Annotated in this window: 98 protein-coding genes and 3 pseudogenes (2 of these 101 running past the window's edge); 39 read left to right on the forward strand and 62 right to left on the reverse strand. The window is 48.8% G+C overall.

The genetic code is table 11. The features are described from left to right. Positions 1–299, reverse strand: partial view of a Gfo/Idh/MocA family protein gene (locus FH974_RS08735; RefSeq protein ID WP_047885534.1) — the 5' portion only. It extends 682 nt beyond the left edge of the window; 299 of the gene's 981 nt are visible here — the first part of the coding sequence; its start codon is at positions 297–299; its stop codon lies beyond the left edge, outside the window. 157 nt (positions 300–456) lie between these two features. On the opposite strand from FH974_RS08735, the gene FH974_RS08740 reads away from it, so the two are divergent. Beyond that, positions 457–1,527 carry a ketoacyl-ACP synthase III gene (locus FH974_RS08740; RefSeq protein WP_047885535.1) on the forward strand — a complete coding sequence of 357 codons (1,071 nt, stop codon included), beginning with the start codon at positions 457–459 and terminating at the stop codon, positions 1,525–1,527. Positions 1,528–1,781: 254 nt separating this feature from the next. On the opposite strand, the gene FH974_RS08745 is transcribed toward FH974_RS08740, so the two are convergent. From FH974_RS08745 to FH974_RS26180, 9 genes are all read right to left on the reverse strand, one after another. Further along, positions 1,782–3,044: a DEAD/DEAH box helicase gene (locus FH974_RS08745; protein WP_207103192.1), complete on the reverse strand. Its 1,263-nt coding sequence runs from the start codon at positions 3,042–3,044 to the stop codon at positions 1,782–1,784. A gap of 255 nt (positions 3,045–3,299) precedes the next feature. Continuing rightward, on the reverse strand, positions 3,300–4,208 hold the full coding sequence (nagK, locus tag FH974_RS08750; RefSeq protein WP_047885536.1) for an N-acetylglucosamine kinase: 909 nt from the start codon (positions 4,206–4,208) through the stop codon (positions 3,300–3,302). A 165-nt stretch (positions 4,209–4,373) separates the two neighbouring features. Then, positions 4,374–5,105, reverse strand: coding sequence for a tRNA-uridine aminocarboxypropyltransferase (locus FH974_RS08755; protein ID WP_047885537.1), 732 nt, complete (start codon positions 5,103–5,105; stop codon positions 4,374–4,376). Positions 5,106–5,337: 232 nt separating this feature from the next. Beyond that, complete coding sequence (locus tag FH974_RS08760) at positions 5,338–7,371, reverse strand: methyl-accepting chemotaxis protein (protein ID WP_047885538.1); 2,034 nt, start codon at positions 7,369–7,371, stop codon at positions 5,338–5,340. A gap of 360 nt (positions 7,372–7,731) precedes the next feature. Next, positions 7,732–8,508, reverse strand: a complete 777-nt coding sequence (locus FH974_RS08765; protein ID WP_047885539.1) for an alpha/beta fold hydrolase — start codon at positions 8,506–8,508, stop codon at positions 7,732–7,734. A 19-nt stretch (positions 8,509–8,527) separates the two neighbouring features. Then, complete coding sequence (locus FH974_RS08770) at positions 8,528–8,959, reverse strand: NUDIX domain-containing protein (protein ID WP_047885540.1); 432 nt, start codon at positions 8,957–8,959, stop codon at positions 8,528–8,530. A gap of 276 nt (positions 8,960–9,235) precedes the next feature. Next, complete coding sequence (locus tag FH974_RS08775; protein ID WP_047885541.1) at positions 9,236–9,583, reverse strand: DUF3802 family protein; 348 nt, start codon at positions 9,581–9,583, stop codon at positions 9,236–9,238. A gap of 173 nt (positions 9,584–9,756) precedes the next feature. Further along, positions 9,757–10,749, reverse strand: coding sequence for a sensor domain-containing diguanylate cyclase (locus FH974_RS08780; RefSeq protein WP_084712570.1), 993 nt, complete (start codon positions 10,747–10,749; stop codon positions 9,757–9,759). Further along, positions 10,746–11,822 (reverse strand): response regulator, encoded by a 1,077-nt coding sequence (locus FH974_RS26180; protein WP_053061854.1) that lies wholly within the window; start codon positions 11,820–11,822, stop codon positions 10,746–10,748. The genes FH974_RS08780 and FH974_RS26180 overlap by 4 nt, the downstream gene beginning before the upstream one ends. Before the next feature lie 516 nt (positions 11,823–12,338). On the opposite strand from FH974_RS26180, the gene FH974_RS08790 reads away from it, so the two are divergent. The 4 genes from FH974_RS08790 to FH974_RS08805 all read left to right on the forward strand — a co-directional run bounded on the left by FH974_RS08790 (position 12,339) and on the right by FH974_RS08805 (position 17,151). Continuing rightward, a complete protein-coding gene (locus tag FH974_RS08790; RefSeq protein WP_207103193.1) occupies positions 12,339–12,698 on the forward strand; it encodes a glutathione S-transferase N-terminal domain-containing protein in 360 nt (119 codons plus the stop codon). 302 nt (positions 12,699–13,000) lie between these two features. Further along, the gene (locus tag FH974_RS08795) at positions 13,001–13,687 is read left to right on the forward strand and encodes a DUF3334 family protein (protein WP_047885710.1); all 687 of its coding nucleotides are present in this window, start codon (positions 13,001–13,003) and stop codon (positions 13,685–13,687) included. Positions 13,688–13,862: 175 nt separating this feature from the next. Beyond that, a complete protein-coding gene (locus FH974_RS08800; protein WP_207103194.1) occupies positions 13,863–15,035 on the forward strand; it encodes a ParB/Srx family N-terminal domain-containing protein in 1,173 nt (390 codons plus the stop codon). A gap of 253 nt (positions 15,036–15,288) precedes the next feature. Next, entirely contained in the window at positions 15,289–17,151 is a 1,863-nt protein-coding gene (locus FH974_RS08805) for a TIGR00341 family protein (protein WP_047885544.1), read from the forward strand. A gap of 86 nt (positions 17,152–17,237) precedes the next feature. On the opposite strand, the gene FH974_RS08810 is transcribed toward FH974_RS08805, so the two are convergent. Together FH974_RS08810 and FH974_RS08815 are read right to left on the reverse strand one after the other, a co-directional pair. Next, a complete protein-coding gene (locus FH974_RS08810) occupies positions 17,238–17,690 on the reverse strand; it encodes a YaiI/YqxD family protein (protein ID WP_047885545.1) in 453 nt (150 codons plus the stop codon). A 137-nt stretch (positions 17,691–17,827) separates the two neighbouring features. Then, positions 17,828–19,423, reverse strand: a complete 1,596-nt coding sequence (locus tag FH974_RS08815; protein WP_047885712.1) for an ABC-F family ATPase — start codon at positions 19,421–19,423, stop codon at positions 17,828–17,830. 1,073 nt (positions 19,424–20,496) lie between these two features. Between FH974_RS08815 and FH974_RS08820 the strand changes: the two genes are divergently transcribed. Both FH974_RS08820 and FH974_RS08825 read left to right on the forward strand, forming a co-directional pair. Then, the gene (locus tag FH974_RS08820; protein ID WP_047885546.1) at positions 20,497–20,829 is read left to right on the forward strand and encodes a PBPRA1643 family SWIM/SEC-C metal-binding motif protein; all 333 of its coding nucleotides are present in this window, start codon (positions 20,497–20,499) and stop codon (positions 20,827–20,829) included. Positions 20,830–21,006: 177 nt separating this feature from the next. Then, positions 21,007–21,237: pseudogene (locus FH974_RS08825) on the forward strand (IS110 family transposase); the annotation flags it as partial. Positions 21,238–21,608: 371 nt separating this feature from the next. On the opposite strand, the gene FH974_RS08830 reads toward FH974_RS08825, so the two are convergent. The 5 genes and pseudogenes from FH974_RS08830 to hflK all read right to left on the reverse strand — a co-directional run bounded on the left by FH974_RS08830 (position 21,609) and on the right by hflK (position 26,232). Further along, positions 21,609–22,172 (reverse strand): NADPH-dependent FMN reductase, encoded by a 564-nt coding sequence (locus FH974_RS08830; RefSeq protein WP_207103196.1) that lies wholly within the window; start codon positions 22,170–22,172, stop codon positions 21,609–21,611. Positions 22,173–22,573: 401 nt separating this feature from the next. Then, positions 22,574–22,732: pseudogene (tdh, locus tag FH974_RS08835) on the reverse strand (L-threonine 3-dehydrogenase); the annotation flags it as partial. Positions 22,733–22,826: 94 nt separating this feature from the next. After that, positions 22,827–24,167 carry a Na+/H+ antiporter NhaA gene (gene nhaA / locus FH974_RS08840; RefSeq protein ID WP_207103197.1) on the reverse strand — a complete coding sequence of 447 codons (1,341 nt, stop codon included), beginning with the start codon at positions 24,165–24,167 and terminating at the stop codon, positions 22,827–22,829. Next, complete coding sequence (gene hflC, locus FH974_RS08845) at positions 24,164–25,159, reverse strand: protease modulator HflC (protein ID WP_207103198.1); 996 nt, start codon at positions 25,157–25,159, stop codon at positions 24,164–24,166. The genes nhaA and hflC overlap by 4 nt, the downstream gene beginning before the upstream one ends. Then, positions 25,156–26,232 carry an FtsH protease activity modulator HflK gene (hflK, locus tag FH974_RS08850; RefSeq protein WP_242551810.1) on the reverse strand — a complete coding sequence of 359 codons (1,077 nt, stop codon included), beginning with the start codon at positions 26,230–26,232 and terminating at the stop codon, positions 25,156–25,158. Before hflK ends, hflC begins: the two co-directional genes overlap by 4 nt. A 243-nt stretch (positions 26,233–26,475) precedes the next feature. On the opposite strand from hflK, the gene FH974_RS08855 reads away from it, so the two are divergent. Next, positions 26,476–26,625 (forward strand): hypothetical protein, encoded by a 150-nt coding sequence (locus FH974_RS08855; RefSeq protein WP_207103199.1) that lies wholly within the window; start codon positions 26,476–26,478, stop codon positions 26,623–26,625. Positions 26,626–26,712: 87 nt separating this feature from the next. Beyond that, positions 26,713–27,375 (forward strand): PAQR family membrane homeostasis protein TrhA, encoded by a 663-nt coding sequence (gene trhA, locus FH974_RS08860; protein WP_207103200.1) that lies wholly within the window; start codon positions 26,713–26,715, stop codon positions 27,373–27,375. Positions 27,376–27,408: 33 nt separating this feature from the next. Here the strand turns inward: trhA and FH974_RS08865 are convergent, their stop codons facing one another. From FH974_RS08865 to FH974_RS08885, 5 genes are all read right to left on the reverse strand, one after another. After that, the gene (locus tag FH974_RS08865; protein ID WP_207103201.1) at positions 27,409–27,672 is read right to left on the reverse strand and encodes a hypothetical protein; all 264 of its coding nucleotides are present in this window, start codon (positions 27,670–27,672) and stop codon (positions 27,409–27,411) included. Positions 27,673–27,796: 124 nt separating this feature from the next. After that, positions 27,797–28,201 carry a DUF968 domain-containing protein gene (locus FH974_RS08870; RefSeq protein WP_242551811.1) on the reverse strand — a complete coding sequence of 135 codons (405 nt, stop codon included), beginning with the start codon at positions 28,199–28,201 and terminating at the stop codon, positions 27,797–27,799. 45 nt (positions 28,202–28,246) lie between these two features. Beyond that, the gene (locus FH974_RS08875) at positions 28,247–28,432 is read right to left on the reverse strand and encodes a hypothetical protein (RefSeq protein ID WP_207103202.1); all 186 of its coding nucleotides are present in this window, start codon (positions 28,430–28,432) and stop codon (positions 28,247–28,249) included. Positions 28,433–28,832: 400 nt separating this feature from the next. Beyond that, positions 28,833–29,036: a hypothetical protein gene (locus FH974_RS08880; protein WP_047885598.1), complete on the reverse strand. Its 204-nt coding sequence runs from the start codon at positions 29,034–29,036 to the stop codon at positions 28,833–28,835. 225 nt (positions 29,037–29,261) lie between these two features. Further along, on the reverse strand, positions 29,262–29,474 hold the full coding sequence (locus tag FH974_RS08885) for a cold-shock protein (protein WP_207103203.1): 213 nt from the start codon (positions 29,472–29,474) through the stop codon (positions 29,262–29,264). A gap of 737 nt (positions 29,475–30,211) precedes the next feature. On the opposite strand from FH974_RS08885, the gene cspE reads away from it, so the two are divergent. Together cspE and FH974_RS08895 are read left to right on the forward strand one after the other, a co-directional pair. Next, positions 30,212–30,424, forward strand: a complete 213-nt coding sequence (cspE, locus tag FH974_RS08890; protein WP_047885600.1) for a transcription antiterminator/RNA stability regulator CspE — start codon at positions 30,212–30,214, stop codon at positions 30,422–30,424. 403 nt (positions 30,425–30,827) lie between these two features. Continuing rightward, the gene (locus FH974_RS08895; protein WP_107193796.1) at positions 30,828–30,974 is read left to right on the forward strand and encodes an adenosine deaminase; all 147 of its coding nucleotides are present in this window, start codon (positions 30,828–30,830) and stop codon (positions 30,972–30,974) included. Between the two features lie 278 nt (positions 30,975–31,252). Here the strand turns inward: FH974_RS08895 and FH974_RS08900 are convergent, their stop codons facing one another. The 3 genes from FH974_RS08900 to FH974_RS08910 all read right to left on the reverse strand — a co-directional run bounded on the left by FH974_RS08900 (position 31,253) and on the right by FH974_RS08910 (position 34,346). Continuing rightward, a complete protein-coding gene (locus tag FH974_RS08900; protein WP_047885601.1) occupies positions 31,253–31,711 on the reverse strand; it encodes a MamS/MamX family magnetosome protein in 459 nt (152 codons plus the stop codon). Positions 31,712–32,028: 317 nt separating this feature from the next. Continuing rightward, entirely contained in the window at positions 32,029–33,060 is a 1,032-nt protein-coding gene (gene tdh / locus FH974_RS08905) for an L-threonine 3-dehydrogenase (protein WP_047885602.1), read from the reverse strand. An 89-nt stretch (positions 33,061–33,149) separates the two neighbouring features. Then, the gene (locus tag FH974_RS08910) at positions 33,150–34,346 is read right to left on the reverse strand and encodes a glycine C-acetyltransferase (RefSeq protein ID WP_047885603.1); all 1,197 of its coding nucleotides are present in this window, start codon (positions 34,344–34,346) and stop codon (positions 33,150–33,152) included. 213 nt (positions 34,347–34,559) lie between these two features. Here FH974_RS08910 and FH974_RS08915 point away from each other — a divergent pair, with 213 nt between their 5' ends. From FH974_RS08915 to malZ, 3 genes are all read left to right on the forward strand, one after another. Next, positions 34,560–35,483, forward strand: coding sequence for a LysR family transcriptional regulator (locus FH974_RS08915; RefSeq protein WP_047885604.1), 924 nt, complete (start codon positions 34,560–34,562; stop codon positions 35,481–35,483). A gap of 371 nt (positions 35,484–35,854) precedes the next feature. Beyond that, positions 35,855–36,307: a DUF4174 domain-containing protein gene (locus FH974_RS08920; RefSeq protein WP_242551812.1), complete on the forward strand. Its 453-nt coding sequence runs from the start codon at positions 35,855–35,857 to the stop codon at positions 36,305–36,307. Positions 36,308–36,539: 232 nt separating this feature from the next. After that, the gene (malZ, locus tag FH974_RS08925; protein WP_047885717.1) at positions 36,540–38,420 is read left to right on the forward strand and encodes a maltodextrin glucosidase; all 1,881 of its coding nucleotides are present in this window, start codon (positions 36,540–36,542) and stop codon (positions 38,418–38,420) included. Between the two features lie 61 nt (positions 38,421–38,481). Here the strand turns inward: malZ and FH974_RS08930 are convergent, their stop codons facing one another. Further along, positions 38,482–40,716 (reverse strand): response regulator, encoded by a 2,235-nt coding sequence (locus FH974_RS08930; protein ID WP_242551885.1) that lies wholly within the window; start codon positions 40,714–40,716, stop codon positions 38,482–38,484. Positions 40,717–41,440: 724 nt separating this feature from the next. On the opposite strand from FH974_RS08930, the gene FH974_RS08935 reads away from it, so the two are divergent. Together FH974_RS08935 and def are read left to right on the forward strand one after the other, a co-directional pair. Beyond that, complete coding sequence (locus tag FH974_RS08935) at positions 41,441–42,886, forward strand: glyceraldehyde-3-phosphate dehydrogenase (RefSeq protein ID WP_047885607.1); 1,446 nt, start codon at positions 41,441–41,443, stop codon at positions 42,884–42,886. Between the two features lie 241 nt (positions 42,887–43,127). Then, positions 43,128–43,643 (forward strand): peptide deformylase, encoded by a 516-nt coding sequence (gene def, locus FH974_RS08940; RefSeq protein ID WP_047885718.1) that lies wholly within the window; start codon positions 43,128–43,130, stop codon positions 43,641–43,643. A gap of 431 nt (positions 43,644–44,074) precedes the next feature. Here def and ppsA read toward each other — a convergent pair whose 3' ends face one another. Continuing rightward, complete coding sequence (gene ppsA / locus FH974_RS08945; RefSeq protein WP_207103204.1) at positions 44,075–46,441, reverse strand: phosphoenolpyruvate synthase; 2,367 nt, start codon at positions 46,439–46,441, stop codon at positions 44,075–44,077. 219 nt (positions 46,442–46,660) lie between these two features. Here ppsA and ppsR point away from each other — a divergent pair, with 219 nt between their 5' ends. Together ppsR and FH974_RS08955 are read left to right on the forward strand one after the other, a co-directional pair. After that, entirely contained in the window at positions 46,661–47,494 is an 834-nt protein-coding gene (gene ppsR / locus FH974_RS08950) for a posphoenolpyruvate synthetase regulatory kinase/phosphorylase PpsR (RefSeq protein WP_047885608.1), read from the forward strand. 252 nt (positions 47,495–47,746) lie between these two features. After that, positions 47,747–48,424: a hypothetical protein gene (locus FH974_RS08955; protein WP_146149652.1), complete on the forward strand. Its 678-nt coding sequence runs from the start codon at positions 47,747–47,749 to the stop codon at positions 48,422–48,424. A gap of 286 nt (positions 48,425–48,710) precedes the next feature. Here the strand turns inward: FH974_RS08955 and fruA are convergent, their stop codons facing one another. Genes fruA through fruB form a run of 3 tightly spaced genes read right to left on the reverse strand, consistent with a single transcriptional unit; the run spans position 48,711 to position 52,600 of the window. Next, positions 48,711–50,501, reverse strand: a complete 1,791-nt coding sequence (gene fruA / locus FH974_RS08960; RefSeq protein ID WP_207103205.1) for a PTS fructose transporter subunit IIBC — start codon at positions 50,499–50,501, stop codon at positions 48,711–48,713. Between the two features lie 21 nt (positions 50,502–50,522). Then, on the reverse strand, positions 50,523–51,482 hold the full coding sequence (gene pfkB, locus FH974_RS08965; RefSeq protein ID WP_207103704.1) for a 1-phosphofructokinase: 960 nt from the start codon (positions 51,480–51,482) through the stop codon (positions 50,523–50,525). Further along, positions 51,482–52,600, reverse strand: a complete 1,119-nt coding sequence (gene fruB, locus FH974_RS08970; RefSeq protein ID WP_207103206.1) for a fused PTS fructose transporter subunit IIA/HPr protein — start codon at positions 52,598–52,600, stop codon at positions 51,482–51,484. Before fruB ends, pfkB begins: the two co-directional genes overlap by 1 nt. Before the next feature lie 394 nt (positions 52,601–52,994). On the opposite strand from fruB, the gene cra reads away from it, so the two are divergent. Continuing rightward, complete coding sequence (cra, locus tag FH974_RS08975; RefSeq protein WP_047885613.1) at positions 52,995–53,993, forward strand: catabolite repressor/activator; 999 nt, start codon at positions 52,995–52,997, stop codon at positions 53,991–53,993. Positions 53,994–54,142: 149 nt separating this feature from the next. Here the strand turns inward: cra and FH974_RS08980 are convergent, their stop codons facing one another. The 12 genes and pseudogenes from FH974_RS08980 to FH974_RS09035 all read right to left on the reverse strand — a co-directional run bounded on the left by FH974_RS08980 (position 54,143) and on the right by FH974_RS09035 (position 70,162). Continuing rightward, entirely contained in the window at positions 54,143–55,690 is a 1,548-nt protein-coding gene (locus FH974_RS08980; protein WP_207103207.1) for a GTPase family protein, read from the reverse strand. Next, complete coding sequence (locus FH974_RS08985) at positions 55,671–56,837, reverse strand: YcjF family protein (RefSeq protein ID WP_207103208.1); 1,167 nt, start codon at positions 56,835–56,837, stop codon at positions 55,671–55,673. The genes FH974_RS08980 and FH974_RS08985 overlap by 20 nt, the downstream gene beginning before the upstream one ends. A gap of 202 nt (positions 56,838–57,039) precedes the next feature. Beyond that, positions 57,040–58,161 carry an AI-2E family transporter gene (locus FH974_RS08990; RefSeq protein ID WP_207103705.1) on the reverse strand — a complete coding sequence of 374 codons (1,122 nt, stop codon included), beginning with the start codon at positions 58,159–58,161 and terminating at the stop codon, positions 57,040–57,042. After that, positions 58,154–58,825, reverse strand: a complete 672-nt coding sequence (locus FH974_RS08995) for a potassium channel family protein (protein ID WP_047885617.1) — start codon at positions 58,823–58,825, stop codon at positions 58,154–58,156. Before FH974_RS08995 ends, FH974_RS08990 begins: the two co-directional genes overlap by 8 nt. Positions 58,826–58,837: 12 nt before the next feature. After that, positions 58,838–59,727, reverse strand: a pseudogene (locus tag FH974_RS09000) (HlyD family secretion protein). A 17-nt stretch (positions 59,728–59,744) separates the two neighbouring features. Then, positions 59,745–59,948 carry a DUF1656 domain-containing protein gene (locus tag FH974_RS09005; protein WP_207103209.1) on the reverse strand — a complete coding sequence of 68 codons (204 nt, stop codon included), beginning with the start codon at positions 59,946–59,948 and terminating at the stop codon, positions 59,745–59,747. Continuing rightward, positions 59,948–61,549 (reverse strand): TolC family protein, encoded by a 1,602-nt coding sequence (locus FH974_RS09010; protein WP_207103706.1) that lies wholly within the window; start codon positions 61,547–61,549, stop codon positions 59,948–59,950. The genes FH974_RS09005 and FH974_RS09010 overlap by 1 nt, the downstream gene beginning before the upstream one ends. Before the next feature lie 58 nt (positions 61,550–61,607). After that, the gene (locus tag FH974_RS09015) at positions 61,608–63,905 is read right to left on the reverse strand and encodes an FUSC family protein (RefSeq protein ID WP_242551886.1); all 2,298 of its coding nucleotides are present in this window, start codon (positions 63,903–63,905) and stop codon (positions 61,608–61,610) included. Between the two features lie 679 nt (positions 63,906–64,584). Continuing rightward, entirely contained in the window at positions 64,585–65,901 is a 1,317-nt protein-coding gene (locus tag FH974_RS09020) for an amidohydrolase (RefSeq protein ID WP_207103211.1), read from the reverse strand. A gap of 37 nt (positions 65,902–65,938) precedes the next feature. Beyond that, complete coding sequence (locus FH974_RS09025; protein ID WP_207103212.1) at positions 65,939–67,054, reverse strand: lipocalin-like domain-containing protein; 1,116 nt, start codon at positions 67,052–67,054, stop codon at positions 65,939–65,941. Then, positions 67,054–69,510, reverse strand: a complete 2,457-nt coding sequence (locus FH974_RS09030; protein WP_047885622.1) for an ABC transporter permease — start codon at positions 69,508–69,510, stop codon at positions 67,054–67,056. The genes FH974_RS09025 and FH974_RS09030 overlap by 1 nt, the downstream gene beginning before the upstream one ends. Next, positions 69,491–70,162: an ABC transporter ATP-binding protein gene (locus FH974_RS09035; RefSeq protein ID WP_207103213.1), complete on the reverse strand. Its 672-nt coding sequence runs from the start codon at positions 70,160–70,162 to the stop codon at positions 69,491–69,493. Before FH974_RS09035 ends, FH974_RS09030 begins: the two co-directional genes overlap by 20 nt. 293 nt (positions 70,163–70,455) lie before the next feature. On the opposite strand from FH974_RS09035, the gene FH974_RS09040 reads away from it, so the two are divergent. Continuing rightward, positions 70,456–71,916, forward strand: a complete 1,461-nt coding sequence (locus FH974_RS09040) for a DUF2867 domain-containing protein (RefSeq protein WP_207103214.1) — start codon at positions 70,456–70,458, stop codon at positions 71,914–71,916. A 163-nt stretch (positions 71,917–72,079) separates the two neighbouring features. Here the strand turns inward: FH974_RS09040 and FH974_RS09045 are convergent, their stop codons facing one another. From FH974_RS09045 to rsuA, 5 genes are all read right to left on the reverse strand, one after another. After that, positions 72,080–72,769: a DUF2913 family protein gene (locus FH974_RS09045; protein ID WP_207103215.1), complete on the reverse strand. Its 690-nt coding sequence runs from the start codon at positions 72,767–72,769 to the stop codon at positions 72,080–72,082. Between the two features lie 8 nt (positions 72,770–72,777). After that, a complete protein-coding gene (locus tag FH974_RS09050) occupies positions 72,778–73,968 on the reverse strand; it encodes a Bcr/CflA family multidrug efflux MFS transporter (protein ID WP_207103216.1) in 1,191 nt (396 codons plus the stop codon). A gap of 188 nt (positions 73,969–74,156) precedes the next feature. Further along, on the reverse strand, positions 74,157–75,662 hold the full coding sequence (locus FH974_RS09055) for a PepSY-associated TM helix domain-containing protein (protein WP_207103217.1): 1,506 nt from the start codon (positions 75,660–75,662) through the stop codon (positions 74,157–74,159). A 138-nt stretch (positions 75,663–75,800) separates the two neighbouring features. Beyond that, positions 75,801–76,187: a hypothetical protein gene (locus tag FH974_RS09060; RefSeq protein ID WP_157038323.1), complete on the reverse strand. Its 387-nt coding sequence runs from the start codon at positions 76,185–76,187 to the stop codon at positions 75,801–75,803. Positions 76,188–76,530: 343 nt separating this feature from the next. After that, on the reverse strand, positions 76,531–77,223 hold the full coding sequence (gene rsuA / locus FH974_RS09065) for a 16S rRNA pseudouridine(516) synthase RsuA (protein ID WP_047885628.1): 693 nt from the start codon (positions 77,221–77,223) through the stop codon (positions 76,531–76,533). Positions 77,224–77,547: 324 nt separating this feature from the next. Between rsuA and FH974_RS09070 the strand changes: the two genes are divergently transcribed. Together FH974_RS09070 and radD are read left to right on the forward strand one after the other, a co-directional pair. Then, positions 77,548–78,042, forward strand: coding sequence for a GNAT family N-acetyltransferase (locus tag FH974_RS09070; RefSeq protein WP_207103218.1), 495 nt, complete (start codon positions 77,548–77,550; stop codon positions 78,040–78,042). Positions 78,043–78,281: 239 nt separating this feature from the next. Beyond that, a complete protein-coding gene (gene radD / locus FH974_RS09075; RefSeq protein WP_207103219.1) occupies positions 78,282–80,027 on the forward strand; it encodes a DNA repair helicase RadD in 1,746 nt (581 codons plus the stop codon). 122 nt (positions 80,028–80,149) lie between these two features. Here the strand turns inward: radD and FH974_RS09080 are convergent, their stop codons facing one another. Then, positions 80,150–82,318: a TonB-dependent hemoglobin/transferrin/lactoferrin family receptor gene (locus FH974_RS09080; RefSeq protein ID WP_207103220.1), complete on the reverse strand. Its 2,169-nt coding sequence runs from the start codon at positions 82,316–82,318 to the stop codon at positions 80,150–80,152. A 391-nt stretch (positions 82,319–82,709) separates the two neighbouring features. On the opposite strand from FH974_RS09080, the gene rplY reads away from it, so the two are divergent. After that, a complete protein-coding gene (rplY, locus tag FH974_RS09085; protein WP_047885630.1) occupies positions 82,710–82,988 on the forward strand; it encodes a 50S ribosomal protein L25 in 279 nt (92 codons plus the stop codon). Between the two features lie 148 nt (positions 82,989–83,136). Here rplY and FH974_RS09090 read toward each other — a convergent pair whose 3' ends face one another. Continuing rightward, complete coding sequence (locus tag FH974_RS09090; protein ID WP_047885631.1) at positions 83,137–83,391, reverse strand: DUF1289 domain-containing protein; 255 nt, start codon at positions 83,389–83,391, stop codon at positions 83,137–83,139. Positions 83,392–83,688: 297 nt separating this feature from the next. On the opposite strand from FH974_RS09090, the gene FH974_RS09095 reads away from it, so the two are divergent. Continuing rightward, complete coding sequence (locus FH974_RS09095; RefSeq protein WP_047885632.1) at positions 83,689–84,003, forward strand: hypothetical protein; 315 nt, start codon at positions 83,689–83,691, stop codon at positions 84,001–84,003. Between the two features lie 48 nt (positions 84,004–84,051). Here FH974_RS09095 and FH974_RS09100 read toward each other — a convergent pair whose 3' ends face one another. Next, positions 84,052–86,448, reverse strand: coding sequence for a DNA polymerase II (locus FH974_RS09100; RefSeq protein WP_047885633.1), 2,397 nt, complete (start codon positions 86,446–86,448; stop codon positions 84,052–84,054). 6 nt (positions 86,449–86,454) lie between these two features. Next, positions 86,455–87,231 (reverse strand): nucleotidyltransferase domain-containing protein, encoded by a 777-nt coding sequence (locus FH974_RS09105; RefSeq protein WP_207103221.1) that lies wholly within the window; start codon positions 87,229–87,231, stop codon positions 86,455–86,457. Between the two features lie 196 nt (positions 87,232–87,427). Here FH974_RS09105 and efpL point away from each other — a divergent pair, with 196 nt between their 5' ends. Both efpL and FH974_RS09115 read left to right on the forward strand, forming a co-directional pair. After that, on the forward strand, positions 87,428–87,997 hold the full coding sequence (efpL, locus tag FH974_RS09110) for an elongation factor P-like protein EfpL (protein ID WP_047885725.1): 570 nt from the start codon (positions 87,428–87,430) through the stop codon (positions 87,995–87,997). A gap of 250 nt (positions 87,998–88,247) precedes the next feature. Then, positions 88,248–88,574, forward strand: a complete 327-nt coding sequence (locus FH974_RS09115; protein ID WP_047885635.1) for an HI1450 family dsDNA-mimic protein — start codon at positions 88,248–88,250, stop codon at positions 88,572–88,574. A gap of 220 nt (positions 88,575–88,794) precedes the next feature. On the opposite strand, the gene emrD is transcribed toward FH974_RS09115, so the two are convergent. The 3 genes from emrD to FH974_RS09130 all read right to left on the reverse strand — a co-directional run bounded on the left by emrD (position 88,795) and on the right by FH974_RS09130 (position 91,874). After that, entirely contained in the window at positions 88,795–90,000 is a 1,206-nt protein-coding gene (gene emrD, locus FH974_RS09120) for a multidrug efflux MFS transporter EmrD (RefSeq protein WP_242551816.1), read from the reverse strand. A gap of 576 nt (positions 90,001–90,576) precedes the next feature. Continuing rightward, a complete protein-coding gene (locus FH974_RS09125) occupies positions 90,577–91,176 on the reverse strand; it encodes a GTP cyclohydrolase II (protein ID WP_047885636.1) in 600 nt (199 codons plus the stop codon). 353 nt (positions 91,177–91,529) lie between these two features. Continuing rightward, entirely contained in the window at positions 91,530–91,874 is a 345-nt protein-coding gene (locus tag FH974_RS09130; protein ID WP_047885637.1) for a hypothetical protein, read from the reverse strand. Between the two features lie 306 nt (positions 91,875–92,180). On the opposite strand from FH974_RS09130, the gene FH974_RS09135 reads away from it, so the two are divergent. After that, positions 92,181–93,752 (forward strand): EAL domain-containing protein, encoded by a 1,572-nt coding sequence (locus tag FH974_RS09135; protein ID WP_169776032.1) that lies wholly within the window; start codon positions 92,181–92,183, stop codon positions 93,750–93,752. A gap of 162 nt (positions 93,753–93,914) precedes the next feature. Then, a complete protein-coding gene (locus FH974_RS09140) occupies positions 93,915–94,823 on the forward strand; it encodes a manganese-dependent inorganic pyrophosphatase (RefSeq protein WP_047885638.1) in 909 nt (302 codons plus the stop codon). A 188-nt stretch (positions 94,824–95,011) separates the two neighbouring features. Here the strand turns inward: FH974_RS09140 and FH974_RS09145 are convergent, their stop codons facing one another. After that, entirely contained in the window at positions 95,012–96,235 is a 1,224-nt protein-coding gene (locus FH974_RS09145; RefSeq protein WP_047885639.1) for a patatin-like phospholipase family protein, read from the reverse strand. Between the two features lie 99 nt (positions 96,236–96,334). After that, a complete protein-coding gene (gene cydH / locus FH974_RS09150) occupies positions 96,335–96,427 on the reverse strand; it encodes a cytochrome bd-I oxidase subunit CydH (RefSeq protein WP_207103222.1) in 93 nt (30 codons plus the stop codon). A gap of 137 nt (positions 96,428–96,564) precedes the next feature. Between cydH and FH974_RS09155 the strand changes: the two genes are divergently transcribed. From FH974_RS09155 to panP, 6 genes are all read left to right on the forward strand, one after another. After that, a complete protein-coding gene (locus FH974_RS09155; RefSeq protein WP_047885728.1) occupies positions 96,565–97,158 on the forward strand; it encodes an outer membrane beta-barrel protein in 594 nt (197 codons plus the stop codon). Between the two features lie 395 nt (positions 97,159–97,553). Beyond that, positions 97,554–99,035, forward strand: a complete 1,482-nt coding sequence (locus FH974_RS09160) for a sodium-dependent transporter (RefSeq protein WP_047885640.1) — start codon at positions 97,554–97,556, stop codon at positions 99,033–99,035. 2 nt (positions 99,036–99,037) lie between these two features. Then, positions 99,038–99,139 (forward strand): MetS family NSS transporter small subunit, encoded by a 102-nt coding sequence (locus FH974_RS09165; RefSeq protein WP_107193797.1) that lies wholly within the window; start codon positions 99,038–99,040, stop codon positions 99,137–99,139. Positions 99,140–99,446: 307 nt separating this feature from the next. Beyond that, a complete protein-coding gene (locus FH974_RS09170; RefSeq protein WP_047885641.1) occupies positions 99,447–99,959 on the forward strand; it encodes a hypothetical protein in 513 nt (170 codons plus the stop codon). Positions 99,960–100,361: 402 nt separating this feature from the next. After that, complete coding sequence (locus FH974_RS09175; RefSeq protein WP_047885642.1) at positions 100,362–101,357, forward strand: DUF2860 family protein; 996 nt, start codon at positions 100,362–100,364, stop codon at positions 101,355–101,357. A 76-nt stretch (positions 101,358–101,433) separates the two neighbouring features. Next, positions 101,434–103,086 (forward strand): pyridoxal-dependent aspartate 1-decarboxylase PanP, encoded by a 1,653-nt coding sequence (gene panP / locus FH974_RS09180; protein WP_047885643.1) that lies wholly within the window; start codon positions 101,434–101,436, stop codon positions 103,084–103,086. A 795-nt stretch (positions 103,087–103,881) separates the two neighbouring features. Here the strand turns inward: panP and torR are convergent. Beyond that, entirely contained in the window at positions 103,882–104,595 is a 714-nt protein-coding gene (gene torR / locus FH974_RS09185; RefSeq protein WP_047885644.1) for a two-component system response regulator TorR, read from the reverse strand. A 200-nt stretch (positions 104,596–104,795) separates the two neighbouring features. On the opposite strand from torR, the gene torC reads away from it, so the two are divergent. The 4 genes from torC to FH974_RS09205 all read left to right on the forward strand — a co-directional run bounded on the left by torC (position 104,796) and on the right by FH974_RS09205 (position 110,228). Continuing rightward, positions 104,796–105,962 (forward strand): pentaheme c-type cytochrome TorC, encoded by a 1,167-nt coding sequence (torC, locus tag FH974_RS09190; RefSeq protein ID WP_047885645.1) that lies wholly within the window; start codon positions 104,796–104,798, stop codon positions 105,960–105,962. Positions 105,963–106,032: 70 nt separating this feature from the next. Next, the gene (gene torA, locus FH974_RS09195) at positions 106,033–108,561 is read left to right on the forward strand and encodes a trimethylamine-N-oxide reductase TorA (RefSeq protein WP_207103223.1); all 2,529 of its coding nucleotides are present in this window, start codon (positions 106,033–106,035) and stop codon (positions 108,559–108,561) included. Positions 108,562–108,772: 211 nt separating this feature from the next. After that, entirely contained in the window at positions 108,773–109,423 is a 651-nt protein-coding gene (gene torD / locus FH974_RS09200) for a molecular chaperone TorD (RefSeq protein WP_047885647.1), read from the forward strand. 229 nt (positions 109,424–109,652) lie between these two features. After that, the gene (locus FH974_RS09205) at positions 109,653–110,228 is read left to right on the forward strand and encodes a hypothetical protein (RefSeq protein ID WP_047885648.1); all 576 of its coding nucleotides are present in this window, start codon (positions 109,653–109,655) and stop codon (positions 110,226–110,228) included. 163 nt (positions 110,229–110,391) lie between these two features. Here the strand turns inward: FH974_RS09205 and FH974_RS09210 are convergent, their stop codons facing one another. The 5 genes from FH974_RS09210 to hutW all read right to left on the reverse strand — a co-directional run bounded on the left by FH974_RS09210 (position 110,392) and on the right by hutW (position 114,296). Next, positions 110,392–110,601, reverse strand: coding sequence for a hypothetical protein (locus FH974_RS09210; protein ID WP_047885649.1), 210 nt, complete (start codon positions 110,599–110,601; stop codon positions 110,392–110,394). A 354-nt stretch (positions 110,602–110,955) separates the two neighbouring features. Beyond that, on the reverse strand, positions 110,956–111,357 hold the full coding sequence (locus FH974_RS09215; RefSeq protein ID WP_047885650.1) for a hypothetical protein: 402 nt from the start codon (positions 111,355–111,357) through the stop codon (positions 110,956–110,958). Positions 111,358–111,550: 193 nt separating this feature from the next. Continuing rightward, positions 111,551–112,108 (reverse strand): heme utilization protein HutZ, encoded by a 558-nt coding sequence (hutZ, locus tag FH974_RS09220; RefSeq protein WP_047885651.1) that lies wholly within the window; start codon positions 112,106–112,108, stop codon positions 111,551–111,553. Beyond that, a complete protein-coding gene (gene hutX, locus FH974_RS09225; RefSeq protein ID WP_047885652.1) occupies positions 112,105–112,638 on the reverse strand; it encodes a heme utilization cystosolic carrier protein HutX in 534 nt (177 codons plus the stop codon). Before hutX ends, hutZ begins: the two co-directional genes overlap by 4 nt. A 107-nt stretch (positions 112,639–112,745) precedes the next feature. After that, positions 112,746–114,296: a heme anaerobic degradation radical SAM methyltransferase ChuW/HutW gene (gene hutW / locus FH974_RS09230; RefSeq protein WP_242551817.1), complete on the reverse strand. Its 1,551-nt coding sequence runs from the start codon at positions 114,294–114,296 to the stop codon at positions 112,746–112,748. Between the two features lie 467 nt (positions 114,297–114,763). Between hutW and FH974_RS09235 the strand changes: the two genes are divergently transcribed. Continuing rightward, positions 114,764–115,343 carry the 5' portion of an energy transducer TonB gene (locus tag FH974_RS09235; protein WP_047885730.1) on the forward strand. The gene runs 188 nt beyond the window's last position, so only the first 580 of its 768 coding nucleotides appear in the window; the start codon lies at positions 114,764–114,766; its stop codon lies beyond the right edge, outside the window.

Consider the following 115,343-nt stretch of genomic DNA (forward strand, 5'->3'; position numbering starts at 1 on the left):
AAGTTCGATGCAAGCGGCTTTTCACCAATCACGTGTTTACCTGCCTGAAGAAACTGTTTCGCCTGCGGGGCATGAAACGAGTTCGGGCTGGCAATGTACACTGCATCGATAGCCTCAGAGGCCGCCATCGTTTCCAGCGAGTCAAAGCACTCAGCGGTATCATATTTTGCGGCAAAGGCTTTCGCCTGCTCCATTGTCCGGGAGTATACCGCTGCCAACTGATACTTGCCTGACGCGAGCGCTGCCTCGATAAAACGGTCGGTAATCCAGTTTGTGCCTATTACACCCAAGCGAATCATGGTTTATTCCTTTTTTTAATGTGTACCTGCTGATTGTAACAAATCCTTTTCCTGATGAATCGCTCCATATTTCAAGCTGACGCACTGATTTTCTGTTGTAATTACGTTAAGGTGTCATGGCGAAATTGTGTTGGACAACAATAATAAGAGTCATCCTATGTACTATGCCGAAATTACTGGTTGGGGAAAGTGTCTGCCGCCAACCGAACTGACAAACGAAGAACTGAGTCAGTTTGTTGATACTTCTGATGAATGGATCCGCACCCGCACCGGTATTCATTCTCGTCGCATCAGCCATGTGAAAACTTCTGAACTGGCCAAAGTGGCTGGCGAACGCGCACTGGCTGCGGCAGGAATTGATGGTTCCGAGCTGGACCTCATCATTGTCGCGACGTGCTCACCGGATACCCTGGTTCCAAATATCGCGTCGAAAGTCCAGCTGGATTTAGGGGCTAAGAAAGCCGCAGCATTTGATATGAATGCGGCATGCACAGGATTTCTCTACGGGCTGGAAACAGCCAGTAAAATGATTCAGGCCGGCAACTATGAGCATGCACTGGTTATTGGTGCTGAGCGTCTGTCCTGGTATCTGGACTGGAGTAAACGTGACACGGCAGTTCTGTTCGGTGACGGTGCGGGTGCTGTGGTATTAAGCCGCTCCACACAGCATTCTGGACTACTGACAGCTCAGCTGGGTTGTGATTCAGAAGGTCGCGACGTACTGGCGATTCCGGATTTTGGAGTCGGGATGGATCGCTACAGCCCGGATGCAGGACACTTTGCGTTCAACTTTGTCGGACGTGAAATCTTCCGCCGTGCGGTGCGTGGAATGGGAACCGCAGCCAAAATGGTCATGGAGCGCGCTAACCTGACGCAGGATGACATTGACGTCGTCATCCCCCATCAGGCAAACCAGCGCATTATTGAAGCGCTGTGCGAGCATTCCGGCATCCCGCTGGAAAAAGCCTTCATCAATATCCATAAATACGGCAATACCTCGGCTGCCACTGTGCCTATCGCGCTGTGTGAAGCCGTTGAAGAAGGCAAAATCAAGCCTGGAGACACCATTCTGTCAGCTGCCTTTGGTGCAGGGTTGACCTGGGGGGCTGGCGTCATTCAATGGGGACCGAGGGTTGAGCCACGCCATCCGTGCGATGCGGATTTGCCTGAATGCCACTTCACAGCCACAGAATTACTGGCCGACGCCATCAAAAACTGCAAACGTTAACAGCAGTTATCGGATATGTCCGTCATGAGTCTCTGAAACAACAAAACCCGTGCAGCCTAATGCACGGGTTTCTTTTCGTCGAGAGCACACCTTTTGGGGGCTGAAATATTCTGGTACTTAAGGTGAAGGCTGTGGAAAGTTACGCGATATAGCCAAATACCTATTAACCAAACAGCTATTAGCTAAACACATATTAGCCAAACATCTATTAGCCAAACATCTATTAGCCAAACACCTATTAAATACAGATACCGTTAGCGGCTGACACGACGCCCACGATTCTTATGAATCTGATGCTTAGCTTTGGCGCGGCGCTTATCGCTTGAACGACCTCGACGGAGATTTTCCAGTGGTTCTGCCGTTGGATCCGGCTCATAACCTTCCAGCCATTGCTGCGGCAAGCGGGTATCCAACAGTTCTTCAATGGCTCGCAGCGCCCATTCTTCATCAAGACTCATCAACGAAATTGCCTTGCCGGTCTGGCCTGCACGCCCGGTACGACCGATACGGTGCACATAGTCTTCTGCTTTAAACGGCATATCGAAGTTCACAACATGCTCTAGCTGTTCGATGTCCAGCCCTCGAGCGGCCACATCCGTCGCCACTAATGCACGCACTTTACCTTCTTTGAACTGCTCCAGCGCACGTTGACGAGCGCCCTGACTTTTATCCCCGTTAATAGAAACCGCTTTGATCCCATCTTTACCCAGCTCTTTGGCCAGTTCATCGGAGCCCTGTTTGGTTTTCGTGAAAATCAGTACCTGCTGCCAGTTGCCGGAACCGATCAGATAAGAGAGCAACTCGCGCTTACGATGCTTATCTACCGGGTAGACCATTTGTTCTACCGTGACGGCAGTACTGTTTGCCGGAGATACTTCAATTTCTTTCGGATCCTTGAGGATACGGTACGCCAGCTCTTTCACTTTCGGGCCAAACGTCGCAGAAAAAAACAGTGTCTGACGCTCAGCTTTGATGCGCTTCATGATCCGTTTGATATCGTCAATGAAACCCATATCCAGCATGCGATCCGCTTCGTCCAGCACCAGCATGCTGATCTGGCTGAGATCAACGGTCCCGACATAGGCATGATCCAGCAGGCGTCCCGGCGTTGCGACCAGAATATCCACGCCCTGTTCCAATGCTTTTACCTGCATCTTAATACTGGTTCCACCGTAAGCCGTGACAATGCGTAAATCGGTTTCTTTGGCATAACCGCTCAGGCTTTCAAAAACCTGCTGCGCCAGTTCACGGGTCGGCGTCAAAATCAGCGCCTTCACGGTTTTAGCGCCATAAGAACGTGCCGGTTCCGCCATCAGCTGCTGGATCAACGGCAAGCCAAACGCTGCCGTTTTGCCGGTTCCGGTCTGCGCGCCCGCCAACACATCATGCCCGGCAAGCACTTCAGGAATAGCCTGTTGCTGAACCGGTGTCGGCTGTTGAAAACCCAGAGCATGGATATTGGAGATAAGTTGGCTGTTAAGCCCTAAAGCTTGGAAAGGCATGTTGGAATCCGGCATTGATAAAACGAGCGGGGATTCTAGCAGAGTTCATTCACAACCGTTAGCATCTGGCGAGATTCATTACACTTTCTCACTGTCTACCTTTTCATGATTCTGGCTGTACCCCGTCAGTATCAGCCAACACGCGGATTCCCCGAAAAGCAAAAAAGCACCGCCAGCGGTGCTTTTTTCATTGAGGTTATTTCTTTATAACCTTGTGTCCTTATAAAGAACAAAAATAGTTTTGCTATGCGATTTTGCTACAGCCGCCGATTAGCGGATGTTCAGGAATGCCGCACCACGAACACCACCAGCATCACCGTGTTTCGCTTTGATGATTTTAGGTACGCGGGCAACCGACAACAGGTGCTTAGGCAGTCGTTTAGGCAACTCTGAATACAGCAGGTCAAAATTCGACAGTCCACCACCCAGCACCACCACATGCGGGTCAAACGCCGTGAACAAGTTTGCCAGACAGATTGCCAGCATTTCCATAAAGCGATCGACATGCTCAACGGCTTGCACTTCACCTTCGCCGTACTGCTTGATGATGTCTACCGCTTTCAGATTTTCGCCATAGTAATGGGCATACAGCTGCTCGAAACCACGACCAGACAGGTAGTTGTCAATACAGCCTTTATTGTTACAGCCGCACTCAAACAACGGTGCTTTCTCGCCCAGATGGAACCAGGCATCGATAGGCATACGCGTATGACCCAGTTCACCCGCGACGTGATTTTTGCCGGAGAAGACCTGGCCATCAATGACAATGCCGCCACCAAATCCGGTGCCCAGGATCAGACCCAGTACGGATTTTTCACCCTGCAGCTCACTGTCCCACGCTTCTGAAAGCGCAAAGCAGTTAGCGTCATTATCAATCTGAACGCTACGACCAATACGGCTTTCCAGATCTTTACGCAGGAAACGGCCTTTGGCTGCAGGCACATTTGAAGTCAGTAGTGCACCATCTTCCGCATCTTCCATACCCGGAATACCAATACCGATCTGGCCCTGAGTTCCAAATTCACGGTCGGCTTTTTCAATAATGTCGACAAGGATATCCACCAGCTTGTCGTAATCATCCCCCGGTGTCGGTACTCGCTCAGTAGCCACCCGCTCCAGTTTTTCGTTAAAGGCGCCAAATTCAATCTTGGTTCCGCCAATATCAAAGCCGTAGTACATCCCGCACTCTCCGAAAGTCATTTAAAAACAAAACTGTAAAAAATTATCCACACTTCTACACCTACAGACTGTGATGAGGTACAGATTTAGCGGGGTCTGTTCCATGCGCTCTGTCGCGATTGCCGAAAGAAACATCGATATGTTGCATATTGTAACGCAGGAATGTCATTTTATTACTGAATAGCCGGCCATACATTCGGACAAATCTTTCAGCGCGTTTGCTTCCGGCAAGGTGCGATTGAGCTTGCCGGTCATGTAGCGTTCGCGAAATACATCAAACCACAAGTCGAGCACCTCGGCATTTTTTGTCTCGCCGTACAGATCCACGATACGTGCAGCCACTTCAGCAGTTCCCAGCTGATTGGCTTTGGTGGCTTCGCGCACCTGATAACGGGAAGGCTTATCCGGATCTATCGACAGCACAGGCAAGTGATTCAGATATGGGCTCTTCCGGAACATTTTCTTGGCTTCCGCCCAGCTGCCGTCCAGCAAAATAAACAACGGCCGCTTATCCGGTTGCGCACTGACTTCCGCGGCCACTCGCTCAGGTACCGCGTATTCGGCTGGGAAAATCACATATGGCTGCCACTGTGGATCATTAAGCAGGGCCAGCATGTCGGGATTGGGTTCCGTCCGTGACCAGATAAACGCAAACGTATCTTTGAACAAATCGGCCACTAATCGCCCGGTATTGCTTGGCTTCAGCACTTCATCGTCATACATCAGCAGCATAAAGGCAGCCTGAGAATCAATGTCTGGCTTACTTGAACAAATACACAGGTGAGTACGTAACATGCAGTAGAGACAGCGCTCAACTTTACCGCCTCGAGCCAGAAATGGCCGGGTTGAGCGAGCAAGACGCTCATCATACAACTTATGAACAGCATGAATACGCATAACAGATACCAAACAATAAAAAACGCCAGCATTGTACTGGCGTCTGAATCAGTTGCAATGATTACGCGTTAATTCCTACCGTTAGACGTGTTCTCATGGTGTTTTTTACGCTTTTTCTGCTCTTTTTTCACAGGGCTTTTTCGCAGGGCATTTTCACAGTTTTTTTTCTGCTCATTGCCTCTGTTGCCTGTTTACCAACAACCTTGCCCGACGGGAAAACAGGCTTATCCGTTCACAGTTTGTAAGTTGCCAGTAAGTCCTGCTGTTGATGAGCAATGTCCGCCACCGCTGCGGCCTGTTTTACCAGGGTCAGTAACTGAGCGTTATTACGTTCTGCCTGCCCGGAAACCTGTCCGACGCTTCGCCCTACTTCGACCGAGGCGTTCTCCTGCTGCTGGGTAGCGGCTGCAATCGTGATGATTTTATCGTTAATGCCCGTGATGACTTGCTGCATCTGGTGAATGGCCTGCTGCACCTCGTGACTGAGGGTGATTGTCGAGGTCATCTCCTGTCGACTTACCAGCATCGCTTCGTTCGCATCCCTCGCGGCGCGGTGCAGTTCGTTAATGGTCTGTCGAATGGATTCTGTTTGCATATTGGTTTCTTTGGCCAGCTTGCGGACTTCATCCGCCACCACCGCAAAGCCCCGCCCCTGCTCTCCTGCTCGGGCCGCTTCAATGGCCGCATTCAGTGCCAACAGGTTTGTGCTGTCCGCAATCGAGCTAATTAGCTCCACCACTTCCGTGATCTTGTTAACATGGGTATCCAGCTCGGTCATGCGCTTTTCATTCACCGCAAACTGATTATCCAGCTCCCGCAGCCTCACAGTACTGCGTTCTATAATTGCTACGCCGTTTTGCGCCAGCTGGCTGGCCTGCTCTGCCTCAAGCTCAGATTCAGCCGTACTGCTGACAATTTCTTTTATTGAAATTTCAAGCTGTGAAATCGCCGCTGAAATCGTATTCAGCTCATCGCTTTGTTCATTCAGCGCCTGACGTGACTGAGAAGCCGCCTGCTGACTGCTCTCTGCGGCAAGATTCAGTTCGTGGCTGTTAGTAACCAATCGCGCCAGGATTTGTCTGTTATTGGCATTTGACTGTTCCAGCAACGAACCCAGCACCGCAAATTCCTTTGGCATGCGTTGCTCAACCTGAACCGTCAAGTCACCTTCACTGGTCGCTTTGACAACCCGGTCAATTGTCTTTATCGATCGTTGTACCGACACACTGATCCAGACACTGGAAAACAGAGCCAGTATCAGCCCCGCGATACTCAATGTTAAAAACAGCGCCGTCGCCTGTTCGCTGGCATCAATGACTCCCCGCTCACCTTGCGCCACCAGCTGATTGGCCCCCGCAGTCAGGGTTTCGAGCTGTCCCATCATCTCATCAATATGCAGTCTTACCCGTTCAGCTTTTCCCGCCTGGGTTTGCATCAGTGAAAGGGTTTGCAGTTTCAGCGCGATAATGCCGTCATCGGCAAACAGCGCTTTCACCATATCAAACGGCACGGTGACGCTGGTAAACTCTGTCATCGCCGGGTTGATCCGGTTCATTTCCTGCCAGGCGTATTCCATACCGGATAAATTGGTCCGGCGTAAATCTTTGGCCAGCTCCTGCGCTTTATAGACATCAGTTTCCAGCATCAGCGCCATCAGATGGCTCGCCATCTCAAGCGAATGATTCACGAAGTTGGTCACTTGGTTCATACCGGTCGGATTATCATAAAACACATCCTGTCCGACACGGCTCATTTCTGCTCTCACTGATGAAACGGCATAATTCATCATGGCTTTATCGGCAAACAGGCGGGTTTGATTCTTCAGGATCTGTTGTTGTGACTGATTGAGCTGCTCGCCCATCGTGACAATTTCCGCATGCTGTTGCTGCAACTTCACCACACCATCCGTTAACCATCCAATACGGTGTTCAGCCGACAGGCTTTCGAGCGTCGTCAGCGAAGTGGCCATGGCGGTATACCCGGTTTCAAACTGTCGGTAAGCCGTTTCTAACTCCTCGACCGAGGCGCTATTGATAACTGACGACAAAGCTTGCGCAGATTCCAGAGCGGCCTTGACCATGACAGCATTATTCATGGTGACCGGAATCGCCTGCTGACTCAGTGTTTCAAATTGCCGCGAAACATTTTTAAGGCCATCGTTACCAAAGAAAGACAGTAAACCGCCAGTGGTAACCAAAATGAGGAACACAATCTGAATTGAACGAACAATTGAGACTTTTGCGCCGCTCGGAGAGAGGATTTTCATTATTGTCATATTCCTTTATTTCTGTTTTTGGCGAACAGCATCAGTGCGTGATGGCCTTATACGGAACCGGGATCACACTGATTATCGCTAGCGGGCAAAGTACAAGAGAAATATGACAGGGAGATTTCAGATTTACGGGATTATCAATAAAAACAAAGTGATTGCCTTTACCGGTAACTGTACAAGCAATCCCTTTGAGTGGGAACCTCGGGATAGATAACCTCGAGAATGGTAATTCCGTGAATGGTAATCCCGTAAATGGTAACCCCGTGTGGGGCAACCCTGTGTGGGGCAACCCTGTGTAACCATAGGGTTGCTTATTGGCTTTAAGAAAATTCGGGTAATTCGCTGAACGACGAATCAACTACAGTCAGTGTTCAGCAGGAATCGGTTAACGATGTTTCCTACCGTCTGCGGGTCTTCATGGTGACAAGCATGAGAAGTAAACGGCAGGTTGGCAAACTCGGCATCGGGAATACTCGCTTTCAGCAACACTGCTTCCTGTAGCGCAAACAGAAAATCATTATCACCGCGCATGATCAGTACCGGACACTGAATAGCTTCGACCGTCTGATTCGGGTAGCCCGTGTGTGAAACATCCAGCCAAACGTCTTTCACCGCATCGACCAACCGCGAGAAATCCGGAGTCGGATTGATGGCCTGATACCTCGCGACATCCTCAGGGAAACGTTGAGCCCAGAAATCCGCTGACAAGCTTTGCAGTACACGAATCGCGGGATCATCAGGCTCAAGACGCCATTGTGAACCGAGTGTCACCAGCCGTCCGACCTTATCCGGATGGGCTGCTGCCAGTCGATACCCGACAATTCCGCCATCACTAAAGCCAAAAATGGCGTACTGATTTACCTGCAGATGATCCAACACAGCCTCAATATCTTGTTGGTATTGCGCGTAACTGAGCGGAGCATCTCCCAGTGCTGATCTACCATGCCCACGAAAATCAACAGCGATAACAAAAGCGTCGGCGGGAATATACGCCCACAGAGGCTCCAAATCATCGATGAACCCAAGACCGCCATGCAGTACCAGCAGCGGTTTGCCATCCCTGTTCCCCGATAATTCATAATAAATATCGGCGCCATTGACCGTTAAATAATGTCCTGTTTTATTCATCATCGTTCCTGATTTATTACACCTAGCCATGTATTTGAACTGAGTCTGTCTCGACGTCCACCAGCAATGTAACGGCGATATCTCGTGCGTCCATCGGGTAAAGCTCAAGCGTACTCAATTGCTCAAAAGGCAGCCAAACTAACTCATAACGGTTTCTGATATTCTGTTTTTCAAGCTCAGGTCCGTTTCCCAGCCTGGCTGGTATGTTATCAACATTGGCAACAAAGAAATGCTCTCTTCGCCCCATATTCAACAATGAAAATACAGGAGAAAACTGCTGAAGGACAAAGGAGGTTTCTTCAAGTGCTTCGCGCTGCGCCGCGGTTAACAGGCTTTCCCCTTGCTCTACACCGCCACCGGGAAACACCCAATAGTCTCTTTCTTCCTTGATACGATGAATAAGCAGGATTTCTCTCTTCGGATTAATCAGAAGTAAACTCACGCGCGGTTTCATGGCTAATCTCTTTGCTAACTTTTATCTGATCTTTTCCTTGGCTTCTCTTTTTGGCCTTGCATCCCTTTTAGCTTGCCTTTTTTAACTTGCCTGTGTGTGGCTTGTTCGCTTCGCCCTTCGCTTTTAAGCTGGCCTGACGGGTTAAAGCCATGCTTGGTCAATGCGATCAAAAAAGGCAGCTGAGCTGCCTTTTTACCATTCGGTCTTTAGATGTTTTTGAGACCTCTGTTCGCACCACATGGCCTGCCGTGACCAAGTATCAGGAACATGGTTTACTTACTGAACGTGCTGACTGATCGCACTGTCAAACAGGTTTTTGACAAGACCAATATAGTCTTCCAGAAACATCACCTGCTCATTAGTCGGACTTCGCATCAAGGCCCCGGCGAGGACTTCATTCAGGTCTTCCATCACAGCATCGGCTTCCTGCATCAACCTGAAGCGAAAATCAGGTTCCAAATCTGGGTTTTGCGAAAACACAGCCATTAAATTGGTTGCAATCATGTCCGTGACAACATCTTCAACCGTCTCATTACACGCTTCTGTTTCCGACTTCTCAAACAGTGATAAGTGCTCGGTAAAATACTCAATCAGCGCGTGATAACCTTCTGATTCAACAACCATAATTATTGTAACTCGTTCTAATACTCATTCTAACAGCACAGGTATCGGAAGCGCCGGTGAGCAATCCATTCTGCTACAGCGTTTTCATCACTGGCCTCAATAACGACATTATTGTAGGAGCAAATGAAACAATTACAATGATATAACTAATAAAACCAATAATTTGCCCTTGATTACGTCAAAGACATCTTGTGAGGAGCAGATTCGCGCTGGGTAATGAACACAGTACTTCGGTTACGCCCCCCCTGCTTGGAACGATACAAAGCTTCATCAGCACAAGCCAGCCACTGATTATAGTGCTTCATCCACGGCGCCCACTCACAAATCCCCAGGCTGATAGTGACGCCAATTTCCCGCAGGTCGATTTTTACAGACGACTCATCAACTCTGGCCCGTAATCGCTCGGCAAAATAACTGGTCAGTTCCGACGTTGTCTCCGGTAAAATGACCGCGAATTCCTCGCCGCCATAGCGACCGGCGAGATCATTCTTACGTTTGGCCTTACGCAACATAACCGAAATGTTTTTAATTACAGCGTCACCGGCCACGTGACCGAAGGTGTCATTCACCTTTTTAAAATGGTCGATATCAAACATCACCAAGGTCGACGGAGTCTGTCGCTGCCGGCAGCGTTCAAATTCTTCTTCCAGGCAACGTTCCCAATGACCACGGTTGTACAACTGTGTCAGCCCGTCAGTAATGCTCAAATGAGTCAGTTGAGCGTTTGTCTCACTGAGCTGCTTCTTACTTTTTGCAGTATCAGACACATCATAGATGGTCATGCAGACATAGCTGTATTCTCCCGTCAGGGATTTAAGTGGAGTCAGCGTCATGTTCTGATACATTTCGACCGAGCCCCCAGTCACCGGACTAAAATTCTTGAAATCAAAAATATACGGCCGATCTTCCCAACAACTGAAAGTACGGGTGCGGAGCTTAAACGTGGAGGCTATTTTCTTTTTCAGCCAGTCATAGGGTAATCCGGGCACGACATCGAACAGGTTTTTCCCCATGATTTGCTCGGCGCTGATCCCACTGTAGGCCTGCATAAACGTATTCCACGCCTGTACGGTGTAACTACGGTCAAGCAAAACGACACCGGCGTCGATATTATCTATCAGCTGGATCGTCAAATGAAAATCAGACAGATTCATCAGGTCTTTCAATGTAACGTCTCCATCACTCGCTTAATTACTTCCGTCGAATTGTGATCCATCATGAATAAGACATTACACTCGACATCCAAATTTTCTGACTGATAACAGTATTCCACGGTAAATAATTCGCGTTGATCCCGTTTACCCTCTCCCCATACCATATAGTCTTCCATCACAACCGGCTGACGAACAGAAAAAGGGATATTCATTTGTTCAGATAACGAGACCAGAAATGAAGATACCATCAGGTTGGCAATATCCATTACCACCTCACTTTTGAATTCGTCTTTTTGCCCGAAGCCCAGACGATAACCAAATGCTTTAATATCCTGACCATGCAGGCACACCAGGGCCTCTCCATGTATGCCACCACCGACAAAGCGCTGCGCAATGGCTTTAGACTGAGCCTGCTGCTTGATATCAAGAATGGCCATAGCCAGTTCCCCCGTGCTCAGCATCGCCACATTGGGCATGGGCATTTTAATAAATTCACCGAAATGATCAGAGATAATTGCAGCCCCCCGCCCCAATGCCACATTCGCTACTTCTTTAAACACGGTCAGAAAATCGTCCTGGCCAACATGGTTCCGATCAGGCTGGGTGGAAGCAATGGCAGACGTTGAGGAAGATGCAGCCGCTGACAATGCGTTTGGATGCGAATTCTGATGTACGTATGAGTTTGTTTCAGGGCTATCTGTTTGATGAACCTCGGTTTGAAGGCTTACGTTTTGCGTGCTTGCTGTATCACTGTACGAGGCTTGATGAAAAGCAAGCGTTATGCCGACCCGCTCCAGGGCTTTAACAAGAATGGCTTGATTGAATGGTTTCGGCAGGAAAAAAGTGGCTCCATTCTGGATACAGCGTTCCATCGCCTGTTTTTGCACATCCGCAGACAGAATAATGATTTTCGTCGGGTACGGATTCACCGGTAAGGTTTGCAGTACTTCAAACCCATCCATTACAGGCATGGTTAAATCAAGAAAAAGAACATCCACCTTGTGCTGTTTCATGCATTCGATGGCTTGCTCACCATTTTCTGCATTGAGCAGGGTCAGCGCTTCGGCGTCCCCCAAATATTTCATTACAGCTTTATGGACAACCGGCGAGTCATCACAAATTAAAATTGTCTTTTTACTTTGCACGAACTCATGCCTTCTCATAAATTATTCATCGATTATGATAATGAATTAAATAAATAATGAAATTAGGTCGCAACACAAAATGATGATGCAGTGAGATAGATCGTTTTTTTCATCATCGCCTCCTATTATTTCTATGAATAAATAGCGATGAAATATAAGCGTGCTACTGCAACAGCAGGATGCCGAGGGAATTATTCACATCAATACAAAAGTTTCATTCCTCAATAATGCCACGATCCATCTTCCATTTTCGCCAAATAAGTACCGTATTAAGTACCAATATGGCGGCAAACATAAATACCTTTGTTCATTTTCGGGCGCTTAGTTGATCCTTCGTCAGCCTGCATCACCAACCGCCATACCCCTCCTTTAATCATGGTTTTATCAGAACATGAAAGTCGCTATCATGTCGGCCACAACATGGTGTTAAGAATTGTTTCAAAAGGATAGTCCCTCATGAAAGTCATCCGATTGGTTTTGGGCCAGCTTATTCTGTTGCTCAACGCTATTTTTTCTCCACGTGCAATGAAACGCAGTGAAGATGCTCAGCAACAAGTCAATGATCAAGCAAAACAGCTTCAGCTTTATCAGTTTGAAAGCTGCCCTTTCTGCGTCAAAGTTCGTCGTTCGGCTAAACGCCTGAACCTGCCTCTGGCGACTGTTGATGCCAAACAACCGGACAATGAGCAAGTGCTGATTGAGCAAGGTGGTAAACGCAAGGTACCTTGCCTGCGTATCGAAGACGAATCTGGCCAGGTAAAGTGGATGTACGAGTCAAACGACATTGTCGCTTACCTTGAACAACGCTTTGCCTGATTTGTACTGACTCGTTGTTCTGACTCAGCCAGCAGGGATAAATCCCCTTCGCCACCTAGTCTCGGTCTCCGGTGCTGGCTGATATTCCTCTCCCCGTTTTTTCTTCCATTTGTGTGATCGCTTTTTTCAAGCCGCTTCACAACAACAAGCTTTATCGCTTTGTCATGTGCAGATTCTTTCCACTTTTCCTGCCTGCTCCCTGAGAAATTAGTGAGCAACATCAACTCCCCGCTTTCGGAGTTGTGCAATTTAACGTGTTTAGTGCCACACTGCGCTTTCGCACGTTTAACTCATTTTGTGACATGAAAAAAACAAAAATTATTACAACTGACGATATTCTGCTGAAACTCTGTCAGTCAATTGCTTCGGTTTTATCCACCGCTACAGACAGTCCTGTTCATTACTCTGCCATGGTGCAGAAAATTCAAAAAACCAGCCTAAAGCCAGACATCGGTTGCTTTGTCTTATTTGACGGCGGCTTTACCGGCCTGGTCGTCACTAATTTCTCTCAACAAGCTGCACTTGAGCTTTATCAGGAATACATGCTGAAAATGGGCATGGCTCAGGATGAGCTGGCTATTCACCACACGTCTGATGAAGTTGCCGATGTACTGGGTGAATTAATGAATCAGGTGGTGGGTGATTTCACCCGTAAAGTTCGTCGTGAATTGCAGGTTTCTATCACTCAGAACCAGCCTAAAATGCTGGCACTCAACAAACAGGTTATGCTGTCAGTCGATACTAACCTGGAGCGTCCGCAGGCTCGCCGAGTCAGTTTTACTACGGCTAAAAACAATATTTTCTATCTGGAACTGGCGATGGATAAAACGGAGTTTATCCAGATTGAAGAATTTGAACATCCGGATGAACTTGATCCAGACAGCATTATTGAGCAAACCCGCCATTCACAGGCCCAAGCAGCATCAACCCACGCGAAAACGCAGCACGCCGAAGTTGATTTAGATCTGCTGGATGAACTGGGTATTTAACTGCTAACCTAGGCGACACCTCAGTTAGCGCATACCATCGGAAATATGGGCTAACTGAATCTTGGCATCAGTGACAAGAGCTTGACGGCGTTTCTCTTCCCCTCAATGATGAAACACGTCTTGCAACTTGAATTTGCTAGACTTCTATCATATTTCGACTCGGGGTTTCTTTATTATGCGCGGTAGGCATCGTCATCTTCGTTTACTCACTGGCATTCTTTGTGGTGCCTTGCTGATTCCTGTTTGTCAGGCTGACGAAGAGAGCGCAAAAAGCCAATACAGCAATCTGGAGAACGGCGATATCATTTCCGTTAGCCTTGATCAGCTCCTGCCTACTCAGGCTGTACTCGATTACGATGCCATTTTCGCGAATTTGCAGCGATATGCTAATGATCCGGCGAATATGTTCAACGATTTGTGTCGCCTTAACGGGGCACAAAAAGTGAAGTCCTGGACAGAGGACTCCATGCCTACTAACCCGGACAGCTATACCTGTACTGCCAAAAACGGCAGCGATGCTGACGCACTGGCCACGGTTGTCGTTGGGCCTGAAAATGGCGTGCTCTATCTGACCAGTCGCCTGACAGCGCTGTCGACGTTCTGGGATATGCCTAACGGTGGCACCAGCGTGCCAATCACGGTAAAGGTCAGTCATAACCTCATTGAATCCGGTGATGATTTCTGGGCCGAAATGAACCATGACAACGCCGTCTGGCTTTACGATTTCAAGGGAAAGAAAGTCAGCCCGGATGATTTGCCGGAATACATTGGCATGAAGCAACTTAAGCACGACAAATACCTGACCCTGGTTAACCTGTTAAACGGCATCAGCTACACCGCACCGAAGCCGGATGGCAAAGATAACACCAGTGCTACGGTGCCGTTTCTGCATCTGCAATGGGCGCTGGAACTTCGCAAACAGATGAAAATCTCTGAATACGACCTTAATGATCCTGAAGAGTTTGCCACCGCGTTAACGGAAGCTGCCACCATTATGGTTGATCTTCTCGATGATCAGGAAATTGGCAAATCCAAACGTACAGCACTGATGATGGGTCAATTCGATCAGGTGGACAGCAAGGCGCTAGAAGCCCTGCTAACCAACGAAAAATCGCCGTTTGGACTCAGCGTGGCCTATCGACTCGCCCAGAAAGTCAAATCGACCCCGAAAGTCGTTCTGGAAGAAGAGAAAGCCAAAAAAGAGAAGGCCAATAAAGCAAACAGTGAAGAAAAGTCGGACGCTGGCTCTGGCAAAGAGCCAAACAGCACTGACAAACAAAGCAGTGCAGATAAGCAAAGCGCTACTGATAAACAAAGCACTACCGAGAAAGAAACACCGGAAAAATAAACGTCCGCCAACATGTATGAGGATGGATTTAGCCCGTTATCAGCCGGGTTAAATGCCCCTTGCCACCTCGAAGTGGATTTCATTCTATTTTCCAAAGCTAACTTTCCCAATGATCTGATTTCAGCAAAACAGGCCACTGACAGCCTGTTTTGCTGACTATACTTTCCGCTGTACAAGCCCTTTTGTTTCAAGAGCATTCTGAACATGCCACCCCGAATGCAGGCTGAGGCACTTTCTTCTCCCGGAGGAGAGCATGGCGGATACCTTTCTTCTTTTTTCAGCATCCGACAAAGACAATGTCAGCAAAGAAGTCATCCCATTATTCAGCGACACCCTTTTGCCTGTCATCTGGCCATCAGTGGAACCCATTACGCTGACACCAGACTGCCGGGTATTTGTCTATATCAGTGATGCTCATATCCCAGCGATTATTGATGCGGCTGTCGCTCATCAATGGCAACTGGCGATTCTTCCGCACCCGGAAGCCGGTCATGCATGCCGTGGTTTTGGTATCCCCAAACAACTTGATAACGCCATTCAGTTGGCCTGTGACGCAAAGCCCCTTCATGTTGATGTGTTACGCTGCAACGGCAGTGTCGTGCTCGATACCGTTATTCTGGGACGAGGCAGCATCTTTGGCCTGAATCGCCAAAACCTGAACTGGCAGGAAAAGCTGAAAAAAGTCTTCGTCAACCTCAGTAAAGTCAAAACCTTCATTCCGGCGAAATTTACGATTACGACGGAAAGCGAGAATACAGTGGAAACTGCCGCAATAGGCACGTTGATCATTTCCCATGCTCATGGCACGGCGTTATCACGCAATATTCTCAGTACCTCCAGTGTCAATGACGGCATGTGCCATGCGATTGTGCTGGCACCACACAGCATTATGGAACTGGTACGGTTATTTATTACGGCCCCATTTCGCCGGGATCCCCGTCTACCGGGTTTACTCGGTTTTATCAAATCACGCACGCTGATGCTGTGCGTGCAAAATCCGATGACCTTCCTTCAGGACGGGATTGAAAGTACAGCCCAAGAGCTGATTATTGAAACAACCCCCCGCAGCTTGTGTATTCTGGGCGGTGAGCCTCTTCCGGTAAGTGACAACCCCGGTAGCAGCAAAGAAAGCCGGAAAATTGTTAACTTACCGGCCGGAGGGGCAATTGCCGCCATGATTGATAAGCCACTGCCTTTCATTACGCACGCGGCCACTGATGAATTTAGAGAACTGTATCAATTGCTGCGGGAAAATGCGTCGGCGACACCCTCTTTCCTGACCCTCATGGTGCTGTCTACCCTGCTGGCCAGCATTGGGCTATTTGCCAGTTCAGCCCCCGTGATCATCGGCGCAATGATTCTGGCACCGTTAATGGCTCCAATCATTTCCCTCGCGATGGCCTTAGTCAGGCAGGACACCTCACTGCTGAGTGCCAGCTCACAAACCCTGCTGACCGGCCTGCTGATGGCCACCAGTTTCGCTGCGCTGGCCAGCTTTATCCTGCCGATGGAAATTGTGACACCGGAGATTCAGGCCCGTCTCAGTCCTAACTTACTGGATCTGGGAGTTGCCGTCATTTCCGGTATTGCGGGCGCTTATGCACATGCCAGGATCGACGCGTCAAAAAGCCTGGCGGGCGTGGCTATTGCGGTGGCTCTGGTGCCCCCACTGGCCGTGACCGGCATTGGGATTGGCTGGGCAGATCTTCATGTCGCTTGGGGGGCTTTACTGCTGTTTTTAACCAACCTGGCAGGCATTGTTCTTTCTGCATCAGTCACCTTTCTGATGTTGGGGTTCGCCCCCTTCACCCGGGCAAAAAAAGGGCTTGCCGTTGCCCTGCTGGCAGTTTTTATTGTGAGTGTGCCACTGCTGATTAGCTTTGTGCATTTATCGCACGAAGCTAAAATCATCAAAGCTCTGGAGGGACTGACTATCAATCAGGTTGTGCTGCGGCAGGTCAGTGCACGGGATGTGAAACCGCTGGAACTGAGTTTAGAAATCATGACACCGCATGCTCTGAGCGAGCAGGATCTCGACAACATCAAACAGGCGATTGAGCAAGAACTACAAACGCCTGTGATTCTTGAGGCCACACTGGTCATTCGCCGCGAATAAAACGGAAAGAGCTCTACAGCTCTACAGCTCTACAGCTCTACAGCAATGATGGCTATGACTGGCTCGCCATTCAGGCCGAAGTAAGATTACGCCTTTTTATAGCGGCTCAGGTACCGATCCAGCTGGTTACCGAAGTTCTGACGGTCGGCCTGACTCAGAGGAGCCGGTCCACCGGTCTGGATACCGGAACTGCGCATGGTTTCCATAAAGTCACGCATTTGCAGGCGCTGCTTTATGGTGTCTTTGGTATACATTTCGCCACGGGGATTAAGAGCTAACGCTCCTTTCGTAATCACTTCGTCTGCCAGCGGAATATCGGCAGTGATAACCAAATCACCCTGCTCTGCCTGCTGAACAATATAATTGTCTGCCACATCAAAGCCGGATTCGACCTGAATGGACTTAATGTGCGGGGAAGGCGGCACACGAATGAACTGATTGGCTACCAGTGTCACTGGGATACCTACCCGATTTGCCGCTCGAAACAGAATTTCTTTGATGACATTTGGACAGGCATCAGCATCGACCCAGATTTTCATTTTGGCTCCACTTAATTAAGCGCAATGGTTTGCGCTCTGTAACGTTTGATTTTATCAGTCTGACTCGTCGAAACCCGCCTGTGTTAAAAAGCCGCCCATAAGGCGGCTTTAGCTCGTCGATGACGACATACAGAAAATTAGCCTTCCAGGCCTTTCTTCGCCAGGTACTCATCGTAAGTACCGTGGAAGTCTTCAATACCGTCTTTCGTGATTTCGATGATACGCGTCGCGATAGACGATACAAACTGACGGTCATGGGAAACAAACAGCAGTGTGCCTTTGTAGTTTTCCAGCGCCAGGTTCAGCGATTCGATAGATTCCATATCCATGTGGTTGGTTGGCTCATCCATCAGCAGGATGTTTGGTCGTTGCATAATCAGCTTACCAAACAGCATACGGCCTTGCTCACCACCAGAAATCACACGTACAGATTTCTTGATGTCATTTTGTGAGAACAGCATACGACCCAGAATACCACGAACGGTCTGCTCATCTTCGCCTTCATTTTTCCACTGACCCATCCAGTCCAGCAGGTTCATATCGGTATCGAAGTCTGCAGAGTGATCCTGCGCGTAGAAGCCAATATTGGCATTTTCAGACCACTTCACCATACCTGACATCGGTTCCATTGCACCGGCCAGCGTATTCAGGAACGTGGATTTACCAATACCGTTCTCACCAATGATCGCAATGCGCTCACCCACTTCAACCATCAGGTTAACGCCGTTAATCAGGATGTTGTCACCGTAGCCCTGTTTCAGACCTTCCACTTCCAGCGCGTTACGGAACAGTTCTTTTTCCTGCTCGAAACGGATGAACGGGTTCTGACGGCTTGACGCTTTCACTTCTTCCAGCTGGATCTTGTCGATCTGCTTCAGACGTGAAGTCGCCTGTTTAGCTTTAGAGGCGTTAGCAGAGAAGCGGCTCACGAAGGTATTCAGCTCTGCAATTTGTGCTTTTTTCTTCGCGTTATCAGCCAGCAGACGCTCACGCGCCTGAGTCGCCGCAACCATGTACTCATCATAGTTACCAGGGAACAAGCGCAGTGCACCGTAATCCAGGTCAGCCATGTGTGTACAAACGCTGTTCAGGAAGTGACGGTCGTGCGAAATAATAATCATGGTGCAGTTACGCTCAAGCAGAACGCGCTCCAACCAGGCAATCGTGTGGATATCCAGGTTGTTCGTCGGTTCGTCAAGCAGCATGATTTCCGGGTCAGCAAACAGAACCTGCGCCAACAGAACACGAACTTTCAGGCCCGGAGCAACTGCACTCATCAGACCGAAATGCAGATCTTCAGGAATACCCAGACCCAGCAGCAGCTCACCGGCACGCGCTTCAGCAGAGTAACCGTCCATTTCGGCGAATTCTACTTCCAGGTCCGCAACACGCATACCGTCGTCTTCAGACATTTCCGGCATTGCGTAAATACGGTCACGCTCTTCTTTGATTTTCCACAGTTCTTTGTGACCCATGATCACGGTATCAACAACGGTGTACGCTTCAAATGCAAACTGGTCCTGGCCCAGTTTCGCCATGCGTTCATTAGGATCCTTGGAAACAGTACCGGCAGAAGGCTCCAGTTCGCCGCCAAGAATTTTCATGAACGTCGACTTACCGCAACCGTTCGCACCGATCAGGCCGTAACGGTTACCTTCACCAAATTTAACGGAAATGTTCTCAAACAGAGGCTTATCGCCAAACTGCATTGTGATGTTAGCTGTTGAAATCAATGTACTGTTCCAATAATTAGGTCTTTCAAGCATTAAAAAAGCCGTTTCAGGGTCAAAGCCACGCTTCCTGCCTGAACGACTTTTCGTGATGAGCGTGGAGTATATCAGTTTCTGCCAGTGGCATCACCCCATAATAAAACGGGTCTGAAAGCCCGTTGTTAGCGATAGCACAGGACGGTTTATGGGCAGAGGTAATGGGAAGGTTATGGATAGGCACTCACGCCTCTCTACAGGTGAAACTTACAAGGCTTTGCCTGAATACCACCATCTGTCTATGGCATTGATTTGGCCAAACATTCGTTCAGTATCCACGGTGAAGATGAGCAAGGCAAGGTACTGTTCTATAAAACAATAACTCGCTCAAAAGTCCTCTCAACGTTTGCCACTATCCCCCATCCATTGTTGGAATGGAAGCATGCGGAGCTTCCCATTAGTGGGCTCGTGAACGGGTTAAGTTGTGCCACACTGCAGAGATAATGGCATCTGAAGCCGAGCGGCGGGGTTTTAAACGGGCCATTGTTGCTCTGGTCGCCCAAAATACTCGGATACTATGGTCGCTGCTCAGTAACAACACCGAATACCAACCTATATAAAACCAAGCTGTTTTCTAACGGAATAGCTGACTTCTCCAGGTCATTGCAATAGCCAATGATGATGTAAGGTTAAGACCTTTTGCGGGAGAGCTGATAATGCGGCGGGTACTGTAGAGCCTTCTAACGAATGAGGAACCGCAACCGCGTAGGGTCACAGGGTCATGGCATCAAAAGCTAATAAACAGACCGAATATAGAGCGGCAGTCCCAAACCGTCCATCACCTGACACTGTTGTTGACAACCTAGAGGAGTCCATGTAGCCCGGTTAAAGGGCTGACAACGCAAAACCCTGAACTCAAAATCAAAACCGTAATCACAACTACTGATTTGAACAACTGAGAGCGCCACGCGCTGGCAGCCCCTATTGAACCGTTTGCGATATCGTGAACCGATGCACAACGTAGGAACTTCTTTATCAATTGCCATAGTCCCGTATAATCGCGGCCAAATTACACCACACCAATCATCAGTGAGTTTCAAATGTCCAAACTATTTTTCAAAGGTCGAATCGATGCTAGACAAAACCACGTCATTTCAGGCTACAACGTAAATCGTGATGTAAAAGCAGGCACTGAAGAAGCTCCAATCAATGTTGTCGTCCCAACCGAGGCTCGTAAAGCAGAGATCGAAACATTGCTTTCTGAGCACTCAATAGTGGCCCATATTGTCATAGACTCAAACCAACCAGAGAGCACAGTTGAGCTTGATACGCTATTAAACAAGCCTAAAACTATTACCTATGACAAAACACCAAACCGTAATGAGCCATGCATTTGCGGAAGTGGGAAAAAATACAAAAAGTGCTGTGCTTAAGCTACTGATAATTAATTTAAAAGCCGTCATCTGACGGTTTTTTTGTAAACTAGATCTAACACTCACTTGATACGGTGCTCTGTGCCTAAGTTAAAGCGGTATAACGAATGACATGGACTCCCCCTCATCAGGCTCTGCCACACTGGGTAAGTCTGACTACCGTCCTTGGAGGACACCATGTCACTATCAATTTATGGCATTGATTTAGCCAAACATTCGTTCAGTATCCACGGCGAAGATGAGCAAGGAAAGGTACTGATCCATAAAACAATAACTCGCTCTAAAGTCCTTTCGACCTTTGCCAATATCCCGCCAGCCATTGTCGGGATGGAAGCCTGTGGAGCTTCCCATTATTGGGCTCGTGAACTGGTGAGGTTGGGTCACACTGCAAAGATAATGGCATCTAAAATTGATACAGCGGATAAATTCCCGCATGCTTTTTCTCACCAAGAACCGTAACGACTTTTAAAGGGTCAGACACTGCCTCAGCAACAATCTCTTTAATTGCTTCCTGTCCGTCTTGGACAGCATTAAGGCAATCCAGGATAAACTGGTTTCGACTTAACATCACGACATCTCCCACACTCTTCTTCAAGTGTGCCTTAGCTAGTTTGCCGACAATTACTAGTAGTATAGCCATAGTGGGTTTCTGAACATTCAGTTCATGTTGAGGGCTTTATTGGCTATCTGCTTGCCAATTTTAGTTTACGAGCCAGAATACCCATGAAAATAAAATGTGTTTTTTCACCAATCGTCATTACTGGCTTTATGAAAAGCTCCTATCGAATGGTTTTAAGGGCTCGGGTCCATTTTGCCAATTCATTCAGCATGGCTGTTGCCGATGATTCATGGTGTTTGGCTGGACTAAAATTACCATTTTCATCAATCAGGGAGCTGGCCATTTGTACCATCACGCCCTCCATCATTGGCATCATTTTTACTGTGGTCGCCAATTGTTTTGCCAATTGTGCTGAACGCAGGCCTCCCGATACACCTCCGTAACTCACAAAACCGCAGGGCTTATAATTCCACTCCTTGTACACATAATCGAGTGCATTAAAATAGCTTGGCGGTGGGCAGTAGTTGTACTCGGGTAAAACAAAAACGAATGCATCAGCCGCTTCAACGGATCGCGACCATGCCTTAGTGTGGCTGTTTTGGTATTGTTTTAAAGATGGATGATTGGGTTCATCGTACATTGGTAGTCCAACGTCTGCTAAATCAACCAAGTTGCTATTGAACTCATCATGTTGATTGGCAAATTCATCAAACCATCGGGCAATTGATGGACCAATTCGACCAGGGCGAGTACTACAAATAATAGTGTTCAATTTGTATGGCATCGTGTCTATCTCCCTCGTCTAATAGGTAGCCATAGAAACCACTGTCTCGCCGGTATTTCTGATGACTTATAAAATCTTGAAATTAGGGTCATAAAGAGGTTTACCTCTTCTAAGTATGACAAGTACACAGTCGGAAGTCTTATGAGTCAGTGTAGATCCTTATGACTAAAGGAAGGTAGATTATCGTTTCTCGCTTAAAGCGGCACCGTATAAGTGATGATCTTACAAAACGGGTACCCATATATCAGTCACACACCCCAACGTACGGCATGCTGGGACAATCCGTGGGACCAAAATGGAACCCTTCGTGGGGCTAAATAACGTTCCGCCTCTTCCATTTTACTGTTTATGCATACAAAACAGTGGAAATGAAAAAGCGAGCTTTCGGAGTGTTCTAAATCTTATTCCCAATCAAGGATAACCTTGCCAGAACGCCCGCTACGCAAGGCGTCGAAGCCTTTTTGGAAGTCATCAACCTTTAAGTGGTGGGTGATAATTGGGTTAAAATCCAAGACAAGTTGGAACAAGCTTGCCATCTTGTACCAAGTTTCGAACATCTCCGGCAAGATAACCAATAAGTACTTTAAAGTTATAAATTTATTTTCTCTATCCTGTGGGGTTAAATGTGGCTATTTGAATAATGTGAATTTCGTCTTAGCTAGAACCGTGGTCACAGAGCCAACTAAGTAACCCTATTCCCACCAACGCTGAAAATAAGGATGCAGATAATATACCGAGCTTCGCTACATCAACGAGTTCAGGGCTCAAAGCTAAGTGGGCAATAAACAACGACATGGTGAATCCTATACCTGCAAGCATGCCACCAGCAATAATGTAGAGCCAAGGTAGATCTGGCGGTCGCACAGCCAGCTTAGTTAATGTTGCTAATCCGCTAAACAAGATGATTCCGGTGGGCTTCCCTATGACAAGGCCAGCAACAATAGCTGTATACAAGCTTCCGGATAGTTCCGAAAAAGAGATCTGTACGCCAGCGTTCGCGAAGGCAAAAAGAGGCATAATGACAAAACCAACCCAAGGATGCAGTAACATCTCTAAACGCTCTAATGGAGAAAGCGCTTCCCGAGCTGCTGCTTCGGCAGTTTTTAAGACTTTGCGATCAATCCTAAAAACACTACGCTTGCTTGTCGTTGGCGTAGGAATAACACAATCTATTATTGTCAACAGACGTTCTTTACTGACCCACCTGATTGTGGGTGTCATTAACCCCAAAATGACACCTGTTACCGTTGGGTGTATTCCGGACGCGTCCACCGAGAGCCAAATCAGACCACCAATTATTGAATAAATAGCAATACTGCGGATACCGAGCTCAGCCATAGCCTTAATGCCAATGAACCCAAGACCCGCTATTCCAAGATAATAATAATTAATTTCTTCACCATAACCGACCGCTACTACGATAATCGCACCAATGTCATCGATTATCGCTAAAGAGAGCATAAATATACGTAAACTTTTCGGAACACGGGGACCAAGTAAGATAAGGCAAGCAATGACAAATGCTGTATCCGTCGCCATGACGATCCCCCAGCCATGTTGTCCCGGCTGATCTAATTGAAATACTAAATAAATTAATGCCGGAACCAGCATGCCGCCCATTGCCCCTGAAACAGATAACAATGCTAAACGCGGCTTTTTCAATTCTCCCAAGACAATTTCACGCTTCAACTCCAATGCAACCAGAAAGAAAAACAGCGTCATAACAGCATCATTTATCCATTCCTGAAGTGAACGCGTGTATTCAAATGAACCGGCTTTTATACCGAGCGGGATCTCCCAGAACGACAGGAAAGTGTCTGACCAGGGGGAGTTAGAAAGAACTAAAGCAACAATAGTAAAAAAAAGCAGTACAGCCCCTGCAGCAGCCTCAATTTTCAGAAACCGAGTAACAGGTTGAGTTATCCAGTCAACATATTCCTTAGGCAATTGAGTAGGATGTCCCCTCTCATTCGGCCTAAAAGCTGTTTTCTTCATGGGTTTTCTGATTTTGCTTGATCACTTTCTGGTAGTTGTATCCTCTTTAGAAACTTAAATAAGTCACTATCAGTGGATAACACTAATGTAGTATTTTCTGACATGATCGTTTTATAGACTTGCAGTGTCCTAGTGAACTCATACAGGCTTACCGCCTGTGGGCTCTGGTTGTAAGCCTGCGCATAGATTGCTGCAGCTTTAGCGTCTGCAATACCCCTAATTTCCTCCACTTTACGATAAGCTTCAGATTGAATCTTATTTAAATCTCGTACTCGATTACCACGGATTCTAGCCGCTTCACCGTACCCTTCTGACAAAAAACGCTCCGCAATCTGGCGACGTTCACTGATCATCCGGTCATAAATTTTGGGTCTCACACTTGCGTTATAGTTAATCCTTTTGAATCGGATATCCAATAACTCGATCCCGAAGACACGCACTTTATCAGCCGCGGCCATAAAAATTTCATCCTCCACCACCTGACGACCTTTATGGATGGGTACCAAGTTACCCATTGTCAAATCACTATCACCCTCAGCCAATAGCGGATCTCTCAAAGGCAACCGATCTTTCGAGGTCCGGATAATTTCTATCAATTCATGCTTTGCCACTGCGTTACGCGTTTCACTTCCAAGAATATCATCCAACCTGGACTGAGCACTCCGCTCGTCTCGGAGGCGTAGAAAATACTGTAAGGGCTCCGTTATCCTCCATCGGGCAAATAAATCGACTGAGATATATAGCTTATCTTTCGTTGGCATGTCTGAAGGATTGCCATCCCACTCCAATATTCGCTTATCTATTGTATTAACCTCTTGGATAAAAGGTATTTTCACTTTGAGCCCAGCGTTAGTAATTGGCTGTCCGACAGGTTTACCAAATTGGGTTATGATGACCTGCTCAACTTCACTCACTGTATAAAGGGTTCCTTTAGCTGCGAGCAAAGCGAATACAAAAAGCAAAATGGCTATCAGTAGAAAGAAATTTTTCATGGCTTATCGCCTTTTTCTAAGACGTCAGCTTGTAGATCAAGAAAAGGCAAGATACTGCGGGTTTGCTCATCAATGATAATTTTTGAGTGCATCGTAGGCATGATTGCCTGCATGGTTTCTAGGTAAATACGCCTACGGGTTACTTCAGGTGCCTTGATATATTGCATCAGTAGTGCGTTAAACCTTGCAACATCCCCTTCGGCCTCATTGATTCTTTTAAGCCGATAGCCATCAGCTTCTCGAATACGCTGATCTTTTTCACCCTCCGCTAGCGGGATCACTTTATTGTAATCTCGTCGCGCTTCGTTAATAAGCTTCTCTTTTTCTTGCTGAGCCTGGTTCACTTCATTGAATGACTCCTGTACCGGCTTTGGCGGGTTAATATTTTTCAATTGAACCTGATCGATATTGATACCCATAGCATACTTAATCGCAAGCTCCTGCATTTTCATCAATGCTTCAGATTCAATCTCCTGTCGGCCAATGGTAATGACTTCATCGACAGTGCGGTCACCAACCACTTCCCGCATAACAGACTCAGAGACATCACGAAGAGTAGCTGTGGGGTCTCGCACTTCGAACAGAAACTTGACGGGCTCAGCAATGCGGTACTGAACCACCCATTCAACTAATGCTGCATTTAAATCGCCTGTAACCATCTGAGTTTCCATCTCACGATCGTTCTCAGACGGGTTTTGGTAAGGATCAGTTGCTCCGAGCGTTATAAATCCAAACTCTTGCTTTAACTGGCGCTTAACAGGAACAATGGTCGCAATATCTATGCCTAACGGTAACTTGAAATGTAAGCCGGGTTGTATTTCGGAATAGAACTTGCCAAAGCGCTGAACGACAGCAATTGAGTCACTTGGAACTGTATAAACAGCCTGCCATAAACTGATTAAAAAAATTACCAACAAAAATGACAACGAAACACTTTTCATATCACCTTTAGGAATATATCGTCTTATTTTTATTGCTCTTTTTTTCACGATATTTCCAACGTTTGTTGGCGTAGAACCATCCAAGATTTGAGTAACATTATCAGAAGATGGGGGATCATTGGATGTCGGCATGAACGTAGCCTCAATCACATGGAAAAAACAGTACCATTTAAGACTGGTTTGCGTTGAATGATTTTTCAAGACGTCGGGAGTATTAAAATTAAATAATTATATGCAATTTGATTACCATTTCTTGCACATAGAGTATTGGTTTTATCCAAACAACTATAACTAACATCTATTCTCCTAACTATACTCTTAAAGGAAGATGAAATATCGACAAAAATTAAAGTTATATTACTAATAGGTGAAACCATGTTTGAATGGCTTAAAAATATTTTTTCTCATGAAAAACATGAGGCTGACAATGATGCCAGCAGAGACAGAATGGATGAAGAGCATTTAAGAGAGAACAAAAAAGAAAGTTCTCCCATCGAATCACCACCGAAAAATCAAAACGAGTAGTTTCATCAACTTGCCATCTTGATTTTGTGAAGCCGAGTTGTAATAGATTAATAATGCTCGGCTTTTATTTCGAAAATATGCCACTCTATGACTATACATTTACCGAGCCTCGAGATCACTCGTAAACGACGGCAAAAAGAGGAACTAGCTAACAGCATCAGCCATGGTATAGCCCTCCTTGCCATACTGACTGGAACACCTTTTCTAATTATGAATGCTGTTCGTATTGGTGATTTGGCATTTATTATCGGAACAATTATTTTTTCTACGACGGCAATATTGCTATACCTGTCTTCCACTATTTACCATGCGCTATCATTTGGCAGAACAAAGCGACTGTTTCGTATAATTGACCACTCAGTAATCTTTTTACTAATTGCAGGTACATACACCCCATTTACACTTGGTGTATTGAGAGGGACATTAGGTTGGATACTCTTAGGCTGCATCTGGTTGTTAGCATTTATAGGTGTAATACTGAAGGCTTTTCAAAGACTCCACCACCCCGTATTATCGACAGGGCTTTATCTATTTATGGGATGGCTGATTGTCATAGCCCTTTATCCAATGCTTAATAATGTACCGATAAAAGGAATGTTATTGCTGCTTGCCGGAGGATTATCCTACACCTTTGGCGTTATATTTTTTGCGACTGACTCATATTTAAAATATGGGCACTTGCTTTGGCACCTATTCGTAATAGGAGGGACAACATTCCATTATTTTGCCATTCTTTGGTACGCATATTAATTTACATATTCAAATCATATGAAATGATTATTATTAACTTTTATCATCCTTAACATCCAGAGACTTCTGGATAATATCTGTAAAATGTGGCAACTTATCAAGTAAGTACTCTAAGTTTGATATTTCACAACCTGTTATTTCACTTTTTATTAACTCCAACGCACATGAAACTGCGATTGCCCTTTTTACATTCTCATCTTTAGATTCATGATAAATAGATCGAGCACTGGCCGTGGAATTATCAAATTTAATTCTTAATAAATCCAAGAAAATTGAAACATTACTTTCATTTAACATAGTAACCGACCTCTTACCAATTAAAATGCTTTATACTTACATTAATAAGTATAAAGCATAGATATTTAGATTCTTAAAAACATATGAATGGCTTTAAGGATACTTAGGCTTGAAGCTTTAGAAACTACCCCAGCGCCCCCAGCTCGAGGGCTCTCTTCAGCGTTGCTTTCACATACTCGAGCTGTGAGCCATGCCGTGCTTCCCATGCTTTGGGATCGTCATGAAAGCGGCGGTGTTCATTGGCTTCTAAAGGAATGGTGAAGAGATCATGGGTTTTGCCGCCCATTTTCCCTTCGCCGTGGCCGATTAAGTGATGAGCGACGACGTTTTCAGTTTGACCGGTGATCACACAAGGCAACGAGCGCACAAACTTCAGATACTTTTCACTACGCCATATCAACTCTTTTGGCCGGGCCATGTACATCGCTGGTGGCTCGTCATCCACCTTGAACTGGATGGGTTTCACCCTGTCGGTCAGCAATGCCTTCGTATCGACGTCAAATCGTTCATCACTTTCGCGGCGAGGCATGATGGCTTGCTGAACAATCAGTTCATGCTGTGTACTTTATCGGCTTTAGTATCGGCCCATCCCGTGGAACATCCCGCCAAAAACAGCCATCAATAGAGCAAAAATAATGCTCAAAATTATAACGGCCGGAATTGATGCAATAGTGAGTTTAACTAAGAAAATAACCATAGACGTAAATGGCATTTTTACATCTACAACAGTAACTTCTTGTTTATCATTTTCTGCGGACATACGTATTTCCTTGTTATCCAACGTAAGCAGCATGCTTACTTTAATGAGTAGTGTCGTTCCGTAAAATAGCCATTACTTTCATTTCATGGGTTAAAAAGTAGCTTCAGATACTCAAAATAAGTAAACCGCCATACAGGCGGTTTATACAGTATGCATTGGGTTTCGAGCCAGGTTTGAGCTCACATTTTTGGAATGGAACTGAACCTTATTCGTACAACCATGCTACCAAACGCACTTTGCGGCGCAGATGGTTCAGCACAGGTGTACTCAGGAATGGAAAGATAGCCTGTTGTGAGGAGCATATCCAAATTTTGAGGAATGCAGTACAAAGGTTAATCATGCCTTACATCATGGTAAATCCATGATGGTAAATCCATGATTGTTAATTAATGATCTTGAATTATTGATGCTGCTTAAAAAAACGTTCAGCTTTTGCGAAGAGAGAGTCACAGTGTTTTTGATGCTGGCTGTATTCAGCTGTTCCTACCTTCATGGAGTCAAGCATTGCTTTAGCGTTTTGGTATTCTCCAACCATCTGCTCAAATTTTGCTTCATGACCGTTCTTCCACGCCTTCTTCTGATGTTTTTCTCGATTTTTTTTCATTTCGTGTTCCTATGTTGAAATTCATAACTACAACGGAATTTCAGTGTAAAGTATTCATTCTCTTCAAATATATGAACATCAATCAATTAATATATTGATATAAGAATGAAAAAATTGCCAACCGAATAAATATTAGAGTTAGCAAATAAAATTCGACATTAATAAACGCTCATTCATTTACTGAAAGTAGGGTTTCTATTTATATTGTAATATTCTAGAATCAGGCTAATTGACTAAAACACTTGTAGCCTGCGGACCTTTACCGCCTTGTTCTATATTGAATGTTACTTTTTGACCTACAGAAAGAGTTCTGACACCTTCTGAAGCTATAGAATTAATGTGGACGAATAAATCTGCTCCACCATTGTTTGGAGAGATGAAACCAAAGCCTTTAGTTTCGTTGAACCACTTTACTGAACCTGTTGCTTTATTAGACATAATAACCTCATTAATAGTTAAAAACTGAAACTATTTTATGGAAGATAAAGATTAAGTTGCCTCAGGAGTAGTATAACGAAGTGATTCGAAAGAAAACTAAGAAGATACTTGAACTAAATGTTTCATAAATAGCTCACGTTTAAGAGCTATTTTCACTATACACTGATTACCCTAAATAGATAGAATTTTCTCACTTTATTTTCATAATCAAAATCATTTCGCTATATTATATTACCTTCGCGCATATCATTTCCATTATCGAAGATGAAAGTCACTAAAGGTTTTGACGAAATTTTCCAGATAGAAATACTTCCAAATTATGGGATCTTTGCTTTTTCCTCATGCTCTATCATATTTAAAAACATAGTTAACAACGCCGCTCAACTTACATGAATATCGGAATTATCTTTCAACACTTCAAAAATCAAATGCCACATGTTTTATATTAATGCTTTCCGCTAACCACAAAAAACCAATAAAATCACAAACTTAACTCGCAACACCTTCAGGAAATAAAAAAGTGTTCAAAAAATCCAAAATAGTACTGTCTATTTTCAATACAACCTGTATAGTGTTCGTAGCTCTTGCAAACGGGCTATTAATAAAAATTTAGTACAAGCTTTTTCCCAGTTTCCTTTCGATACCTTCGTCTAGCTCCTGCGATAGCTTCTCTTCATGGTTTTAAAAAATAGCATTTGCTCGCAGTTTTCAATTTTATTTATATCTCAGAGGTATCTATGTCTACTAAAACAACTGGTTCAGTAAAGTGGTTCAACGAAACTAAAGGCTTCGGCTTCATTACACAAGATAATGGCGGACCTGACGTGTTTGTTCATTTCAGAGCTATTGCATCTGAAGGTTTCAGAACGCTTATTGAAGGCCAAAAAGTCAGCTTCAATGTTGAACAAGGCCAGAAAGGCCCACAAGCAACAAATGTATCATCGATTTAAAAATTTCAGGTGTAATGTGAAAGCATTACACCTATCACCTTTCACAGTTTTCCATCCCCCTAAAATAATCAGGATTTTTATTGTCTCGTAGAACAAGTCGCCAGCGATACTGGTATAAAAAATTATGTGATAAAAACTCACAGTCGACAAATGAAAAGCGTAGCTTATGCTTAGCATAGAATTTTATTTAGAAAATGAAAGAATACGCTGGTCAACAAAAATACATCAGTTAAATAGTGACATCTTACGACGTCACATTCTTCCAAGAATTTACTCCAGCCATTATAACCTCCTATTTTCATTTTCTGAAAAAGACAGTCAGGGATGTATTTTATCAGGTACAGGAACGCAACTAGGCACTTTCAAGATTTCCTAAATATAATTTTATGAGTAGCAGGTGCGCATGAAAAAAACCAAAAAAACATTAAAAAATAAAGAAAAAGACAAGACAAAATCAGAAGTGGCTGAGAACAAGAACATCCATAAAACCAGAAGAAAAATCGAAGATATTCTTGATAAACGCGACTTTGACAAGCTATATGAATTTTAGCTGATTGTTTAAGTTGTAGCGTTGAAAATGGTTTTGCCCCTCCACTAGTCGCTCGCTAAAAAACGAATAAAAATCCAAAGCTAATGTCCACCTGACTAAAACTGTGTGCAATGAAGCGCTTTTTCAAACAGCATAAATGGCGTTGTTTCGAAACCATAGAATGCTGTCATCATAAGCTAGAAAAAGCGGTATGAGCAGCTGGCGGCACCGACGTGTCACCAGCGGGTGAGAAGATACATATTCGATTGCAGATACTTCATGGTTTAGCCACAGTTTCGCTACTGCCGCCTCCAGCCACTCCAAACCGGGTAACCTTCCGAATCTCGTAGCACTAAAACATCATTTCCTTTGTGAACTTCGGACGCAATCAGTGCCGGCTCGTCATAAAAGATGATTCGAGACCCTTTGATGACGACTTTGTCCCCAGGCATAATTTTCATATCTTGTTTTTCAAGGTGCCATACTGGACCAAGGTGCACTGATATGTTGCCTTCGCTGGTCTTAACCGTAAGAACTACGCCTTCGTTCATTTGATGCATCATCGTAATCCTATCCACCGATACCACTTCACCAGTGATTTCCGTCATAGTCTTGGTGTCATACATCATTCCATAAGCAGAATGGTGTCCCCACCCTCCACTTCCATGCCATGTCATGCCTTGCTGGGCGAATACAGCACTGGCGTAAGCTATTTGTAGCAACGCCACCAGCAAGATGACTACGGTATTAGATTTCATCCTCAGACTCCTTTGCATCATCACATAGATGAATGACTGGTTGAGATTTTATCAGACACCCCATGGCAGTAGTTTGCTCAATTCGGAACTGTCTAGGGCAGCTTCCCTACAATGTTAGCTGTTTATCTAATTTAATTATGAAGCATGTGCGGCAGAACGAAAAAAGCCCCAAGAATCCTTGGGGCTTTTTTGTAATTAGCTTTGGGGCTAAATTGGGGCTTTTTTGGGGGCTAAATACCGCCCCATCTTCCATTTCACTGTTTATGCATACAGTACAGTAGAAATGAAAAAGCGCCCCTTCCGGAGCGCTCTCAATCTTATTCCCAATCAAGGATGACCTTGCCGGAACGCCCGCTACGCATGGCGTCGAAGCCTTTTTGGAAGTCATCAACCTTGAAGTGGTGAGTGATAATTGGGTTCAGATCCAGACCTGATTGGATCAGGCTCGCCATCTTGTACCAAGTTTCGAACATTTCACGACCGTAGATGCCTTTGATGATCAGACCTTTGAAGATCACCTGGTTCCAGTCGATGCCCATGTCTGACGGTGGAATACCCAGCAGTGCAATCTTACCGCCGTGGTTCATGCTGGTCAGCATGCTGTTGAACGCTGACGGTACGCCTGACATTTCCAGACCCACATCAAAACCTTCTGTCATGCCCAGCTCGGCCATCACATCTTCCAGTTTCTCTTCGGCAACGTTTACAGCTCGGGTTACGCCCATTTTACGCGCCAGATCCAGACGGTATTCGTTCACATCAGTGATCACCACGTGACGGGCACCAACGTGTTTCGCAACCGCAGCCGCCATGATACCAATTGGGCCAGCGCCGGTGATCAGCACATCTTCACCAACCAGGTCAAACGACAGTGCCGTGTGAACCGCGTTACCAAACGGGTCAAAAATCGCAGCCATATCATCAGAGATGTTCGCCGGGATCTTGAAAGCGTTAAACGCAGGAATCACCAGATATTCGGCAAATGCACCTTCACGGTTTACACCTACACCGATAGTGTTACGGCACAGGTGCGTACGGCCACCGCGACAGTTACGGCAGTGACCACAAGTGATGTGCCCTTCACCGGAAACACGGTCACCAATTTCAAAACCACGCACTTCCTGACCGATACCTACAACTTCACCCACGTACTCATGGCCAACAACCATAGGAACCGGGATCGTTTTCTGTGACCATTCGTCCCAGTTGTAGATGTGTACGTCAGTACCGCAGATGGCTGTCTTCTTGATACGAATCAGCAGATCATTGTGACCAAGCTCAGGCTTGTCCACTTCGGTCATCCAAATACCTTCTTCAGGCTTTAGTTTAGAAAGAGCTTTGATTTTCATGTGTTGTTCCTACTGCAGGGTAGAGATCCGGAGGCAGGTTTCACGGCTGCCTCCGACCCTAGAAATCCATGTTCTGTTATCGCACTGAATCAGCCGATAATCCCCATGTCTTTACCGACTTCGATAAAGGCATCGATAGCTTTATCCAGTTGCTCACGCGAATGCGCGGCAGACATCTGAGTACGAATACGTGCCTGACCTTTTGGTACAACCGGGAATGAGAAGCCGATAACGTAAATACCTTTCGCCAGCGCGCGCTCTGCAAACTCTGCAGCGACTTTAGCGTCGCCCAGCATGATTGGAATAATGGCGTGATCTGCGCCTGCCAGAGTAAAGCCGGCTTCAGTCATACGCGTACGGAAGTGAGCCGCGTTGTCCCATAGCTGATCACGCAGTGAACCGCTTTCTTCCAGCAGATCCAGTACTCGCAGTGAAGCTGAAACAATCGCAGGGGCCACTGAGTTAGAGAACAGGTACGGACGTGAACGCTGACGCAGCCAGTCAATCACTTCTTTTTTACCAGAGGTGTAACCGCCTGATGCACCACCCATCGCTTTGCCCAGGGTACCGGTAATGATGTCGATGCGACCCATAACATCGTGGTACTCATGAGTACCGCGACCGTTTGCGCCCATGAAACCAACAGCGTGAGAATCGTCAACCATGACCAGAGCATCATATTTGTCAGCCAAGTCACAGATAGCAGGCAGGTTAGCAACCACACCGTCCATAGAGAAAACACCGTCAGTCACGATCAGCTTATGGCGTGCACCCGCTTCATTAGCCGCGATCAGTTGCTGCTCCAACTCTGCCATATTGTTGTTCGAGTAGCGGAAACGCATTGCTTTACACAGACGCACACCGTCAATGATAGACGCGTGGTTCAGTGCATCAGAAATAATGGCATCTTCTGCGCCAAGAATGGTCTCGAACAGACCGGCGTTAGCATCAAAACAAGAGGTGTACAGGATTGTATCTTCCATACCCAGGAAGTCAGACAGCTTGCGCTCAAGCTCTTTGTGAGAATCCTGCGTACCGCAGATAAAACGAACGGAAGCCATACCGAAACCGTGCGTGTCCATCCCCTCTTTCGCCGCTTCAATCAGCGCCGGGTGGTTAGCCAGACCCAGGTAGTTGTTCGCACAGAAGTTCAGTACTTCTTCACCGGTGTTGATAGAAACAGCAGCTTTCTGCGCTGAAGTGATGATACGTTCGGATTTGTACAGACCTTCAGCTTTAACGTCTTCGATTTGCTGATTGATTTGGTCATAAAATGCGGCAGACATGATGTTCCTCTCATTATTGGCAAGACACCGCGCAGGCTGCTCCCGCTTGGTGGAAGTAAATAGTATGATTATTTACTTTTGCAATATTTCCATTTTTAGATTAGGTGACATACCTGCAAAAATGCTAATTTCACAGGTTACCTCATGTAACGCCATTCTAATCAAACCCCTTTCAGACTATTATCCCCTCTTCCGGAAAAGGACTCTTGAATTATGGACACAAATACATTAATTGCCCTGATGTCGGAGCTGGCCGTTTTTAAGATAGTGGTTGATGAGGGAAGTTTTACCGCAGCCGCCCGCAAACTCGGCGTCACTCCGTCAGCCCTGAGCAAACAGCTTTCTCGTCTGGAGCATACCCTGTCGACCAAGCTGCTCGAACGCACCACCCGTAAACTGGTTATCACAGAGTCCGGTAAAGGTATTTACAATCAATGCTGTACGCTAATTGAAGCAACTAAGCAGGTGGTTGAGTTCACCAGTTCGGAGCACACAACCCCATCGGGTTCGTTAACCGTCGCAGCGCCGAAAGCGTTTTTGAGCATTGTACTTCAGCCGATGGTGCTGCCGTTTTTAACGAAGTACCCGGACATCGAGCTCAAGCTGAAAGCTCGCGATGGAGAGATTGATCTGATCTCGGAAGGGATTGATGTGGTTTTCCGTCTGACGGAAAAACCGACCGAAGGGCTGGTTTTAAAGCAAATGGGTAAGGTCAGCCTGAGCTTATGTGGCAGCCCTGACTATCTGGCACAACGCGGTACACCCATGCACCCGACAGAGTTACGTCAGCACGACTGCCTGTACCTTGGCGAAACCCCCACCGATCATATTTGGGAGTTTGTTAAAGAAAATGAATCCCACACGGTCGCCGTGACAGGACGCTACGCCGTTAACCACTCCCAGATGCGCCTGCGTGGTGTTATGGACGGACTGGGAATCGGCATCTTTCCGGATTTTGTCATCAAAAAAGCACTGGAAGAAGGCAGCGTGAAACAGGTGCTGGCAGACTGGACAATTAAAGGCAACTATCAAGGTGACATTGCCCTGCAATTTGCGCAAACCAAATTCATGCCGGCTCGCCTGCGGGTGTTTATTGACTATGTGTCAGAACACCTGTCCAAATACACGGTGTCCTAAATTTATACCTCCGCCTCTTCTTGCTTTTGCCATTGGGCACGTTTTCGAACAGCTCACAAAGTGATTCAGAGGGAAGATTAGCGGCGCAGTGTTAACACTGCGCCCTTGCCTATTCAAGCCGGAGTGACTCCGGCTTTTTTACCACCTTGGTGTTCTATACTGAGACACAACACTCAGATTTCTTCGCTGCAGGCGATTTAAGACGATCAACCAACAATTATTTGCGTAAGACACTCAGACCGTTTCTTATCGTTGATCCAATCCGACAGGCGCGTCGTTAGATATTGGCAATGGCACAACGGCCATAACCCGCTTCAGACCGTGATTGACTAAGCCACTCTCCATACTCAGTCAACGGCGGAGGGAGAACGATGATGAAGATTTGTGTTCAATGGCTGATGATCCTCCTTCTCATGGCCGGATCACCGCTACTGCTCGCCTACCCTTACGGATCCATTCACTGGAATCACCGAACCATTCTGTACTTTGCACCTGAAAAAGATCAGCACGTCGACAGCTTCCTCAAAGAATCTCTGATGAATGATTGCCTGCTCAAAGAGCGGGACATCATGGTATTTGTTATGACGAAAGACGGCTTTAACCAACCTGGCGATCTTCTCAGCCCAGAAGAAGTACGCCGCCTGACCCTCAAATACAACATTGATGAAAGCAGCCATACCGCCATTCTGATTGGTAAAGACGGTAAAGAAAAATACCGTTGGCGCGATACCACCAATTGGCAGTATCTGACCCAGCTGATAGACAGCATGCCGCTGCGAAAAGAAGAAATCGCCGCCCAGACCAGCAGCCCCTGCTCCATTTAACTTAAAGATGGGGAGTGGCTTCATCAAAGTATGTCGTTCAAATCGAACCTTATTTTTCTCATCGACACACAGGTCAAATCCGCAAGCGTACATTTTTAATGTGCTGCAACAGACTGTTATTACAGCTACGCCCCGCACTACGCCTCCAAAAATTGAGGCAGGAGGATTTTATTTACCTGCAAAACCAGTAAGGTAGATCAACACTTCCATACAGGGGGCTATTAGTACAATGATGAATACGCCTTTTCTTTTCCACGGACAGGATCCATCGTGGATTGAAGTCACCGAACAGACTCTGAACCTTACACTGGTCAGCGATGCTGACACGCCAATTACCGCCATTTTTATTCGCTGCGAACCCGACAATGAAGAACGTCTTGTCGATATGGAGCGTGGCCAGCAGATGGGAAAACGGCAATTCTGGCACGGTCAAATTCCGCTGAATCAAGATAAAACCATGACGCATTACTGCTTTAAAGTCATGCAGAACAGCCGTCAGTGGTGGTTACATGCGCAGGGCATCAGCCCGCGAATGCCGAGCCGCCATCAGCATTTTAAATACAACCGACAAGATCACCCTCCGGGCTGGGTGAAACAGCAAGTGTTTTACCAGATCTTCCCGGATCGATTCTGCAACGGCGATCCGACAATCAGTGTTCAGGATCAGGAATATTGCCTGAGAGGGGATCAACTGCCTGTTATCGCCAAACAGTGGGGAGACGCGGTATCCGGCCATGACAATAATGAAGAGTGCGACAACCGCAACGGTGCCAGTGAGTTTTATGGTGGCGATCTGCAAGGCATTCACTCCAAGCTGGATTACCTGGCTCAACTCGGCGTCACCACGCTCTATCTGAACCCGATTTTTAGTGCCCCCAGCAACCATAAGTACGACACCACCGACTATCTGCGAATTGATCCGCACTTAGGTACGAATACACAGTTTGCCGAACTAGTGGCAGATATTCATCGCCGTGATATGAAAATCATCCTTGATGCGGTATTTAACCACACCTCGGTTGATCATCCGTGGTTTGATAAATACGGCAGACAAACGTCTACGCCAGGTGCTTACAATCATCCGGGTTCTCCGTATCGGGACTATTACCAGTTTGACGGCGCCACCAACCAGTACATCGGCTGGAACGGCATCGATACCCTGCCCAAGCTGAATTTCTCCAATCCGGAAGTTCAGAACTACCTTTACGCAGGTGACAACGCCGTTATCAAAACCTGGCTGCGGCCACCTTACAATATTGATGGCTGGCGATTTGATGTCATTCATATGTTGGGTGAAGGAGCCGGAGCAAAAAACAATGCCCATTACGTGAAAGCCTTTCGCGAGGCGGCGAAATCAGTAAATCCGGACTGCCTGATTCTCGGCGAACACTTCTTTGAAGCGACCCAATGGTTGCAGGGCGATCAGGAAGATGCGGCAATGAACTATTTCGGATTCGCCCACCCGGTGCGGGCCTTCTTTGCCCATAAAGATATTGCCTATCACAACTGCCAGATTGACGCCGAAGAACTGATCGCCTGGCTGGATGAAGCTCGGGCACAAATTCCGTGGCAGAACCAGTTGGCGCAGCTGAACCAGCTCGACAGCCATGACACCATGCGTTTTTTCACCCTGCTTGATGGCGATGAAGCCACCATGCAACTGGCACTGCTGATGCTGTTTGCGTACGTCGGTACACCGTGCCTGTATTACGGTACTGAAGTCGGGATGGAAGGCGGGATGGATCCGGATAACCGCCGTTGCTTCCCATGGGATAGCATTACCCAGCCAACCGAAAAAATCAGCAATACCTTTCAATATGTCCGTCAGCTTATTGAGCTGAGGAAGACGCGTCCGTCTTTACAGGCAGGTAGCTTGCAGTGGCTACATGGACAGAATAATGCGCTGGCTTTTTCTCGCTCAACAGAGCAAGAAACCACACTTTGTTTAATCAACAACAGCGACCATGCGGCGACCTTTACCCTGCCTCTGTGGCAGGTAGGCATAGAGGAAGGGACACTGACCGATCTGCTGACCGGGGATGAATGGAGTTGCAAACATGGCGAGCTGTCTCTGACGCTGGCGGGGAAAGAAGGTGTGCTGCTGAGTCACTGAATCTGACCGAAACGTCATTCAAAACAGATGAATAAAGAACAGGAGCCTGATGGTTCCTGTTTTATTTTGGCTGCTTTGCCTCTAGTACCGTCCACAGCGCCTGAAACAGTTCAGTTTTAAAGACGGGCTTGGTGACAAAATCGTTCATCCCGGCATTCAGGCAACGTTGTCGCTCAGTCTCCGAAACATTAGCTGTCAGCGCCACAACGGGAAGTTGATTGCTACCGTAGTATCGCCTGATGGCAGCCGTGGCCTCGATACCGTTCATCTGCGGCATCTGGCAGTCCATCAACACCACATCCGGTTGGTCGGCCTTCACGGCAGCCACCGCTTGCCGCCCGTCATCAGCAAATCTAATGCGGCTCATCCCCATCGACACCAGCAGGGCTTTTACTAACAGCTGGTTCACCTTGCTGTCGTCTGCCACCAGAACAGAGCACGCCTTAAACCGGGATAAATCACATGTCCGGAATGCCTCTTCAACAGGGAGGGTTCCCTGCGTGGCCTGATTCGCCGTCAGCGTCAGACAACATTCCACGCCTTTGCCTTTACTGCTGTTCAAGCGCAACCTGGCACCCATCAGCTTCGCAAGTCGACTGGCAATGGTCAGCCCGAGGCCAAGACCACCATAATGTTCTGCCACTGCAGCATCGGCCTGTATAAAAGGACGAAACACCGCCTGTAGACGATTGACAGGAATCCCTCCCCCGGAATCCTGAATGCGAATATCGATATCAACATAGGACAGCGGCACGCGTTCACTGACGGAACGGTCACCTTCCGGCTCGCCATTTTGTAACAATACTGCCGCTTGAGGTGTTAACGTCACACTCACCCTGATCTCACCGTCATCGGTAAACTTCACCGCATTATCCAGCAAGCAGCCAATGATTTTTTGCAGATGCTGGGTATCAAGCATGACGGGCAGATTAGCATCAGACGGAAGCCTGACATCCAGCCGAAGCCGCTTCTCTGTCGCGCGAGCAGTAATGTTATCGACACACTGCCTAACCAGTTGCGACACCCGCACGCACTGCATCTCGGTCACCACATCACCTTGCTCCAACCGAAGATAATCCAGCAAACCCTCGATCGAATGATTCAGTGTCAACGCGGCCTGTTTAATAAACGCGGTCTGCTCCAGCATCGGTGACACAGTTTCTACTGTTGACGCTGGTGTTGGCGCTGCTATTTCCGCCTCTTTTGCCGCTGGTAGAATTTCATCTTTATGGCTTTTCGCTTTTGCTACGTCACTTGCCTCTTTATCTATTCCTTTATTTCTTCCTTTATCTCCTCCTTTATATAGCGGCTTATCAGACAAAGCATGCTCATGTTCAAGGCATTGCACAAAGCCCAGAATGCCATTTAACGGCGTACAGAGCTCATGACTAACATTCGCCCATATATCAGGATATTGTTTCAATTGGGATGATACCGAGGAATCGAACGTTGATGGTGCTGGTTGCCGACAATCGCGAAGTTCTTCTGTTAACTGTTCGGTCATTGCCAAACCCGTTTCAAGCAGGCGTCGGGACTCCTGAGATTGCCTGTGAAGCCAGCGGTAGAGAATCACAAAAGCGGCACTAAGGCTCATCAGATAGATCACCAGCAGAGGCAGTGCTTTGCTGAAGGCGCTAAACCACATTACCGCAATACAGTAGTCAACCTGATACACCATCGACTTTTGAGGCGGGTCCCCCAGGCTCCCCGTAATATTGAGGGTCCACAATGGATACCCTTTCACCGAAGGGCAACACACAGAAGAGCAAAGCTGTGATTCACCAAGCTCTGATGCTTCAAGTTCTGTTGCTTCAAGTGCTGATACAGCAATCTCTGATGTACAAAGCCCTGAAGAACAAATTGCCTCCTCGCTTTGCCGGTGCGCCAGACGCGTACCGATAACCTCTACGCTGTTAACCTTATTATCCCCGGATAGAGTGACAACCAACCGGGTAATGTTGTCGTCATGCTTAAACAATTGCTCAACCAAGGCCTCAGCGTGCTTCAGGGTGAACGCCTCTTCCTTCAATCGGTCATCCGTCATGTACGGCATACCGGTTTTTGAGGGTGTTTCTGTTTTAGCAAACACGTCGGTGTCGACAGGCATAACCGGATGATCAACCCCACCCGCTTTGCCCGGCGCCTTCGCTCTGACATAGGCAGACCGCTCAGCACCGAGCGGCTGAGCCATACTCATCGCCAGTTGAACTGACTGTTCCGCTCTCAGCACCGTCAGCTTCGTGACGTAGAGCACCACCATCAGCAGGCTCATTACCATCACAAAGCTATAAATCATCACGATCACTCGTCCCAGCCTATGCTGTAGCCCAAATTGAGTTCGCCATGGGCGGCAAGTCGGCCTAAACCGGGAATGATCTGAACCAGAATGCACCATTGAGCTTCCTCATCACACATTCGGTGTTCCGCAGGCTGAGTTCTAAGTCGCAGGCACTGAGCCATCACAACCCAGTCACCAATACCCAACCATCAGGATTCCGAATGATACAGTTGCCACCTAACGCCTATCGCCTGTTGCTTGTGCTTGTGCTTGTGCTTGCTAGGCACATGCAACAACCACCAGACTTGCGAAGGGACGACTGTTTGAACGTTAAAAATGAAGGAGCAAAAAATCTGCCAACTTTGGGTAGGAAATAACCAATTGATTTTTAATGAGGTCTTTAAGGAAAAATCAGAGGGACAGCCTTAAAGCGGCGTATTACCGGATTCTGGATGCAAATTGAAAAGAATTTACTCAAAAAGCGGTGATATTTCATTCGCTAATTATCTGCTAAAAAAAAGTGCTCGGTAAGTTAAATGTGTTACATAGACGTTCACTCAAAGTTTGCGCACCATCACCTTTTATCACCGTTTTAGATCACATTTATAAATCATTAATTTTACTAGGATAAAAACGACGCAAACGTTACACTTCCCGCCATCAAAAATCATAACAATAACATCACAAGCCGAAAATAACGGTTTTACCTCTATCTTCCCTAAGTGAAAGGTCCAAACGAAAGATGAGTCCAGAAAAATACCTGCTAGACTGGCAAACCAGCCAAACCGACGCCGAAACCATCGCTCCACTGCTAGGTCAGCTATATCGCCAAAAAGGTGTAGAAGTGCTGCTATTTGGTCGTCAGGTAGTTAACACTTCAGTGATTGATCTAATCAAATCACACCGTCTGGCCCGCCGTTACACCGGCTGCGAAGTTTCACCGACTCAAACCCTGCCTTTAATCCAAGCGCTGACTGAACTGGATCTCTCTCCTTGTCGTATCGATGTCGGCCAACTTGCCGCGACATACTGGAAAACTAACAACGACGAAAGCAATATTCAGGACTTCCTGCAAACTGCACTGATTGAATCCATCAACAGCACGCAGTCTGTCGAAGCTCGTGACGTTGTTCTGTACGGCTTTGGTCGTATCGGCCGTCTGCTTGCTCGCCTGCTTATCGAGAAAAGCGGCCAGGGTTACCCTCTGCGCCTGAAAGCTATCGTTGTTCGTGGCGGTAAAGGTGGTGACCTGGAAAAACGTGCCAGCCTGCTGCGTCGTGACTCAGTACACGGCCAATTCAATGGCAGCATCACTGTTGACGAAGAGCGCAAAGCCATCATCGTTAACGGTAACTACATCCAGGTTATTTACGCGAACAGCCCTGCTGATGTTGATTACACCACTTACGGCATCAACAACGCACTGGTTGTTGATAACACCGGTATCTGGCGTGACAGCGAAGGTCTGAGCCAGCACCTGGCTTCCCCTGGCGCAGCGAAAGTTCTGCTGACCGCTCCAGGTAAAGGCGATATTAAGAACGTTGTATTTGGTGTGAACGAATCTGTGATTCTGGAAAATGACACCATCATCTCAGCCGCTAGCTGTACAACTAACGCCATTACGCCAGTACTGAAAGCGATTAACGACAAGTACGGCATTGACTCTGGTCACATCGAGACTGTTCACTCATACACTAACGACCAGAACCTGATCGATAACTTCCACAGCGGCGAGCGTCGTGGTCGTTCTGCATCACTGAACATGGTTCTGACTTCAACAGGTGCTGCGAAAGCTGTAGCTAAAGCGCTACCTGAACTGAGTGGTAAGCTGACTGGTAACGCAATCCGCGTACCGACACCAAACGTGTCTATGGCCGTTGCTAACCTGAACCTAAACTCAGAAGCTGAGAAAGACGAGCTGAACACATACCTGCGTGAGATGGCGCTGAACTCACCGCTTTCTGGTCAGATTGATTACACGCAATCAACTGAAATCGTATCCAGCGACATCGTAGGCTCACGCCACGCGGGTGTTGTTGACGGTGCAGCAACTATCGCTCAAGGAAAACGTTGCGTACTGTACATCTGGTACGATAACGAATTCGGCTACAGCTGCCAGGTTGTTCACTGTATGGAACAAATGATGGGTGTTCGTTACAAAACTTACCCAGAATTTGCTAAGAAATAAGCCCTACACATAATAATAACACTGTTGTACTTTTGAATTTGCCGCCATGTTTCCTGGCGGCTTTTCTTTATCTGCAACTTTTCTGCTTACAAACATTCACCTCCCCCTCTCTCACAGAGTCTTTCCGCAAACCACCACAACATCCCCTGCAACTGCCCTCTTTAAACAAATCTCAAAAACACAGCTTAAAACAGGTATTATCCGGTCTCAGGATCGAAAGATGTTTAACAAGAAGGATATTATGGCCATTTTAGACATACTCACCGCACCAGACCCAAGACTCAAGGTACAAGCCGAAAAAGTTGATGATGTTAAAGCGGTGCAACAACTTATTGATGACATGCTGGAAACACTTTACGCCACCAGCAATGGTATAGGTTTAGCCGCTACTCAGGTCGGCAGGAAAGAAGCCGTTGTTGTTATCGATCTTTCCGAGCAACGTAATGAACCTTTGATACTGATTAACCCTGACGTGGTCAGTGGGGCACATAAAACAATGGGACAGGAAGGGTGCTTATCGGTTCCTGACTATTACGCCGATGTCGAGCGCTACAGTTCGGTCGTTGTCTCGGCGCTTGACCGCAATGGAACTCCAATCACCATTGAAAGTGACGATTTTCTTGCCATTGTGATGCAACATGAAATTGACCACCTAGCCGGCCATTTATTCATTGATTACCTTTCGCCGTTAAAGCGCCAATTGGCATTAAAAAAGGTGAAAAAACACCTGAAAGCCAAATCCTTACCAGCAAAGTAAGCGTGTCGTCAGACATTCCTCAGCGTTTGATACCGCCGGATTTGCTTGATACTTAGAATTTCGCTTCATATAGCCTGATAGAGCCTCTGAGGCTTAATATCCGGGTGCTATTAACATTCGACTTCATCGAGGCTCTTATGGTCTGCTACAGCGCTTTAGGGCGGTTTTGAAACTCAGGTCATTAACTAAGGTCAATAGTTGCTGTGATTTGGATGACGTTGCTTATGGATGAGCTATAAATGCCTTGGCTGTGAATACCGCGATTCTGAAAGCTGTACTTCTGAGAGCTATGCTTCTAAATATGTGCTTCTAAAGGCTGGGAGTCTGCATTTTGAGCTTCGCAAAACAAAAAGCCTGCAACTTTCATTGCAGGCTTTTTTCATTCAGCGTTTCGCAGTGATCAGATCATTGCGAGGTAAACTGGTATGGAATTATTGTTTTGAACCCAGGTGTAGCCAGGTTTCAACAACTGTATCCGGGTTCAGAGAAACAGAATCGATGCCCTGCTCCATCAGCCACTGTGCCAGATCATCGTGATCCGACGGGCCCTGACCACAAATACCAACGTATTTACCCGCTTTGTTCGCCGCTTTAATGGCCATGCTCAGCATCGCTTTCACCGCTTCGTTACGCTCATCGAACATATGCGCAATTTCACCGGAGTCACGGTCCAGACCCAGCGTCAGCTGTGTCATGTCATTTGAACCGATTGAGAAGCCGTCGAAATACTTCAGGAAGTCTTCCGCCAGAATCGCGTTAGAAGGCAGCTCACACATCATGATGACTTTCAGGCCATCTTCACCACGGCGCAGGTCGAATTTCGCCAGCAGGTCGATGACAGACGCTGCTTCGCTGACTGTACGCACAAATGGGATCATGATTTCTACGTTCTTCAGACCCATGCGGTTACGAACACGTTTAATCGCTTCACACTCCAGTGCAAAACAATCCTGGAACTTAGGTGAAATGTAGCGAGACGCACCACGGAAACCGATCATCGGGTTTTCTTCCGTTGGTTCGAAGTTCATACCACCTACCAGGTTACGGTATTCGTTTGACTTGAAGTCAGACATACGAACAATCACACGCTTCGGCCAGAAGGCTGATGCCAGTGTTGAGATCCCTTCAGTCAGTTTCTCAATGTAGAACTCAACCGGATCGCTGTAGCCTACGATGCGTTTGTCGATTTCAGCTTTCAGCTCATCAGACTGCTCGCTGTAGTTCAGCAATGCTTTCGGGTGAATACCAATCATCTTGTTGATGATGAATTCCAGACGGGCCAGACCAACACCTTCGTTTGGAATACAAGCGAAGTCGAAAGCACGATCCGGGTTACCCACATTCATCATGACTTTCAGAGGCAGGGTTGGCAGGTCATCAACCGCTGAGCGACGAACTTCAAAGTCCAGCTCACCTTCGTAGATGTAACCAGTTTCACCCTGAGCACAAGAAACCGTTACTTGCTGACCAGTCTTCAGCAGTTCAGTCGCGTCGCCACAACCCACTACTGCCGGAATTCCCAGCTCACGGGCAATGATAGCTGCGTGACATGTACGGCCACCGCGGTTAGTCACGATAGCTGCCGCTTTTTTCATCACTGGTTCCCAGTCAGGGTCAGTCATGTCAGCAACCAGTACGTCACCTTTCTGAACCTGATCCATCTGAGACAGGTCAGATACCACACGAACCACACCACTACCGATACGCTGACCGATTGCACGGCCTTCAATCAGAGCTTTACCTGTGCCGTTCAGGTGGAAGCGTTCCATCACACTCGCATCATCACGAGAACGAACGGTTTCCGGACGAGCCTGAACGATGAACAGCTCACCAGTGATTCCGTCTTTTGCCCACTCGATATCCATTGGACGACCGTAGTGTTTCTCGATGATCAGCGCCTGTTTCGCCAATTCTTCGATTTCCTGGTCGTTCAAAGAGAACTGGTTGCGTTCTTGAGCAGACGTTTCCAGTGTCTCAACCTGAGTACCCAGTGCTTTACCGTCGGCGTAAACCATCTTAATCAGCTTAGAACCGATTGTACGGCGTACTACCGCCGGGTTACCGGCTTCCAGAGTTGGTTTGTGAACGTAGAACTCGTCCGGGTTCACCGCACCCTGTACAACCATTTCACCCAGACCCCATGAAGAGGTCACGAACACGACCTGGTCAAAACCAGACTCGGTGTCCAGGGTAAACATTACGCCTGAAGACGCTTTGTCTGAACGCACCATGCGCTGAATACCAGCAGACAATGCAACACCTTTGTGGTCGAAACCCTGGTGCACACGGTAAGAAATCGCACGGTCGTTGAACAGAGAAGCAAATACATGCTTAACGGCTTCAATAACAGAGTCGATACCGCGAATATTCAGGAACGTCTCCTGCTGGCCTGCGAACGAGGCATCCGGCAGGTCTTCTGCAGTTGCAGAAGAACGTACCGCGACAGACAGCATGTCGTCACCTTCGCCCAGCTCGGCGTAACATTTGCGGATATCATCTTCCAGGTCTGAAGGCAGCGGTGCATCCAGAACCCAATTACGAATAGTTTCCCCAGCCTGTTGCAGTGCGTTGACATCGTCAACATCCAACGAGTCCAGCAACTGGTAAATTCGCTCGTTCAGCGAATTCGCCTCCAGAAACTGGTTAAACGCATATGAGGTTGTCGCATAGCCATTTGGCACTTTAACGCCAGCGTTTGCCAGGTTAGCTACCATTTCACCTAATGAAGCGTTCTTTCCACCCACTTTATCAACATCGTTCATTGACAAAGCATCGTACCAGACAACATTCTGTTGCACGGTCATTCTCCTTTATTGGATTCAACAGGTTATATTGGGGCAGTTTCAGGCTAAACGATTGCGCCATCGTTTAAAAAAAACGCGGTCGCAACCGGTATAACCTTCCTATGCAAACGTCACACTCAAAAATGTAAACGAGGCATAGCCACCCTGTGTGGTTATTGTTATAAGTAATATTGAGCTTTAAGCTACAGAAATTTTTTAAGGATTCAACTTTTTATGCAGCCCAAAACTAATTTTCGTGACGTGTTTTACGTTTCTGATGGTACAGCGATTACTTCTGAGACACTTGGCCATGCTGTTCTGGGACAATTTGACATTGAAACCCGCCAAACGACCCTTCCCTTCGTCGAAACCATCGAACGAGCGGAATCTGTACGACGAAAAATTGAAGCGGCCTACGAAGAAACCGGTATCCGACCGCTTGTCTTCTATTCCATTGTAATCCCTGAAATAAAAGCGGTTATTGAGCAAGGCCCAGCGCATTTTTATGACATTCTGAACTCGCTGGTTGTCCCCCTGAAAGACGACCTTCAATTAGAGCCGAGACCAATGCTGCAGCGGTCTCACAGCATCAATAAAGATGCTGCCAGCTACCAGGATCGTATTGCCGCGATTGAATATACCCTTGCCCACGATGATGGTATTTCTCTCAACAATCTTGATCAAGCCGACATCATTTTGTTAGGTGTGTCACGTTGTGGAAAGACCCCTACCAGCCTCTATTTAGCCATGCAATTTGGAATTCGCGCCGTGAATTATCCTTTCATTGCAGAAGATATGAAGAGCCTGGTGCTGCCGAAAGCGATTGAACCGTATCGTTACAAAACCTATGGCCTGACTATCGATCCAGAACGTCTGGTTACCATTCGTCAGGAACGTTATGCCAACAGCCAGTACGCCAGTGCGATGCAGTGCGAGCAGGAACTGGACAAAGTGGAAGCCATGTTCCGCCGTGAAGCAATCCCTTATCTCAACACCAGCTCTCTGTCGGTAGAAGAAATTTCAACCCGTCTGCTGGACATGAGCGGGTTAAAGCGAAAGATGTGCTAAGCCGCTAAGCAGACTGACCGTTCAGCCTCGGCTATATGCCACTGTGGGCAGGTTCAAACCTGCCCCATTTATCTCAACTCAAGGTCTTATTCTTGTCTCAGCGCAAAATCTCATTCCTGAGAGCAAAAAAATCACACGCTTTCAGTCACTTATTATTTTCTTAATTTTCTCCCCGTTATTCGTCAAAAAATTATCAGTTCTTGCAATATGCTTATCCTGAGCTTCAGAAATTATTATAACGAGGTTCCTAGCATGATTAGGCCAGCGCTAACAATTCTCACGACCGTTCTTTTATTTGGCTGCGGCGGAGGTGGCTCAGACGGAGACCCCACCCCTTCTGTCAGTTCAATGGATGATATCAGTGTCAGAAAAGCCGGGATTGATTTAATTAATATTGTTAATGAATCAATCGACTTTTATGTCAAACAGACATCCGACAGTTCTCAGTTATTCGACGGCAATAATAAAGTTGCGACAGTGTTGGATAACGATGGACAATATCATTCAATTAGCTGGACCACATCAACACCAACAAAAGTCAATATTGGTGTGACCGATACCAATAGCCAGACTTTTGTTAATCAGGTGGATGATGTTTTGCTGAATAACTCAGAGAAGCTCTGGGCAGTATCCTGGGCAGACAGTGGTGACCTGATGCTGTCCACGGATCTGCATACACCATCACCGGTTGCAGAAAAGTACCGAATCAGGATATTTACAACGAAAGATACTCAGGTATTAACTCTGTCATCGGCGATGTCGACAATAGAAGTAAAAAAAGGCACCTTTTCACCCCACATGACATTAGACAATTGTAACGGTGAACTTTATTTAGGTGCGAACTCTGCCGATGTTTGTAATTTAGATATTGGGAAGTCATATCTTTTGGTGACTGATGGGGAACATCTGTTGTTAGCAGCAGAGGAATAATAACAATAAAAAAGAAATATAAAATAAATAAAAAACAAACTGGGAAATATAATAACGATAAAACTTGCGCTTTAAATTAATTATACGCAGGGAAAGTCTACTTATAACTAGTGCGTCAATCAGAGCTTGCTGTACATTGTACAGCATTGGGGGAGCGTCACTCTGAAACCTAAATAAGGTGACCACGACACAAAATCGTAGGCAGCGGTGGCAACAGCCCCGGCAATTTATGCCGGGGCTTTTTTTAGGATTTCAGAAACGAAACCTGATTATTTTGCTGTACCACTTACTTTGCCTGCGCCGCGACCAGCAATTCTTCATCCGATTTCTTCAGGAAAGCGTACGTCACACCGGTAACGATAGTACCGGCAGCAATCGCGACCAGATACATGAACACGGGTGTGATTGCATTCGGAATCAGCAGAACAAACAACCCACCGTGCGGAGCCATCAGTTTTGCGCCGAACAACATCGACAATGCCCCAGTCAACGCGCCACCCATCATACAACTAGGGATCACTCGCATTGGGTCACGGGCTGCGAAAGGTATCGCTCCTTCTGAGATAAAGCACAGTCCCAGAACAAAGGAGGCTTTACCGGCTTCTGCTTCGTTAGCATTAAACTTGCGTTTAGCCAGAAACGTCGCCAATCCCATCCCCAGCGCCGGTACCATACCAGCCGCCATAATGGCCGCCATCGGGGCATAAGTTTGTGAAGCCAGCAGTCCTACCCCGAAGGTGTACGCTGCTTTGTTCACCGGACCACCCAGGTCGAAACACATCATGGAACCCAGAATAATCCCCAGAAGAACAGCATTTGCTGACCCCATGTTATTTAGGAAATCAGTCAGTGCTGTCATTGCCGTCGAAACCGGGCCACCCACCACATAAATCATGATAAGACCGGTGACCAGGCTGGCAACCAGAGGAATAATCAGGATAGGCTTCAACGCTTCCATCGACTGTGGCAGTCTGACTTTATCTGCGACAAATTTCGCGGTATAACCGGCAAGGAAACCGGCTACGATCCCCCCCAGGAAACCGGCACCCGTTGAGCTAGCCAGCATACCACCAATCAGACCCGGCGCCAGTCCAGGACGATCCGCAATCGAAAATGCGATATAGCCTGCCAGCACCGGAACCATCAGCGCAAACGCCGAACCCCCGCCGATGCTCATCAGGGCCGCTGCCAGTGTGCCTTCTTCTTTAAATGCCTCAATACCGAATACGAACGACAGCGCAATAGCCAGACCACCAGCCACCACCAGCGGCAGCATGTGTGACACCCCGGTCATCAGGTGTTTATAGGCACCGGCTTTCTCTTGCTTTTGTTCACCGTCAGACGCCTGACCACCCTGATGGCGATAAACCGAGGCCGTTGAGAAAGCTTTTTCCAGTTCGGAGGCTGTTTTCTTCAGTGCCAGACCCGTACTGGTTTTATACAGTTTCTTACCGTCAAAGCGCGATAAATCCACTTCGATATCCGCTGCGATAATAACTAGATCCGCCGCCGCGATTTCTTCAGCCGTCAGCTGGTTTTTTGCGCCCACCGAACCACGGGTTTCAACCTTGATCTGATGCCCCTGACGCTTGCCTTCATCTTCCAGCGCTTCAGCCGCCATGAAGGTGTGCGCCACCCCGGTCGGACAGGCCGTAATCGCCACAATCCGCTTGGTGCCAGAAACGGGTAACGCTTCACTCGACGCACTTTGCTCTGAACTTAGCCCTGAGCTTGGTATAGAACTTGGCACGACGCTCTCAGCAGTCTGCAATACAACGGCATTGGTAACGGCAATTTCAAGGAAAGCTTTTGGATCGGCCAGACAGTCAGCAATACAGGCCTGATAAACTTTCTTACCCACAAAGCGACGGGTATCGACCGCCGTGTCAGCAACGATAACAATACAGTCTGCATCATCAATTTGTGCCTGAGTCAGTGTCTTACCCGCGACGACTGAAGACTGGCACTCAATACTTGTTGTCCATTTCAGATCGGCGGACGCTTTTTCCATCAATCCCGCCGCAATCACACTGTTTGCAATACCGCTAGGGCACGCTGTTAGAATCGCTAATTTCATATCAAAACCCTCTGATCCGCGTTAGCACGTCACGTTATCAATCCGGACACTTTCTTTTACTTTCAGCACTTGCTCGATGTCTTCCACACCGACGCCGACCTGACTCACGGCCAGCGCAGACAATGCCGTTGCAAAACTCAGTGTCTCTTCTTTGTTCCAGTTATTCAGGTGTCCCCAGCACAGCCCGGCTACTAATGTGTCACCGGCCCCGACAGTACTTACCACTTGCATTTTCGGAGGCTGAGAACGCAGCCAGCCGTCTTTGTCCAGCCACATCACCCCTTCAGCCCCCAGTGATACCACCACATTGTCGATCGCTTTGGTTGCCAACTGCTCTGCGGCCGATTTAAGCTCTGCTTGATGAGCCAGCGGCTTGCCCGCCCAGTCAGATAATTCTTCATCATTGGGTTTCACCAGCCATGGTGCGGCTTCGAGACCCGCCGTCAGCGCGGCTTTGCTGCTGTCAAACAGCACTTGCTTGCCTTGCTCATGCAGTGTTGCGATCCATTGTGCGCATTGTTCAGGCGACAAACCGCGTGGCAGACTGCCTGAGATAACAAACACATCGTGGGTTTCCGCCAGCGTAAACAAGGTGCGTTCGAACGCAGCAATGTCATCCGCCCCGACTTCAACACCCGGGAAATTAATGTCGCTGACACGGCCGTCCTGCTCCACCAGCTTTACGTTTATACGGCTGGCACCTTTCACCCGGACAAAGGCATCTTCTGCACCCAGCTCGGCAAACAGTTGACAGAAAGGCTCCTGATTATCCGCTCCCAGCAAACCGGTCACGGTCACTTTCGCCCCGAGTTCGGCCAGTACTTTGGCAACATTCACGCCTTTTCCAGCCGGATGCAGACTGCCGCTTTCCACCAGATTCACCGCGCCCGGCGTCAGGGATGCCAGATTACCGGTCAGATCCAGCGCCGGATTCAGGGTAACAGTGACAACACGTGGTGCATTTTGATTGACTTGACTCATCATCTGCCCTCACCCAGACCATCGGCAATGGCCTGACCAATAGCGGCCAGCGCCTCATCAGCGTCATCACCTTGCGCTGTAAAGGCCAGCTCATGACCTTGTTTAACCCCAAGGGCGATCACTTTCATCAAACTCTTGGCATTCACGGCTTTACCATCCCCATTCAGGTTGGCAACCAGAATGTTGGCATCAAATTTCTTCGCAACACTCACCAGCATCGCTCCCGGACGGGCATGCAGACCATGCGGGTTACGAATTTTGAACGTCTGGCTGTTGCCTTCAATCACTTCTTCGGTCAGCAGCGCAACGATCTTGTCAGCAGCAGAGGTGAACAGTTTGTCAGCCTGCTGCTTGTACAGCAGTTGCGCCAGGTAAGTGAGATTTTTTACATGTGCGCCATTACACGCAGCCACAAACAGCAAGCCTTTTACCGGCTGCCCCTCTTCCTTAAAGGCTGTAGCAGGAGTGACCAATGACAGCGTGGTACGAGTAACACCGGCTCGGCTTTTTGCCAGCCATAATCCCTGCCCCAGATACGTCGCGCCTGTTGCGATGGCTGCTGCCACGGTTTCGTTCGTGGCAGACTGACGGTTTTTCACCAAGCCGGCCGCCACGGCCGTCAGCTGAATCAGATCGGTCGCCGGGAACTCGAGCTGAATCAGTGATTCATCAAAATCGGCTTCCAACTGTGTTTCACCGTTCAGAATCGCGATCACCCCTTCTGCGTTTTCTGCGGTACGCAGTTTTTCTTCCACGCCGTCAGCGGACAGCACTTTGGTCAGTTGCTTGAGAATGCCAAGGTGTTCATCCGACTTGGCAGCAATACCAATTGCCAGATACACGGTTTTGTCATCCCCCCAGCTGACGCCCTGCGGAAAATGATGAATACGCACGCCAGTCTGCTTAACCAGACCGCGGGTGTCTGTTGTACCGTGCGGAATCGCAATGCCGTTGCCAAGAAAAGTGGAATTCTGTGCTTCCCGATCCAGCATCCCCTTCACGTAACCCGTTTCAACCAGCCCCTGCTGCTCCAGACCGGCCGCAATGGCTTTGATGGCTTCCTGCTTGTCTGCCGCAGCTTGCTGTAGCTGAATATCTTTTGTCGATAATGTCAGCATGTATTCACTCCCATTCTGTTCAACCCGGTGAGGATATCCTGCCTCTTCCCGTCTAAGTCTAGTCTACCCCTTGCTTACTGAATCGTTTCAGCAAAAGGGGAAATAAAAAGTTTCAGCACAATAAATGGAATAACTCGCTCTCTGCTGAAACCTTTCAGCTTGAATGCTGAATGGTTTCAGCTAATAATGCAAATGTGTTCGACGGTTCATGATTCAATCTATGATCCGCCGCACAAAACAGGATCGGGAAGCCGTTACCCTAGCCATTCAGGATCCATGATCCTGAATGGCTCACCGGGGCGAATGCCTTTTCGGAACGAGACAGCCTTTGCGTATGCCGACCAAGCCAGTAGAATGCAACGGTCTGCCTACCTCGTTAAGAAAAAGAAATCACATGAAGCTAGACGAAATTGCCAAACTTGCCGGAGTCTCCCGCACGACAGCCAGCTACGTCATTAACGGCAAAGCGGAGAAATACCGCATCAGTGACAAAACCCAGCAAAAAGTCATGGCGGTGGTTAACGAGCATAACTTCCGTCCGGATCATGCGGCCACGTCACTGCGGGCAGGCAGCAGCCGTTCGTTTGGCCTGATCATTCCCGATCTGGAGAACAGCAGCTATGCCAAACTGGCAAAACTGCTGGAGAGCAATGTTCGTCAGGCGGGTTATCAGCTGATCATCTCCTGCTCTGATGATGATCCGGAGACCGAAATGAAAGTGGCTGACACCTTGTTAAGCCGCCGCATTGATGCCCTGCTTGTGGCCAGTTCGCTGCCCAGTGACAATGCGTTTTACAAACGGATTCAGGCCAGCGGTGTGCCGGTGGTTGCCATCGACCGTGCACTTGATGATGAAGTGTTTGCCAGTGTGATCAGTGAGGATCTGGACGGAGCCTATGCCCTGACGCTTAGCCTGTTGCAGGAAGAGGTATCCAGTATTGGCCTGATCGGCGCAGTACCTGAGCTGGGTGTGTCCCGTGAACGTGAACAGGGTTTCCTGTCGGCAGTTCGAACTTACAGTCAGCAGAAAGATCAGCCTGAAGTGAAAACCCTGATTGCCAATGGCGATCATTTCAGCCAGAAGCAAGGGCAATACCTGGTGGAACAATGGATTCAGCAGAACATCATGCCAGATGCGATTCTGGCCACGTCTTACACCCTGTTTGAAGGGGTTCTCGATGCCCTGCTTGCAAACCCTTCCCTGATGCAGCGCACGCGACTGGCAACATTTGGTGATAACCGGTTACTGGATTTTCTGCCGATGAAAATACAGTCGCTGCCTCAGCAATTTGAACTGATTGCGGACAGTGCGCTGGAGCTGACACTCAATGCGATTGCGGGACGTTACCGGGCGGGCGTTGAGGTGATCCCGCGCAAAATCGTTAATCGTTAATCAGAAAAACAGTTCAGAACAATAATTCAGAAGAACAGTTATCGCCGACTGTTCCGTGGAAGCGGCGATAACTGCTTACTCATGGCGCTTAAGTTTTGCATTTATGACACGTGCACCTATCTAAAATGCACCGCTCACAAATACAGTAATCAGGTAAACCACTGACTCAGTGCGACTTTACTCAGTCGATACAGCCGTTTTGCCTGATCGCCTAACGCGCCACGCGCATGCTCAAGCCGACGCCGGTTGAGCTGTGTATTAACGCCATCCTCAAACGCTGCCAGCAGGCTTTCCCCCACTTTCTCCAGCTGATAGGCCGGTTGCTGATCTGGCATGGCAATCACCACTGCATCATCCGGCTGCAACTGAGCGATGTTGTACGCCAGTGCCGCCTGAATATTCTCAGCTTTCCGGTTGGTCGGCTGGTCCAAACGATACGGAGGATCCCATTCGGTAACCGGCGACAGACGATCCACCTGATTCAGCAGCATGATGATTTTAGGCCGCTTGCGGCTGCGATGTTCCGGTTGCTGATAAAAAGTATCAAGCACCTGTTTGAAGGCGACATCAAGCTGTCTGGCCGGTTGATTGGCTTTTACGACCCAGAGCACCACATCGCTGTTCGTCACCTGTTTCAGCAGTAATTTCTGATTGGCTTCGGTTCCGTCTATGCCGGGCAGATCCACCAGATGAATACAATCAATGCCTTCCACCTCGCATTTATGGATCACTACACTGTCAGTTGTCGGAATGGCATTCACCTCGGCGACCAGGTTTCCGATAAAGGCATTAATCAGCGACGATTTACCGGCACTGATCTGCCCCAGCAGAGCGACCCGCAACGGCTCAATTTCGGCCGCAAGGTGACTCTGATCGGTTTCGTGGCCATGACTTTCCCCCAGTTCATCGTCAGCCAGAGCAAACCGGCCGCTGTACAGGTCAATGGCAACTGAGATCACCTCCTGCATCAGCACCTTCTTCAGTTTGTACTGTACGTCCACGTTCACTTCATCAAACAGGTAACCCAGCACTTGTCCCCGGGCTTCAGCAATCCATCCGGCAGGCGTGACCAGTCGAAACAGCCGGTAAACATCATAGACCTGTTTGGCCGTATCCAGCTTCTCTTTGTACAGGTAACCCTGTTTAAGGGTTGACAGTTTCAACTGCTCGGCAAAAGGCACATGTTTGAGCAGAAACCGGCGGTATCGCTGACTGACGTTTTCCAGCATCAGCAAAAACTCCGGCGCAGTAAAAGCCAGCGCCTTCCCCTGCCGTTCTGGGTGGTATTGCCCGGCCACTTCCATCGCCAAATCTGTGCCCAGTTCACGCAGTGAAGGCCAGGTCGTGGTTTTATCAAGCCTTGCATCCAGCTCTCGGTTCACCGCTTGCCAAACCTCGCGTTCGAAGCTGCCCCATTCACCAGAAGGCGCAACCTGATAGTCCCCTTCCAGCTCGAAATCGGTCATCGCTTCCACGTTAGCCCGGCGTCGCTGTAAGCTGAGATAACCGATTAGCACCAGCAAGGCCGATCCGGCCAGCACCAAAGACAGCAGTAACCAATAGTCATTCTGAAACACACTGACCAGCCCGAGCCAGGCCAGCACCAGTAACGGCAGCGTCAGGGCTGCCATGAGCAACGGCACGACACCGGCGGACAGACGAGATAACATCCCGAGGCTATTTTTTGTTCTTTTCATTATGATCTCCGGCCTTGGCGCGCAATCCGTTAACGCCACTGGCTTTTACCTGTTTCAGTGCCTCTTCAAACACGCTTTTCACGTCCTGCGCAGTCACCGATTCCCCTTTGCTTAGGTGGTAGAGGTACTTACAGGCGGCACGCCCGATGGCATAGGTCATGGCAAAGCTGACCGCAACAGCCACCGCGCTGCCGACGGTCTGGCCATACACTGGCACCAGCTTGACGATTTGTCTGACACCCAGCTTGGTCAGGTACTTAAGGGCAAATGTTCCTCCCAGCAGACCGACAAACTCTACAAAACGCTGCCGTGTCCATGTCACGCCATAGTGACCGCCCAAACTGTGCAGCATTTTGCCCTGAATAGCCGGAACCGAAACCAGCCCTACCGCGGGCAACGCATCGGATGCCCCCGCTGTACCGGCATACCACAATACTTCCCGCTGCAAGGTCGCAAAATTCCTATGTTCCGCGTCTTTATGCTGCTGCTCCTGACGCAGTAAATACAACACCGGCATCAACTCGGCCAGCTGCGCCGTCAGGGCTGACCAGCCATGCGGTGCCTGCGAACCAGTACTATCCGAAGACTCAAAAACAGCAAAATCCACCTCGACCGAAGTGAACGACTTTCCCCAGACTGCCGTGACCTGCGCCTGGTTATGGGCTATCGCCTGCTGGCGCTGATCACGTTGCGGAATGGATAAACAACCGGTATGCACCAGCAGCAACGACTGGATTCGGGCATCTTTACGGATTTTCTCCAACGCGCGCAGCACGTCACCCTGCTCAGGCTCTTCAGCTTTCATGACGACGATCAGTGCATGGCTCTGACTCAGGCAGGCGGCAATGTCTTCTGCCGGATCATAACTGGCTTCCGCCAGTCCCCGAGTATCAAGAAATCGAATGATCGGATTATCCTGCGGAAATGCATAAGCCACTGAGGTTTGCGTGCAGGGTTGAAAACCATTGCCGATTTCAATTGCGCTGTTTCCGGTCACGGATTCAATCAGAGAAGACTTGCCCGCACCGGTTTTTCCCAGTAACCAGAGCGTGGGCAACTGGGCTTCCCATTGCTCACTGGCGGGAGAAAGATCAGGATTTTTGGATGGATTCAGGTATTGATAAATTTGTTCAAAGAACTGCTGCATGACAACCCCGTTGCTTGCGATACTGCGACCACGATAACAGACTCAAAAGGTTTCATATAGCAACTGTATAGTGCTGCTGGTAGCAGAATAACGCCCTCGGTAGCCAGATAGCGCCTTTTCCACCGGGCGTGACCGAACGAACATTACCAGGCGGTGGGATAAACTCAGCCCCGCCATCAGGCGACAGACGGGGCTGATAACCTCAGTCCTCGGTATTTTGGGCCGTCTCGTCAGCCTTTTCAGGCTGGCCGACCGGGGTTCTCACCCAATGGGTGAACAGTTCGTACCAGATAGCCAGTACCACGGCTCCCACAAACAAACCGATGATTCCCGAGACCAGCATCCCGCCGATGGCACCAATCAGGATAACCGGCATAGGTATTTCGACACCCCGACCCATTAGCATGGGTTTCAGGATATTGTCCGACAAGCCAGCTAGCAGAACCCAGACCGTAAAGATGGTCGCCGGCGTCGTATCCATGTACGAAAAAACATAAATGATCACCGGCAGCACAATGATCAGTGCCGGTAACTGGGCAATCGCCAAAATAAAGACCAGCAGTGTCAGCCCGCCTGCCGCCGGGATGCCAAAGACGAAAAACGCCGCGCCAATCAAAATGGCCTGAATAAAAGCCACCCCAACCACACCCAGCAACACACTGCGAATCGTTGCGGCAATTAGGCTTGCCCACTGTTCCCCTTTCGGGCCGGCTATCCGTATCGACACGGTTTTGACCGCTTTCGACATGGACTCCGCATTGGCCATAAAGGCGGCGGCAATCAGCAGGGAAATGACGGACATCACCACCGTGAGCACCCCGCTTCCAAGGATGCCCGCAAACGCCCCGACGGCGGTTTTAATCTGTGGCAGATAATTGGTGATGGCTTGCTCCAGGTTGGTGGAGAATAATGACCAAATACTGTAGAGCTTGTCCCCTATCACCGGAATGGCCGCTATCCGGTCGGTCGGGCCGGGAATACGAATCTCTCCGGCCTGAAACACCTCCGTGAGCCTGATAATGCCATCATAAATTGACCCCATGACCAGAATCAGCGGCACAATCAGCACCAGCACACCGAGCAATGCCAGCAGCGTGGCGGCCAGACTTTCCTTGCCGTTGAGCCAGTTGGCCAGCTTTTTGGTCACCGGCATCAGCGCCACCGCAATAATAGCCCCCCACAGCACCGGGATAAGAAAGGGTTTAATGATGTCATAGGTCCACACGACCAGCACAAACAGCAAACCAATTCGAATGGCTGACTCGACCATGTTGTTGATAAAGGCACTGCTCGATTCTGAGTGTTGCGGATTTTGATTATTCATCATGTTTTTCCTGATTACTCTGACTGGCACCAACAAGGCTGGCTACCACAATAGCCATATAGAACACACCGGCAATCGCTTCCAGATACACGACAACCTGAGCAAACGGCGTCACCGGGCTGATATCACCGTAGCCCAGCGTTGTAAGGGTCACGAAGCTGAAGTAAGCAACATTGGTAAAGTTCAGCCCCCAATCCTGATATTCCAGCCCGTCAAAAGAACTAGGCGAAAATTCCAGAATTAACAAATAAAGAATCGCCCATATCAGCCCCAGCAACAGAAAGAGCGCGAGCGAGCCAACCACTTTGTTGTTATCAATCGAGCCCGTGAACAGGATCTGCCGAACAATGGCTTTAAAGGTGCCGATAAAAAACATGAGCATCAACAACATCATGGCAATGTCGACCTGCGTAATGCCGAAGACATTTTTGCTGATTGCCAATACGACCCAGATAATCATGATAGTCATCAAAAAACGATACCATCCGACGGCAAAGCGGAGGCTGATCAGGCAGACGAGAAAAGTAAAAATCGTGATGGCCTGAAAAATTGTGTCCAACCAGTTCTGTTTAATGACCATGCCGAGTGACGTGGAAATCAACAAAATGATCAGGGCCAACGTCATGTAGTAGAAATTGTTCTGCTCGGTGATTTTTCGCCCCATCCTACCGCCTCCTCATTGGTTCTGTTGCTTATCTGATTGGTCGAGGACCATGACCGACGCTGTCATACCGAATCGCAGGTGAACCCCTTCCGGCAGATCGCCAACCGTAATGCGCACCGGAATACGCTGTGCCAGCCGGATCCACTGGAAAACCGGGTTAACGTTAGGCAGCAGGTTATAGCCGACACTGCCGTCCTGCGGGGCAATCCCCCACCCCAGCGAGTCGACCACCGCATCAATTGGCTGCTCCGGATACGCCATCAGCGTCACTTTGGCATCATCCCCAATGTGAATACGAGACAGCTCATTTTCACGGAAGTACGCAAACACCCAGAAGCTGTTAACATCCACCAGCGCCAGCAACGGCTGATTCGCGACGGCCTGCGTTCCCTCCCGGATATCCAAGTTAGACACATAGCCATCGACCGAAGCCACTATCCGGGTAAACTCAAGATTCAGTTTAGCCGCATGTACTTTCTGCTCCGCAATACGAATTTGCACCAGCGATTCCTGATAGCTGATTTCCCTACGGGTTAAGTCTTTCAGCGACACCGCGCCACGATCTTTAGCCTGAATATCCAACAACCGGTCGTATTCGATTTTTTACCCTTGGCGCTGATACGGGATCGCTCCAGTGCCGATTCAGCCTGAGACAGCGCAACATCAAAGGTGGTCGGGTCAATTTCAAACAGCAAATCCCCTTTGCGCACAAACTGGTTGTCTTTCACCGCCACCGTTACCACCGGGCCGGAAACCCGCGGTGCCACTTTCACAATATTGGCCCTGACCTGTCCGTTTCGGGTCCAGGGATTGGCAAAATACTCCTCGTATTTCTGGTAGCCGAAATACACCGCCCCGCCAATGATCAGGACATTAATCAGCACCACGATGAGCTTTTTAATTTTTTTCATAGCTGCACCTAAAAACGGATAAAGTAGGCATCCACTGCCACGATGTAGAACACGACAAACGCTAGAAAAGTGACCGACGGAAAGGCAATCAGTCGGGACAACCGCGTGGCATTCAGCACCATCACAGTCACCCAGGCAGCCACAATGGCAATGACCACCACCAGCAAAAACGGGGAAAAATACACATCTCCCCACGATAATTCATATGGCATCAGGGTCCTCCCGGATAACGTTGCTTGGCCGGGTCAATCGGATCCCCGAACGGGGATTTGGCCGGCGTGACCGGTTCCGGCGCCCACGGCGGCAGTGTTGTCTCTTCCAGCATGTCACCCCAGTCGGTGCGCTCCGCCATTTTTTCGCGGGTCGCATCACTAACGAATGCCTTGCCGGTATTGGCTTCCCAGCCGCCGCCCAGCGATTTGTACAGCGCCACAACCTGCGTCGCGACACTACCTTTCACAATGGCGTAGTTATCTTCACTGCGGGTCATCTTCTCGACAGAATCCAGTAATCGCTCAAAGCTAATCTGACCGTTCTGGTACTGGGTCAGTGAGATGTTAAAGGCCCGAACCGAGGCATCCACAGAGTTAAACGCCAGCAGTTTCTGCTCACGGTTAAGCTGATAAGACTCCAGGGCATTCGTGACTTCCTGCACCGCCAGCAACACCTGCCGGTTGTAGTTGGTCAGGGTTTCCTCGAAACGGGCATCTTCCAGCCGGATATTATTTTTCACCCTGCCGTACTGAAAAATGTTCCAGGAAAAAGAAGGCCCCATTTGCAGGTTCAAGGCTTTACTGGAAGAAAAGTCACCACCGGCCGGTACTGTGCTGTCAAAACCAATGGCACCAAAGAGCGTAAACTGCGGATACAGGTCTGCCTGAGCGATCCCTATCCGGCTGCTTTGCGCATGTGCCTGTAACTCCGCCAACTGCAAGTCCGGGCGCCGCAACACCAGGGATGCTTCAATGCGTGGCTGAACCCGCGGCGGAACCGGTATCAGGGACAATTGATCATAGTTTTCAGACAGTCGGCTGTTGAGGTGGGTCTCATACTTGTTATCAAAGGCAGCGACTTTTGCCCTGACGGCGGGACTCTTCAGCAAGATCTCCACGTCGTCCGGCAGCATTCCCAGCAACACAGCCAGCGCATTACGGGACTGTATCAAACCGATTTTCAAGCTGGGCAAGGCAGACTGAGTGTTATACAGCTGGGTGTTCGCCTGCTGTACATCGAGCTCCGTCACATCGCCCGATTCATACTGCACCTGGGTAATTTTGGCGACCCGTTTCTGGATATCGATGTTACGCAGCGACAGCAGAATACGCTCTTCGAAGGTGCGGTAGTTGATGTAGTTGCGGACCACTTCCGCCGTAATGGTCACCAGCACATCATGATAAGAGGCAATAGAGGCATACATTGCCGCTTCTGCCGATTCTACGCCCCGCACGTAACGCCCCCAGACATCAAGCTCCCAGGCCGCATCAAACGTCAGGTTGGTATTATCGAAAGTTTGTTCCGACTGATAGACCTTTGCCAGTCGCCCGGATACCGTCTGCCGTTGTGGATACCGCAATCCGTCAGCCACCCCTAACGCCGCTCTGGCCTGCAAAATCCGCAAACCGGCCGCGGTCAGATCCAAATTCTGCTGCGCCGCCAAATCAACCAGATGATTGAGGTTGGGGTCGTTAAACTGCTGCCACCAGCGTGCGGTCTGCGTCTGGCTGAGCTGATAATCCCTCTGATCCCAACTGGTAGGCAACGGCACCGGATCAACTCCGGTAAAATTCGGCCCCAGTACGGTACAACCGGGCATGGAGGCCAAGACACCCACGAGAAACCAGACATTCAGTTTGCCTGTCACGCCTTTCCCCTTAAAAACGTGTCATGCGAAGTGCCGACCAGGGAACCTGATCATGGGCACGCTTACATAACATCAATGATTCAAATAAGTTTTTCTTCAAGTTTAGGAAAAAATAAAATCCGGCAATGTCTTTACTGCTGTGCTTTTCCAGCACGATATGCTCAAAATACTGATCCAACCGATGTTCCAGTTCATGATAATCCTGCCGGAGATCTTCCGATTCATGTGGTGGTGGATCCCTCTTCTCCGGTGCGGCCATCAGAGATTTAGCGACCGCCGGTAAAATTTGGTCCCGGTGTTTTTTCTGTGCATTAAGCACAATTTCGTTGTCGCTCAGCTTTGACTTGCCCCGATCCAGCATTAATAAATGATGCTGAAATACCTCACACGCAGCGATAAACGCTGCCATATCCTGCTGTTCGATATCGGGAAACGACTTTGTCGGTACTTTCTGGCTCCAGACCTTCATTTTACCCAGTGTGGCCTGCATGGTGACCCGATGCCACCGACGCAGAATACGATCCCGAATTGTCAGCTTTGGCTTTTGCATCAGCCGGAATAAGCGATAGCAGTGGCGGAAAAAACGTTCGCGGAAAATCAGCATCAGCGCTTCGGGGCGGCTGGTAAACGGCAGGTAATGCGACAAAATTACCGTGAACGTAATGAGGTAAAACATCGTCACTATGGTGATGGTGATATTGAAGTTGTACACCATGGTGTTGTTGATACCGATCGTGAACATCCCAAGCAGGAAGAAGATCGTGACCGGCCCTTTCAGCAGGTAGAAACCAATAAATGTATACATAAAAATGAATACGGCCAGTTCTGAGCCTATAGTCAGCTGTGGCAGGATAAAAACATAGGAAGGCACAGAAAACGCAAACCCGAGGGTAAACAGAATCAGCAGCAGCACCGGGTGTATCGGCATATAAGACAGCAGCGAAACCAGCAAGGCGCTGTATATCACCACATTGTATCCACCTGGTGGATTGAAATTGATCCAGAATGCGGCGGCCAGCCAGTAGGTCAGCAGTACCTTTATCGAAGTTTTGGCATTTTCAGCATCCCACCAGCGGAAGTCAGGTGTGGCGGCAGGCGTTGGCAGATCCAACCCTAATCCGCCCGTCACCGAATCAATACTGCTGATGCAGGTGCGCAACTGACACAGTTTTTCCTGAAGCTGACCAAGCAGATAATTCAGCGTAATCGCTTCGCCACGATAGAGATGGCTCGCCTGTTTCAGTACATCACCGTCACACTCTATCGGTTCAAGTGCCACAAGCGGATACACTTCTTTGCTCTCCCACGCTTCCGGCAAGCTGGCAAACAGCGCCGTAATCTCTTCACAGCGGGCAGAAAAATCGCGGATATAATGCTCCGGGTGCCCCCCGGCGCGGGGATGCTGTCTGGCAGCCATCGCGAGCAAATCTGTGATTTGGCTGAATAACGCCTGAGCACCGTCCCATTCCGTTTTATAGGCAGAAATTTCACTGCAATCGGCATTCAGAGTCTGATATCGGGTATCAAAGGCTTTCTGAGCGGCAAACATCGCTTGTGTTAATGCCATTAAATCTGTGTGAGAGGCATTTTTATCTGCTTCCGGCGAGATATGAGGCTGGGCCTGAGTCTGAGTCTGCGGAGCACTCCCTGAACCTGCATCGGAAACAATTCGCTCGGTATCCGTGCTGCGACTCTTATCGGACTGAAATTCCGCCGCTTGGCTTTTGTCCGCCATGTGGCTAACCGTTTCTGATGACGGGGATTCAGGTGGTTGGCAGATAGCATCAAATAACGCTTTCTGCGCCGCGGCCAGTGCGTCAGCCATCTGATGCAAGTTTTGCTCTACCCGGGGTGGAAACAAAAAGATCCCAATCAGGGTGTACACCACCACACCAAACACAGTCATATAAATACGTTCGATGCCGTAAAGAAACGCGCCCTGTGCATCACCACCGTGATACATCATCAGCGTGGTGACCCCGGTGAGCATGAACAAGGTGGGATCATTGAGATAGGCAGAGCGGATATAGAAAACCACCGTCACGACCAGCGACACCACCAGCAGATACAGCATGCGGTCTTGCGCGAACATACCCACCAGCACCAGTCCGATAAAGCCACCGAGCAGAGTGCCTAGAACCCGCAATGTCCCCTTTGCCAGCGATTCACGCCGACTGCCGGTTGATGCAATCAACATGACTGTCGTGGCTGCTGTTGACGGGTTACTCCAGCCCATCGCCATGGGGAACAAGTAGGCAAATGTCAGGCTGACCGCCACACGGAAGGCAAATTTGAACTTATCGCTCAGACAAAAAGGGATCAGCCACGTAGATGGCCGGGTCATCACAATTTCTGATTCGGCTGAGTTGCTGCCTTCTGTACTGGACAAGTGCGGCTCCCTCATGTGAACGACAACGCGCTGGGCTTAGGTCTGTAAAATTAAAGTCTGTGAAATTAAAGTCTGTGAAACTCAAATCAATGAAACTCAGGCACTCTGGATACTGCGGTTCGAAATGCAGTTCGGAGTCACTAGTTCGGCGCTGACAAAGCTATCTGACGGTTTCCCGTCGGCGTATGACGATGAAAGTTATTTTTCTTTAACCATAGAAATAATATGCGCTTTTTGAAAAATTTTTGTGCTGAACCTTAAACAAATTCGTTTAAGTATAAAAAAGACCCCGAAACTTTCGCTTCGGGGTCTGTCGGAGGTGTCCTTACATTGAGCAAGGCTATCGCTGAGGTCTGTATACCGGTTTGTCTCTAACCTTGTAGAGCTAACCCTGTGGAGCATTTGTGCCAGACATTAGGCCGGAAATTGGTTGGCTTAATTCGTTGCCTCTCAGGCTGTGCTCCCGTGCTATGTTTTTGAGCTGTGATCTTGTATCTATACTCGTAGCTATGCTTGTATCTATGCTCGATTCTATGCTCGTAGCTAGCTTAAATACATGCTGATAACTATGGCTCTTAAGCTACTTTATTGAGCTATTTCACTGGGACGCGTCATTCAACTGTGCTTCCCGTTGCAAGCTACTGATCGCATTCAGAAACAAACGCACAGCAGGCAACATACGGCTTTCATCAATATCAAAATCGCCGTTGTGGTGGCCTGCTGTCAGGTCTGAACCAATCAGGCAGTACACCGCCTTGCCACCGTTCGCCTGCACCCGATCAACCAGATAACCGGCGTCTTCACTGGCACCGAAATCTTTCTCACGCATCACATCGGCAAAGCCGCTCGGTTTCCCCAAGCGTTCCAACAGATTCACCATCTCGACATCGTTTTCCAGCCCAATCGCTTCGCCTTGTGGCCGGATCTCCACCTGCACGCTGTGCATCTGCCCTGCGGCCTTGGCGATCGTTTCAACCTGCTGGAACATATACGCGTTCAGCTCGCGATTTTCACCACGGGTTTCCCCCATCAGCACCGCATTTGCCGGAATCACGTTACGCCCGTCACCGGCATGCATCTGGCCAACGTTCACCCGTGTCATCCCGTCACGGTGACGGGGAATCGCCAGCATCTGAGTCACAGCCGTACAGGCCGCCGCGAGGGCGTTGTGACCGGCGTTAGGTTCAATACCGGCGTGAGCCGGTTTACCGGTAAAGTGCAAGTCAAACTTGGAGCTGCACAGGAAATGCTGAGGGTCACACACCAGCGTCCCGCTCGGCACATTCATTCCGATATGGGCGGCAAAAAGGTAATCCACATCGTCCAGCCAGCCACTTTCAGCAATGGCTTTACCGGCGCGACAGCCTTCTTCTGCCGGTTGGAACAGCAGCTTGATGGTACCTGTCATCTGAGATGTGTTGGCTGCCAGAATTTCTGCGATCCCAAGACCAATCGAGCTATGGGCATCATGGCCACAGGCATGGGTCACGCCCGGCTCCAGCGACGCAAAACCCAGAAAACGGGGACGATGTGAGTCATTCTGGCTTTCCATCACTTCAACAGCATCAATGTCAAAACGCATGGCAATGACCGGCCCCGGTTTACCGGTATCAAGAATGGCACCGACACCGGTAATGCCGTTCATTCTGGCCATGTAACGCTCATCCGCACCCCAGACCATTGCACGCTGCTGCGCTTGCGCCACCAGCGTTTCATCCCGCCCCATGATGGCATCCCGATGAATGATTTCATCGCTGAAGCACAGGGTATATCCCAGCGCTTCCAGGTGACCGGCAATCCGGCTGGTCGTGAAAAATTCCCGCCAGGCAGCTTCCGGATAACGGTGAAATTCCCGGCGAAAATTCATTAAGCGTTGGGTCAGCGACGATTCATCGAATTGTAAGTTAGTTAACACGTGTGTCTTCCTATTCGTTTCCTACGGCGTGCCGGCATTAATAGCCGGTCAGTTCCATATATCCTTGTCCTGAATGGCTGCCCGTTACTTTCACAGGTCCTTCCCAGTATGAAAAGATAAACGGCAACCATTGTTCCTTGCGGACAGTATCCACTTTCAGTTGTATTTGATAAGCAGGTAGCTCAATGTACCAGGCGTGAGGGTAACTGTGTCCCTCATCGTTAGTCGTAAAAGACACGGGCGACAGCTTAATATCTTCCGGCTTCAGCCCCTGAGTACGCCCATCCGGCCAACTGAGGGAGCCAAAATAATACGGACGGTGATCTTTTTCCCTGATCTGGTACAGCATCAGGGCACGACCGTCATCAAGGTGAATCGCAAACCAGTCCCAGCCCAGCTGGCTGTCTGACAGTCCGACACTGCTCCATTCCCGATCCAGCCAACCCTTACCTTCGACGTGGTAAAGTTTGCCGTCCAGCTCCAGTTCACCCTTCAGTGTCAGAAACGGCGCGCTGTAATAGTAAGAAGCGATCGGCTGAGTAGCATGTTTGCGGCTATAACCTTGAACGCCCTGCAGCACTAAAGGGCCGGTTTGCGTGATCTCCAGCTTACCCGCCATGTCCGGCTTGGGTGACTCCCCGTCAGCAAAGGTCAGTGTCGAGGGAAACGGTGAGTCGCTGTGAGACAACCATAACCAGTTATCCAGCCAGGCACGAAACGGCCGTCCGGTGACTCCGGCCTGACCAATCCCGCCACGGGCAAAGCGTTCTGCCGCCCAGAGCTTCTTCTCACCGGTGACCACCAGATGTGCCATATAACGTTGCGGATCCTGCCAGCCATTACCCGGTTGAGTCGATACGGCGTTGCGGAACAACGTCCACTGCAAGCCAAACTCTTCCCCGGTTTCACTTTTCAGGTTCGCAGTGAGATACCACCATTCATTGCGAAATTCCGGATGTGGCAGGTGATCCTGCGGAAATGTCAGCCTGACTCCCGGTTCGACTCGCGCAAACTGCTCACCACTTTCCTGACTGAGCATCACAATAGCCTGATCTTCGGGGTCGGACTCCGTCTCACACCCCTGCAGCGTCAGCAGACAGGCGGCCATCAGCAAAAATACCGGCAGCAGGCTGAGGGTTGATAGTGTGCGCATCAGAATGACTCCCGCAAAGACAGAATGGCTGACCGCTTCACCAACCGCCAGACCGGCCAGGCTCCGGCCAGCAACAGGACAAACAAGGCGGAGCCCAATGACATCAGGTAGTCGACCGGAAAATATTCGACCGGCATCGTCCAGCCAAACGAGTATTTGAGCACCACATCAATCAGCAACTGCGCCAGAATCAGCCCCAACGGCAGTGCAATCAGCGCGGTCATCACCCCGATCAGCAGCAACTGGCCGCCGCCCAGCAAGGCTAACTCGCGTCCGGTCATGCCCATGCAACGTAACAGAGCAAACTGGCGCTGACGCGATAACTCACCGGCAACCGTCGCAAAAAACAGACCGCAGACTGCGACAAACAGGGTCAGCTTACCCAAAGTGGCCGTGACCACAAAAGTACGGTCGAACACCCGCATGGCCTGTACCATCAGCTCGGCATTGTTGCGCACCCGCTCAGGTGGCAGACGGAATGTCTCCCCCAACTTTTTCATCATGCTCATGGTGTCAGCCCCTGGCTGCAGATGAATAGCCAGCCCAACCTGACCACGGTGCGGCCACAACTGCTGCCAGCGTTTGTGCGGAATAATCACCTGACCATGCGGGTTGCCGTAGTCGTAATACACGCCCGCGATCAACCATTTCTGGTTCAGCGGTGCAGGCATATCAATCACCTGACCCGGTTCCCAGTTATGTTTAATGGCCAGCGACTCACTGACCAGCATTGCCCGGCCATAATGCAGCCGCTGCCAGTATTCCGGCATGGCGACTTTAATGGCCAGCGCGGCTTTTTCTTCTTGGGTGCCGCCTACGCTGACCACCTGCAGTTTGCCGTAATCAGAAGGAATGGTATGACGCCATTGCCACCAGACCTGATCCACTTCTTCCTGCTTTTCCAGCCAGCTGGCAATGCGTGGTGCTACATTCGCCGATGGACGCACATAAATGTCCGCCGCCAATCGCTGATCCAGCCACACCTTGGTCGTATGGCGGAAACTGCCGGTCATGGTTTCCATCCCGATATTGGAAGCCAGAGCCAGCATGAAAGCCATTGCTGCTACCCCCCGATAGCTGAGGCTGGCCGCGGCATCGGAGAAAAACCAACGCAGACGTGCCGAACGGACGACAACGCCCAGCAACCGGAACAGTTGCCACAACAGATAAGGCATGCCTAATGCCGATGCAATCAGAATGCAGGCAATCAAAACAAACCCGGCCTGCTGTCCATGTGGCAGCTGATAAATACCATAGGCCGCTACCACAAACAAACAGGAAACCAGCGCCTGAATCGCAAACTCACGCCCGCTGAAACGCACCAACGACATATGTGTGGCCAGTCGTGCCGGCGGCGTTCGAATCAACCGTATCAGCGGCCAGCCACAGGCCAGCAGGCAACCCAGCAAGGCAATCAGCACCGAGGCAACGCCCCATTCCCAGTGCCAGCTGACTGACAGGCTGACGTTTGCACCGTACAAATTGTTCAATGTCTCGGCGACCGATGGCAGCAGTTGTTCGGCCAACATCAGGCCCAGCAGATTTCCGCCCACCAGCCCGAGCACAATCCAGACCAGCAATTCCACAATCAGGGCTTTGGCCAGTTGCAGAGAAGATACCCCAGCCTGACGCATCAGCCCTACCAACGGCTGGCGCTGCGTCAGCGATAACGACATCGCCTGATAAAAAATGAACAGTCCGACCACAAAGGCCAGCATTCCCATCGCAAACAGGTTCAGGTGAAACGCATTGGTAAGCGGTTCCAATCCTGCCGCTTCTTCTTTTTCCAGCTTAAGGGCAATTGGCAACTGACTTTCCAGACGGCGTAGTGCCTGCGGTGTCATCTTGCCGCACAGGATAGCTGTCAGGCCTGAGCCCGGCTGAATACTGCGCAGCAGGCTCATGTCCGCCAGCATACGGGGGCCGTTGATCCGCTCTTCATCCACCACATGAACAGGCCCGAGCTGACGCCCGTTTTCCAGCGTCAGGGGCTGGCCGTCTTCGATGCCCATGTAATTAGCCAGATGAGCCCCCACCATGATGGGATACGGCGGCTGCATCAGCTGCATGATCTGGTTCTGATTACGTGACGATAGTAAAGAGGCACCGTTAAACAAGGCGACCGGATCGATCCCGACGATTTCCACATCGCGTCCGTCTTGAGTGACGACCCGGATCTGATCCATAGGTACACACTGTTTGAACCCGTCCCGGCGAAGCTGGATATAAAACCCTTGCGGGACTTTCAGGGACGGCTGAGCATGGCGAATACGGTAGGGATAAGGATTGGAAAACAGTTGCTCACCGTCGCGGTAGCTTTCTCTGGCCTGCTGGTTGACACCCATAACGCCCACCAGCAGTGCGATACCCAGTGTCAGGCCAAACCAGACCAATACTATTTGCAGGGGGTGGCGTTTGTAGTGCCCCCATAGCGCCTTAGCTACGGGGTTTGACATGCAACTGCCCTCCCTGAAGGCGAATACAACCATTCATGTGATCGGCCACTTTGTGGCTGTGGGTCACCAGCAGCAACGTGCAATCCAGCTGTTTGGTCAGACGCACCAGCAGGCGGATCACTGCGTCGGCATTTCGCTCATCCAGACTGCCGGTCGGTTCATCGGCCAGCAGGATCTGCGGTTCCATGTATAACGCACGGGCAATCGCGGTACGCTGTTGCTGACCGCCGGACATCTCCTCAGGATAACGGCCCAGCAGCGGCATCAAATCTAGTGCAGAAATAATCTGACGCCAGAGCACAGGATCTTCATCCAGCCCTTTCAGCTGTCGACAAAAACGGATATTGTCGGCCGTAGTTAAGGTAGGCAGCAGATTAAACTGCTGGAAAACGAGGCCGATATTGTTCCGACGAAACGCCGTTCGGGCCCGCTCAGGGATAGCATGAATAGGCTGGTCACCGAGCCAGATTTCTCCGGCATCAGCGGTATCCAGCCCGGCGATCAGATTCAGCAACGTACTTTTGCCGGAACCACTTTCACCCATGAGTGCGAGTTGTTCACCTTGGTCTAATTCCAACTCAGCCCCTTGCAAAACAGAATGGTATTCATCACCATCCAGATAGCCTTTGCAAAGATTGACCAGTCGTAGCATGTGTATCCCCAAATTCAGGAAAGCAATTTGACGGGGGAATGTACTGTAATCCCTGTGTGGGTAAAAAGAGAATCGGGAAAAATCAGCGGTTCTTGTTATTTATTCAACAAATTCACCGCAATTTATCCAAATCTCATACACTTCCCGTCAAAAATTCATAAAAACAAGCCACTTAGCTATTTGGTTGCCCTAAGTGTTCTTTCTCAATTGTACCCTATTGGGCCCAAATAACTAACCCTTGTCACATTTTTCCACTACAGTGAATAGAGTCAGACACAAGGAGTAAGTGGCTTATGGGACAAACAATTTTGGTTGTTGGCGCTTCTGGATACGTTGGCAGCCACCTTGTTCCTGAACTGGTAAATGCCGGTTACCGCGTTAAAGCCACTGCAAGAAATATTAAACTGTTAGAACAACGAGGCTGGCAGGAAATCGACAACATTGAGATCCACCAACTGGATCTGGATACCCCCGACAACCTCGACACACTCCTTTCTAATACTGACATCGTTTTCTTTCTGGTACATGGCATGAATCACGGCCATGACTTTATTGATTTCGAAGCGCATGTTGCCCGAAATTTCAGTCAGGCGCTAAAACAAAGTACCGTAAAACGGGTGATCTATTTGGGCGCATTGCAGCCGAAAGATGGTCACTCATCCCACCTTGCCGCACGCAAAGCGACTGGCGAAATTCTCAGAGAAAGTGGCATTCCAGTTACCGAACTGCGAGCCGGCATTATCGTTGGCCCGGGATCTGCCGCATTCGAAGTGATGCGGGACTTTGTCTATCATTTCCCGGTTCTGATCACGCCGAACTGGGTGCACACCCATAACTCGCCGATTGCGCTGCGAAACCTGCTCTATTATCTGATGGCATTACTGAAGTTTAACCCCTGCCGCCATCAGATCATGGACATTGCCGGTCCGGAACCTCTGACTTATGCCACACAGTTGAGAAAAATCGGTCAGCGTGCCGGTAAAACAGTGCGGATTCTGCCCCTGCCCTTTTTGTCGCCGAAGTTTGCCGCGCTCTGGCTGCGTTTTGTCACGTCAGTTCCGACCAACATCGCCAGAGCCTTAATTGGCGGGATCAGTCTGGATCTTAAAGCAGACGGTTCAGCCATACAGTCGCTGATCCCACAACGTCTGCTCAGTTACGACGAAGCTGTTGATGAATCACTCAGTCATGAAACCGAAGTCGTACGCAGCGAAATTTGGGGGTTCGATCCCGATGCCCTCGCCCGCTGGCAACCCGGTTACGGCTATTACGCCAAGCAGGCGGGCTACACCTTAAAAACCGATGCGACAGCCGAGCAGCTATGGCGTCAAGTACAACTTGTCGGAGGCAAAGAAGGGTATTTTTTTGCCAACATATTGTGGCGGATTCGGGAATGGATGGACTGGTGTATCGGTGGTGATGCGCTGAAACGCTATCGGCGGGATCCGGAAAACTTGAAACTGGGAGACAAGGTCGATTCCTGGAAAGTCATCAACATAGAGCCAGGCCGCTTCCTTTCCCTGCTGTTTGGCATGAAAGCTCCAGGGCTGGGACGGCTCGAATTTACCATTGATGATCATGGCGATCACCGTACGTTGGATATTCGCGCCTGGTGGCACCCGGCAGGGTTTTCCGGGTTACTGTACTGGTTTGCCATGATGCCGGCCCACCTGTTCATTTTCCGCGGCATGACGCACGCTGTGGTTAAACGCTGTAAGGCCACAGCGCAGGAAGGCAAAACGGAAACCATCTGAACTTCTCACCTTCTGGTTAAGCTCGAAGGCATACAAAAAAAATTCCATAGCGGCGATGCCCACTCACTGATTCCCTGAAAAAAGCGATACTCCAAGCAAAGATGCAAGACAAAAAAGCCTGCGCGAAAAAAAACGAGCCTCTCAGAGGCTCGTTTTCATCGGGTTACTGGTGCTGAACCGGAATCTCAGGAATGGATGGCCCGGCATTGCGCGGATACAAAATGTACTCACCGTGATATTTCACGATGGATTTATAATCGGTCACTTTAAACAGCAACAGGCCGTGCTGATACGCCACTTCAACCAGCTCACGCACATCGCCACGAACAAACAGCGACAGGGGTTTTACCATCAAGCTGTCGGCTGTGTCACCGTCAAATGCCAGTTTCGACTGAGTCGCACACACTACCAGCGATGCCTGACCGTCGGTATGATGCGTCACCTTGCGGTTGACCTCATATTCCGTCGTGACCAGCCAGTCTTTTTCGGTCAGAGACGCATACAGCCCTGTCAGTTGTGAACGCGTAATGTCAGCGGCCTTCTCTTCAACCGCCTGTTCTGCCTCGTCACCCTTTTGGCGCGGCACACCGGCATAAGTGGCCTGAATCTGCTGAAACTGCTGCTTCATCTGGGCCTTTGTGCCCTGACTGCGTGCCTGTTTCTGCCAGCTCACTAGTGTTGTGGCAACACTGTGATCATAGCGCTGCTGTTTGATCGCCTTGGTCACCCAAGCACTGAGAAAATGCGTTTCACTCACCGGGTTATTCGGCGTTTTACCGCTGCGGATGGCTTCCGCCAGTTCGTTTAACCCGTCGGAGACCAGCTTGCTGAGCTCCTCAATATATACAGCCATGTGTTTCCTTATGCGTTTCGGGAAAATAACCAATAAAAGCCCGCAGATAATACTGCACATAACGCCATGGTCAATGCCATTGGCCACGCTGTCGCATCCGGCATGGCTGCAACCAGACTACCAATAACCGAACCGGTACCAAATCGCATTGTGCCCGCCAGTGAAGACGCTGTTCCCGCCATGTGCGGATACTTCGCCAGCAAGCACGCCATGGTGTTACTTCCGATGATCGAAATAGTACCAACATACAGCATCACCGGCACAACAACGCCCCACAGCCCCAGATCAAACACCTGACCGATAACCAGCCCTGCTCCGGCGATCAATTGAACCCCCAGACCAAAACGCAGCATCCAGTGCGACCCTTTTTTGCGTACCAGACGGCCATTCAGGCTGGTCATCAGAATCAGGCAGACAATGTTAAGGCCAAACAGCAAACCAAAGTTTTCAGTGCTGACCTGATACAGATCGATATAAACGAATGAGCCGACCGTCAGGAAAGTAAACATCCCGGCAAACGAGAAACCGCTGCTGAAGATCAGACCGACGGCTTCTGGTGTCACCAGCATCCGGGCATAGTTCCGCAAACTGGCGCCGAGATGAAACGGCAGGCGTTTTTCTACCGGCAGGGTTTCGGGTACTTTTCCCAGCACCGCCAGAATGATGATGACGGCAAACAGTGCCAACACCCAGAAAATAGAACGCCAGCCCAGCCATATCGACAGATAGCCACCGATCATCGGGGCAGCAAGCGGCGCAATCGTCATGACCAGGGTGATAAACGACATGGTGCGGGCAAACTCTTCCCGCTCAAACATATCCCGCACCAGCGCCTGAATAATGACCGCAGCAGCCGCTCCGGCAAAACCCTGAGCAGCACGTACCCATGTCAGCTGAGTAATATCCTGACTGAGCGCACTGACCACTGCCGCCGCAGCGAACAGCAACACCCCGATCATCAGTACCGGACGTCGCCCGTAGCTGTCTGCCAAAGGTCCGTGTAATAACTGACCAATCGCAAAGCCAGCAGTATAGGCCGTCAGAGTTACCTGCACAGCACCGGGTACAACCCCGAGATCTCTGGCAATGCTCGGCATCGCCGGCAGATACATATCAATCGCCAGCGGCGTCAGCGCTGCTATCGCCCCCAGGATCAGAATCATTTGAAAACTCAGCCTAGGGCTGTCGGATGTGGTCATAAAATCTCAATGCAGAAGATGAGGAAAAAGAGAGCTATTGTACGATGAATTTCATCATTTCACTCTTTCCTAATAGGAAATGATAAGTTTCTGATGAATTGATCTTGATCACAGGTATAAAAACAAGCAAGCCCCGGCTCGGGGCTTGCTTATTACATTAGAACAGTTATTCCGTGACGATCGGTTAATCAACCGAGCAATCTCGATAATGGCGCAACACGCGAGATAACCAGCCAGTCCAGCACCAGAACCGTCACAATCGCCAGGCCTGCAAGCGGAAAACAAACACCAAGTACAGCGATCACTACCATTGCGCCTTTCCAGAGTGCCGGATCATTAGGTGCTGGCGGAGGTGACAGACTCAGCTTGCCTTTCGGGCGACGTAACCACCACATCACAATGCCGCTCAGGCTGATCAGAACAAAGGACAGACACAATACCGTGTTCACCGCTTTATTTGCATACCCCATATCGCCCTCATGCAGGGCAATTCCCCATGCCATTGTTTTCGCCATCGCGGTGTAGTCAGCATATTTCACATCAGCCAGCACCTTGCCGCTGTATTGATCAATATGCATGGTGCGATCCTGCGTGGCGTCGGTAATGTCTTTCCCCATGGTACTGGCCATGATGGTGTAAACACCGGTTGCGCTCTGCGGCAGATTCAGACGGTAGTTCGTGAACCCTTCCTGACGGGCAAAAGCCGTCACGCTGTCAATGTTGACGTTGCCGACGATACCCTGTTGCAGCGGACGAGCCGGTACTGATGTCATCATATGATGACCTGCATGATGGCTGGCCGCATTCGCCGTGTCGGCTGCCGTCTCGGTCATCTCTTCCTCAGTGATAACGGACATGGGCATAGGCGTTTGCTCAAGGTTCCACGGCACCTCTTCCGCTTCACCGTGATTCATTGCCGCATGGGTAACATCCGACAACGGCGCATCACCAAAGACCCCGGCAGGAAAACTGTTCCATGCCTGAACCATTTTACTGCCCCATACACCCGACCAGGAAAGGCCGGAGAGTAAAAACAACAGCAGGAACACTCCCGTTACTACCCCGACATTGGCGTGAGCGTCTCGCCAGAAGGTTCGCTTGCCCTGCCCCAAACGTAGCCGGAACATCCCTGCGCGGCTGGCATTGTCGCGTGGCCACCACAGGTACAACCCGCTGACCAGCAAGATCACCCCGAAGCTGGCGGCCAGTTCAATCAGACGATCTCCGGTTTCACCAATGAGGAGTGTGCCGTGAATATCATTCGCCAACTGATACATGGTGTTGTCACGCGGGATACTGCCGAGCACCTGCGCCTGATAAGGGTTTACCGTGACAAACAGCCCTTCGCCCTGTTGGGTCACAACGGCAAAACGGCTGACATCCTCAGGGGTTTTCGGCGGGAGGTATTGCTTGATGGTTGCCTCAGGAAACTGCTGGCGAACCACCTCCAGTTGCTGGCTAACCGATATTCTCTGCCCGGCAGATTCTACATGTAACAGGTTCTGATAGCGGTAATTTTCAAGGGTGCCGGCATACATCATCATCAAACCGGTAATCGCCAGCATGATAAGAAACGGCGCGACATACAATCCGGCGTAAAAATGCCAGCGCCATGCCGTCCGATAAAATGCCCGGCGTTGAGACAGGGGCGACTGAATGTCAGATGCAGTGACCTGACACTGAGAAGTGTTCATGGTATTTCCTTTACAAAGCTGCTTTTTTAAACGCACAACAAAAAACGGCTCCGCCTACTGCGCGATAAGAAGTCGCATCAGCAACGAAGTCGATGATGAATGTGTCTGATTTTTTATTTTATTGAGAGAAGTTCAGGCTTAGCTGAAAGATGATGTGATGACGACCGGCGGGGCTCGGGTGATAAAAAAGGCATACTCCCAGCCTTGGGGAGTAAAGTGATACCGGTACGGGGCCAGTTCCTGATGCTTAACACCAGGGTCAAGCCATCGGTCATCAGCATGAGCCAAACTGAATAAACCAATGGGACATTGCCCGTGGGTGTCATGCTGGAACTGCTGGGTTTGCCCGTCAGCCAGTTTCACCAACTTGAAGCCACTTAAGGTACAGAGAGAAGCCCACACACCAACAGGTTGGTTATGGGCGTTGACAACCGGCATAGCAACGAGCACAAACCAGCTCAGCAGGCTGGCCAGAAACATCGTTCTGATATAAGGCGTTCTCGGTTGCATCGTTCCCTGTTGCATAAGTATTCGTAACGAAGATAGGGACGAGATAGTAAAAAGATTGGATACTGTTTACAACCAAATGTAAGAAATTAGTGACATTGTTAACAGGAAATCAGGCGTCCCATAAGCATGTAGCCAGGACACGACTTTTCTTGTCTGATTGTTCGGTGGAAATGCGAAGAAGTGAAGAAGTGAAGAAGTGAGAGAGTAAAAATAAAAACTGAATGATGTGGCACCCTGACCGGGCCAAGTAGAAAAACAGACTCTCAGCCTCTACTTACGCAGATTTAATGCTAAGAGCCATATATTCATCATGTTTAACCCACGCTCGTGAACGCAGATTAAAAGAAATCAGAGGACATCAAAGAAAAGCAGCGATCTCTTCGTCGGTCAGCGGACGGTACTCACCCGGTTCCAGATCGTCATCCAGCTCGACAGCGCCGATTTTTTCACGGTGCAAGGCTTCAACCTTGTTTCCTACCGCAGCAAACATACGCTTCACCTGGTGGTATTTACCTTCAGAGATGGTAATCACCGCTTCACGCTCACCCAGAATTTCCAATTTCGCCGGGCGGGTCAGTTCTTTTTCGCCACGCAGCTGAACGCCTTGTGCAAACTGTTCAATTACCTCTTCGGCAATCGGATCAGCCAGTTCAACGTAGTACACTTTCTCACACACATGGCGTGGGGATGTAATACGGTGAGACCACTGACCATCATCAGTCAACAGCACCAGACCGGTGGTATCACCGTCAAGACGGCCTGCAACATGCAGTTTCTCCGGGCTGACTTCATCCAGCAACACAAAAACGGTCGGGTTGTAGTCATCGACATGTGAACAGACAAAACCGGATGGCTTGTTCAGCATAAAATAACGCGGCCCTTCAAAACGGAGTGAACGCCCGTTGAATTCGACATCGCAATCATCCGTCACTTTCAGCGCGCCGTTCTTCACGACTTCGCCATTGACTTCAACCTGTTTATCTTTTAGCAGCTTACCCGCTTCTTTTCGGGTAATGCCCAGTGTGGTGCACAGAAATTTATCAAGCCTCATGAGGGGCTCCAGATGGTACAAAAACGCGTATTCTACCAACATCCGTCAGCGCATAACATCCTGGTCATGGAAAATGGGCTAAAATGGAATCACATCATTAAATGAGCACTGTTCATTGCTTACAGGTATCCCTTTTGGGCAAAGTAGATTTTCAGTGCTAACCTGAAACCCGTTACAAATGCATTTTCCAACTAAGCTCATAAACTAGAACATTTTTGGGTTTTTGTGGTCTGAATCAGTGGACGTGTCGGAAGATGGTTACGTATAACAGGATGTAATACCGATTCATCAAACATGATGGAGCTCAACTGCAAAGGTCAAACTATGAAGATTTCACTTGTTGCGCCAAGTCTGTCCTCAATGGATATGCTGCTTAAGCTTGTTGGCGAATTGTTTGAATATGAAGTGCTGCCTCAGAAAAAAGAGCAAACCCAGCACGCTATTCAACAGTTGCTGAACAACCCTGAGCTTGGCCAGGCTTGGTTTATTGAAGTGGACGTTGACGGTGAAAAATTCATCGCCGGACATATTATTATCAGCTTCAGCTTTAGCCTGGAACATGGCGGCCGTATAGGCCTGATTGACCAGTTCTACCTTAAACCGGAATGGCGCCAACAAGGGATTGGTACCGAGCTAATCCCACAGGTTGAACAGCATGTTGCTTCTGCAGGGGTCAATGCCCTGTCGCTAGAGGTTAACATTGGTAACAGCGGTGCCCGTAAGTTCTATGAAAAACACGGTTTTGTACCGCGTCGTCAGTTCTGCATGATGACCAAGGTTCTTAAGCCAGCTGAAATGCCGCTAAATCTTGCTTCTTAAAACGTTTCAGGCCCTGTATGTACACAGGGCCTGCTTCACTTGTGGTGATTTCCCCAGTTCCTCCTCTGTACCATTTTTTCACGCTAATATCGGCTTACGAATCTCAGCTCTCTAATCCCTGCGGCTCCCTCATCTCTTCTCCGGCTCGCTAATTGGTGCCACAGTCTGTACACTGTCGCTTCACCAGATTTACTCTCATTGATTGTCCCGCTCTGCCGGACTGACCCTTGTTTTCAACTATGTACACTCTTCGCCCATACCAACAAGACAGCGTTAACGCGACCATCCATTATTTCCGAAAGAACAGCACCCCAGCCGTGCTGGCTCTGCCAACCGGTGCAGGTAAAAGCCTGGTTGTTGCCGAACTGGCTCGTATTGCACGCGGCCGGGTACTGGTTCTGACCCACGTCAAAGAGCTGGTTGAGCAAAACCATGCCAAATATGAAAGCTATGGCCTGAAAGCCTCCATTTTCTCGGCGGGCCTGGGCCGCAAAGAAACGGATCAGAAGGTGGTATTTGCGTCTGTACAATCGATGGTTAACAGTCTGGATCAGTTTGCGAACGAGTTTTCGCTGCTGGTTATTGACGAGTGTCACCGGGTTCCGGATGACGAAAACAGTGCGTATCGCCGGGTAATCAAGCATGTGCAGGATATTAACCCCGGCATCAAAATTCTCGGATTAACCGCCACCCCATACCGACTTGGGATGGGCTGGATTTACAAATACCATACCCGGGGTCAGGTTCGAACCGAGCAGGACAGATTCTTCCGAGATTGCATTTTTGAGCTGCCAATCCGCTACCTGTTGGATGAAGGCTTTCTCACCGAACCCAAAGTCATGGACATGGCCGTTATCGGCTACGACTTCTCGAGCCTGAAACCGGCCAATAACGGGCGGTTCCGGGAAGCAGATCTGGACAGCGTTATCGAACAGTCGGGCCGTGCCACTCCGATGATCATTGATCAAGTCATCGACTATGCGAAAGATCGTCGGGGGGTGATGATTTTTGCTTCTACCGTCAACCACGCCAAGGAAATAATGGGCTATCTGGCCAATGAACAGGCCGCTCTGGTGGTAGGTGACACTCCGCAAGATGAGCGGGATCGCATCATCGATGACTTCAAGCAACAGAAACTGAAATATCTGGTGAATGTATCGGTGCTCACCACCGGATTCGACGCGCCGCACGTGGATTTGATTGCGATTCTGCGTCCGACAGAGTCCATAAGCCTGTACCAGCAAATTGTCGGACGCGGCCTTCGCTTGTTCGAAGGTAAAAAGGACTGCCTGGTGCTGGAATACGCAGGTAACTGTTATGACCTTTATCAGCCGGAAGTCGGCGATCCCAAACCGGACAGTGACAGCGAAGTGATTATGGTGCCCTGCCCCGCCTGCGGCTTCAATAATAGCTTCTGGGGTAAATTAGACGCGGCAGGGTTCCTGCTCGAGCATTATGGTCGTCGCTGCCAGGGGTATTTTGAAGATGATGACACCGGCGAACGAGAAGAATGTGGTTACCGTTTCCGGGCTAAATACTGCGAAGAGTGCGGTGCCGACAACGACATCGCCGCCCGACGCTGCCATGTCTGTGATGCCGTAATGGTCGACCCGGATAAAAAACTGCGGGATGCCCTGAAACTCAAAGACGCGATGATCATGAAATGCACCGATTTGCGCCTTGAACCCGGCAAGAACAAGTTTGGCAAACCACAACTGAAAGTGATTTATGTCAGTGATGAAGGGGCGGAAATCAGCGAAGTCTGGACCTTATCGACCAAAGGGCAAAAAGACGAATTCCTGCGCAAATTTATTAACCCGCATCTGGTCGACCGCCACCGTCCGTTTACCGATACGGCTCCCACCAAAGTGGCCAATAATGAGCACCGCCTGAGGCCGCCCGAAGTGGTGATTGCCCGCAAAAATGGTCGCTTCTGGGCGATCAGAGACAAGCTGTTCGATCTGGATCAGTACCAGAAAGCCTGATGCTGAAACTAAAAAATACAAAACTAAAACGAAAAGGCCGCATATTAATGCGGCCTTCTGTTTATGGCTTTGGACTGATAACTTTCGTCTTATCGCTTTCGACGATTTACCTTTTGTGCCAGTTAAAACGCGTAGTCCACAGTAACCCCCCAGTTACGGCCAGCTTCCGTCTGACGGTCCAGTTTGCCCTGTTCGGTTGCCGTAGAGTCACCCGCAAGATTCTGGTACTGCCAGTATTTCTTATCAAAGGCATTAAAGAGGCCCGCACGTAGCGTCAGATCATTGGTGGGACGATAGTAAGTGGTCAGGTCAACCACCGCATAGCCCGGAGCATCCACATTCGGCTTTTGACCTGCATCAGAACGTTCCCATTCGTCTTTACGATCCGCCGCGGTAACCGTCAGTGCCCCGCCCCACATTTCGCTTGGCGCATCGTAACCTAGACCAACGACTGCAATAAACGGCGCCACGGTGTCCAGGGTATCGCCGGTTTCTTTATTTTCCCCATCCATGTAAGTCATCGCCAGACGGGCATAGGTTCCCATCGGCGCACCAAAGGCTTCATCCAGCCACAGGCTGCCCTTCAGTTCTGAGCCATAAATACGGGCTTTATCGATGTTTTCATTTTTCGTGATATCAATGCCACCCACGTCATTGGTTTGACTCTTAATGAAGTTCTTGTAGTCGTTATAGAAGAACGACATTTCAACTGCACCATAGCGGTTGTTCCCGCGCAGACCAATTTCGTAAGACTGGCTCTCTTCTGGTTTCAGGTCAGGGTTGGCTTCCAGTTTGTAGCCGTGTGCCGCATTGTCTTTGGCGTAGTACAGTTCGTAAATTGTCGGAGAGCGGAAACCTTCGCTATATTGCGCATAGGTGCTGAAATTATCTGTCCAGTGATAAACCGCCCCAAGGCGGGACGTCAGTTTGTCACTATTGTGTTCCTTCAGGCCAGAATCACCTTGCGGCTTGGCTTTAAAATCGTCATAACGCAGCCCCGCAGTAACCACCATCTGGTCATCCATCAGGAAAATCTGGTCCTGAACAAAAACTGCGCGCTTCTCGGAATCAGACTTAGGGACTTCAGATGAACCCGGCGATAATGTGCCGCGATCCAAGAAGTAGTCAGTATAATCAAGGTCAAAACTGGCGTCAGAAGCTGCGATGCCGTAAGTCAGTTCGTGACGGCTACGGCTTAGCTGCAGTTCTTTCTGCATCTGAAGATCAAACTGCAGGCTGTCATCTTTGCCTTTTCGCAGACGATCGCGGTTGCCGTAACGACCAGTGTGATCGAAGTTATGGTGTTCGGTTTCGCTTTCCGACCAACTCAACTGCCATTTCAACGTATCAAAGACAACGTTGTTTGCCAGCCACTCGTGCTCCAGACCTACGCGATAGCGGTCATCTTTATCATCAAAATGCACGTTGGTGTAAACGAAGCCCGGCATCATACCCATGCCGCCATCATAGCCTTCCTGTGACAGATTCCGACCATCCTGGCTCTTGGTATTAAATTCCCCTGTCAGGCCGACACGGTGATTTTCGTTGAGCTGATAAAACAGTTTACCCAGCACATTGTGAGAATCGTAGCTAAATGGGTTCGCCGCCCCACGCTGCTCGCCAATCACATCAGCACCATCGCCGTGTACTTCTGTCTCATGACCATTGCGGTAAGTATAAATAACCATTGATTCCAGATCGCCGGTACGGTTTGCCAGCTCCACTGTGGCTTTATACTCATCGTTAGCACTGGCATAGCCAGTTTTAACGCCCACATGCGTATCGTCACCCGCTTGCAGCATATCCTCCGGTTTCTTCGTACGCATATACACGGTACCACCCAGCGCATCGCTTCCGTAAAGGGTTGAAGACGGCCCTTTATTGATTTCAATCGCTGTCAGGGTATCAACATCAAACCCGTTCGAGTTTTTACGCATTGCGTCAGCACCCGGGTTATAAGAGGAAGGCTGCTCTACGCCATCCAGCAACACTTTGACACGGTTGCCGCTCATGCCGCGGATGGTGAAATCCTGCATGCCAAAGCGACCTCTGCCATTCACCTGCACCCCCGGCTCATACTTCACCGCTTGGGTAATGTCTGTGGCCAGATTCTGCTCCATCTCCTCCGCTGTAACTTTTGACACGCTGCTCGGTACATTCTTAATACTTTGTTCAGAACGAGTACCCGATACAACGACTTCATCAAACACAGACACATTTTCTTTTGCCTGCAGTGAAGGAGAGATTGCCAGAATGACTGAGCTGGCGATCAAAGTGAGCTTGTTTGTCATAGTTTCCTGCTTATTGAAATCATTATCAAAAACAACATTTGATAAATTATCACAAATAAAAACGATAATTACTATCATTTGCATTGTGATCAGGATCAATTTTCAGAATTTATTGCACACAAGGTCTCACTTTCAGCTATACCGACTTTTCATAAAAACGATGGCTAGTCTAGGGGTAGTACGGTTATCATTCTTGTCTTGCTGAGCTCTGCCGGATAATAGCAACACAATAAAGCAGCAATCCGCTTAACATCTCAGTAGTTAGTGAAAACAAATGACATTTCCCCTTGCCGCCTGTACCGAACACTGCTAATATCCGCGCTCAATTTATGACATCGCGTAAGGTCGCATTATGCGATGTCCTTATTAGACAACTTAAAGAGACTTTAAGATGAAATTTGAAGCAGAAGTACGTACTGACCTAGGTAAAGGTGCGAGCCGCCGCCTGCGTCACGCTAAAAAATTCCCAGCTATCGTTTACGGTGGTGAAGAAGCGCCAGTAGCAATCGTTCTGGAGCACGACTCAGTGATCAACCAAATGGATAAGCCTGAGTTCTACGAAGCAATTACTCTGGTTATCGACGGTAAAGAAGTTCAGGTTAAGCCTCAGGACATCCAACGTCACCCGTACAAGCCAAAAGTTGAGCACATGGACTTCAAACGCATCTAATTGCGGTTGTCTATTGCGAAAAAAAGCGCCCATTGGGCGCTTTTTTTATACCTGATCGAAACGCAAACTCATCGATGAAAAATTGATGAAGAAAGCGTTCAGTGCTGGCTTCCTCACTCGCCCCTGCCGATTAGCCGTGTGGCTATTTTCAAAACAGATCTTGTTGAGGGGAGTCATGATCCTGAACGGACTGACCTGCATCTTGCTGTTGTCTGGCTTTCAAGACTCGTTGATAACGTTGCCGACATAACCGAATCACATTGCGTTTCTGCTCATTCGTCAGATTTTGCCAGTGAAACCGCTCATCACGAGAACGGAAACACCCTTTGCAATAACCCCGATTATTTGCCTGGCAAACACCGACACACGGGCTGGGAACGGTAAAGAAGTCTAATTGTTCCATCTCCCCCTCCTTCGGCGGCCATGATTTCATCAGTCTTTCTGATAATAATCGCTATTGGCTTTTTCTCCAACCGGTTAACACTTCATTAACTAACATACCGTCCACTTTACATTCTTCCGCTTGGATTAGGATCAATTGCCAGAGAAAAGCGGGGAAAAGACCCAACTTGCAAGACTAACAATAATTCTGCTACTGTTTACGAGGTTATCTGGAAGGAGCCAATCACTACTCATCCCACAAAAGACCGATGAATGGTTCATTGATCTTAGTGAGAACGCTGATTTTAAGGAGGGAGCCATGGATTTTTTTGTACCATCTGCATCTGACCCACAGCAAGCCGAAGCGGTATTCACCTCGATTGCCAAACACATTCAGGCGCCAGCACAACAACAACGCGTCTACAAACTCGAATGGCGACATGAAGGAAAAGTCTGCCAATGCGAAATCGGTAAGCCGTTACCGGCAATTTTCCGAAACGACGAAACAGTTCTCGCAATTTATGACTGCGGCGAGGTTTACAAAATTTGTACCCCTAACCGTGGTGCCATCAAATTTGACCCGATTCTGGCGTCTAAATCGGCCGTGCAACATGTAGAGTTTTTCAGCCACTAGTCACTGACTCGTTACTGGTTACTAAAAACGCGCCATCTGGCGCGTTTTTCAAAACAGCCCTAATTGCGGCGCTGTGATCTCTTCAAAATACTTACCGATAAATGGCAAAATACCATCAGCGACCGGCTTAAGTTGCTTATCAACATAGTGCTCGTAGTCAATCGGGCTCTGCTGGGCTTCTATCGGTTCGGGACCGTTCAGCGTAATCACATACTCAATCCAGCCACCATTCTGGTACTGTAATGACCGCCCTGCTTTCTGGTTCACTTCATCTGCCATACGGGCGGCCCTGACATGAGGTGGCACATTTTTCTGATATTCAGATAAGTTACGTCGTAACCTTTTGCGATAAACCAGCAACGCATCGTGCTTGCCGCTACGGGTATCCTCCACATATTGTCTGACGTAGTCTTCCACATCCTGGGCGTGAAACACCTTATGGTACAGGGCCTGCTGGAAATTCTGAGCCAGTGCCGTCCAGTCTGTCCTGACGGTTTCCAGCCCTTTAAATACGATCTCTTCCTGATCCCCTTTCACCACCAGCCCGGCATAACGTTTCTTACTGCCAGTCTCCTGCCCCCGAATGGTCGGCATAAGAAACTGGTGATAATGAGTCTCGTATTCCAGCTCCAGTGCGGATTCCAGGTTATAGGTTTCACGCAAATGATCCCGCCACCATTGGTTGATATAGGCAACCAACTCTTTCCCGATGGTGTCGGCTTGCTTAGCACTGTGCGCTGTTTTCAGTGAGACGAAGGTCGAGTCCGTGTCCCCGTAAATCACTTCATAGCCCTTAGCCTCAATCAGCTCACGAGTTGTCTTCATGATTTCATGCCCACGCATGGTGATGGAAGATGCCAGGCGATGATCAAAGAATCGGCAACCGGACGAGCCCAGCACGCCATAAAAGGAGTTCATAATGATTTTCAGGGCCTGAGAAAACGCCTTCTCACCTTCCCGCTTGGCCTGATCACGGGCAGCCCATAACTCTTCAATCATTTGCGGCAGGAAGTGGCGCTTACGGTGAAAACGGCCGCCCCGGAATCCGGCAATGGCCTGATCATCTTCCTTGCCTTCTTTCAGCAAGAGTCCCTCCACCAGCCCGAGAGGGTCAATCCGAAAAGAACGGATAATGGACGGGTACAGCGACTTAAAATCGAGTACCAGTACCGACTGGTACAACCCCGGTTTGGAGTCCATAACGTAGCCACCGGGGCTGGCAATCCAGTTCTCGCTTTCCAGATTGGGGGCGACATACCCGGCACGGTGCAACTGCGGCAAATACAAATTGGTAAACGCGGCTACCGAGCCACCGACCCGGTCCAGTTCTACCCCGGTCAACCGACTGCGTTCAATGGCAAAATCCAGCAGGTGGGTATGCTCGAAAATACGTGAAACCAGCTTACAGTCCTGCAAGTTGTATCGCGCCAGCGACAGCTTGTCATGACGATACATGTGGTTAATTTCCGCCATACGGTCATGGGCGTTATGGATCGCCTTGCCCTCGCCCAGCAGTTCACGGGAGACCGACTCCAGCGACCAGGAACGAAAGTTGTAAGTGGCCGTTTTGAGGGTATCAATACCGTCGAGCACAACCCGACCGGGAAGCGTCAGAAACCCTTGTTGCGGATTTTGGGTAGACTGCCGCCAGTGCGGCGTTTGTCTGCCTCGTCCGATCCGCAAGCTCAACCCATTCCATTCAGCACGACGCAACAGCAGGCGGAAGTCGAAATCAATCACGTTCCAACCGATAACAATATCCGGGTCAAACTGTTCAAACCAAGTTTCCAGCGCCAGTAACAAAGCCTTTTCTGACTCAACCCATTCAATCCACGGCGCAGCCTCTTTCACCTCTTCCGGATTACCGACCATGATGACCCGGCTGTCAGTGTTACTATGCAACCCGACGGAGTACAGCACGCCTTTTTCTGAACATTCGATATCCAGTGACACCACAGATAAAACCGGCTTGTAGTCAGCGCTCTTTGCTTTTACCTGGGTGAAATCCTGATAACCATTCCGCTGCTGTTTAACGCCGCTGAACGCGATGCCGCCGCGAATAAAACGCTCCATCAAAAAGCGGTCTGCGAGACGGATATCTGCCTCATACGCTTCAATGCCTTCCGGAGTCAGATACTGACTGACCTGTAAGCTGTCTTTGACAGAGGTGCAATAACACGCGGTCATCGGTTCATGCCGAAAATTTTTCATCGGCAACGATTTCCAGTCAGCGGCAATCCCAGCCTGACGTAACAGCTGTTCTGCCTGAGCCTGATCCTGCTGGCGAATGAAGCACACCGGCTTATCCCCCTGCACTACCAGCTTTGCCGGACCGTCATCGGTACTTACCCATAAGGTGATTTCTGTCGTACCGCGAACATCGCGACTCTGACGTGTCAGCACAAAGCCTTTTGATTGAATAAGCAATGAAACCTCAGCAGCCATGACGGCTTAACCTATCTTTCTATCAATCTTATCAAACTCAGCCACAATCCAGCCGCCAAAGTCAGTAATCATGAAAAGAGTTGCTTTTTTTGGCACCTGAGTGCCGGAAATCAGAACAAATAGACGTTCAATCTCGGTCTTTTTTTCCGGGTAGTAACCCAAAAACATCTCGGCGGCCTGCTCAACAGACAATGCCAAGCGTCGTTCTCGATGAAACACCAATGAAAAACAGCTCCAGACCATTTTTTTGGCAACAGAACGGCAGTCATCAAGATACTGGGCTACCACCCGGGTCGCCATAATGCGGCGTCGGTAATTTTCTAGTTGCTCGCGCAAATCACCGTTTTGCATTTTGGCGATGTCCCAACTGGCCTCAAATTGGCCGAATCGGGATGACAGATCATCGCCCGACAGACACCGGCACCCGTGCTTCAACCAGAACCCCCAACGGAATATCCCATCCAGACCCAGAACGTCGTCCAGCGTCACCCACTGGATATCCAGCCCTCGAATCACCGAGCCGTATAAGTGGGCGGTGCGTCGTTCAATGACATCCAGCGTACTCAATTGGGCTGCGGTAAGGGGCCGGTGCAGCACCAGCGTCAGATTCAGATCAGATTGTCCGGGGTGTCCATCTCCTCTGGCAATACTGCCTGCGAGATACACGCTGTGCAGATGCACAGCCAGCCCCGCTTTAAGTTGATGGAGAATCCCGCTGACAACAGGCTGAAATTCCGGTTGAAGTGCAAAACGATTATCGAGAACAGGTAAAACACGTGTCACAGCTGGCCCTTATAGCGATCAGTCAACCTGCGAATTATAACGGTTTCATCCGTGTCTGTTTAACGTAAATCCCCGCTTAGTCGCAGTTACCGGAGACAAAATTTTTGGTTTCCCCATCATACCCATCATGAAAATGTTGGTGTTGCTGCCTTTCCGTGGTAATTTCCGTTTTTTATCTCACAGAAAGATCAAATCCATGCCAAAAGCGAGTGATATTAAGAAAGGGGCCGCTGTACAGTACAACGGTAAATTGTTGCTTGTTAAAGATATTGATGTTCAGAGTCCGAGTGCTCGAGGCGCAGCTACCCTTTACAAAATGCGCTTTCGTGACGTGGCTACCGGCCTGAAAGTTGAAGAGCGTTTCAAAGGCGATGATGTTCTGGACACTGTCGACCTGTCCCGTCACCAAGTGACGTTCTCTTACGTTGACGGTAGCGAATACATCTTTATGGATGTAGAAGATTTCAGTCAGTACAGCTTCAACGAAGAAGACATTGAAGACGAACTGCTGTTTATCACTGAAGAAATTCAGGGACTGAGCGTACTGGTTGCTGATGGTAAACCAGTTGGCCTGGAACTGCCTGCAACCGTTGAGATGGTGATCAACGAAACTGATCCGTCAATCAAAGGCGCATCTGCGTCTGCTCGTACCAAGCCAGCCCGTTTTACAACAGGTCTGACTGTTCAGGTACCTGAGTACATCTCAACCGGCGAAAAAGTTAAAATCAACGTTCAGGAACGCCGCTTCATGAGCCGAGCAGACTAATTGTCTTGCTCCTGCTGACCTTTGAAAGGATAAGCTTCGGCTTGTCCTTTTTGTTTGGCCAAACCTCAGGGATTCAATCTTTACCCTCTCGCCAAAGCCGCCTGGTTTATACCAAACAGGCTTGCCAGGAAAACATACCCTGATTGTTGATGGCCTGGATTAAATCCCCCCTGCCCGCCCGCAAACGCTGGTATTCAGAGATGGTATCGTTATACTGTCGCTTTACTCCTTCATTAGACTGATACCGCTCATGGACAATCAAGACCTGATTTCATACGACGACGTGATCGACACCGCCTACGACATTTTCCTGGAAATGGCTTCAGACAATCTGGAACCTGCTGACGTGATGCTTTTCACCCTGCAGTTTGACGATCGCGGCGCTGCCGAACTGGTAGAAACACAAGACGACTGGGCAGAACACGTAGGTTTTGACGTCGATAAAGACGTATACGCAGAAGTACGTATCGGCCTGGTTAATGAGGAAACCGACGAGCTGGACGATGTTTTCGCCCGTCTTCTGATCTGCCGCGATCCAGACAACAAATTCTGCCACATTCTGTGGAAACGTGACTGATTCAAGGCAGCTGGTTCTTAAGTGATAGATTAAAAAGTAACAGATTCTAAAGTAACGAATCTAATGTGGCTGATGCATTGTCTGGCTGAAGACCGATTCGCGTCAGAAGATACATCACAAATAAATAACTCACTTAGACATCATATTTCAGTGCCACGAAAAAGCAGAAGGCGAGGTAAATACCTCGCCTTTCTTATTACCGGCTCCGCTAACTGAGCAGTTATGACGCCAGAACTGACTTATCTTCATTCTGACTGCGACGAACCCAGATCAGACTCAGCATCACCAGCACAGCCATCACAGACATAACCGCTCCCAGGTTGTACTGATTTTCAGCCCCCATTAACGAAGCCGCCAATGTTGCCAGACCTGCACCCAGGTTCTGCAAACCACCCAGAATTGCGCCAGCCGTCCCAGCATGATGTGGGAATGGTTCAACCGCTGCCGTTGTCGCAGCCGGAAATAGCACCCCAGCTCCGATAAAGTAAAGAAACGCACCACCAATCAATGAATTAACGGTTACCAGCCCGGATAACCCCGGCAGCAGGATAGTCAGTGAGCCAGCAATGATAGCGATCATACCCAATGTCATTACCCGGCGGTTACCCAGTTGTTTCACCAGCACGGCTGACATCCATGAGCCCGCCAAATATCCCGGTAATGGCAGGACAAACAACCAGCTGACCGTTTCCGGATCTAATTTCAGTACACTGCCAAGCAGCACACCCGCGGCAGCCTCAAACACCGCAATACCTGCAAATGTCGCGACCAGACACATTACATAGCCCTGGAACCGACGATGCCCTAGCACATAGCGGTAGCTGACCATTACACGTTCATGACGGCGTTTCTCTGCCGGCAAGGTCTCTGAAAACTGAGACATCATTGCCAGCGTTACCACCGCACCAAAGATCAACAGGAACAGATAGCTGGCCTGCCATTCAAAGTAAGAGGACAGATATCCCCCCAATACTGGTGCAATCAGTGGCGAGAATATAATTCCCATACTCACCAAGCTGTTAGCTCGGTGTAATTCCGCCCCTTCATACGCGTCACGGGTTACCGTACGGCACATAGCTCCGCCACAACCGGTACCCATGCCCTGGATAAAGCTGGCCAGCAGGAACAATTCAAATGACGGCACAAACAGTGCGCCGATAGTACCCAGCAAAAAGATCCCCATACCGAGCAGAATAACCGGACGGCGTCCGACGCGATCTGACAATGGCCCATACACAAACTGGGACAATCCATAAGGGATCAGGTACGCAGCCATGACGGCCTGCAGGTATGACGACTGTACTGAAAAATATTCCGACATCGCAGGAATAGAAGGCACATACATGGTTTGTGTCATTTGACCAACCGCGGCCAGAATGATTATCAGAAATAACAGTTTTACCATGTTGGTAGAAGACGATTGCATTTCCACAACCAGAATCCTTATCACAGAATAATGTTTCGATACATGCGGTAGATTTGAACGAAATCCGCCAACTTAAAGAACAATTCTCTTTTAAATTTCAGGTTTGCAATTTATAAGGCCAAAAGAATTAGCCTTGATGGCAAGATTAACTGGAGAATTCGAGCAGATAGTAATCCTGAAGCCCTGACTAAGCAAGGACTTAGCCCACTCAACAGCACGATACTTTATTATGAATCGGATTAGTTAAGCTAATATTACTAACGCATTTTCCACATCATGAGAAAAACCCGCCTACATGCATTTTTACGCAACCATTTTGAATAGAGTGAATATTCATTTTCAGTATGTTTTCATACTCCAGATGCAAATGCATCTGGAGTAATATCCTTGCCTGATCACTATCGGAACCATAAAGTTTCAAGGAAGCCAGAATACAAAAACAGGCGGACAATCAGATGGCGAAGCGGTGTATGCCACGACGAGAACTTACTCAGTATGTCAACCCACCCAAAGCGGGCAAATAAAAAGCCCTGCCAGAAGGCAGGGCTTTATATACTTGACTGACATCAGTTTGAATCAATCAAAGTGGAAACGGTGCTTACCGTGGCTCGCTTTGGTACGCAGGTAATTTTCATTACCGTCTTTAACATACGCTTTCGTGCCCACAACTTCCGCAATCTCAATACCCAGAGATTCCAAATCACTGATTTTTTTCGGGTTATTGGTGATTAGACGGATTGCATTAATCCCCAGAGCTTTCAGCATCATCGCCGCTTCAGTAAAGTCACGCAGATCATCCCCGAAACCCAGGTGGTTATTGGCTTCGTATGTGTTCATGCCCTGACTTTGCAACTCATAGGCATCAATCTTGTTATACAAGCCAATCCCACGGCCTTCCTGACGCAGGTACAGAAGAACGCCGCCTTCCTGACCCATTCTTTCGATCGTTTCGTCCAACTGCTCACCACAGTCACAACGTGAAGAATGAAACACATCGCCCGTCAGACATTCAGAGTGCATACGAACCAGAGGCGGTACATCGCCCTTGTCCGCACCACGGAAAATCAGTGCTACGTGTTCTTTACCTGATGCTAACTCATTAAATGAAAGCAGCTCGGCCGGTATATGACTTTTCTGGCCGACTTTGAATGGCACTCGGGCCCTTACAGTTACCATGTTGTTCCTAATTACGTTTGCTGCCGGGATTGCAATACCCAGTCAATGAGACAGTTATCAGCAGAAACAGCCTATCGTACTCGCGACAATGCTAATAACTCAAAAAAACTAATCAGCCCAACGGGAGTCAAACGGCTCTACCCGGACTATCACTTATGCAGTGATGATATCTAAAATTATTACACTTAAACAGCGCTAAGGCACTGTGATAACAAATTAGCCTGTTGAGGCATACCGCTAAGATCGCCCCGCTCATGTTTCTCAAATGATCCTTCACCACTCAAGATATGTTATAACATAACATATCTTAATCTTGCAATGAAACACTTCGTGGCGTCATCTTGCAATCCGCGCTAACTGGTGGCTTTTATCGAGGAGTAATAAGCCCTGACTTTATCGCTCTGGAACACAACCGCTGACAGTAGCGTAAAACAGATCACCCCTCCCATGATAAACAGCAATCTCCCCCAACTTTCTCCCATCACAAGACGGACAGAAAGCATGTCATAGGTCACCAAGCACCAGATAGCGGCATTGAGCAGCAATCCCGCTCCCATCACGACAGGTATCCAGGCGGAGCGCATCTTGAGCAAGAGCGGTAAGCACACCAGCAATAACGCCACATCAAACACCGAATGGCGAAAAAAATGTGCTGCTAACAACCAGTAACTTATCACAACCGGCAACAGACGCCACATTCTTGACTCTCCTTCTCACGCATTCAAACATCGCATCAATATTGTTAGTCATCAACATGATGGTCCCAAAAACACAGATTCATTAACACAGCCCATTAACAGTCATTATATATACATGTTATAAGCGGTATTTGCCTTAGATTAAGATCAATAAAGCATAGATCCTCTGCAAACAATTATGCTGAGTTATTAGTCAGTAATGTACAATGAAAATAACATCCAATTACGTACCTGATGGTCTGTAATATCCGCACGAATTATGGTTGAATGTTTTTCCTTCGTTAATTCTGACGCATGTACCGCACTATGGATCTGACATTCTGGCGACGCTGGCGCTTGCCCGCTCTGGTATTTATTCTGGGTACATTAGTCATTATGGTAAGCTCACCGTTTCTTGGGGAGAGATTATTTGCGTCTGAAGCCAAGGAAAGGATGGACAATCTGTTCGACTTCTACCAGAAGCGCTACATGGATATCGGCAAGGAAGCAAGGCGACTCGCCACGCAGTTATCCTTCACTTGTGATGAACACGATATCGGTATTCTACGCGACGCCAGTGAAAACCCGACGGTCATTCAGTTTCTGGAACTCCAGACCCCTCATGAGCATTGTTCCGTCTACGGGAAAGATGTCAGCCTGATTAAAGACTTCCGGAACAAAGAGTTCTTTTTCCTGCATGACAGCCAGTACAATGCGTTTATGGTTGAGCCATATTTCAATCAGCGTCTGAAAATCACCTTCTATCTGGCCAAAGGTGAAATGATCCTCATCACAGAGCCTTTCCAGAATGTCTTCACGGACAGCGAAGCCTGTATCAACTGTTTTGCGATGTCACTGCTGTATCGAAATCGTGAATTGCCCATAAAACGTAAAACAGCCGACCAGTCTTATCGCCTCATTGCCAGTAAAGCATTCACAAAAGAGTTTGATGTCCAGCTTTACGCCACTGAGCAGGGTCTGAGGGAAGTTGTCGATCATGATGTCGAAATTACCCAAATGCTGCTGATGTCTCTGCTGCTGTCCTTCAGTCTGATTCTGGGTTTGCGCAAGCCTCCTGAGAAACGGCTCAGCGATCTGATCGTTCACGGATTGAAAAACAATGAATTTGTTCCTTATTACCAGCCTATCATCAATACGGAAACACATAGGGTGGAATGCTGTGAGGTACTGATTCGCTGGCACAGGGCGAACGGAGAGGTCATTGCCCCAAATCAGTTTATTCCCATCGCGGAGCACAACGGGCAAATCCTAGAGCTGACCGAAAACTTACTCGACAAAGTCGTCCATCAGTTCTCAGAGACGTTTCCGACAGGGCCGACCTTCTCCCTGAGTGTCAATGTCACTCCGCAGCAACTGGAAAACCATCGCTTTGTTGACTGCGTACTGAATATTCTCAGCAAAGGTAAGCTCCCAGCAGAGAAAATTGCGTTTGAAGTAACCGAACGCACGCCTTTTACTGATGTGTTACGGGCGAAAGAAGTCCTGGACCGCTTCAAGCATCACGGAATCAGTATCAAGCTGGATGATGCAGGCACGGGCTATGGCGGCTTCAGCTACCTGCAATCACTGCCGATTGACACCCTGAAAATCGATAAAATGTTTATCGATACGATTGGCACCAATGATGTGAAATCCTCCCTGCTGGATGCAATTATCCTGTTTGCTCATCACGCCGGGGTTGAGCTGATCGCAGAAGGGGTCGAATCGCAAACACAAGTTGATTACCTGCAAAGCAAAGGGGTCTTGTTACTGCAAGGGTACTATTTCGCCAAACCAATGCCGTTTGATGAACTGTGTCAGTACCTGAGTCGCCATCACGGTCTGGAGATTCCTACAGCTACCGCGAACGAAAACAAACAAGAAGTTCCAATGGCCTGATGCTTGCGAGTTTGTTTCATATCAATCGTTTTGCAATAACACCCCATTACACTATGCCCCTTTCAGGCAGGGGCAATATTAATCGTCAAGAGGCGCACAGGCTGCGACTTTTATTGACCGTAACGTCCCTTCCCTTCCTCTTCTAAAAATACAGGAAACAACATGATTGAAGTCGTAGGTCACAAAAACCCTGACAGTGATAGCATCTGTTCTGCATTAGTGGCGGCTGAACTACTTAAAGCTCGCGGGCTGGATGCAAAAGCGGTACGTCAGGGAGACATCAACCGTGAAACCCAGCATATCCTCGAAACCGCAGGTGTTGAAGCGCCGGAAAGGTGTACCACCGTGGCTGGTAAATCTGTATGGTTGGTCGACTTTTCCGATCTGGCACAAGGCCCTGACGACCTTCAAGCCGCCGAGATCGCAGGCATTGTTGACCACCATCGTCTGGGCGATGTGACCACCGTTAACCCGCTGGAAGCCTGGATCTGGCCAGTGGGCTGCACCTGTACCATCCTGTTTAATCTGTTCCAGATGGAAAATGCCACTATCACGCGTCCATTGGCGATTTTGATGATGTCGGCCATTCTGAGCGACACCGTAGGCTTTGCTTCACCAACCTGCACGGATAAAGATAAGGCCGCCGTCACTGCTCTGGCCGAAATTGCCGATGTACAGGATCTAGATGCTTTTACTGAAGCATTGCTGATTGCCAAAACCGATATTGTCGGACTTTCCGCCGATGAGCTGGTCAACAAAGACCTGAAAGCGTATGCCTTTAATCAGCGCGATGTGGTTGTTGGTCAAATTGAGCTGGCAACACTGGCTCAGGTTGAAGAGATGATTGACCAACTGGAAGCAGATCTGCAGCGTCGTTGTGACGAGGAAGGTCTGGCACTGGCCGCGCTGATGCTGACAGATATTACCACCAGCACTACACGACTCCTGTTCCGCGGCGAATGGTCAGAAAAGCTGGCACCATTTGCAGACGCTGCCGGTCACCTGATGATGGAAAATACTCTGAGTCGCAAAAAGCAAGGCTGGCCTTGGCTGCAAAACGTGCTCGCCTGAGAGAAGTGACAAGGCAAATATTTTTCCAAGACCTTAAGCATGCTTAAGAAATGAAGTAAAAGGAACCAGACGGTTCCTTTTTGCTTTCTGATGAGCGGTTGATAATTCTCTTCAGCCCAGAAGTGCTTCAAGACAACAGAAGAAACACTTGCGACACCGTATGCACCAGAGAGGCACCAGAATCAACGCTATCGCCGCTTGGGCAAGCTGGTCGTGTCGTTTAGGATATCTGCGAAATGCGCGATAAACTCTCTGCCGACAACTTTCCCCTCCCGGTAGTCCACTTCCAGATCATCTTTATCACTCAGCAAAGCGCGACTACGCAGGCTTTTTTCCGGTGCAATCTGGATCACCTGCAACCCTTCAGGTGGTGCATACATAAAATCATGTGCCGCCTGGTAGGTCGTGTAATAGCGATTGAGCATCTCAATCACCTCGGTACTTTTACTCTTACCGGCAATTTTGAGAAAACGTTCTACATTATCGACCGACAATAAGCTCCATTTTTTTCCTTTGCTGGCTTGAGCTTCAATTAACTCACCGGCACTTTCTTCAATGGCACTGTCGACCGGATGGCGCTCATTCCTCGCTTGTTTCCAGCTATCAAACTTTGATGTCCATTCACTGTGCAGTACCTTCACTTTATCAATCGACTCATTCAGGCTGAGACGATCAATATACTCAGGCACCAGTGTTTCTATTTTTTCCCGCCAGTCTTTTAACAGCCGGTTGTCGTCTTGCTGCGGCCTGAGTAACAAGGGTTCAGTGCGAACGACAATGACTAAATCCGCCCCCCGGTTCCAGGCTTCTTTTACCGGTACCGCAGCACTGACACCACCATCAACCCACTCCAGTTCATCGATATTCACCGGCAAGTTATAAATCACCGGTATTGCACAGGATGCCCGTAATACATCAGTCCAGTTGCCCTGATACATGGGCATATATATATCCTGCAAGGTATCTTTTCGGGTCATGCAAGCCAGAGCGGTACGGTAACGCAGAACCTGCTGCGCCGTCACGACATCCAGTGGCGTAGAGCCTTGCTCTCCTACTTCGCGCAATGCCCAGTCCAGATCCATTGACTGTTGCTGACTCAGATATTTGTAAAGATTGAAGAATTTACTGTCGGTGGTGTAATTGACAATAAAATTGTAGCCAAATTTAGGCTGACGACTAATGAAAGAAGAGAGATTCAGAGCGCCGGCAGACGTTCCGATATATAACTCGAAGGGATCAAAACCAGCTTCAAGAAAAGCGTCAAAAACCCCGGCAGTAAAAATACCCCGCTGGCCTCCCCCTTGCACGACAAGAGCGATACGACGCTTTTTTGCAGTTTTCAGTTTAGAGGAGAAATTGTTAACCAGTTGTATATCAATATCTTTTAAACTGAATGGCAAATGATTAGTCATACACCTGCCTCTTTCATAACGAACACGTTGGCAGACAGTATATCGCACTCCCCATTCAGTTTTTCAATAGTGATCACAATTTGCTTTATTATTAATAAATTACGTAGTAATCGCGATAATGCCGAATGAAAACAGTACCGTCATCACAACAGCAACGGTGACAAGTGCTAACTTGAGATCAAAGTCCATCATAAAAACCTCACTACTTATCATGACTTAACATATTTTTAACCCTATTTTAGGGAGACTTCAAGATTATGACTATTGGAAAAGCACTAATTTCGGAAAGCTGTCACACTAAATTTCTGTTTAGAAAACTGGACAAGGAAATGAAAATACCCAAGTTGCTTTTTGCAGCCGTCGGCCTGTGCACCTCAATGCATGCGCTGGCAGAAAACACAATTTATGTCACTCCTTATATCGGCTACACCTTTTCCAATAATATCCGGGATGAAAATCAGCTGAACATTGATATCGATAACGATGTTCACTACGCCCTGGGTCTGGAAACAGATTTTGAAAATGGTCGGGTCGGCCTGTTTATCAGCCACCAAAAAAATGAAGCCAGCCCGTTCAGTGATGACGGCACCCTGACCTACGTACATATGCAAAGCGCCCTTCACTATCAATTGCAGCACCGACTGAACAGTTTTATTGGTGCCAGTATAGGCACCACGATCCTGGATGTTGACTGGAGTGACAGCGATTTAGTGTTTTCTGCTGGTATCCACGGTGGAATGACCTACCAGCTGGCTGACAATTTTGCGGTGGTATTTGAAGCTCGATGGCTGGCCAACCTGATTGATAGCGACACCAGCACCATTTGCACACTGCCCACGGGGAATGAAACCTGCAACGTTTCAATCGATTCAGAGTGGCTGACGCAGTTTCAGACCAATCTCGGCCTCACATATTCGTTTTAAAAGAGCCAAATGACAGCAGAGAAGACCAAATGCTCTGGTCTTTCTCTGTTTTTTACAGTGAATAACTCCTTTTTGGCTATTTTATGGTCATTGATTGCAAATATGTAAAATAAAATTTATCACTAGCGTGAAACTTAACAATAGTGAATTAAACCAGCCTTTTCCCAAGCCCCACTCCGTTGTTTCATCCTACCTACTGCTACCAATGAATATCACCACTGGACATAAGCAGGTCCTCTACTATGCTCTATTGCGTAAGACATTTTCTCTAGCTACTCTCGAAACATCTGCCTGGTCTAACCTTTCAAAGATCATGCAAGTCACGGTTTATTAATGGAATATTTCTCTACTAATTCCTCGTTATATAGGGATTTGCAGTACATAAGGAGATGCATATGAAACGAGAACAATGGGGCTCACGAGCCGGGTTTATCCTGGCAGCAGTGGGATCAGCAATTGGCCTGGGGAATATTTGGCGATTCCCATATATGGCTTATGAGAATGGTGGCGGCGCATTTTTTATCCCTTACCTTTTTGCCATGCTCACCGCAGGTATCCCTTTTATGATCATGGAATTCAGCCTCGGTCATAAATTACGTGGTGCCGCTCCCCGCGCTTTTTCTAAGCTGGGTGTGAAGTATGAATGGCTGGGCTGGTTCCAGGTGTTTATTGCTGCTGTTATCGCCGTTTATTATGTCGCGGTTATCGGCTGGGCAATTTCCTACCTTGGTTTTTCTTTCTCTCAAAGCTGGGGATCGGATACCAACGCCTACTTCTTCAGCGAATACCTGAAGTTAGGTGAAAACTCACCGTCTAAACTCGGTGACCTGCAATTCCACATTGCCATTCCAATGGCCATTGCCTGGGCAGTCACCTTTGCAGCTATCTTTACCGGCGTAAAAGGCGGGATTGAACGCGCCAACAAAATCATGATGCCTTTGCTGTTTGTCATGGTTATCGCGCTGATTGCTCGTGTAATCTTTCTGCCGGGTGCGGTGGATGGTATTAACTATCTGTTCCAACCTGATTTCAGCAAGATCATGGACGCAAAAGTATGGTCTGCAGCTTATGGTCAGATTTTCTTCACCCTGAGTGTGGGCTTTGCCATCATGGTGGCTTACTCCAGCTACCTGCCAGAAAAATCTGACATCAACAACAACGCCTTTATGACCGTGTTAATCAACTGTGGTTTCTCAATCACGGCGGGTGTGTTGATCTTCGGCGTACTGGGCTACATGGCTCAGGAGCAAGCGAAGCCACTGACAGAAGTCGTTTCTGCTGGTGTGGGGCTGGCCTTCGTGACCATCCCTGCAGCTATCAACTTGCTGCCAGCACCTTATATTCTGGGTCCGCTGTTCTTCCTGGCTCTTGTGGTCGCCGGTTTGAGCTCACACATCTCGATTCTGGAAGCTGTCACCAGTGCCATTATCGACAAACTGCACTGGTCACGTAAGAAAGCCGCTTCAGTCGTATGTGGTGTCGGTTTTGTGGTGTCAATGGCATTTGCAACCAACGGCGGTCTGCTACTGCTGGATTTGGTCGACTACTTCATCAACAACATTGCCCTGCTGAGCAGCTGTCTGGTTGAACTGGTTATCATCGCTTGGCTACTGAGAGTCTCTGACATTCGTGACTATGTTAACGAGCGTTCAGAAATCACTATCGGCAAATGGTTTGAAGTCTGTATCCGTTACCTGAGCCCACTGATGCTGGCTGTAATCCTGGGCACCAACCTGCTGAATACAGCAAGTGAAGGCTACGGCGGTTATGAAACATCCGACCTGCTGATGCTGGGTTGGGGATTGGTTGCGGCCATGTTTGTTTTGGCTGTCATCATTAACCTGTCATCTAAACCACAGACTCATCAGGAGGCATAATTATGACTACAGGTGCAATTATCATGATGCTGTTCGGGCTGGGCATTACCTGGGGTGGAGCTGCCTTCTGTATCTCCGTCGCCATGAAAGAGCGCGGACACTGAACACTTCAGATCTCGTTCTGATTCCAAAAGTAAAAAGAGGCTCACATGGGCCTCTTTTTTTATTTGGGCCAGCTACTGTGTTAAGCATTTTTAAACACAACGGTTTAAATACCACTAAGGCCACGACTCTCCCGTTCAATTGTGTTAACAGTGATCCATTCCCACAAAGAATCCTTTTCCTTTGCTCAATCATCCCGTTACAATCAGCGAACCATCAGGACATAAGATGGCTTAGCAAAAATAAAAGCGAACTCAAGCGCTATCGCGACAACTTGGGCCCAATAGATATTACATTCAAGGAAAGGCAATGAAGTTAGCTGCAATTTTACTTTCAGCCGCCATGCTACCAGCCACTGCTCTGGCTGCCAATGACAGCTGTGAAAGCCAAAAATATCACCAATATATCGATGCCTCACTGACCTGGTACCAGCAACTGGTTGATATCACTGTCGAGAAAGATGCCAGCCTGAAAGACGTCGGCGACTGGTTTTTAGAAGGACGTAAGCACCACTTTGAGCTTAACCGTGAAGTGTTCGACTGGTATCTTGCCAACGACAAAGAAAAACTGGATTTGTCGCAGCCGGTTGAATCCTGGCTAAAACTGACCCAGCAGGATGTAAAGGCATTGGCTGAGCAACATTCAGAACTGGGTAAAACCGCCAAGCAGGCTTTTGATGACCGCCAGAGCAAGCCTCACCCTCAGAACTATGCACTGCGTAGCGCCTTCGCCGAACTCCTGACCCATCCGGGTAAAATTGAAAAGCCTCTCAACGATTACAACAAAGCGATGACAGCCATTGCTGACATCTCATGTGATTAAGGCTGCACCTGTTGGCTGGCAGGGAAAGTGCGATGTGATCACACTTTCCCTGCCAGCCAATTTTGCCCTCACAAAATGGTCACCTTCGTATTCACTTTGTCTTTGTCTCAATATCCGCCTGTAATACACCTACCGTAATCCATTACAGCAAAGCTCACTGAAAAAAATGGATTATGTTCACGGCCAACTTCTATCGTCATTTGTATAAATAAAAAGCGCGGAAACTATGTGGAATCGTTTGCGAAAAATAAACGAAGTTCACAATATACCCTCTGCTTATGCATCAACGCCGTAAAGCAAATTACTGCCTGCTTTTATTTAATAACTAACTCTGTAAAAATCTCCCACATAACACCTACAAAAATAACAAACAATCCACATCAGCTTAAATCAGGAGTCTTCATGAGTTCGCATTCTCTGGGTAGAATTGCTCACATTTCCGCACTGCTTATTGCCTCATTCCCCGGCTATGCCGCAACAGCTAAAGACTGGCAACCAGGTCTGAGCGGCGATATCGCTGTAATGGCCGGTTATTCACACACACGCTCTCAATTTGATACCGATAACAATGTTACCGACAGCTTGGACAGCCAGGGACAAGGACGTGACAGCGGCATTATTTTCCCTCTCGGTACCCTGAAATACACCAACCAGGCCGGTGACAAACAAGTCTACATGGGGAGTAACCAAAGTGACTTGATCTACGGTCGATTCAACCTGGAGCTGGGTTATAAGCAGCGATTACAAGATAACAGTGTTATCACTATTGCGTATGCGCCGGGCCTTATTGCCTCAGAAACCTGGAAAGATCCCTTCGTAACCAACGTGAACCGTGAAGAGACCGACGTAAATACCAAGGCTCTGCGTCTGATCTATGACCGCATCCTGGGCACAAATTTCTCGTTTGAATTTGCACTGCGTGAGCGCGAAATTGACAATGAAGAAAGCGGTCTGGCTAATTTCACGCCTGATGAACAAGCACTGCTTCGCCGTGACAGCGATATCTATTACAGCCAACTGAGCTACCTGCATCGGATTAATCAGGATCTGGCCCTGCGTGGCGCAACCAGTTACACCAGAACTGACGCCGATGGTGATGCGATGTCCAATGACAGATATGGTGCGGATATTACCGTTATCAAAAACTTTGAACGCTCTAATCTGGCCGTCACACTGCATTACGACTACTCCGAATATGATAAAGCTAACCCCGTTTTCGGCAAAAAACAGGAAGACAGCTTGCTGGCAGCTTATCTCGCATACCGATATGCCGAACCTTTTGGCTGGAAACAGTGGAGCTTCCTGGGCATTGCAGGGTACGGCTACAGCGATTCGAAGATCAATTTCTATGAAAACGAAGGAACAGTGATCACTGCCGGTTTAAGTTATCACTTTTAATTTTTTTCGACAGCGGCGGCAATTTGCATTAAATTAGCAACAATTTGCCGAACAAAATTACAAGATATCAAGTGATATGGCAGTGATGGATTCTAAAAAAGCCGATGCGACCCAAGCGTCATTACATCGCATTTTTACGGTGCCGGAAGCACCAGACTCAACCCTGGGCCGGATCGAGAAAGAGATTTCGGAAAACCTGAACGCTTTTCTTCAGACGCACATTGCGGCCAGAGAAAAGCCACTGGCCGAGATCGAAAAAGACTTTTCTTGCGCAGACATTCCTGAGTCTCCCAGCTTTGTCTCAGACCATACGCATTTCTTGCTGGATAAACTGGTGGCTCAGTCTGTCCATACCTCGGCGCCGACCTTTATTGGTCACATGACCTCAGCACTGCCCTATTTTTTGATGCCGCTGTCAAAAATCATGATCGGGCTGAACCAAAACCTGGTCAAGATCGAGACCTCGAAAGCATTCACCCCTCTGGAACGTCAGGTACTTGGCATGCTGCACAACCTCATCTACGACGAAGATGAGCGTTTTTATGCTCAGTGGATGCACAGTGCTAACCATTCGCTCGGGGCATTCTGCTCCGGGGGCACCATTGCCAACATTACCGCCCTGTGGGTGGCACGCAATAACGCCCTGAGGCCAGATGGTTCATTCCGTGGTGTGGCGCAGGAAGGCTTGTTCCGGGCAATGAAGCACTACGGCTATGAAGACTTAGCTGTGCTGGTCTCAGAGCGGGGCCATTACTCGCTGAAAAAAGCCGCAGATGTTCTCGGTTTAGGCCGGGATTGCCTGATTCCGATCCAGACAGACAGTGATAACCGGGTTTGTGTTGATCAAATGCGTGCCAAGCTGGAATCACTGAAACAGCAGAATGTGCGAGTTTTTGCCATTGTTGGTGTTGCCGGTACAACGGAAACCGGTAACATTGATCCCCTTGATGCACTGGCTGATTTGGCTGCCGAATACGACTGCCATTTCCATGTGGATGCAGCCTGGGGCGGCGCAACACTGATGTCCAATAAGTACCGTCCATTGCTTAAGGGCATTGAACGTGCAGACTCCGTCACCATTGATGCTCATAAACAGCTGTATGTGCCAATGGGCGCGGGTATGGTCATTTTCAAAAACCCGGCCTCAATGAGTGCGATTGAACACCACGCGGAATACATACTGCGTAAAGGTTCAAAAGACTTAGGGAGCCACACACTGGAAGGTTCACGCAGCGGAATGGCAATGCTGCTTTATGCCAGCCTGAACATTATCAGTCGTCCCGGCTACGAAATGCTGATCAACAACAGTATCGAGAAAGCCCGCTATTTCTCTGAACTGATCAAGGCGCACCCTGACTTTGAGTTGGTCACGGAACCGGAACTTTGCCTACTGACCTACCGCTACCTGCCGGCTCGAACTCAGCAAGCACTGGCAATCTCCAACACGGCGCAGAAAGAGCTTCTGCTGGATGCTCTGGACGATCTGACCAAGTTCATCCAAAAACGTCAGCGTGAATCAGGGAAGTCTTTTGTCTCACGGACTCGGATTACCCCTGAAAAGTGGGATCGTAAACTGACTACCGTTTTCCGCGTGGTGCTGGCTAACCCTTTAACCACAGAAGCCATCCTACAGGATGTGCTTGAAGAGCAGACTCAGATTGCTCAGGAAAGTGAGAAAAGTTATCCGCTGATCATGAACATGACAGAGTCCATTCTGGCAAATGCCTAAGGCTACCACCGTTGACCGCTCAGGATGCGCTGTGCTCATCTTGGGCTATTCATCGTAAGCGGCTATCAGCAAGAGGCTATCTGTTTTCAGGGCGATTCGTTTACAAGATGATTCGTTTACAAAGCTAAGTGTTTACAAGGCTACCCAATCTGACTATTCAGCTGGGTAGCTTTTTTCTTCTCCTTTATCATTTCCTCATTTCCTCAATATTTCCATTCCTCATTGATACTGAGCGGCTTAAGATGCTGCCTTTACGAACCATGTAAAAATTGACAGGGTAAGCTGAACTTCACTTAGTACTCACGCTCAGTTAATGAATGATTTTTCACCATCAACGGTGTTAATTGGACGCATTCTTTTCGAGTAATCTGGAAATTTCATTCGGGAAAAGTATCGAACCGCTTTGTTGAATGGCTATTATTTAATCAGCCACTCTGCGATTATCCGTTATGAAAAATTTGTCTTCAGCAAAAAATTTAAATATTCCGGTTACTTTGAATTTATAAAATGTATAACCGCCAATTTTTCATTTACATTTAAGAAAAGATTTAGGCCCATTTTTGTTACCGGGATAAACCATAGATAAAAACAATAACCATTAAAAAATACATATTTAAAGTTAATGATAAATTAATGGTCAAAATTGATATTCCAGGCATATTAATATCCAGTAATAAAAATTGATCAATATCAATGAAAGGTCGGATTTATCGCTATGGAAAAGGTCGACACACCTTGTGAGTCGACCTAAATATGACAAGTTATGACAAAACAGAATTGAAATTGTATGGGATATTAGTCACCCGCAAACATGTAACCTTCACCATGAACGGTCACAAAGATCTGGGGATTTTTAGGGTCAGTTTCCATTTTAGAACGCATACGACGAATCAGAACATCGATGGTGCGATCGTTCGGTGCTTCTACCCGATGGCTGAGCATATTCAGAATGCGCTCGCGGCTCAGTACCACATTGGGATGGGACGAAAACGCGACCAACAGTTCGTATTCAGCCTTTGTCAGTTTCACCGGCACACCATTGTGGGTCAGCGCACGTTTGTTGATATCAAATACCCAGTCGCCAAATCGGATGATGCTGTCTTCCTGCATTTCAGTCACTGTCTCGCAACGGGCCTTTTCCACCAGCGAGATACGCCACAGCAGGTTTTTCACACGTACCAGTAACTCCCTCAACTCAAACGGTTTAGTAACGTAATCATCGGCCCCCATTTCCAGCCCGACAATACGATCAATACTGTCTGTACGACCTGTGACGAGAATGATGCCGACTTCCGAACGGCTACGCAGTTCACGGGTTAGCATCAGACCGTCTTCACCTGGCAGATTAATATCCAGCATCACCAGGTCAATCTTTTCCTGAGCCATAATCTCGCGCATTTGCATGCCGCTTTCCGCCTGGCTGACTTTATACCCTTCATTTTCAAAATAACCGACCAACTTGGTACGGGTAACAATCTCATCCTCAACTACAAGTACGTGATGACTCATTTCATTCTCTTTATGTCTATTTAACTGTTCTTTTTAACGGTAGTACAAAAGGCGGCTATTCACAATTTGTCACAACACAGACATTTCTGTTAATCGCCACCGTTAACCTTATTCACATCGTGGAATTAAGATTACCCCATAAAAATTTAAACGTCACCGTTGTTTACGGCAGGCAATTCATCCATACACGGAATCATACTATGAAAAAACTTTGGCAAAAGTTAATAAAGCCAAGCAGCAAGTATCCTATTATTGCGCTGGTTTTAGTGGGCATTGGTATTACATTGGCGGGCACCTTTGTAGTTCATAAAGGATTTGAACTGACATCCTCAATTGAATTCTGTACGTCTTGCCACACCATGGAACAGAACTACGAAGAATATAAACAAACCGTTCACTTCAAAAATGCTTCCGGTGTGCAGGCTATTTGTACTGACTGCCACCAGCCTAAAGATTTTCCGGGCAAAGTATTCCGTAAACTGGAGGCGGCAAAAGATCTGTATCACCACTTTATTACCGGCAAAATCGATACACCGGAAAAATTTGAAGATCACCGTTTGGAGATGGCTCAGAAAGTCTGGGAACGCATGAGCAGCCAGAACTCGAAAACCTGTAAGAGCTGTCACTCCTACGACAACATGGATCACAGCAAGCAATCAGCGAAAGCAGCTTTCGAAATGAAGAAAGCGGCGGCCGAAGATCTGAACTGTATCGAGTGCCACAAGGGTATTGCGCACGAACTACCAAACATGGCAGGTGGCTTCCAGAAAGACTTCCAGGCGCTGCAGGCAACAGCAAACAGCCAGGGTGCCAATGCCGAAGTCCTGTACTCGCTGGGTGAAAAAGACCTGTATGCCGTGGCTGACCCTAACAGCAAAGCTGACGGTAAACTGCTGCCGGCTTCTCAGGTCAAAGTGCTGGAACGCAAAGACAACATGCTGAAAGTACAAATCGACGGTTGGCTGGAAAAAGCAGGTAAAGGCCGTGTGATGACCGAATACCTGGGTAAACGTGTCTTTAAAGCGACCATTCGCGGTGATGTGAAAGCGACTGAGAAACTGATTGAAGAGAAAACCGACAGCGCAACAGACATCGTATGGCAGCACGTTTCTGTCGAAGCCTGGATTACTGCGGAAGACATGATTGACGATATCCAGCCAATCTGGAACTACGCAAAGACCATGTACGGCTCAACCTGTAACGCCTGCCACGCGGCACCAGACCCAGCGCACTTCACTGCGAACGGCTGGATCTCTGGCCTGAATGCAATGAGCGCATATTACCGCCTGAGCAAGACAGAAGAACGTACTCTGCTGAAATACCTGCAGAACCACGGCAAAGACACAGGCGGCGCAGGCGCGCACTAATTCCTGAACGGTGGCGGGAGCACAGCTCCCCCCACTTTTCCACAAAGAATTTAAAATTAAGGATTGTTCAATGGCGACTCAAATTCTCAATAAAGGCGTTTCACGCCGTCGCTTTCTGTCTGGTCTGGTAGCGGCCAGTGCAGCATCCGTTGTGGGCACCAGTCTGCTGGCTCCTCGCAGCGCACTGGCAGCCACAGACACCAAAGCAACCTTCACCGGCGAAGTACTGTCTGGTTCACACTGGGGCGCATTCCGTGCCAAAGTCGTGAATGGCGTATGGGTAGATACCGTTCCGTTTGAGAAAGACAAACACCCGACCACGATGATCAACGGTGTACGTGAAGTGGTATACAACCCGGCTCGAGTGAAGTACCCGATGGTTCGTCTTGACTGGCTGAAGCACGGCTTTAAGTCTGACACCAGCCAGCGTGGTGATAACCGCTTTGTGCGTGTGCCTTGGTCGCAGGCGCTGGACTTCTTCTATCATGAACTGGAGCGCATTCAGACCACGTACGGCCCAAGTGCCCTGTATGCCGGTCACACTGGCTGGCAGTCTGTGGGTAAACTGCACTCTGCAAGTACCATGATGATGCGTGCTATCAGTCTGCACGGTACTTTCCTGTCAAAAGCCGGAGACTACTCAACCGGTGCTGCACAGGTTGTACTGCCGTATGTTGCTGGTGCGATGGAAGTGTACGAGCAACAAACCTCATGGCCGCTGGTGCTTGAGCATTCTGACACCATCGTGATCTGGGGTTCTGACCCAATCAAGAACCTGCAGGTTGGCTGGCTGGTGCCTGACCACAGCCCGTACGCGTACTACGAGCAACTGGCTGAGAAAGTGAAAAATAACGAGATCAAAGTGATCTACGTTGACCCTGTGGTTTCCGATACCCAGAAATTTGTCGGTGGCGAGCAGGTACGTGTGAACCCGCAAACTGACGTGCCACTGATGCTGGCGATCGCTCATACCCTGTACAGCGAAAATCTGTACAACAAAGAGTTTATTGCTGACTACACCACAGGTTTTGATAAGTTCCTGCCTTACCTGCTGGGCGAGAAAGACGGCGTAGCGAAAACACCGGAATGGGCGGAAAAGATCTGTGGCGTTAAAGCTGACAAGATCCGTGAAATTGCGCGTCAGATGGCGTCAGGCCGTACCCAGATCATCGGTGGTTGGTGTCTGCAACGCATGCAGCACGGCGAGCAGTACGCGTGGATGCTGGTTGTGGTGGCCGCCATGCTGGGACAAATCGGTCTGCCGGGCGGTGGTTTCGGTTTCGGCTGGCACTACAACGACGCCGGTTCCATTACCTCAAATGGCCCACTGATGTCAGGCTTCAGCGGTGTAACGGGTGTTGACCCGATTCACAACGGCTCTTACAAAGGCTACTCGACCTACATTCCTGTGGCCCGCTTTGTCGACTGTATTGAAAACCCGGGTAAAACCATCAAGTGGAACGGCCATGATGTGACCTTCCCTGAAATGAAGATGGCGGTATTCTGTGGTAACAACCCGTTCCATCACCACCAGGATCGTAACAAGATGATCAAAGCGTGGCGTAAGCTGGAAACCGTGATTTCAATTGATCACCAGTGGACAGCGACCTGCCGTTTCGCGGATATCGTCCTGCCGGCAACAACCACGCACGAGCGCAATGACATTGAGCAATACGGTAACCACTCCAACGCCGGTATCATCGCCCTGCCGAAAGTGGTTGAACCTATGTACGAAGCCAAAGATGACTTCGACATTTTCAAAGATCTGTGCCGCCGATTCGACCGTGAAGAAGCCTTTACTGAAGGCAAAACACAAATGGAATGGATTGAGCAGATCTATAACGGCGCTCGCCTGCAAGGTCGTGGTCTGGGTGTTCGTATGCCTAACTTCAAGAAATTCTGGGAAGGTGAAGGCTTTATCGAATTTCCTGCGGGTCAGGAATGGGTACGTCACGAGTCATTCCGTAAAGAACCGGATCTGGAACCACTGGGTACGGCTTCCGGCCTGATTGAAATCTACTGTAAGACCATTGCCGACATGGGCTACGACGACTGTCAGGGTCACCCGATGTGGTTCGAGAAAAATGAGCGCAGCCATGGCGGTCCACGCTCTGACAAGTTCCCGATCAATTTGCAGAGTACGCACCCGAAACACCGTCTGCACTCGCAGCTGTGTTCGTCAACTGAGCACCGTGCGACCTACTCTGTGGCCGATCGTGAACCGATCTACATCAACACAGAAGATGCCAAAGCACGCGGCATTAAGTCTGGTGACATTGTGCGCGTATTCAACGACCGTGGACAGGTGCTGGCGGGTGCTGTCGTGACTGACGACTACATGCCTGGCGTGTGTCGTATTCACGAAGGTGCATGGTACAGCCCGCTGGAAGGCGGTAAACCAGGTACGCTGTGTACGTACGGCGATCCAAACGTACTGACTCAGGATGTTGGCTCTTCCAAACTGGCACAGGCAACATCGGCCGCATCGGCACTGGTTCAGATAGAGAAATACACTGGCCCGGTGCCGGCTGTTACCGGCTTCAACGGCCCGACAGAAGTAACTGAGATCAACCCGTTGTTCCCGGCGATGGATATTTAATATAAACCCGGAACTACGCTAATAATCTGTACCTCAGACAGCCAGGGGTTTCCCCCTGGCTGATTTCTCTTCGCTGAGCCGGGTATCTCAGGTACACCGACCCGTATCGACAAGAGCCTATTCACATATACTAAGGTCAGCACCTTAGCTATCTGAATATGCTTTTCAAACGGCGCATATTAAGACGCCGACAGCCTGATTTGGAGTGATCATGAAAGAACTCATTGCTTTCAACGAACAACGAGCCGAGTTTTACTGGTGGATGTCTTCCCTGTTTGCCCGTGAGCTGACGGCAGAAGACATTGCCCAATACCAGGACGGCGAAATGCTGACCTACCTGTCCGGCCTTGGCATGACCGAAGAACTGAAGCAACCGGTTGACGCATTTCGTGATGCTATCCATCGTCTGGGACAACGCGCAGACGCTCAATTAGAACTGGCTGCCGATTTTTGCGGTCTGTTCCTAAGCACCCCCAAATCCGGTGCTTTGCCATATGCATCCATGTACGTCGGCGAAAGCGGACTGATGAATGACAAACCGGCGCAGGATATGAATCAGTTGCTGGATGAATACGGAATTGCCCAACGTAAGGATTTTAACGAACCGGCCGATCACCTGGCGATCGAGTTGGATTTTCTGGGCAACCTGATTATCATGGCCAATCAGCAAAAGACAGAAGCTGATGCCGAACCGCAGATGCAGGCGCAACTTCACTTTCTGGAAAACATGCTGCTGAACTGGCTGCCGGCGTTTACCAGTGCCGCCAAAGCGCGAGACCCGTTTGGGTTCTATGCGGCCGCAGCCAGCCTGCTGCTGGCCTTCTGCCGACTGGATACCAACTTCCTGAAAGGCGAAGAATAATATCCCCGCTGGTCGTAGCAGCCAGCGGTTTTCCATCACTATCGTGACGTTGCCGGCAGAAGGATTGCCGGCTTTTTTCTGTTATGCTGTTCAGTTTTCGTGCAGTATTCATGACACAATACTGACATATCGATAAACAAGCTTCGATACATTGATTTCAACCGGAAATCGACGTTTCATTCTGGGTTTAGCCCTGAACGAGAAAGTCACAACTAGCAAAGGTTATTCTATGCAAAACAGCTTAACGCGTACTGCCACATTCCCAGCACTTACCCGCAAAGCCATGAAGCTGTCACTACCTGTGATGCTGGCCGCGTTGTTTACGCTGACTCAGCCAGTACAGGCAAGCGAAACGACCGATAACGTTGCCAGTCAAGCCGCGGCCACGAAAGCGACCACACAGCGAATCAATGCGATTCAGCGTGATTTGACCAGCATTCGTCAGCAAGCACTGAAAGCAAACCCGGAACTGGTTGAACAAGCCAAAGCGTTCGAAAGTGCTTACAAAGAGAAAGCACAGGAAATCGGCTATAACCCTGAAGAATTTATTGCTCAGGCCCAAGAGTTGCAGGTAAAGATCCGTGACGAAGGTTTGTCTGAACAAGAGCGTAGCGACCTGCTGCATGAATTTGCGAAAGCAAAGCAAACGCTGGCCAAACAACGCCAGACACTGCTTGAAGATGAATCGCTGATGGCACTGCAAAACGAACTGCAAAACAATACCCTTACAGCGATGAAAAACCACAACCCGAAAACCGAAGAGCTGGTTTCAGAACTCAACCAATTGATTGAGTCTCTTCAGTAACCCCATCCCCCTGGCATTGCCGTGGCTCCCTGTATTCCACGCCGCGGCAATGCATTTTCTCCTGTAGATTGCGCTTCCTCTGCTGATGTGTTGCTTGTGGCATTCTGGCTTGTGGCAGTCTGGCTTCTGGTAGTTTAGCTTCGAGTGCTCCGCCCCTGATGCGTCAAAGCTCGTCATCCGCATACGGACTTAAATCAATCCCCATTTCTTCCGCCATGTCTGCCCAGTAAGGCTCCGCCTCACAAACACAGCAGTCATACCACAATGCAATTCCATCATGCATATTCGTTTTCTGGTGGCTCCCTTCATGTCCGCGTGCAGATTGCGATTGTGATGCCGAAGCCACTTTGCCATGCGCTGTTACTTTTCCCATCTGTCTCCCCTCTCCTTCATCTATACCGCCAACGCTAAATCCGCCCGTTGCCGCGACTTTGCCGGTACAAAGCAATCGGATTAACAATGCTGATTCCGGTTCCAGTTCTCTACAAAGTATAGAAACGACCCAAGAATAGAATCGACCTGAAGTGACAAATAGGAGCGGTAATTGCGTCGTGCCACTACAGCAACAGCGACAGCGACAATGATGGCAGCGCATGCATCTATGACAGAATAAGCGGAGCCGATAAGTAGATGAAAAAAGCCGGTTGGTAAAACCGGCTTATTAGAAGTGACGTTCTACAACAAGGAACGATGGAGACCAGAGACTCATCACCCGCCAGGGCGAATATCACAGCTCAATCGCCTTGTGCTCATTCAATAAGCGGATGCCTTTGAGGTGCTGAGCAAACCACTTCACAATCGCCAGCCCAGCAATCGCTAAGCCAACCACTGGAATGGCTTTAAGCAAGACATCCAGCCAGCTGCTGTGCACCCAGTACGTTGCCCCTGCGACCATGCCGCTCATTGTCGCAGCAGTTACGCTTAGTACCACGAAAAACGTAAAGAAGAGAAAAAACGTACGGATGAGAGTGTAATAATGGCTGTAACTGAATTCATCCGTCCCTTTGTTGAGCTTATACCCGGCGTAAATCACCGCGACAATCCCGGAAATCATCAGTGTCAGTGGGGTCAACAAGCTGGCGATATAGGCAAACCGCAAGCCTTTCATATCCTGATTTTCATTCACCATAATCAAACCTGAAAAAAGGGAAGAATAGGGTTAATTATCACACGGTTTCAGAACTCAGCAAGCCAAGACAGGACAGAGGATGATCATGATCATCGGAATCCGGCAGAGTCCGTTAAAATCCCCTAAACGCACACAGCCCGGCAGTTACACCGGGCTGTGAATGGTTCAATACGGAATCAACCCGTTGATGCTATTACAGTTCTTCAGACGCTTCCGTCACTTCACTGCCATCTTTGATCCGCTTGTGTCCTTCCTGCAGATGGACAAAGTCCACCAGATCATCACCAGATACCTGGAACGCCTGACCAAAGCCTTTAACAAACAGTCCCTGCGTAGGTGACAAACGGAACAAGGTAAAGTCTTCCAGTCCGCTCAGCCCGTCAACGATATCACCGAAACGTGCCTTCAACGCCGCAATCGCGTCCTGCCACTTGTCAGTTGTACGTTCCACCACCGTCACATCAGCTTCAAACGTCAGTCGTTTACGCGCATAAAGCGTCTTTGACAGGCTTTCATCTTCAATCATCATCAGCGAAACCTGCGGGTTTTCCAGCAGGTTTCGGGCGTGCTTGGCAATCTGGCTGATCAATACATAATAACCGTCATCCAGCATAGCAAACGGTGCATAGCTGACATTGGGTTTACCGGCAGCATCGACGGTTGCCAGTTGCAAGGTCTGGCAGGCTTCACGAAATTCTTTAATTTCCGGGCCAAGGCGATTTTGCAGGCGCTCTTGCTTTACTTCACTCATTCTGACTTTTCTCCGTGGAACGCGAATTTTAATTGTTGGAATTTTTCAATTTGTTCTGGGAACAATTGTCGCTGCTTGTCGCGACCAAGATACACCTTGAAGACACATTCACCGCCAGTCGTAAAGAAGCCGATAAAGTAGCTTTCCTGCCCCATGAACGGTTTACTGACCAAGGCGATATCCGAAATACGGTCCAGACGCAGGTGGCCATGCAATTCACCCGGTTTCCCCATTAAATTGTAGTAGCCGCGTGCTTCCTTTCCTTTTGGAAACGGCGCTTTGACTTCAAAGATGGAGCCCATTGAATGCACGATCGTCGTCACTGGCCCCCAGCCGGACAAATCTTCCAGAATTGCTTTGGCGTGCTCACCCGGCAAGCTGACCACCAGCTCTTCAGGCATCGCCATGATGATCTCTCCTTCAGTCACGTCCAGCATCTCAGCCATAGAAACAGCATGTAACTTCGGGTCTTCGGCCAACATCTCAGCAACGTTGGCTTTCAGTGAGGCTAGTGAGATTTTCTCAAACACAATATTTCTCCAGATACTGGCTCCATGACGACAGCTGCCGACGACCGGAACAGATTGATTTCAGTTTTTCACAATTTCTTCATCAGAAAGAGGCGGTTTCTGAGTGATTATGCGGTCAGACGTTCGTTGCCAGTCAAGGCCTGCTCCATCACCTGAATCAGCCCCTGCGCCAACGTGACAGACCAGAACGCTCCCGCCAGGGTCAGCGTGAGGTAACTATCTTGCACGTTAACCAGCCCGTTGCGCTGCCACACCTCAAACAGCGGGTGACACCAGCGGAAAACGTCCCATCCCGCAGCGCGATCCAGCGCTTTTGCTGACAAAGCACCACGATCAAAACCGGCTTTAATGGCGGCATGCACTGCCGCATTGGGCGACATTGTCATCATCATAGCAACCGGGTGTTGACCCTGCCTGACCGCATCGAAATATGACGGTAACTGACGGCATTGCATCAGGCTGATCCCACCTACGTGACCACCGGCACCGGCGCCAAGCGGAAGCACTTCAGCCGACGTTTTCGCCAGGCTGTTATACAGGCTGCGTTCCCGGTTATCCCGCGCCCAATGATTAACACTCAAACGGTGCAGGTGGTGTTTGTCCATCATCTGTACGCCGAGTTCAAACATCCCGGCTTTGCTCGCGGTATCCGCAGGAGGCGGCAAACGCTGGTTAGCCACCAGATCCATCATGGGCGTGCTACCCATAGGGATCAGCTGATACAAATCAACACCATGAGCACCACAATCCAGAAAATCCGTCAGATCCTGCGCCCACACATTCATTGTCTGATATGGCAGACCGTACAGCAGATCAATCACAATAGGGGCATCATTTCTTGCACTAAGCGACTGTATTCGCGCCAGCACCACCTCGCGATCGTCCAGCCGTTTGGCCTTACGTCGCACTTGCGTATTAAAGCTTTGTACCCCGAATGAAAAGCGGTTAAAGCCCCCTTCCAGCGCGGCATCAAACAAAACATCATCAAATCTATTAATTCGCCCTTCCAGGGTGATTTCACAGTCATTCGTCAGTGGAAAATACTGTCGGATTAACTGCCCCAACCGGGCAATATGCCTTGCGGTCAGATCCGTGGGTGTCCCTCCTCCCACATACACAGCCTGAAACGGTGCGGCCTGTGTCCACGGCTGGGCAGCTTTCATTTTCAGTTCCAGCACCAACGCATCGAAATACTCTTCAATGAGCGATGCACTCGCCGCATGCTGGAAAAAATTACAATAGGTGCAACGTACCCGACAAAATGGGATATGCACGTACAAACAACGATTCGCGGGCTTTTCTGCCGCCAGCAACACATTCTCAAACTGAGACTGAAAAAGGTCAGGCGATATAGGCTGCTGGCTGCCACCCGCATGCGCCGAAGCTTTAGTGTCAAACGCAAACCGCAGCGGGTCAGGCGTATGCCGACCTGTTACCGATTCAGGCAACGCTGTCACCTTCAGCTCAAAGCCAGGCGCATGATCTTCGAATGCAATGCCCTGTTGCTGGGGCAACCCATCCTGTGATGTATTATGCTCGGCCGCTGTACACTGGGAAACGTTAACCTTTGATACTTTATGTACTTCTTTCTGATGCATCTCTTTTGTATGCATTTCTTTTTTGTACATTTCTTCTTTGTACACTTTTTCTTTGTACATAGACACTTAAGCCAAAATGGCTTCTCCTCAACGGGCATTGTCTGACGAGCCAGACGACCTTGAGCACCGCAATACCAGCTGTCAGAAAAGAAACTGTTTCAGCATTACCAGTGCTGCGCCTTGTTGAGCGAATAGTGACGACTTTCTCCGGGAAGCGTTGACAAGAGCAAGATTAATACCCACAGCTAGCTCGTCGTTTACACGGCCTGTCTTAACCGGCCACTTCCCATGTAATCTTTTTATCTCACCAACGGAGACGTCCTGTCTGCGTGCATTAATGAGAACATATCTTATTTGCGTGCACTATAATTATCCGCAAACAATATTGCAAATGATAATTGATATTATTACCATTCCATGGATAATGAGAACCGTTATCGAATAGAGTTGTTCAAACAACTCCCCGATTGAAAACCTTTTCCTGTTAAAGCAATAAGATAAAGTAATATTTAGCTTTGGGTGATTCTGTGAACACAAAACGATATGTCATCGCTGGTGCAATTTCTGTCGCGTTCCACGGAATGCTTTTATATACCGTGCCAAATACACAAGTGATGGCGATGCCCATTGGGACAGAATCGACCAGTGTTTCGCTGAATTTGATGTCAGCACCAACCCCATCCGCTTCAGCGCCAACACCGCCGCCGGTCACCCAAAAGTCCAGCGTGACTCAGCCTGTTGAGCAGAAAACTGACATTAAAAAGCTGGTCAAAAAAACGCAATCTGAAGCGAAACCAACCAGCAAACCAGTGCATCACCCTGAACCAAAAGCGAAGCCAAAAACTGAACCAAAAACACAACCCGAGTTTAAAACCTCACGCAAGGTGACAGCGCCACAGCCAGACATACGCCAGTCAGAAGCCGCGCCAAATACGGCTGCCACCAATTCGCAGGATACCCATATAACGGAAACCAAGGCGTCACCCTCAGCGAGCGCAGCCGGGGTCAATAGCCCTGCCCTCGTCAACCAGCCAACCTTTGCCACCAAACCTTCGCCGGTCAGCTATCCGCGTATCGCACGTCGACGTGGACTGGAAGGTCAGGTCA

It is taken from the genome of Photobacterium ganghwense (assembly GCF_017329545.1).
Taxonomy (GTDB): domain Bacteria; phylum Pseudomonadota; class Gammaproteobacteria; order Enterobacterales; family Vibrionaceae; genus Photobacterium; species Photobacterium ganghwense.

Coding starts and splice junctions, on each gene's coding strand:
- FH974_RS08740 (WP_047885535.1), top strand. CDS start 457: ATGTACTATGCCGAAATTACTGGTTGGGGAAAGTGTCTGCCGCCAACC.
- FH974_RS08745 (WP_207103192.1), bottom strand. CDS start 3,044: ATGCCGGATTCCAACATGCCTTTCCAAGCTTTAGGGCTTAACAGCCAA.
- nagK (WP_047885536.1), bottom strand. CDS start 4,208: ATGTACTACGGCTTTGATATTGGCGGAACCAAGATTGAATTTGGCGCC.
- FH974_RS08755 (WP_047885537.1), bottom strand. CDS start 5,105: ATGCGTATTCATGCTGTTCATAAGTTGTATGATGAGCGTCTTGCTCGC.
- FH974_RS08760 (WP_047885538.1), bottom strand. CDS start 7,371: ATGAAAATCCTCTCTCCGAGCGGCGCAAAAGTCTCAATTGTTCGTTCA.
- FH974_RS08765 (WP_047885539.1), bottom strand. CDS start 8,508: ATGATGAATAAAACAGGACATTATTTAACGGTCAATGGCGCCGATATT.
- FH974_RS08770 (WP_047885540.1), bottom strand. CDS start 8,959: ATGAAACCGCGCGTGAGTTTACTTCTGATTAATCCGAAGAGAGAAATC.
- FH974_RS08775 (WP_047885541.1), bottom strand. CDS start 9,583: ATGGTTGTTGAATCAGAAGGTTATCACGCGCTGATTGAGTATTTTACC.
- FH974_RS26180 (WP_053061854.1), bottom strand. CDS start 11,822: ATGAAATATTTGGGGGACGCCGAAGCGCTGACCCTGCTCAATGCAGAA.
- FH974_RS08790 (WP_207103193.1), top strand. CDS start 12,339: ATGAAAGTCATCCGATTGGTTTTGGGCCAGCTTATTCTGTTGCTCAAC.
- FH974_RS08795 (WP_047885710.1), top strand. CDS start 13,001: ATGAAAAAAACAAAAATTATTACAACTGACGATATTCTGCTGAAACTC.
- FH974_RS08800 (WP_207103194.1), top strand. CDS start 13,863: ATGCGCGGTAGGCATCGTCATCTTCGTTTACTCACTGGCATTCTTTGT.
- FH974_RS08805 (WP_047885544.1), top strand. CDS start 15,289: ATGGCGGATACCTTTCTTCTTTTTTCAGCATCCGACAAAGACAATGTC.
- FH974_RS08810 (WP_047885545.1), bottom strand. CDS start 17,690: ATGAAAATCTGGGTCGATGCTGATGCCTGTCCAAATGTCATCAAAGAA.
- FH974_RS08820 (WP_047885546.1), top strand. CDS start 20,497: ATGTCCAAACTATTTTTCAAAGGTCGAATCGATGCTAGACAAAACCAC.
- FH974_RS08830 (WP_207103196.1), bottom strand. CDS start 22,172: ATGCCATACAAATTGAACACTATTATTTGTAGTACTCGCCCTGGTCGA.
- nhaA (WP_207103197.1), bottom strand. CDS start 24,167: ATGAAGAAAACAGCTTTTAGGCCGAATGAGAGGGGACATCCTACTCAA.
- hflC (WP_207103198.1), bottom strand. CDS start 25,159: ATGAAAAATTTCTTTCTACTGATAGCCATTTTGCTTTTTGTATTCGCT.
- hflK (WP_242551810.1), bottom strand. CDS start 26,232: ATGCCGACATCCAATGATCCCCCATCTTCTGATAATGTTACTCAAATC.
- FH974_RS08855 (WP_207103199.1), top strand. CDS start 26,476: ATGTTTGAATGGCTTAAAAATATTTTTTCTCATGAAAAACATGAGGCT.
- trhA (WP_207103200.1), top strand. CDS start 26,713: ATGACTATACATTTACCGAGCCTCGAGATCACTCGTAAACGACGGCAA.
- FH974_RS08865 (WP_207103201.1), bottom strand. CDS start 27,672: ATGTTAAATGAAAGTAATGTTTCAATTTTCTTGGATTTATTAAGAATT.
- FH974_RS08870 (WP_242551811.1), bottom strand. CDS start 28,201: ATGCCTCGCCGCGAAAGTGATGAACGATTTGACGTCGATACGAAGGCA.
- FH974_RS08875 (WP_207103202.1), bottom strand. CDS start 28,432: ATGTCCGCAGAAAATGATAAACAAGAAGTTACTGTTGTAGATGTAAAA.
- FH974_RS08880 (WP_047885598.1), bottom strand. CDS start 29,036: ATGAAAAAAAATCGAGAAAAACATCAGAAGAAGGCGTGGAAGAACGGT.
- FH974_RS08885 (WP_207103203.1), bottom strand. CDS start 29,474: ATGTCTAATAAAGCAACAGGTTCAGTAAAGTGGTTCAACGAAACTAAA.
- cspE (WP_047885600.1), top strand. CDS start 30,212: ATGTCTACTAAAACAACTGGTTCAGTAAAGTGGTTCAACGAAACTAAA.
- FH974_RS08895 (WP_107193796.1), top strand. CDS start 30,828: ATGAAAAAAACCAAAAAAACATTAAAAAATAAAGAAAAAGACAAGACA.
- FH974_RS08900 (WP_047885601.1), bottom strand. CDS start 31,711: ATGAAATCTAATACCGTAGTCATCTTGCTGGTGGCGTTGCTACAAATA.
- tdh (WP_047885602.1), bottom strand. CDS start 33,060: ATGAAAATCAAAGCTCTTTCTAAACTAAAGCCTGAAGAAGGTATTTGG.
- FH974_RS08910 (WP_047885603.1), bottom strand. CDS start 34,346: ATGTCTGCCGCATTTTATGACCAAATCAATCAGCAAATCGAAGACGTT.
- FH974_RS08915 (WP_047885604.1), top strand. CDS start 34,560: ATGGACACAAATACATTAATTGCCCTGATGTCGGAGCTGGCCGTTTTT.
- FH974_RS08920 (WP_242551812.1), top strand. CDS start 35,855: ATGATGAAGATTTGTGTTCAATGGCTGATGATCCTCCTTCTCATGGCC.
- malZ (WP_047885717.1), top strand. CDS start 36,540: ATGAATACGCCTTTTCTTTTCCACGGACAGGATCCATCGTGGATTGAA.
- FH974_RS08930 (WP_242551885.1), bottom strand. CDS start 40,716: ATGATTTATAGCTTTGTGATGGTAATGAGCCTGCTGATGGTGGTGCTC.
- FH974_RS08935 (WP_047885607.1), top strand. CDS start 41,441: ATGAGTCCAGAAAAATACCTGCTAGACTGGCAAACCAGCCAAACCGAC.
- def (WP_047885718.1), top strand. CDS start 43,128: ATGGCCATTTTAGACATACTCACCGCACCAGACCCAAGACTCAAGGTA.
- ppsR (WP_047885608.1), top strand. CDS start 46,661: ATGCAGCCCAAAACTAATTTTCGTGACGTGTTTTACGTTTCTGATGGT.
- FH974_RS08955 (WP_146149652.1), top strand. CDS start 47,747: ATGATTAGGCCAGCGCTAACAATTCTCACGACCGTTCTTTTATTTGGC.
- fruA (WP_207103205.1), bottom strand. CDS start 50,501: ATGAAATTAGCGATTCTAACAGCGTGCCCTAGCGGTATTGCAAACAGT.
- pfkB (WP_207103704.1), bottom strand. CDS start 51,482: ATGAGTCAAGTCAATCAAAATGCACCACGTGTTGTCACTGTTACCCTG.
- fruB (WP_207103206.1), bottom strand. CDS start 52,600: ATGCTGACATTATCGACAAAAGATATTCAGCTACAGCAAGCTGCGGCA.
- cra (WP_047885613.1), top strand. CDS start 52,995: ATGAAGCTAGACGAAATTGCCAAACTTGCCGGAGTCTCCCGCACGACA.
- FH974_RS08980 (WP_207103207.1), bottom strand. CDS start 55,690: ATGAAAAGAACAAAAAATAGCCTCGGGATGTTATCTCGTCTGTCCGCC.
- FH974_RS08985 (WP_207103208.1), bottom strand. CDS start 56,837: ATGCAGCAGTTCTTTGAACAAATTTATCAATACCTGAATCCATCCAAA.
- FH974_RS08990 (WP_207103705.1), bottom strand. CDS start 58,161: ATGAATAATCAAAATCCGCAACACTCAGAATCGAGCAGTGCCTTTATC.
- FH974_RS08995 (WP_047885617.1), bottom strand. CDS start 58,825: ATGGGGCGAAAAATCACCGAGCAGAACAATTTCTACTACATGACGTTG.
- FH974_RS09005 (WP_207103209.1), bottom strand. CDS start 59,948: ATGCCATATGAATTATCGTGGGGAGATGTGTATTTTTCCCCGTTTTTG.
- FH974_RS09010 (WP_207103706.1), bottom strand. CDS start 61,549: ATGCCCGGTTGTACCGTACTGGGGCCGAATTTTACCGGAGTTGATCCG.
- FH974_RS09025 (WP_207103212.1), bottom strand. CDS start 67,054: ATGCGCACACTATCAACCCTCAGCCTGCTGCCGGTATTTTTGCTGATG.
- FH974_RS09030 (WP_047885622.1), bottom strand. CDS start 69,510: ATGTCAAACCCCGTAGCTAAGGCGCTATGGGGGCACTACAAACGCCAC.
- FH974_RS09035 (WP_207103213.1), bottom strand. CDS start 70,162: ATGCTACGACTGGTCAATCTTTGCAAAGGCTATCTGGATGGTGATGAA.
- FH974_RS09040 (WP_207103214.1), top strand. CDS start 70,456: ATGGGACAAACAATTTTGGTTGTTGGCGCTTCTGGATACGTTGGCAGC.
- FH974_RS09045 (WP_207103215.1), bottom strand. CDS start 72,769: ATGGCTGTATATATTGAGGAGCTCAGCAAGCTGGTCTCCGACGGGTTA.
- FH974_RS09050 (WP_207103216.1), bottom strand. CDS start 73,968: ATGACCACATCCGACAGCCCTAGGCTGAGTTTTCAAATGATTCTGATC.
- FH974_RS09055 (WP_207103217.1), bottom strand. CDS start 75,662: ATGAACACTTCTCAGTGTCAGGTCACTGCATCTGACATTCAGTCGCCC.
- FH974_RS09060 (WP_157038323.1), bottom strand. CDS start 76,187: ATGCAACAGGGAACGATGCAACCGAGAACGCCTTATATCAGAACGATG.
- rsuA (WP_047885628.1), bottom strand. CDS start 77,223: ATGAGGCTTGATAAATTTCTGTGCACCACACTGGGCATTACCCGAAAA.
- FH974_RS09070 (WP_207103218.1), top strand. CDS start 77,548: ATGAAGATTTCACTTGTTGCGCCAAGTCTGTCCTCAATGGATATGCTG.
- radD (WP_207103219.1), top strand. CDS start 78,282: ATGTACACTCTTCGCCCATACCAACAAGACAGCGTTAACGCGACCATC.
- FH974_RS09080 (WP_207103220.1), bottom strand. CDS start 82,318: ATGACAAACAAGCTCACTTTGATCGCCAGCTCAGTCATTCTGGCAATC.
- rplY (WP_047885630.1), top strand. CDS start 82,710: ATGAAATTTGAAGCAGAAGTACGTACTGACCTAGGTAAAGGTGCGAGC.
- FH974_RS09090 (WP_047885631.1), bottom strand. CDS start 83,391: ATGGAACAATTAGACTTCTTTACCGTTCCCAGCCCGTGTGTCGGTGTT.
- FH974_RS09095 (WP_047885632.1), top strand. CDS start 83,689: ATGGATTTTTTTGTACCATCTGCATCTGACCCACAGCAAGCCGAAGCG.
- FH974_RS09100 (WP_047885633.1), bottom strand. CDS start 86,448: ATGGCTGCTGAGGTTTCATTGCTTATTCAATCAAAAGGCTTTGTGCTG.
- efpL (WP_047885725.1), top strand. CDS start 87,428: ATGCCAAAAGCGAGTGATATTAAGAAAGGGGCCGCTGTACAGTACAAC.
- FH974_RS09115 (WP_047885635.1), top strand. CDS start 88,248: ATGGACAATCAAGACCTGATTTCATACGACGACGTGATCGACACCGCC.
- emrD (WP_242551816.1), bottom strand. CDS start 90,000: ATGCAATCGTCTTCTACCAACATGGTAAAACTGTTATTTCTGATAATC.
- FH974_RS09125 (WP_047885636.1), bottom strand. CDS start 91,176: ATGGTAACTGTAAGGGCCCGAGTGCCATTCAAAGTCGGCCAGAAAAGT.
- FH974_RS09130 (WP_047885637.1), bottom strand. CDS start 91,874: ATGTGGCGTCTGTTGCCGGTTGTGATAAGTTACTGGTTGTTAGCAGCA.
- FH974_RS09135 (WP_169776032.1), top strand. CDS start 92,181: ATGGATCTGACATTCTGGCGACGCTGGCGCTTGCCCGCTCTGGTATTT.
- FH974_RS09140 (WP_047885638.1), top strand. CDS start 93,915: ATGATTGAAGTCGTAGGTCACAAAAACCCTGACAGTGATAGCATCTGT.
- FH974_RS09145 (WP_047885639.1), bottom strand. CDS start 96,235: ATGACTAATCATTTGCCATTCAGTTTAAAAGATATTGATATACAACTG.
- cydH (WP_207103222.1), bottom strand. CDS start 96,427: ATGATGGACTTTGATCTCAAGTTAGCACTTGTCACCGTTGCTGTTGTG.
- FH974_RS09155 (WP_047885728.1), top strand. CDS start 96,565: ATGAAAATACCCAAGTTGCTTTTTGCAGCCGTCGGCCTGTGCACCTCA.
- FH974_RS09160 (WP_047885640.1), top strand. CDS start 97,554: ATGAAACGAGAACAATGGGGCTCACGAGCCGGGTTTATCCTGGCAGCA.
- FH974_RS09165 (WP_107193797.1), top strand. CDS start 99,038: ATGACTACAGGTGCAATTATCATGATGCTGTTCGGGCTGGGCATTACC.
- FH974_RS09170 (WP_047885641.1), top strand. CDS start 99,447: ATGAAGTTAGCTGCAATTTTACTTTCAGCCGCCATGCTACCAGCCACT.
- FH974_RS09175 (WP_047885642.1), top strand. CDS start 100,362: ATGAGTTCGCATTCTCTGGGTAGAATTGCTCACATTTCCGCACTGCTT.
- panP (WP_047885643.1), top strand. CDS start 101,434: ATGGCAGTGATGGATTCTAAAAAAGCCGATGCGACCCAAGCGTCATTA.
- torR (WP_047885644.1), bottom strand. CDS start 104,595: ATGAGTCATCACGTACTTGTAGTTGAGGATGAGATTGTTACCCGTACC.
- torC (WP_047885645.1), top strand. CDS start 104,796: ATGAAAAAACTTTGGCAAAAGTTAATAAAGCCAAGCAGCAAGTATCCT.
- torA (WP_207103223.1), top strand. CDS start 106,033: ATGGCGACTCAAATTCTCAATAAAGGCGTTTCACGCCGTCGCTTTCTG.
- torD (WP_047885647.1), top strand. CDS start 108,773: ATGAAAGAACTCATTGCTTTCAACGAACAACGAGCCGAGTTTTACTGG.
- FH974_RS09205 (WP_047885648.1), top strand. CDS start 109,653: ATGCAAAACAGCTTAACGCGTACTGCCACATTCCCAGCACTTACCCGC.
- FH974_RS09210 (WP_047885649.1), bottom strand. CDS start 110,601: ATGGGAAAAGTAACAGCGCATGGCAAAGTGGCTTCGGCATCACAATCG.
- FH974_RS09215 (WP_047885650.1), bottom strand. CDS start 111,357: ATGGTGAATGAAAATCAGGATATGAAAGGCTTGCGGTTTGCCTATATC.
- hutZ (WP_047885651.1), bottom strand. CDS start 112,108: ATGAGTGAAGTAAAGCAAGAGCGCCTGCAAAATCGCCTTGGCCCGGAA.
- hutW (WP_242551817.1), bottom strand. CDS start 114,296: ATGTACAAAGAAAAAGTGTACAAAGAAGAAATGTACAAAAAAGAAATG.